Consider the following 109,096-nt stretch of genomic DNA (forward strand, 5'->3'; position numbering starts at 1 on the left):
GAGCACCGGCTCGTTGGCCGGTGCGGGCACGTGGGTCACGGCGTCCATCAAGTTCTCCTGCGGGTTGGCGCGGTCATCGCCCGTGCACGGGCGGTGGGGTGACCCCGCCTCGTGGGCGGAGCCACCCCATCGTTCCATGCCTGCAGGACGGGCCGTCAGCGCACGATGTCAGCGCAGGATCGTGATCCCCCACGGGTAGTGGAAGACCTCACCGCGGTTGGCTGCCATCGCCGCGCGGATGTGGAACCACAGCGCGGCGAGGACGGCTACGACCCAGACGATGATCGCTACGGGGATGAGGATCACGGTGAAGAACATGATCCAGCCGACGATGATCGCTGCCCAGACCGCCAGGTTGAAGTTGAAGGAGCCCGCGGCGGCCTGGCGGACGAACGCGCTGCGGTCCTTGTGAATGGCCCAGATGAGGAGCGGGCCGACGAAGCTGAGCCAGCCGACGGAGATGATGGCGGCGACGATGGCGGCGAGGTGCCCGAGGATCGCCCACGTGCGCTCGTCGCTGGTGGGCGTCGTCAGGTCCCGGCCCGACGGGTTGGGGATCGGTTGTGTCATGAGTCCATCGTGCCTGCGAAGCGCGGTCGTGCGCTGCCGGGGACGGCCCTGATCCGACCCTGACTCGGCCCTGACCCATGGTGCGCGGGTCGAGGGTGGACCCTCAGGCGCTGGCTCCCACCCCGTCCTCGACGACGAGCGAGCAGACGGCGCTCGCGGGGTCGTCGATGCCGAGGGTCTTGAGGAGGGTGAGGGTCATCTCGTGGTGGCCACGGGCGTTCGGGTGGAAGGAGTCGTCGAGCCAGCCGGCCGGGGCCACGTCGTCGGCCGCCGTTGCCGCCTCGTGCCACGCGGCCGCGTGGTCGACCACGAGCACGCCGAGGTCGCGTGCCACCTCGCGCACGGCCTCCGCGTAGAGGGAGATGAGACGGGGGCTGCGGCCGCCGTCCTGCAGCACGGGAGGCGGCGTCTGGAGCACGACGGTCGCCCCGACGTCGCGCGAGCGCTGCACGATCTGGTCGATGCGGAAGCGGAAGTCACGAACGCCGTCCTCGCCCGAGAGGATGTCGTTGGTGCCGAACATGACGAAGACCACGTCGGGCGCGAAACGTCCTGCACGCCAGTGGAACTCAGGCAGGAGGTCTTCAGCAGTGGCGCCGGAGACCCCGCTGTTGACGACGGTGTCGCCCCGCCGACCGAGCTCACCGCGTACGCGCTCGGCGAAGTGCTCCACGTAGGCGCGGTGCCCGTGCGTGTGGGTCACCCCCTGCGTGATGCTGTCACCGAGGAAGACCCAGGTCACGGGTGGTCCGGAGAGGATCTCGCGGAGTCGGTCGGCATCGCGGCGGGCGTACTCGTCGGCGGTGAAGTCCATTCGCGCAACGTAACAAGCCAGCGCGCCATCGCGACTCCCCCGGACCAGCACGTGGACGGTCAGGCCGCGCCCGAGACCGTGTCGCCGGCCGCGGTGGTGAGCCCGCGAGGGAACGGGGCGGGCCGGTCGTCGCCGTGCAGCGAGGGCTCGACGGGCAGCCGGTCGACGAAGCGCGACACTGCTCCCCCGACCGCGGCGTCGGCCAGGATGCGACGGTGGCCGAGTCCCGAGGTCGAGAGCAGCTCGGCGCCCGGCCACGACCCGACGAGGCGGGTCGACGGCCCGTGGGGGGCCTCACGGTCGAGCAGGTCGTGGACGACGAGCAGCTCGGGGCGCTCGTGACGACCCAGGCTGCCCGCGATCCTCTCGAGGTCGAGGTCGTCGACGGCGTAGCCGGTACGCCGTCGCGCACGCTCCGCAAGCCGGCGAGTGGCGTGCGGCCCGAGCCCGAGCTCACGCCGGATCCTGTCGAGCAGGTCGGGTATGCCGCTCGGCGGAGCGAGGAGGACGAGCCGCTCGGACGCCAGCCACCCGTCGCGGATCGCCAGCAGGGCGGCGAGGGCGCCCATGGAGTGCGCGACCACGGCCCGGGCCGGACCGAAGCGGGCGGCCACGGCGTCGAGGGCCCGGCCGAGCTCGACGGCATCGCTCGACCGGGGGCCGTGGATCCCGGCATCGGACCTGCCGTGGCTGGGGCCGTCGAACGCGACGACCTGCAGGCCGCGGTCGAGCAAGGGAGCCACGAGCGGCACCATCTGCTCGAGGCTGCCGCCCCAGCCGTGCACGAGGTAGACGACCGGGCCCGAGCCCCACGACCAGCCCCGGACCATCCGCCCACGCAGGTCGACCTCGAAGGGCGCGCCGAGCAGCTCGCGCACCGTCGGCTCCGGGGCATCGCCGGCAGACGGCGCTGCCGGCAGCCGGAACCAGAGCGCCTCCGCGGCGCGGGCGGCGACGGCAGGCAGAACCCGGCTCACGCCCCCGACGCCCCTTCTCACAATAGACCGAACGATCGTTCTTTTCATTGTCGATGAAACAGCCATGATGTGGCCTGCTTTCTGGGTGATGGTTGCGCCCGCCGCCGGTGCGGTCGATCAGGCGGAGAGGGTGGCACCGGCGGGCCGACTGCTGTCGAGGAGGCGCTCGAAGGCGCGCCGGGCCCGCGTCTCGGCAGAAGCGTCGCGCATGAGCCGACGGGCATGGTGGTGGGCGAGCACGATCCCCTCGAGCTCGTAGGCGAACTGCTCAGGGTCGACGTCGTCGCGGAAGTGCCCCTCGCGCACGGCCGTGCCGACGATCAGCGTCACGGACTCGAGCTTGTCGCGTTCGGCGCGCACGAGCTCGTCTCGAACGGCACCGTCTTGGTCATCGAACTCGCTTGCGGCATCGACGAACACACAGCCCCCCCCGAAGGCAGTCGACTGCCACGTGAGCCACCGGTCGAAGAACTCTCGCAGCCGGGGCTCACCGCGGGGCGTGGCCAGTGTCGGCCGCATGACGACGTCGACGAACTTCTCGCGCGCGTGCACGAGCACCTCGACCTGCAGCGACTCCTTCGACGTGAAGTGGGCATAGAGCCCGCTCTTGCTCAGCTTCGTCGCCGCGGCGAGGGTGCCGATGGTGAGGCCGCCCAGGCCTACGAGCGAGGCGAGCTCAGTCGCCTCGTCGAGGACGGCGGCCTTGGTGCTCTCTCCCTTGCCCATCCACCAATAAAAGCACGATCGTTCGGCATCTACAAGACCCCGAGCGTCGCCTCATCGCGACGGCAGCCAGCCGCGGAGGATCGAGGACCAGACCGCGACGCTGTCGGGCACGAGGCTGTCGGGCGCGTCGTCGATGCGCCGCACGAGCTCGGCGAGGGAGACCCACTCCCCCCAGGAGACCTCCTCGGCCTGCCACCGGATGGGTCCGTGCCACGTCGTGACGTAGCGGAAGGCCCGGTAGCGGGTCTCGGCGTCGGCGTAGTCCACCGACCCGAGGTCGACGAGCGGCACTCCGGCCACCCCGAGCTCCTCCTCCACCTCGCGGACCGCGCCCGTCGACGGCTCCTCACCTGCGAGCACGACCCCACCGGCGGCGAAGTCCAGCAGGCCCGGGTAGACGTCCTTCGTCACCGTGCGCCGGTGCAGGTAGACGCGTCCGAGCGGGTCGCGCACGACCACCGACGAGGCCGCATGGCGAAGGTTGCGTGCCCGCATCCGGGACCGCGGCGCCGACCCGGTCACGCGCCCGGCTCCGTCGTAGAGGGCAACCTCCTCGTCGGCCACGTCGACCGCTCAGCCGAAGAAGGCGCGTACGTCGTCGAGCTCGGTGACGTCGTACCAGAGCAGCTCGTCCGCCTCCTCGTCGACACTGCCGGTCACCTCGTCGTCGACGTGGAACGACGCGACGCGCGACAGCGCCACCGGGGCGGTGAGCACCACCCGCGACACCGGCTCGCCCTCACGCGGGGCCACCGCGCCGGGGTCGACGTCGGCGGAGGCGACCACCCGCCGGTCGCGGGGAGACGACCGGAGCGCGGCGGCTGCCTCGACGGCGTCACTGAAGGCGGCGTACTCGAGGTCCTCGACGTCGAGGCCGGGTGCGGCCTGCTCGAGACCCGACGTGACGGCATACGCCACGCGGGGCTCGCCCGGACCGGCTGCCAACGAGCCGTCGGTCGACAGCTCCTCGAGACCCTTGCGCCCCAACGGCACGTAGACGCGCACGACGGGCATCAGCCCTCCCTCCCACTCGTCAGCTCGGCGAGCGACTCGACGATCGACTGCCCCAGCACGTCGACGTCGGGCATCGCGTCGCGGTCGGCGTTCAGCCCGAAGTAGACCCCTCCGTTGTACGAGGTGATGCCGATCGACAGCGCCTGCCCCTTCGCGAGAGGCGTCACCGGGTAGGTCGAGAGCATCTCGGCGTCACCGGCATACAGCGGCTCCTGCGGACCGGGGACGTTGGTGATCATGACGTTGTAGAGGCGACGCGACATCGCCGAGCCGAGGCGGGCGCCCAGCGCGTGCAGGGTCGGCGGCGCGAAGCCCGCGAGGTTGGCCAGCGAGGTGGCACCCACCGCCTGACCGCCCTCCATCTGCTGGCGCATCGCGAACGCGATCTGGTGCAGGCGCATCGACGCGCCCGGCTCACCCACGGGCAGGTTCACGACGCACGCCATCACCTGGTTGGCGTACATGCCGGCCGGGTCGTCGCCGTAGATGCTCACCGGCACCATCGCGCGAACCACGGTGTGCGGGCTGACCGGCTCGCCTCGCCCGAGGAGCCAGGCACGGAAGCCGCCCGCGATCGTCGCAAGCACGACGTCGTTGATCGTCACGTCCTCCGCGTAGGCACCGCGGGCCAGGCGCTTGCGCACCAGGCGGTAGTCGTCGAGGTCGGTGGCGACCATGACCCAGCGCCGCGCCGACCCGATCTCGGCGTTGAGCGGCGAGTCGGGGGCAGGGCGGGCGGCGGTGCGCGCCACGGTCGAGAGCACCTGGCCGGCGGACTCGACGGCACGCAGGCCGACGTTGAGGGCGTCGTTCAGGCCGCCGCGCACGAGGTCGACCACCTGGGTGGGACGCCGCACCGCGTCGACGACCGCGCCGGTGACGAGTTCGACCGACGACGGGCCCCGCTCGGGCTCCCACGGCGGCGGGTCGTCGTCGAGGTCCTCCCCCTTGACGGCGTCGACGATGACGTGGGCGATGTCGAGGGCGTTGACGCCGTCGATGAGGGCGTGGTGCGTCTTCGTGACGATGGCGAACCGGCCGTCGTGCAGCCCCTCGACGAGGTAGACCTCCCAGAGCGGGCGGGTGCGGTCGAGCTTGCGAGGCTGGACGCGGGCCACGAAGTCCTGCAGCTGGCGGTCGCTGCCCGGCCGGGGCAGCCCGGCCCGGCGCACGTGGTAGCCCATGTCGAACGCCTCGTCGTCGACCCACACCGGGTTGGCGATGCGCCCCGGCACGTCGCGGACCTTCTGCCGGAAGCGCGGGATCGCGCCGATGCGGCTCTCGATGATGCGGACGAGCTGGTCGTGGTCGAACCCCCCACTCGGGGGCTCGAAGACCATGACCGACCCGACGTGCATCGACGTGGTGGACTCCTCGAGGTAGAGGAACGACGCGTCGAGCGAGGTCAGGCGGTCAGACATGGTCACACTCTGCCAGAAGGCCTTACGTAGGATCGTGGCCATGCCAGCGTTTCGCGCCCTCCCGTATGCCGTCTGCGTGCTCGCCCTCGCCGGCGTCGCCGCGTGCTCCTCGACCAGCTCGAACGCGGGCGCCGGGTCACCCACCGGTGTGAGCTCCACCGGTTCGGTGAAGCGGCTCGAGGTCACGATCAAGGGCACCACCGTCACGCCGGCCCCGGCCCAGGTCGAGCTGCCCGTCGGGTCGACGCTCGAGCTCGTCGTGACGTCCGACCACGACGACGAGCTGCACGCCCACGGCTTCGACGTCGAGACCGCGCTCAAGGCCGGCGCCCCGGCCACGCTGCGGCTCACCGCCAAGGAGCCGGGCTCCTACGAGGTCGAGACGCACGAGCCGGCCCTCACGCTGCTCACGGTCGCCGTCCGCTGACCCCGCAGTGCCCGTCACGCTGACCTCCATGGCCGCTCTTCTCCCTCTCCACTCGCCGGTGCTGGTCCCGGTGCTGGACCCGGTGCTGGACCCGGCGATGGTCCCGGCGATGGTCCCGGCGATGGTCCCGGCGATGGTCCCGGCGCTGGCGCCGGCCCACGGTGTGGGCAGCCGCGGCGACCTACCGCTCCCGTTCACCGCGCTCGTCGTCGCCGCCGTCGCCGCCCTGCTCATCTCGTTCGTCGCGATCAGCACCTTGTGGCGTGAGCCGCGCCTGCGGGCGAGCGACGGCATCCTCCTGCCCCCCGCCTTCGCCGCGGCGCTCGACTCCCGGTGGCTGCGGGTCGTCGCCCGGCTGATCGCCGCGCTGCTGACCCTCTGGACCCTCGTGGCGCTCGCGTTCGGGCCGGACTCGGCTCGCAACCCCGTGCCCCACGTGGTCTACGTGTGGCTGTGGGTCGGTCTCGCGTTCGCCTCGATGCTGCTGGGCCCGGTCTGGCGCGTCCTCAACCCGATCCGGTCGCTGCACGCCGGCCTGCTCCGCCTGGCCCGGGTCTCGCCCGACCTCGCGGCGCTCCCCTACCGGTGGGGCCTGTGGCCGGCCGCCGTCGGGCTCGGCACCTTCACGTGGGTCGAGCTCGTCGCCGAGGACACCACGTCGCTCGGCTTCCTCCGCGTGCTGGTCGCCGCCTTCTTGGCCCTGTCGCTGCTGGGCGCCGCCGTCTTCGGTCGCGCGTGGTTCGAGAAGGCTGACCCCTTCGAGGCCTGGTCCCGGCTGCTCGGTCTGCTGTCACCACTCGGGCGCCGTGACGACGGGCGGTGGGTGCTGCGCACCCCCCTGCACGGCGTCAACGGGCGCCGCGGCCAGCGGGGGCTCGTGCCCACGGTGGCCGTGATGCTCGGCGGCACGGCATACGACGGCTTCTCCGCCAACCTCTCGTGGGCCACGTTCGTGCAGACCTCCTCGCTGCCGTCCTCGCTGCTCAAGACGGCCACGCTGCTCGCCTTCTTCGCCCTCGTGGCCGTGACCATCTGGCTCGCGTCGGCAGTCTCGGTGCGGCTGGCCGGCGAGCCACTGCGGCGCTCGTTCGCCTTCGTCAGTGACATCGCACCATCACTGATCCCGATCGCCGGGGGCTACATCGTCGCCCACTACTGGTCGCTGTGGGTCTACCAGGGTCAGTACGCCTGGGTGCTGCTCACCGACCCCCTCGGCACGGGAGCCGACCTGTTGGGCACGGGCGGCCTCACGCCGAACGACGCGCTGATCCAGCCCACCCTGGTCGCCACGATCCAGGCGGTGAGCATCGTCGTCGGCCACCTGCTCGGCGTCTTCGCCGCGCACGAACGGGCGATCACCGTGCTCGAGCGGCGCGCCGCCGTGATCGGGCAGGTGCCGCTCATGGTGGTGATGATCATCTACACCCTGGGCGGGCTCACCATCCTCTTCGCCCCCTGAGGGAGACCCGCGACCGCCGAACACCGGGTCAGTCGACCGGAGCCGCGGCGCGCCTGCGGCCGCGGCTCCCTCGTCGCTCCCGTCGGTCCGAGCGGCTCACCTCACGGGCCGTCCACGGCACGATCGAGCTGACCAGGTCTGCGACGGCGCGACGGACCGGCGACTCGGGCGCGTGCTCGACCAGCGAACGGCCGGCCAGCAGCGCCCCGTCGAGGGCACCCGGGTCGTCGGGGATGAACCGAACCGAGGAGAGTCCCGCGAACCGGAGCAGGGAGTCGGCGATGCGCGACTCAGGGCGTGACCCGACGGCCCCGGCCCTCACCCGGTTGACGACGGGCACCGGCTCGCCGGAGGGCACGGTGCCGAGCTCCTGAAGGCCGCGGACGAAACGCTGCAAGGCCACCGGGTCGGCCCCACCGACGGCCACGACGATGTCGGAGGCCGCCAGGGAGGTCAGCGTCGCCTCGTTGCGGCGGGGTGCCGAGGTGTCGTAGCTCAGCTCCTCGTCGTCCTCGAGGCAGAAGCCGCAGTCGACGACGACCACGCCCACCAGCGACCTACCGAGCTCGAGCACGCGCTCGAGAGCGGCGGAGCGCACCTCGGGCCAGCGCTCGGCCTTGGGCAGACCGGTGAGGACACGCAGACCGGGCACCACCTCGGGAGCCACCCGCGCGAGCATCGGCAGGTCGAGCAGACCCTGGTCGGCCGCGCGGCAGGCGGCGGCGACGCCGGGCGCCTCGTCGAGCAGCCCGAGCGACTGCGCGACGCATCCGCCGTAGGTGTCGGCATCGACCAGCAACACGTCCACCCCGCGGCTCGCGATCTCGGCAGCGAGCGTCGTGGCGACCACCGTTCGACCGGGTGCGCCCGTGGGGCCCCACACCGCCACGACCGGTGCCCGTTGGGGCCCGCGGCGTGCGCCGCGGCCAAGCCCCTCGCCGCCGGCGCCGGGGGCGTCGCCCCCCGAGGAGGTCGACGCCTCGCCCGGCGGGGGAGCCCCGGCCGGACTCCACCCTCCCGTGCCGTCGAGCCCCGGGGGTCCGTCATCGGACGTCGTGGGCGGGCCCGCGGCGCTCGTTCCGATCGGGTCGACACCACCGGCGCCGGCTGCGTCGTCGGGTGCGGCGTCGGGTGCGGCGTCGAGCCCGGCGCCACCGGTCAGCGCCGCCTCCAGGTCGTCGACGTCGTCGTTCTCGAGGCAGCGGGTCCAACGATCGGACCCCGCGTCAGCCGGGAGGGTGGTGCTGATGGCGAGCTGGCGCAGCCGACGCTCGGCCTGCTCGTCGTCTGCAGGGTGCACACCGATGACGCGGACCCGGTTGGCGCGCAGACGGTCGACGACCGAGAGGTCGAGTCCGCGCAGGTCGGACGACACCACCACGGTGTCGCCGAGACCGGCCTCCGCCACCGAGAGCAGCTCGGACACGTCGGCGCAGCGACGACTCACCACGACGCCGCGGACGCCCTCGAGGGCCGTGGCGACCGCTGACTCCCAGTGGTGGCTGAGCGCCGTCAGGACCTCGGTCATGCCCCGCCGCCGGAGACCGCCCCGACCGACGGCACGAGAGTCAGCTTGGCCTCGGCGTCGACTGCCTCGACGAGCGGTTGCACCTTGTCGGCCGGCACGTAGATCTGGACCGAGGTCATCGAGCCCGCGCCGAAGCCTCCGCTGCTCGTCAGGACGTTGGCGACGGCCGCTGACTGCAGCACGCGCTTTGTCGAGACCGACGCCTGCCCGCTGGACGACGTCGCCTTGGGCGTCACGAACACGTCGACGCGGCTACCGCGGGCCAGCCCTGAGGTCGACATCGCGTCGGCACGCACCGTCACTCGCTGGACGTCCACCTCGTCGGCCGAGCCGACGGCGGAGACTGGCACCAGCTCGCCGGCACGGACGTCCCGGAGGATGAAGGAGCCCGTCGGGGCCGGAGCGTCGGCGCCCAGGTAGGCGTTCATACCGTCGGCCAGACGCACGTCGGCCCGCACGAAGGACGCGGGCTCGACCGTGTCACCGGCCACGAGGTTGGTGGCCGCGACCCAGACCGGCACCCGGTCGTCGGCGCTCGCCACGGCCTTGGCGCCGAGCGTGGCGGCGAGGATGACGAGGAGCACACCGACCACGAGACGGCTGTCGCGCCACGAGGGTCGTTGCAGTCGCTTGGCGCTCGGCCTGGCCAGCTCGGTCATGTGGGCCCCCTGTGGTCCGCTGTCGATGGCGGCGCCCTGCGGGGATGGACACCGCACGACACCGGGATCATCTTGCATCAGGTCGCGGCCTCCCGCTCGTCCGGACCCACAGCTGTGGACGACGGTCGGCGACGCGGTCGTCACCCAACTACGATGAGGGCGTCCGACCCGGCTGCCCCTGGCCACCCGAACGCGGGTGGCACGTCAGCCGTGCACCGACCCCGCGGTCGGGGTGCGACGGGTCGGGATCGTCTGCCGGCGCCCTCGAGGAGGAGTCAACGTGGCCCAGCGGTTCCTGCAGCTCACCGAGGTGTCGGAGATCCTCAACATCTCTTCCGCCCAGGCCTACGCCCTGGTGCGGTCGGGCGAGCTGCCGGCGATCAAGATCGGTGGCCGGGGCCAGTGGCGCGTCGAGGCGACCGAGCTCGAGACCTTCATTGAGCGGATGTACGCCGAGACCAAGTCGTTCGTGCAGGCGCACCCCTTCGGCGGCAGCGGCGACGAGTGACGTGACGGCCTCCCGAGGGCCGTCCCGGGCGCCCGCCGGTCCACAGACGCGCGCTCCCGTGCACCTCAGTGGAGCCGGCGCACCGACCCCAGTGACCAGAAGGGCACGAGCAGCCGGCCGGTGACGTTGGCGGCCCGCCGCATCTCGTCCGGAGCGTGCTCGGCCAGCTCGAGGTGGTCGGCCCCCACGACGTCGATCGTGCCGGTCACGACACGGCCGTCGACGTCGGCGAGCTCGACGACGGCACGGTCGCGACTCACCGCCCGGAGCGCCGCCCCCAGCCCGAAGCGCTTGGCGACGACGGACGGCGTCCGGGCGCCCGGGCCCAGACCCGTGATGCCGCGCACCGCGGCCAGCGCGACCAGGCAGGGGCGATCGGGAGCCGTCTCGACCAGGGCCCAGTCCGGACCCACGTCGGTCAGGCGACCGGTGATGAGCCGGCCCGGGAGGCGCAGCCCCACGTGGGTCGCCTCGACGTTGGCGAGCATCCGGGTGTGGACGTCGAGCAGGGCCCGCTCGCGGCGAGTGCGGTCGGCGACCTCCGCCTCGAGCTCGCGGGTCTCGTCGAGCGCCAGCTGGGCCGCGAGGTCGTCGAAAAGTCGGTCCCAGCGCATGCCCTCACCCTTCCTTGCCCGGCGGCTCTCGGCCAGCGGGCCACCTTTCTTGACCAACACCATACTTGACCAAACGCAAGCAAACTGCATTGAATGAAGTCATGTACAGGGGAACGCGCGCAGCAGCACACCACGACAGCAGTCCCGATGGTCTCGGGACTGGTCGCGAGCCTGGTCTCGGGCCGAAGTGGGTCGGCACCTCCTGTCACCCGGCGCTGGGCCTGCCCGGGCGGGCGGCCGACAGCCACGGCCCGCGCCTCCGCGGTGTCGGCCTGGCGGTCCTCGGCCTCGTCGTGTCCCTGATGGCCCTGCGCCTGCTGATGACCATCGCCACGCGCGGCACGGGAGCCCCGTCCGGGGCGGTTCGTCCCGACGACGTGCTGCTCGTGGGCCTGGCCTGGGTGGGGGTGGCCCTCTCGGCCTGGCTCGCCCTGGGTTCGTTCCTCGCCCTGCTGGCCACCCTTCCGGGCGTCACCGGCAGGCTCGCAGGCGCACTGGCCGAGCGCATCACACCGCTGGCGGCGCGCAAGGTCCTGACGCTCGTGCTCGGCGCCTCCGTCGGTTCGGTCGCCCTGCCGCCGGCGCCGGTCTCCGTCGCCGGTTCGGGGCCGCTGTCGGTCACTGCGGCCGAGGCCGGGGCAACAGGACGCGGGCCCACGTCGGCCGACCTCGCGCCGGGTTTCGTGCCCAGCCGAGCACTCGGCGGTGCCGCCCCGCTCCTCGACCCCGGCTTCACCCCGACGAGCGCGACCCCAACCGGCGCGCGCCGCGGCGAGGACGTCCCTTCGGGACCGGCCCGGACGAACCAGCCGACGGGGCCCCGACCCGGCGCCCTCACGCCTGGCTTCATCCCCACCCACGGTGAGCCGAACCGCGACAGCCCTCGCGACGACGAGGGCCCGGGCTACGTCCCGTCGGCCCCGGTCCGGGTGCACGTCGACGACCGCTCGCGCCTGATGGCGCCGCCACCGAGGCCGACGGCCGGCACCCACGACGACGTCACCGTCCGTCGCGGCGACTCGCTGTGGACCGTCGCCGCCCGCCACCTCGGGCCGGGCGCGAGCGACGCGCAGGTCGCCCGCGAGTGGCCGCGGTGGTATGCCGCCAACCGTGACGTGATCGGCGACGACCCCGACCTGATCAAACCGGGCCAGCAGCTGCGGCCGCCGACGGCCCTGGCCGCCCCACCTTCCGTCGACCTGACGGCGTCCGTCCCGGCAGAGCGAGGAGCCCACCGATGAGCAGCGCGTCCCGCACACCAGGCAGCACCCCTGGCAGCACCTCAGCTGGCAGCTGCGTCAGCACCTCGACCAGCACCTCTCCCGATGCCGGCCCGCCCGCACCCGGAGGTTTCGTCGTGCGTCGCATCCCGCAGACCGCACCACGGGTGATCAGCGCCGACGAGGCCTGGCACGGAGAGCAGCCGTACGCCCAGGACGCCCTGGCCCTCGACTTCTTCGGCGCGCGCGGCGACGAGGACTTCGGGCGCCAGCCCACTCGCAGCAGCCTGCTTCCCGACCCGGCGCTCGTCGTGGGTCGCCTGGCGCAGGCCGTCATCGAGGTCGTCTCCGGTCAGCGGCCGGCGCCCCAGCTGATCCGTCACACGGCGCCCACCGTCTACTCGGTCATCGCGCGACAGGCGATGGTGGCGGCCCGACGTCGGACGCCCGGACCACAGCGCGCGGCGGTCGTGCGACGGGTCCGGGTGTGCGAGCCGGCCGACGGCATCGTCGAAGCCTGCGCCGTCGTCGTGTCGCACGGGCGGGTCCGCGCCCTCGCGCTGCGGCTCGAAGGACTCGACGGCCGGTGGCTGCTCACGGCGCTCACCATCGGGTGAGGGGGAGGGGCGCCCCGCCGCCCCTCCCCCGCCATCGAGAAAGCGATCCGTCCGGGTGGACGGATCGCTTTCTCGATGCATTGATCGCGGGCATCGGGCCGAGGGCCGACGGCGGCATGGTCAGCGACGCTTGCGCTTGACCTTCTTGCCGCGACGGTCGGCCTGGCGCTCGACGGTCTGCTGACCGCCCGACTCGACGGCCCGTCCGTCCTCGCCGGGGGCCGTGTAGCGAAGGGCACCCGCACGCTGCCCGTCGGTGTCGAGGTCGACCCCCGACACGCGGACGCCGGCGCCCGCACCGAAGGCTCGACTGCCGTTGGATCCGGCGGCCTCGTCGTCGGGCGCGGTGCCGGTGGCGTCGTCGGGCACCGGGGAGGCTGCGAGGCCACTGACGAGATCGCCGACCGACATGGGGGCCGCACCGACCGGCGTCGCGGGCGCCTCGGGCACCTGGACCTCCACGGAGAACAGGTGCGAGACCGACTCCTCCTTGATCGCCTCCATCATCGCCTCGAAGAGCTGGTAGCCCTCGCGCTGGTACTCGATGAGCGGGTCGCGCTGGGCCATCGCCCGCAGGCCGATGCCCTCCTGCAGGTAGTCCATCTCGTAGAGGTGCTCGCGCCACTTGCGGTCGAGCACCGACAGGACGACACGGCGCTCGACCTCGCGCATGGTCTCCGAGCCGAGGGTCTCCTCGCGCTGGTCGTAGGCGTGGTGGGCGTCGGACATCAGCTGCTCGCGCAGCAGGTCGGCGGTGACGGCCTGGCGGCCACCGGCCATGTCCTCGACCTCGTCGATGGTCAGCGACACCGGGAAGACCTGACGCATGGCCTCCCACAGCTTCTCGAGGTCCCAGTCGGCGGCGAAGCCCTCGCCCGTGGCCGCGTCGACGTAGGAGTTCACGACGTCGTTGACGAAGAGCCGCAGCTGCTCGTGGAGGTCCTCACCCTCGAGCACGGCGCGCCGCTCGTCGTAGATGACCTGCCGCTGACGGTTCATGACGTCGTCGTACTTGAGGACGTTCTTGCGGATCTCGTAGTTCTGGGCCTCGACGGCGCCCTGGGCCTTCTGGATCGAGTTCGTCACCATCTTGGACTCGATCGGCACGTCGTCCTCCATGCCGGCGGTCTGCATGAAGCGGTCGACGAGGCCGGCGTTGAACAGGCGCATGAGGTCGTCGTTGAGCGAGAGGTAGAAGCGGGACTCGCCCGGGTCACCCTGACGGCCGGAACGGCCACGCAGCTGGTTGTCGATGCGACGGGACTCGTGACGCTCGGTGCCGAGGACGTAGAGACCACCGAGCGCGGTGACCTCCTCGTGCTCGGCCGCGACGTCGCTCTCGGCCTTGGCGAGGGCCTCGTCCCAAGCGGCCTCGTAGTCCTCGGGCGTCTCGTGCGGGTCGAGGCCCCGCTTCTTCAGCTCGGCCACGGCGCGGAACTCGGAGTTGCCACCGAGCATGATGTCGGTGCCTCGACCGGCCATGTTCGTCGCGACGGTCACGGCACCCTTGCGGCCGGCGTCGGCGACGATCGCCGCCTCGCGCTCGTGCTGCTTGGCGTTGAGGACCTCGTGCCGGATGCCGCGCTTCTTCAGCTGCTGCGAGAGGTACTCGCTCTTCTCGACCGACACCGTGCCGACGAGCACGGGCTGGCCGACGCCGTGCTTCTCGGCGATGTCGTCGACGACGGCGTCGTACTTGGCCACCTCGGTGCGGTAGACGAGGTCGGCCTGGTCCTTGCGGATCATCGGGCGGTTCGTGGGGATCGGGATGACGCCGAGCTTGTAGATCGAGTTGAGCTCGGCGGCCTCGGTCTGGGCGGTGCCCGTCATGCCGGAGAGCTTGTCGTACATGCGGAAGTAGTTCTGCAGGGTGATCGTGGCGAGCGTCTGGTTCTCGTTCTTGATCTCGACGCCCTCCTTCGCTTCGATCGCCTGGTGCATGCCCTCGTTGTAGCGGCGGCCGGGCAGCATGCGGCCGGTGTGCTCGTCGACGATGAGGATCTCGCCGTTCATGACGACGTAGTCCTTGTCCTTCTTGAACAGCTCCTTGGCCTTGATGGAGTTGTTGAGGTAGCCGATGAGCGGCGTGTTGACCGTGTCGTAGAGGTTGTCGATGCCGAGGAGGTCCTCGACGCGGGCGATGCCCGACTCGAGCACGCCGACGGTGCGCTTCTTCTCGTCGACCTCGTAGTCGCCGCGCCCGTCCTCGCCGCGGTTGAGGCGCGCTGCGATGCGGGCGAACTCGACGTACCACTTCGTCGCGAGGTCGGCCGGGCCGGAGATGATGAGCGGCGTGCGGGCCTCGTCGATGAGGATCGAGTCGACCTCGTCGACGATGCAGAAGTTGTGGCCGCGCTGGACGAGCTCGGACGGGTCCCACGCCATGTTGTCGCGCAGGTAGTCGAAGCCGAACTCGTTGTTGGTGCCGTAGGTGATGTCCTTGGCGTACTCGGCCCGCCGCTGCTCGGGCGTCATCTGGCTCAGGATGCAGCCGGTCTCCATGCCGAGGGCGCGGTGCACGCGGCCCATCAGCTCGGACTGGTACTCGGCGAGGAAGTCGTTGACGGTGATGACGTGGACGCCCTTGCCCGAGAGCGCGTTGAGGTAGCTGGGAAGGGTCGCGACGAGGGTCTTGCCCTCACCGGTCTTCATCTCGGCGACGTTGCCCTGGTGAAGGGCGGCGCCGCCCATGAGCTGCACGTCGAAGTGCCGTTTGCCCAGCGTGCGCTTGCTCGCCTCACGCACGGCTGCGAAGGCCTCCGGCAGGAGCATGTCGAGGGTCTCGCCGTTGTCGAGGCGCTCGCGGAAACCCTTGGTCTCGTCGCGCAGCTCCTCGTCGGTGAGCTTCTCGAAGTCGGCCTCGAGGGCGTTGACCTGCTTGGCGATGCCCTGGAGCTTCTTCAGGGTCCGGCCTTCGCCGGCGCGAAGCAGCTTCTCGATGACGGCCATCTGGTGATCTCACTCCCGACTGAACGTGTGGACTCGCCCGGTGGGCGGGCTCCATCGCCCGTGATGGGTCACGGGACCCGCCTAGGCTAGCCGCCTTCCCGACGGAACGACCAACGCACCGGCCGACGCTGGGGTTCCGCGCCGACGGCGGAGGACCGGTGCACGCTCAGGCGGCCGCGAGATCGATGCTCGACAGCCCGAGCCAGGCAGCCATCGACTCGAGGTTGGCCACCAGCGCGGGGCGCGCCTCGGCTGGTGCACCGGGCTCCCAGGTGACCCGGTGGCAGCGCAGCACGCCGGCCGCCCGGTCGGCCTTGAGGTCGCAGCGCGCCACCAGCGCGTCACCGAAGAGGAACGGCAGCACGTAGTAGCCGTGCACCCTCCTGTGGGCCGGCGTGTAGATCTCGATGCGGTAGTGGAAGTCCCACAGCGCGAGGATGCGTTCGCGCTGCCACACCAGGGAGTCGAACGGGCTGAGCAGCGCCTCGGCGTGGACCCGACGGGGCAGGCGGGCGTCGGCGTGCAACCAGGCCGGCTTCCAGCCGGGCACCGTCACCGGCACCAGCTCGCCGTCGGAGACGAGCCGCTCGATCGCGGGGCGAGCCTCCTCGCGCCGGATGCGGAAGTAGTCGGCGAGGCACAGCTCGGTGCCGACGCCGTGCGCCCGCGCGGCGATGCGTACGAGCTCCACGAAACGCTCGGGGTCGGCAGGCGGGCCGGGCCGGTCGGTCCACGCCGAGCGCAGGACCGGAGGGGCCGTGGCCTCGAGAGCGGCGTAGCGCCGTTCGAAGGCGGTGGTGCGCCCTGCGGAGCTGATGCGGCCGGCCCAGAAGAGGTACTCGAGAGCCTGCTTGACCTCGGACCAGTTCCACCCCCAGTTGCCGCTGGTGCGCGGCTGGTCGTGCGCCAGCGCGACCTCGACCTCGCGCGCCGTCATCGGCCCGCGCGCCTCGACCTCGGCCTGCACGACGTCGACGAAACCGGGCCGCTCCTGCAGGATGCGGCGCATTCCACCCCACGCCTTCTCGGCGGCGGCGCGCATGCGGAAGTCGAGCAGCGGCCAGGTCGAGGGCGGGACGAGGCTCGCCTCATGGGCCCAGTACTCGACCAGCCGGCGCGGCGCCCGGTCGCGCGCTCGGTCGAGCAGGGTCGTGTCGTAGGGGCCGAGCCGGGCGAAGAGCGGGAGGTACTGGCTGCGGGCCAGCACGTTGACGCTGTCGATCTGGATGACCCCGACGCGGTCGATGACCCGCTGGACGTGTCGCATCGTCGCCGTGAACGGTGCCGGGCGCGGGTCGAGGAAGCCCTGGGCCGCGATGGCGACGCGGCGCGCCTGGGCTCGCGTCATCGCGCGGGTGGCCACGGTCATGCGGTCACCCGCCGCTCACTCCTCGGGGTCGATGAGCCGCTGACGGACGGCATACATGGCGGCTTCCATGCGCGAGTGCATCTGGAGCTTGTCGAGGATGTTGCGGATGTGGTTGCGCACGGTGTTCTCGGAGATGAACAGCTCGCCCGCGATCTCTCGGTTGAGCCTCCCGCGCGCGACGAGCTTGAGGATCTCGAGCTCGCGGTCGGTCAGACGCGGCAGCTCGAGCCCGGGGGTGTGCGCGGGGACGGTCTCACGCTGACTGATCTGGGCGAACTCGAGCAGCAGCTTGGAGGCCATCAGCGGTGACAGCAGGGACTGGCCGTTGAAGACGCCGCGTATGCCGGCTGCGACCTCCTCGGGAGGGACGTCCTTGAGCAGGTAGCCGTTGGCGCCGGCGCGGACCGCCTCGAAGAGGTTGGCCTCGTCGTCGGAGCTCGTCAGCATGAGGATGCGGGCCGACGGCACCCGCTGCTTGATGACGCGGCATGCGTCGATGCCGCCGCGCTTGGGCATGCCGACGTCCATGACGATGACGTCGGGGAGCTTCTCCTCCGCCTGGTCGACCGCTTCGACGCCGTCGGCCGCCTCTCCGACGATCTCGATGCCGTCCTCGGTCGCGAGAACGGTCTGCAGTCCCCGTCGGTAGAGCGCATGGTCGTCGACGATGAGGACGCGGATGACGTCAGGGGGCGGGTTCACCCACCCAGTTTGTCAAAGAGTGCCGACACCGCGCTCGAGGAGGTGCGGGACCTGCGCCGGGCGCGGCGTGAGGGGAGCACGGACGGGTCGAGGCGCCTCGCCGGGGGACGCCTCGACCCTGTGGCCGACGGCGGAGGCTCAGCCCGTGGCAGCGACGTCGACGTCGGTCTCGAGGTGCAGCACCCCGTAGCTCCATCCGCGCCGCCGGTAGACCACGCTCGGGCGGTCGGTGTCGGCGTCGTGGAAGAGGAAGAAGTCGTGGCCCACGAGCTCCATCTGGTTGACGGCGTCCTCGAGGGACATGGGGGCCGCGGTGTGGATCTTCTCGCGCACCTCGATGGGTGAGTTGCCGAGCGCGCCGAAGCGCTCGAGGTCGTCGACACCGCCACTGCCGGCAGCGCTGTCCGCCTCGGTGGGGCGGGAGCCGTTGGCTGATGCGTCGATGCGCGCGGTCGCCTGTGCGACCGACTCCGGGATCCGTCGTCCGCGGCTGACCCGCCGCTTGTCGTGCACCCGCCTGAGTCGTTCCATGAGCTTGTCCACGGCCGCGTCGAGGGCGGCGTACTTGTCGTCGAGACAAGCCTCCGCCCGGATCACGGGTCCCTTTGCGTGGCAGGTGATCTCGACCTTCTCGGACCCGCGGGCAACTCGCTCGTGGGTGACGACGACGTCGACACGGTGCACCTTGGGGGCGAGCGCCTGGACCTTGGCCAGTCGTTCGTCGAGCTGCTCACGGAATCGGTCGGGGATCTGGACGTGACGTCCAGTGACGACGATCTCCACAGTTCCTCCTTGATCGCGCACGTCTTCTTCGTGCGCCGCAGTGAGAGTGGTCCGGGCCTCTGGTCACCTAGGACAGGCCCGCGGTCAACGCGGCACCACCTCTTCCGGTCGATCACGTCCCGAGGAGTCGACCGGAAGGCCGCTCCCATGGGGACGGGGGTCCATGACCCGACACTACTTGGGCCCGGCGTCCACAGGGAAGGCATCCGGCGGAACCCGCTGGAACATCACATTCCGCCTTCTCCAACCGGCGCTCGGCATCCCTTCAGGAGCATCACGGAGTCACCCACGAGTGCGCTGCGTGGCTGCCATGGCAGCCCCCACGACCGGTCCCGCACCCGCCTCCCGCAGGGCCCGCGCCGCCTCGGCGAGTGTGGCTCCCGTCGTCACCACGTCGTCGACCAGCAGGCATCGCCGACCGCGAACGACGTTGTGCCACAAAGGTTTCACGGTCAGCGCACCCTTCAGGTTGCCGCGACGTGCTGCTGTGCCGAGTCCCGACTGGTCCTCGACGCGGCGCACGTGCCGGAGTGCCGGCGCGACCCGGAGGACGAGCCCGGCACCGCCCCCTGAGCCACGTCGAGAGTCGGGCCCGTCGGCCCGGCCGACGGCAAGGACCGCCGCCCCACAGAGATCGACGATCGGCGTGTCGCCACGGTGGCGCTCGGCGCGTCGCGACGACGGGGCGGGCACGACGAGCACGGTGCCGCCGACCCACCCGACGCCGTCGAGGGCCCCTGCGATCGACTCCGCCAGCACCGGCTCGAGGACGCGCAGGAGGTCGCGCCGACCTCCGTCCTTCCAGGCCGAGACGACGGCGCGAAGGGGGTCGGCGTAGATGCCCCAGGCATGCACCGGCGGCATCCCGCCCGGCGCGCGGTGCGGCACCACCCACGGGGCACCGCCGACCCGCGCCGGCCCCGGCCCGTCCGACGCCTGCGGTCCCACCGCGCCACGCGCCCCGCCAGGGGCTCCGACACACCCATCCGAGGTCGTACGCGTACGGCCCCGTGGCGGGTCTCCGCGGTCCGAGGGAGCCGACGGTGCGGAGGAGGTCGCGGGCGTTGCGGGGACGACGAAGGCGAGGGCCGCGAGGGCGCGCGCGCAGCGCGCACACCACTCCACGCCTGCGCGCCGGCACCCACCACACTCACGCGGCAGCACCAGGTCGAGCAGCTCGCTCCCCCACACCGCGCCGGCCTGCTGCCCGAGCAGGTCCCGAGCTCTCCGGGCCCACCCGACTGCGACGCGGTGGGTCATCTGCCCCCTCCGTCGACGTGTTCGGTCATGGAGCCAGCCAAGCGGATACACCCCGCTCACGGATCTCCCCGTCCCGCGCTGGGGACGGGAACACGTCACGCCCAAGGGGGTGTGGATGGGCTTCGGCTCGGGCGCGCGCTCAGCCGCCGGGAACGAGCACGTCGCTGCCCTGCTCGATGGGCGGCCAGTTCGAGCCCGCCCGGGCGAGCACTCGGTTGTCGCTCGTGACGATGATGATGCCGCGAGGGCCGCCGACGGACGTGATCGTCACTGCGCCGGGGACCGCGTTGAGGCGGCCCACCTCGCGGCGTGTGCCGTCCACACCGGATCCGATCGTGGCGAGCCACGGCCGCATCGGGTCGCCCGCCCGGACCTGTCCGAGCAGCGCGTAGCTGGTCGGGTCGAGCCAGGTCACGTCCTGGATGCGCGTGAGCGACTGGGCCTGTCGCAACGGCGCAGTCAGCGACTGCGGCTCGCCGTTCGGCGTCCGGACGACCCCGCTCAGGCCGACCTGCTCGTCGATGCCGTTGCGGTCGGTCGTGACGAGCAGCAGTCGCGTGCCGTCGGCAGACATGGACAGCGACCTGACCCGTCGGTCCTTGAGCCAGGGCGTCGCGACGGCCTTCGGGGTCGCTTTCGGGTCGCTCGACACCGCGTCGAGCACGAACACACGGTCGGCGCCCGATTCGTCGACTCCGGCGATCCACAGGTATCCCGGCTGGTCGTACACCGGTCGGATCAGGGCCGTCGCGAAGGGTGGCACCGCACGTGTCGGCTCGGTCGCCCGCCAGATCGAGAGGTCGTTGCGGTCACCCGACACCGCGGCGACCTGCCTGCCGTCGACCGACTGCGCGAGGTTGCGCCACGTGTCGGGGATGCGCCCGACGTCGCCGTCCTTGGGCTTGAGGTCCGGACGCTTAGCCGCCTGGGTGTCGGGGACGTACCGCGGATCGAAGCGCCGGATCGTGTCGCCTCGTCGCAGCAGGGCCGTGTCGAGCGGGGCCTCGGACGCGACGTCATAGCCGAGCTCGGCCGGCGACCCCACCGAGGTGACCCCTCCCGGCAGCTCGAGCGGCGTGTTGTCGACCGACAGGGAGACCGACCCCACGGACGCGACCTGGCTCAGTGTCTTGGTCAGCTGCGCCCACATCGCAGCCCGCGCGGCCGGGTCGGCCGAGAGGGCCTGGCTGCTCAGGTTGACCTGGGCCCGGCCGTTGGAGACGGGCACGGCGTTGACCGCGAGGCTCGTGCCGGCCGGGACCCCGGTGGTGACCGCGCCAGCGAGGTGCGGCGGCAGCGTGCTCAGCTGGGCCCGCGCCAGGGTCGTGGCCAGACGCGACCCGTTCGGGAACCAGCGTGAGTCGGGGACCAGGGTGCGCCCGGTCGGGCTCACGTAGTAGATGAAGCGGTTGGCGAAGACCCGGTTGAACTGGTCGTTGTCGAGCCACAGCCCGAAACCGCTGGTGGGCAGCTCGATCCGCCACTCGCCTCCGACCTTCACCAGACCGAGCATGAGTCGTTCGCGCATCCCCGGTGGCTGCTCGACGTAGCGACCGTCGGGCGTCAGGCGGGCCAGCACGTCGGCGGTGACCTCGACGGAGTCCTCATCGACCTGCCGGAAGGCGAGGTCGCCGTCGTAGACGATCACGTCGGCGTTCGACCAGCGCCACAGGTCCACCGACTGGGGTGCCAGGAAGCTCTTGCCCGTGGCGTGGGTCTCGTCGGCGTCCTCGCCGGCCCGGAGGAAGCCGCGCACGACCGACTCCTGGCTGGCGCCGGCAGCGGGGCCGACCGCGACCACGCGCACCGGCTCGTTGACGACGTCGCCGAGCACCCTCCCCTCGATCACCGGCCCCGTGGTCGGCAGACCGCCACACCCCGCGAGGAGCGTGGCGGCCGCCACGACCAGGGCGACGAGCAGGCGGCGTCTCACGGGGAGCGCTCCACGGTGATGCGTCTCAGGCGCAGCGTGTCGTCGTCGGCACCCTCAGAGGAGGTCGCCCGGGCGGCACGCGCCGACTCGGCGGCGAGCGGGCTCAACGGGAGGGGCGAGCTCGTGATCGTCGCCTCGGCCATGCGCGGGAGAGTCAGACGGAAGCAGGAGCCCTCGCCCCGCGCACCCCACGCCTCGAGGCGACCCGCATGGAGGCGGGCGTCCTCCAGCGCGATGGCGAGACCCAGGCCCGTGCCGCCGGTCGTGCGGGCCCGGGCGGGGTCGGCTCGCCAGAACCGGGTGAACACCAGTGCCGCCTCACCGGGTCTCAGGCCCACGCCGTGGTCACGGACGGTCACCGCGACGGCGGTGTCGTTGTAGCCGATCGTCACCTCCACCGGTTTGCCCTCACCGTGCTCGACGGCGTTCGAGACGAGGTTGCGCAGGATGCGCTCGATGCGGCGCGAGTCCATGTCGGCGACGACGGGTGCGGCCGGGGTGTTGACCACGAGACGGGTGCCCTTTCGGGCAGCGAGGGTGCGGTGGGCGTCGACGGCCCGCTCGACGCACGCGCGCAGGTCGCTCGCCTCGACCTCGAGCACCGCGGCACCGGCGTCGAAGCGGGAGATCTCGAGCAGGTCGCTCAGCAGGGACTCGAAGCGGTCGAGCTCGCCGCGCAGCAGCTCGGCCGAACGGGCCACGGTCGGCTCGAAGTCGCCGCGCGAGTCGTGGATGAGGTCGCCGGCCATGCGGATGGTCGTCAGGGGGGTGCGCAGCTCGTGGGAGACGTCGGAGACGAACCGCTGCTGGACGCGCGAGAGGTTCTCGAGCTGGGCGATCTGCTGCTGGATCGAGGCAGCCATGCCGTTGAACGAGGTGCCGAGTCGCGCGAGGTCGTCCTCGCCCTTGGCCCGCATGCGCTCGTTGAGGTTGCCCTCGGCGAAACGCTCGGCCACGGCTGCGGCGCGTCGCACCGGGTCTGCGACCAGGCGGGTGACGACGAAGGCGATCGCGCCGATCAGCACGATGAGGGCGAAGCCTCCGACGAGGAAGGTGTTGCCGATCGAGCTGATGATCTCGCGCTCGCGGTCCATCGGGTAGATGAAGTAGAGGCCGTAGTTGCCGGCGACGGGGAGCACGACGGTCTGGCCGACGATGACGGCCGAGATGCTGTCGTTGCCTTCGGTGATGGTCGCGACCTGCAGGTGCTGGCGGTCGGTCTGGGCCGCGACCTGCCGGCGCAGCTCGTCGGGGATGAAGCGCAGGCCGACGCTCCCGCTCTCGACGGACCTGACGTTGAAGGGTGACGTGTTGCCGTCGGAGCGGGTCAGCACGACGTAGCGGGTCTCGTTGCCGGCGTCGCGCCGATAGGAGTTGACCAGCGTCGTCGCGAACTGCGTCAGCTTCGCCTCGGTGTCGGTCTGGTCGGTCGAGTCGAACTTGTCCTGGGCGTCCTGCCCGTCGCGCAGGCTGTCCTCGGCCGCGATGCGCTGGCGGCTGTCGACGAGGCTCTGCGCGATGGAGCCGTAGAGGTAGGTGCCGACCGCGGTGAGGACCAGGATGCCCAGCAGCATCGTCACGACGACGACGCGGAACCCGAGGGACGCCCGCCACAGGTGGAGGATGCGCTGCCACCAGCCGCGCAGCGTCGAGCCGGCCCGCGAGGCCAGGCCCGCGAGTCCGCTGGTGGCCGGCCGCTCACTCATCTCAGGAGGGACCCGCCTTGTAGCCGACGCCGCGCACGGTCACGACGATCTCGGGGCGCTCGGGGTCGTGCTCGATCTTGGAGCGCAGCCGCTGGACGTGGACGTTGACCAGGCGGGTGTCGCCGGCGTGGCGGTAGCCCCACACCTGCTCGAGCAGCACCTCGCGGGTGAACACCTGCCAGGGCTTGCGGGCCAGCGCGACGAGCAGGTCGAACTCGAGCGGGGTCAGCGACAGCGCCTGGCCGTCGCGCTTCACGGAGTGGCCGGCGACGTCGATCTCGAGGTCGCCGATCGACAGCTTCTCGGGGGCCGGTTCGTCCCCGCGACGCAGGCGGGCGCGTACGCGTGCGATGAGCTCTTGCGGCTTGAACGGCTTGACGACGTAGTCGTCGGCACCCGACTCCAGACCCACGACGACGTCGACGGTGTCGGTGCGGGCCGTGAGCATGACGATGGGTACGCCGCTCTCCGCGCGGATGCGGCGGCACACCTCCATGCCGTCGAGGCCCGGGAGCATGACGTCGAGGAGCACGAGGTCGGCCCGCGACTCACGGAACGCGCCCAGGGCCTCAGAGCCGTCGGCCACGTGGGTGACCTCGAGCCCCTCGTTGCGCAGCACGATCCCGAGCATCTCGGCGAGCGCGAGGTCGTCGTCGACGACCAGAACCCGACCCTTCACGACACACTCCCTCCCGGGTCCGTGGACCACGGCCCCGTACGTCCTGACCAAATCATCACACACGCACGGCAACGCACCGGCGCACCACGGTGCGCGCGGTCGCCTGCATCATTGCCGGGTCACCCTCGGCTCACCCCTGCGTGATGTACCACTTCCCGGCGATCTTGACGGCCTTGAAGTTCGCGACGACGTCGGCGGCGAGAGCGGGCTCGGTCGTCACGCTCTCGAAGCTGGCGTTGTTGCCGTTGACCGTGGCCCCGTTGATCTGCAGGCCCTCGAAGGCTGCGCCCAGCTCCTTGATCTGGTCGAGCATCGGCGTGATCGACGAGCCACAGGCGGCCGCGGCACCCGGGATGCTCGGGATGGCCTTGCCGCCCGCTGCCATGAGGGAGCACACAGCAGTGCCGTCGCCGGCCACCATGGACCCGAGCCACGACGTCATCGCCGCCTCCGGTGTGGACTGGTCGATGGGGGGCCGGGTCGCCGAGGCCGTCGCCGTGCCCGAGTCGTCGGCCGTGCCGGTCGACATCGAGTCGCTGGGGGTGGTCACGCTCGACGAGGAGCCGGTCGGGGAGGCCGCAGTGGCGGCCGGAGTGGTGGCCGGGGCAGCCCCCTGGTCGGCCGACTTCGAGCAGCCGGCGAGCGTGACGGACAGCGCCAGTGCGAGAGCACCGGGGAGGAGCTTGTTCATGGAGGGTCCCTGCGATCCAGGTGGTGGTGAGTCCGGCAATCCTCCCACGAGGGCATCGGGGCGGCCCGCTGGCGAGGTCCCCCCAGCACTACACCAATCCACCCAAAACGCCCCGATCACGCGTGCGACCGGGGATGATCGGGCGGTGACGAGCGACACGAGGGAACTCGCCCCGACGCCCGACGCGGCCGATGTGAAGGCGGGGCCGGCCGGGCCAGCCGGGCCGGCGGCCGACGGGGGTGACCCGAGCGCTGGGAGCGCACGTCGGTCCGTGCTCCCCCTGCTGCTCCGTCAGCTGCTGCCGGGGCTCGTCGTCTTCTTCACGGTGCTGCGCGTGGTGAGGCCGGTCAACGACCCCGACACGTTCTGGCACATCGCAGCCGGAGACCGCCTGCGCGAGACGTGGTCCTTCAGCGGCCCCGACCCGTGGAGCACGATGTCGACGCAGCCCTGGCGGCTGCACGAGTGGCTGCCCGAGCTGGTCATGAGCTGGGCGCAGCAGGCCTTCGGCCTCGCGGGGGTGTCGTGGCTGCTCCCGGCCGGCGCTGCGGCGGTCGTCCTGTGCTTCTGGGTCGTCGTCCGGCGGCAGGCGCCACTGCTCGTGGCCACGATCGTGCTCGTCGTCGCGACGGTGGCCCTGAGCGGCAGCCTCTCGCTGCGCCCCCACCTCGTGTCGTTCGCCCTCGCCGCGGTGACCACCGGCGCGTGGCTGGCGACGCGCCGCGACCCCAGGCCGCGGTGGTGGCTCGTCCCGCTCACGTGGGTCTGGGCCTGCAGCCACGGCATGTGGTTCGTCGGCGTCGCGATCGGGGTGGTGGCCCTCGTCGGCTTCCTCGTCGACGGGACCGTTCGCGGCCGGGCTTGGCTGCGACTGGCTCTCGTGCCGCTGGGCTCACTCGCCGCCGCGGCGTTGACACCGGTGGGTCCCGGGCTGCTCCTGGCGCCCCTGGCCGTGGGCGAGACCACCCATTTCGTCGACGAGTGGCGGTCACCGTCGCTGACCGATGTCTACTTCGTCGCGTTCCTGGTCCTGGCCGTGACGACGTTGCTCATCTGGTCGCGAGAGCGCCGACGCACTCCCGCGACGGAGATCCTCCTGGTGGGCCTGGCCATCGGCTTCTCGCTGCTCTACGTGCGCACGATCGCCGTCGGCGCGGCCATCATCGCGCCGATGGCCGCCATGGCCATCGCGCGCGTCGTGCGACTCCCCCGCGAGCCGATCGCCCGGCGCGAGGTCGCCCTGACGCTGGGGCTCGCGGCGGCGGGCCTCGCGGTCGCCGGGCTGCTCGCACCGTCGCGCGGCGCCCAGCCCGAGTGGGGTCCCAACGACCTGGACCGCCAGCTCGCCGCGCTGCCCGCCGGCACCGTGCTGTGCAACGACTACGGCAGCGGCGGCTGGCTCATCTGGAAGCACCCCAACGTGCGTCCCGCCATCGACGGGCGCATCGAGGTGTATGCCGTCGCACACGTCGAGGCGTACATGACCTTCCAGAGCGCCGCCACCGGCTGGGACGACTACCTCACCCAGACGGGCTGCCGTTGGGCGCTCGTGCCCAAGGACCTCCCGGTGGCCGAGGCGCTCGTGCGCCAGACCTCGTGGAGCGTCGCCGCCCGCGGGTCGACCTACCTGCTGCTCAAGGCGCCCAACGCCTGACGGCGTCGCCGCGCCACGCCCGAGAGCACGTATGCCGCCCACCTCGCGAGGTGGGCGGCATACGTCATCGGTCGGCTGGGCCGAGGACCGGGTGAGGGTGCTCAGTACCGGTAGTGCTCCGGCTTGTACGGGCCGGCGACGTCGACGCCGAGGTACTCGGCCTGTCCCTTGGTCAGCTCGGTGAGCCTCACGCCGAGGGCGTCGAGATGCAGGCGCGCGACCTTCTCGTCGAGGTGCTTCGGCAGCGTGTAGACCTGCTTGGCGTACTCGCCGGGCTTGGTGAAGAGCTCGATCTGGGCGATCGTCTGGTTCGAGAACGAGTTGCTCATGACGAAGCTCGGGTGGCCGGTGGCGTTGCCGAGGTTCATCAGGCGGCCCTCGGAGAGCACGATGATCGAGCTGCCGCCCTCGAACGTCCACTCGTGGACCTGCGGCTTGATCTCGGTCTTGGTGATGCCGCCGACGCGGGCCAGGCCCGCCATGTCGATCTCGTTGTCGAAGTGGCCGATGTTGGCGACGATCGCCTTGTTCTTCATCTTCGTCATGTGCTCGGCCGTGATGACGTCGTAACAGCCGGTCGTCGTGATGAAGATGTCGGCGGTCTCGACGACGTCCTCGAGGCGGGCGACCTGGAAGCCCTCCATGGCAGCCTGCAGGGCGCAGATCGGGTCGATCTCGGTGACGATGACGCGGGCGCCCTGGCCGCGGAGCGACTCGGCGCAGCCCTTGCCCACGTCGCCGTAGCCGGCCACGACCGCGACCTTGCCGCCGATGAGGACGTCGGTGGCGCGGTTGAGGCCGTCGATGAGCGAGTGGCGGCAGCCGTAGGTGTTGTCGAACTTGCTCTTGGTGACCGCGTCGTTGACGTTGATGGCCGGGAAGAGCAGCTCGCCGGCCTCGGCCAGCTGGTAGAGGCGGTGGACACCGGTGGTGGTCTCCTCGGTGACGCCCTTGATGCCGGCGGCCACGGTGGTCCACTTCTGCGGGTCGGTCGCCATCGTCTGGCGCACGAGCTCCTTGAAGACGCCGAACTCCTCGGAGTCCTCGTCGGTGGTGGCGGGCACCTGTCCGGCCTTCTCCCACTCGAGGCCCTTGTGGACGAGCATCGTGGCGTCGCCACCGTCGTCGAGGATCATGTTCGGGCCCTCGCCGCCGGGCCAGGTGAGGATCTGGTCGGTGCACCACCAGTACTCGGGCAGGGTCTCGCCCTTCCAGGCGAAGACGGGCACGCCCTGGAGGTCGTCCGCAGAGCCCTTGGGGCCGACGACGACGGCGGCCGCGGCCTCGTCCTGCGTCGAGTAGATGTTGCAGGAGGCCCAGCGGACCTCGGCTCCGAGCGCGGTGAGCGTCTCGATGAGGACGGCCGTCTGGACGGTCATGTGCAGCGAGCCGGCGATGCGCGCACCCTTGAGGGGTTGGGCGGCGGCGTACTCCTCACGGATGGCCATCAGACCGGGCATCTCGTGCTCGGCGAGGCGGAGCTGGTGTCGGCCGGCCTCGGCGAGGCCCAGGTCGGCAACCTTGTAGTCGAAGGACATGAGTGATCGTTTCCTTTGATGGTCGGTGTGCTGACCCGGCGCGCCCCTCTGGGCTCATCTGGCGGGTCATCACCCACGCCGGCAGTCCACGAGTCTAGCGGCGACGTCGCGTCGACTCGAACGGTCTGTCGAGCGTTCACCGTGACCCACCGGCCGGCCGCACACCTTCAGGACGCCGGCACACCGTGTCCGCCGGCCCCATGGCCCGGGCGTGTGTCGCTGTCCCCATCGCGTGTGCACCTCACGCAGCGCGGCGCGTGCACCGCGCGACCGCGTCGAGGATCCGACGGTGTATGCCGCCCGGGTCGGCGAGCTGGCGCCAGACCACCCGCACCACCTCGTAGTGCTCGTCGCGGATGGCGTCCTCGCGCACCCTCTCGTCGAAGAGCGGGTTGTCGGCCGGGCCGGTGCGCTGCCCGGTGGGTTCGCCGATGCCGGTGGGCGCCCGGTACTTGACGGCGCCGTCGAACTCGAGGACCACGGGGTGGTCGTCGAGCAGGGCGTCGACCCTCTTGCGCCCCAACCGGGTACGGATCCACACCTGCGGCGTGGCCGGAAGTCCCAGGTCGCGCAGCACCCCGGCCAGCCGGGTCTCCCCCGGCGACTCCGTGCCGGGCGTCGGCGTGGGCCAGGGCCGCACGGACCGGCGCCACACCCGTTCGGCCCTTGAAGAGGTCGAGTGCGGCTGCAAGCTGCGAGACGTCGACGAGATCCGCGCGCAGGGCCGCATCGGCCGCGATCAGGGCATCCATCGGGCCGCTGAGGATGCCGGTCTGGACGATCGCCACGGCGACCGGGACGCCTGTACGCTGCGGACCGGCCGCGGCGTCGAGCCCGTCGACGGCCGGGTGGACCGCAAACCCTTCCCGCCTGCGAGAGCCGCGGTCCTGCACGCGAGTCAGGTGCACGACCGACAGGTCGGCACGCCACACCGGGAGACCGACCGCCAGCAGACGGGAGTGGTGGCTCGGGACAGCCCGGCCGTCGAAGTGGGTGGTCAGGGCGCGTGCCGTGAGCAGGTGGCGATCGACCGCGTCGCCGGGTGGTCGGGTGGCGAACCAGCCCCTGACCAGTTGATGGAGCGTGCCGGCACGGCAGAGCCGAGCGACGTCGTGGGACGTGAGGCCGCGGGCTCGAAGGCCGGCCGAGTCGATGACGCCGTCCGGGCAGTAGGGAACGAGGTCCATGTCGACATCGTGTCGGCGTCGGCGGTGATGACGACGGACCCGCCCCTCCCCTGTGGACGACCGAGGGCTCAGGCCACGGGGGTGTGAACGCACTGGTCGGCGGCGCGCCGCACCGCTCGAGGCTGGTCCCACACCGGATACGAGGAGCGGTCAGCCTGGACGTGTGCGGGTGGCCCCCAGCTGCGCACCTGACCGGCCGGGGGCGGCGCGAGTCAGTGGGCCGAGGCGGTCTCGTCGGCCTTCCTGCGGCGAGGCACCACGTGCAGTGCCGCGACGACGATCGCACCCACGACGAGGCCGATGAGGGCCGAGGCGAGCGTGTTGACGAGCCACGCCAGGACGCCGCCAACACCGGCGACGCCGGCCACACCCTCCTCGAGATGGTGCACGAGGTCGTAGAGCGGGTGCCAGCCCAGCTCGTCGACCCCGACGAGCAGGATGTGCCCACCGACCCAGAGCATGGCCGCGATGCCGACCGTGGACAGCACCGACAGCAGCTTCGGCATGCCCTTGACGAGGCCGCGGCCGATGCGCTGCGAGGCGCCGGAGTCGCGCTCGGCGAGGTGGAGGCCGACGTCGTCCATCTTGACGATGAGCCCGACGACGCCGTAGACGAGCGCCGTGATCAGCAGGGCGACGATCACCAGGATGATGAAGCGCGAGAGGAACGGCTCGGTGTCGACCTCGTTGAGCGCGATGACCATGATCTCGGCCGAGAGGATGAAGTCGGTGCGGATCGCGCCCGCGACGACGGCCGACTCGTCGACCTCACCCGTCTCGGGCTCCTCCGCGTGGTGGTCCGAGACGAGCTCCCACACCTTCTCGGCGCCCTCGTAGGCCAGGTACGCGCCACCGACCATGAGGGTCGGCGTGAGCAGCCAGGGCAGGAACTGGCTGAGCAGCATGATCACCGGGAGGATGATGAGCAGCTTGTTGCGCAGCGAGCCGAGCGCGATCTTCTTGATGATCGGCAGCTCGCGCTCCGGCGCCAGTCCCTGCACGTAGCGCGGCGTGACCGCGGTGTCGTCGACGACGACGCCGGTGGCCTTGACGCTGGCCTTCGCGGCTGCCGCCCCCACGTCGTCGACCGACGCCGCTGCGAGCTTGACCAGTGCCGCGATGTCGTCGAGTAGGGCTACGAGTCCGCCTGCCATGGCGTCATCCTAGGGTGGTCTGGGAAACGGCTGGGAACGCGCTCAGGCCGTGCCGTCGAGCCGCAGGCCGAGCAGGGCGTTCTCCACGACCTCGGCCAGCGCGGGGTGGATCCAGTACTGGCCGCGGGCGAGGTCGTGCACGGTCGTGCCGAACGCCATGCCCTGCACGAGTGGCTGGATCAGCGACGTCGCGTGGGGGCCCATCAGGTGGGCGCCGAGCAGGCAGCCGGTGGCCGGGTCGGCGACGAGCTTGCACACGCTCGAACGATCCTCCATGGCCCAGCCGTATGCCGTGTCGCCGTACGCCTGCACGTAGGTCACGTGTGCGCGGCCCTGTTCCACGCACTCCTGCTCGGTGAGGCCGACGGTGGCGATCTGCGGGTGGCTGAAGATCCCGGACGGGACATGGTCGTGCGGGAGCCGCTGCGGGTCGTCGGGGTGGACGAGGTTGTGGGCGATGACCCTCGCCTCGGCGTTGGCGACGTGCTTCAGCTGGAAGGGCGAGCTGACGTCGCCGAGGGCCCACACGCCCGGCGCGCTCGTGCGGCCGTAGGCGTCGACGTCGATGCGTCCGTCGTCGAGGACGGCGAGGCCGCCGGCCTCGGCTCCGAGCCCGGCGCTGTTCGGGTGCCGGCCGGTGGCGACGAGCAGCAGGTCGGCGTCGACGACCGCGGAGCTGTCGAGGTGCAGCCGCACCCCCGCTCCCCCGTCACCGCGTTCGACGGCCACGACGTTCGTCGCGGTGCGCACGTCCCACTGCTCTCGGGCGAGGTCGGTGAAGCGCTGCGAGATGTCGCTGTCGAGGTGGCGGAGCAGCTGGGAGCCGCGCGCCACGATCGTCACGTCCACCCCGAAGGATGCGAAGACGTGCGCCATCTCGGCGGCGATGAAGCCACCACCGATGATGGCCAGGCGCCGCGGCAGCTCGCCGATGCGCATGATCGTGTCTGAGGTGTGGACGAGGGTTCCGAGCTCGAGGCCCGACTCGGCGACGACGTCCGGCAGGACGGGGTGGGCGCCCGCCGCGACGACGACCTGGTCGGCGGTGACCGTCTCCCGGCGTCCGTCGGACAGCTCGACCGTGAGCGTGCGGTCGCCCGTGAAGGTCGCATGCCCGAGGAAGGCGGTGGTGTTCGGCCCCTCCTGCCGGTAGCGGCGACCGCCCTCCGAGATCGGGTCGATGCGTGCGAAGACCCGGTCGCGCACGTCGGTCCAGCGCACTCCCTCGAGCGTCGCGTCGACCCCGTAGCGGGCGGCCTCGCTCACGGTCGTGGCCACCTCGGCGGCGTAGACGAACATCTTCGTGGGGATGCAGCCGACGTTGAGGCAGGTGCCACCGAAGGTACCGCCCTCGATGACGGCCACGCGCTTGTCGTCGAAGTCGGGCGTCACCAGGGAGTTGCCGGAGCCGCTGCCGATGATGGCGAGGTCGAAGTGCTGGGTCACCGGGGCAGGATACGTTCCGGTGACGCGCGACCCGTCAGGCGCCTCGGGATCCCCGCAGCAGGCGTACGTGCGGGGACGTCGCCGGGTCGAAGCCGAAGCCGAGCGCGAGGTAGGTGGCGGCGAAGTCGGTGAGTGCGACGTGCTGCGCCAGGCGCAGGAGGGGGTCAGGGGCGTCAGCGTCGAGCAGCGACACGCGTACGCCGGCGTCCCCCGCCACCGAGACCACGGTGTCGGCGAGCCGCGCGCCGTCACCGCCGGACGTGTCGCGCAGCATGATCAGGCGCAACGGAGGCCTGGTCGGCCCGTCGAGGAAGGGGTCGGCGAAGATGTCGTCGGTGCCGCCGCCCCCGGACTGGCCCGGTGCGAGGGGTCCGTCGAAGCAGGCCACGATCTGGCTGGCCGCGTCGGGCAGGCAGCCGTGGGCGACCGGCACCCGTCCGGTGCGTCCGAACATCGAGGCGGCACGCCGTGCCGTCACGTCACCGAAGGGTCCTTCGCCGAGCACGATGGGCGTCGACTCGGCGAGCTCCGTCGCCAGCACCTTGGCCGGGTTGACGAATGACTCGGACCCGGGCCGGGCGTCCGTGGCGACGCGGTCGAGCACGTCGGCGAGCTCGGCCAGCGTCTCGGGGCTGCACGACGCGATCCCCATGGCGTCGGCGGCCAGCAGCGCCGGGGTGGCCTGGGCCCACATGGACGTGCGGGACGAGGACCCGGTGACCGGGATCGGCACGTGGACGCCGTGCGCCCTCGCGCTCACGTCGGCGAGCGGTGAGCCGTCGGCGCCGACGGTGACGAGGAAGGCCCCGCGACGGGCAGCCTCGGCTGCGAGGGCCAGGGTGCCCGCGGCGCTGCCGGACTGCGAAACGGCGATGACGACGTCGAGCGCACCGACCCAGCCGGGCAGCGACCCCGACGAGCAGCTCTGGACAGGAAGCGCGGCAGCCCCGTGCGAGACGGCCTCGAAGAGGTCGGCGACGGCGGCCGAACCCCCGGCAGCCGCGACGACGACACCCCGCGGCTCGATGTCACGCAGCCGGTCGAGGCCGGCCTCGCCGGCCGCGGCCGTCGTGCGCCTCACCTGGGCGCCGGACCCGGCCAACGCTCGCAGCGTCTCGCTGCGGTCGAGGACGCTCAGGGCGCCCTCGTCGTCGAGGCGGGCTTCGTCGAACACGGCGCCCACCGGCCTCAGCCGTCGGTGCGGCGGGCGAGGTCGACCAGCAGGACCGGCACGCCCCCCTCGACGGGGTAGGCGAGATGACAGGTGTCGCAGCGCAGCTCTGCGACCTCGGTGCCACCCGAGGCAGCCACGTCGGTGACCTCGCCCTTGCACTGCGGGCAGCGGATGATCCCGCGCAGCCACGGCTCGATGGTCTGGTGGCTCTGGCTCACGAAGCGTCTCCTGCGTCCTGGGTGGTGGAGCTGGTGGTGGACCCGGTCTGGTCGCCCGCGGTGGCGGCTGCGGCGCCTGAGCGGATCAGGGCGAGCAGCTCGTCGCGCACGCCCTGCATCGTCTCACGGTCGGCGGCCTCGACGTTGAGACGCAGCAGCGGCTCGGTGTTGGAGGCGCGCACGTTGAACCACCACGTCGGCGACTCACCCTCCGGGCTGGTCACGGTCAGTCCGTCGAGCTCGTCGGTGCCCGCGCCGCGGACCTTCGCCCAGGCGCGCACCTGCTCGACGACGGCGGCCTGGTCGGTCACCGTGGAGTTGATCTCTCCCGACGCGACGTAGCGCTCGAAGTCGGCGCAGATGGCCGAGAGAGGCTCCTGCTGCTCGCCCAGGGCCGACAGCACGTGGAGCGCGGCGAGCATGCCGGTGTCGGCGAACCAGAAGTCGCGGAAGTAGTAGTGGGCGGAGTGCTCGCCGCCGAACACCGCTCCGGCCCGGGCCATCTCGGCCTTGATGAAGGAGTGCCCCACCCGAGTGCGTACAGGAGTCGCGTCCGCCTCGAGCACCACCTCGCGCACCGCAGCGCTCGAGATGACGTTGTGCACGATCGCGACGTCGGTGTCGCCGCCGGCGCGGGCCCGGGCGATCTCGCGCACCGCCACGAGCCCCGTGACCGCGCTCGGCGAGACGGGCTCGCCGTCGGCGTCGACGACGAAGCAACGGTCTGCGTCACCGTCGAAGGCGAGACCGAGGTCGGCACCGTGCTCACGCACCGCCGCCTGCAGGTCGACGAGGTTTGCCGGGTCGAGCGGGTTGGCCTCGTGGTTCGGGAAGGTGCCGTCGAGCTCGAAGTAGAGGGGGACGACCTCGAGGGGAAGCTCGGGCAGCCCTGCGCCGGTGCCCAGCACGGCCGGCACGGTGTGACCGCCCATCCCGTTGCCCGCATCGACGACGACCTTGAGGGGGCGCGAGCCGGAGAGGTCGACGAGGCTCCGCAGGAAGGCCGCGTAGTCACCCAGCAGGTCTCGGGTGGTCACCGTGCCGGGACCGCCCACGGGCTGGGCCAGCCCCGAGCCACCGTCGAGCATCCACTGGGCGAGGTCGCGGATCTCGGCGAGACCGGAGTCCTGACCGACGGGTCGCGCCGCCGACCGACAGAGCTTGATGCCGTTGTACTGCGCCGGGTTGTGGCTGGCCGTGAACATCGCGCCCGGCAGGTCGAGGGCGCCGCTGGCGTAGTAGAGACCGTCGGTCGAGCAGAGACCGATCATCGTCACGTCGACGCCGCGCGAGGTCACCCCGGCTGCGAAGGCTGCCGACAGCTCCGGCGAGCTCGGCCGCATGTCGTGGCCGATGACGATGCCGGCAGACCCGTCGGGCACGGCGACCACTTCCGCGAAGGCGGCTCCGAGGGCCTGTGCGACTGCCGGTGACAGCTGGTCGGGCACGGTTCCGCGTACGTCGTAGGCCTTGACGAAGTCTGCGAGGCGAGGCACGCCGAACACCCTAGTGGTCAGGAGTCCCTGAGGATGCGCAGGTGCCCACGACGGCCGGCCTCGACGGCGCCCGAGCCCGCCTCGGCGTCGGCCTGTCCCCTGGGCGTGGTGCGGGCGTCGCTGCCACGCGGGGTGCGCGGACGGCCGGCCTCGCGCACGGCGTCGGCGAGGGCGAGCAGGTCGTCGGCCGCGAGCACGGGCTCGGGGAACTCGCCGCCGACGCGGACGACCTCCCAGCCCCGGGGAGCGGTCATGCGCTCGGCGTGCTCGAGGCACAGGTCGTACGTGTGTGGCTCGGCGTACGTCGCGAGCGGACCGACCACGACGGCCCGGTCGGCGTAGGCGTAGGTCAGGGTCGCGACGGCCGGGCGAGCGCATCCCGTCTTCGAGCAACCACGTGTCAGACCCACGATCCGGGACTCTAGCCCCCGCCCACGCCGAGGACGAATCACCACGCCGTCCGAGCGGCTGCGGAGGCGGAGTCGGGGCTCCGGGGACGGCCGATGACGATCGCACGTGACCGCAGACGACCGGGGCCGGCCGTAGGCCGGAACGCCCTGCGGCCGGCGGTTCGGTGGGACTTCCCGCAGGCGCCGCGATCTAGAGTGGAGGCGTGGACACCGTCTCGCCCCGTACGCCTGCGCGGCGCCGCCGGCGCGACCGGCACGGGCGCGGCCAGCGGGGGCCGTTGGCCTGGCCTCCGGTGCCGGCCATGACGTCGCGGCGCGACGAGTTCGACGACTTCGTGCTCGATGCTGCCGCTCGGCTGGAGGCGACCTGCGGTCGGGCCTTTCCTGCCGTGGAGTTCGCGGTGGAGGACGTCCCACGCGGTCCGGCGCCCTGGGACCACCGCGAGGTGCCGCTCGGGCGGCTCTACCCCGCGACCAGCGCCCGGCCGGCCCGCATCGTCGTCTACCGCCGGCCCGTCGAGACCAGGGTGACCGACCGTCGTGATGTCGCCGCGCTCGTCGCCGACATCGTCACCGAGCAGGTCGCCGGCCTCCTCGGGGTCTCCCCCGAGGAGCTCGACCCCGGGTTCGGCGAGTGACGAGGTCGGTCGCAGGGGCACGGCGCGGCTGACGGGCACTCACGCCTGGTGGCGTCGGGTGACGTCGCCGGGGATCGGTTCGGGCGAGGGTCAGTTGCGGACCTGGCGCACCGGCACCGACAACGCCCTCACGGGGGCGTCGACGAGCGGCGCCACCGAGTAGTACGGCACGCCGGCGTCCTGCCCGGCCACCGACACAGCCGCCCGCACGGTCCCGCTGACCGGCACGACCCACACGGCAGTCGCGCCGCCGGCGTCGACGACGGCGGTCGAGTCGGGCGCGACCGTCACGGTCGAGACCTTCGGGACACCACTGCCGCCCAGGCGCACCGAGACGGTGCTCGAGGCCGAACCTGCCGTGAGCAGAAGGCGTTTCGTGGATCCGTCGAGCCCCGGCAACAGCACTCCGGCGACACCGAGGATGGGTGGTGTGGCGGGGGTCCACGCGAAGTCGCCCATCTGGTCGGCGGTCTTCGCTCGGCGCTCAGCCCAGGCGCCGGCCACCAGTGGCTGGTCGGAGCGGATGCCCAGACCCGACGCCGAGGACGCCACCACGGGCACGTCGAGGGTCGACCCCGCCGGCACGCGGACCGCGCGGAGTCCGGCCGGCTGCTCCACCCCCTTCGCCCCGAGCAGTCGCACCTGGGCGAGCGCCTCGGTGTCGCCGGGATTGGCCAGGCGCAGCCAGACGTGGTCGGCGGTGTCGACGCCCGGAACGACGAGGTCGGTGCCGGGGGCGGCCGCCCGGGTGGAGTCGTCGATGCCGCGACCTGTGGCGCCGGAGATCCACTGGTCGTCGAGAACCGCTGACACGACCCCTCCGGTGGCAACGACGTGCACGACCGGGCTGACCTCGTCGGGCGCGATGGCGTCGAGCGAGATGACCTGCCGGGACAGGGGCGCGATCGCGACGCTGCGGTCGGCGGCGCCCTCGATGCGACCTGAGCGGCCCAGCACGTCGATCGACACGGCCACCGCATTCGCGCCAGGGTTGCTGACGATGACGCGCTCGGTGCGGGACGGGCCGGCACCGCCACCCACCAGCCAGACGTCGGACGACGGCAGCTGGCAGGGAGTCAGCGCGAGCCCCCTGTCGTCGTCGCCCGTGTGGCGCCACACCTGGGTGGCGGCCAGGCCCGGCGCCAGGGCACCGCTCGCTGCGGCGATGACAACCTCGGGCGTCGACACGCCAGCGGTGGCAAGGCTGCCTGCCGACGCGGTCTGCGCAAGGCCCGTGGACGACGCGCCGAGCGACAGTCGGACGGAGCCGTTGCCTCCAGCGGGCACCCCGGTGACCACACCGGACTCCGGCGCGGCCGCGGCCACCGAGAGCGTGCCGGCGACGTCGCGCAGCCCGACGGCCCCGAGACGCTGCTGCCCCGGGCACACGAGGGCGGCCTCGTCGACGAGCACGCTGGACGACTCGGGCAGGCCGGCACGTTCGCCGGCGGTCGCGAGACCCAGCGTGCCGCCGACGCGGGTGGCGCCGACGGCCAGCGCCGCCGCGACGACCGTGACCGAGGCGACCCGGACGATGCCGGCTGTGCTGCTCATGAGCGCCTCCTCGAACGGCGGTTGCCGAAGGGCAGGGCAAGGAAGACGACGAGGCCGACGAGGAGGGCCTGACCCAGGCGCCACCAGGGCTGGGCCGCGGCGAGATCGACCACGAGGTCACCGGAGGTCGGGGGGACGGCATACGTGGGCTGGACGGTGCCAGGCAGCGGGTCGAGACGCCGGCCGTCGAAGGTGACGACGGCCTGTGCCGACCACTCGGTCGGCTCGGCCAGCACGAGGAGCCGCCGGCCCGGGCCCGCGGGGATCGTGGTGTCGACGGCGGCGTGCGGTCCCGTGGTGGGGACGACCTGGAGCAGGGCGCCGTCGGCGTCGACGAGCCGCGCCCGTGACGGCGCCGTGGCGACCGAGGCTCCGTCGGCTCCGCCGAGCGGCTGGACCTTCCAGAGGATCCCCCGCTCGTTCGCCCCCAACCGGCTCAGCCCCGCGGAGGAGTCGAGCCGTCGCGTCAGGGGCGAGTCGCTCGTCGCTGCGACCTGCACGTAGCCGATGCCCAGCCGGGCGAGGGTGGTGGAGTCGAGGGAGTTGGCCCCGCGGCCGCCCACGATGTTCGCCACCGCGTCGACGAGCGGTGCGTCGTCGGCATCGGGGACCCGGTCGAGATCGCGAAGGACCTCACCCGGCTCCTGTCCGGCCAGCACGAAGTCCACGACCTGGTCGGACGGGCGGAGCACGAGCAGGCGGTTGCCGAGCGGGCCGCTGCCCTGGTCGACGGCGACGGCGGGCAGGGTCGCCTGACCGACGGACAGCGTGCGCCCGAGGCCGTCGTACGCCTGCAGCCCGGCGGCGGTGACGACCGGCAGCACGGCGAGGGCGGCCGCGGCCACGCCCGCTGCGAAGCCCCAGCGGCGGCCGGGACGCTGGAGGGAGGCGAGGACGGGGCGGCTCCCGGCCAGCAGGCCGACGACCAGCCCGGCCAGCCACAGCTGGACCCCGAGGCCCGCCCACAGGTGGGCGGGGCCGGACTGGCCCACTCCGGTCTCGGCCGAGCCGAGCACGACTCGCTGGGAGGCCAGGGCCCCGGCCAGGCCGATCAGGGCCACGAGAGAACCTGCCACGAGCCCGACCGACTCGGCTCGGCTGCGACCGCGGACGGCGAAGCCGAGCACGCCCAGGACCACCAGCGGAGCCCCGAGCCAGACAACGACGCCGGCCCTGCCGGGCTCACCGAGCACCATGGCCAGGACCCCCCACGGTCCTTGGTCGTCGGAGGTCGACACGAGGCCGGGTCCGGACAGCAGCAGCCGCCAGTCCTCGACGAAGCGGGCGGCCCAGGGGCCGAGCAGGGCAGCCGGGACGACGAGGAGCACGAGGGCGCGCGGCCGCCGCAGGCCCGGACCCAGGACCAGCAGCACCAGGGCGGCCACGGCCGAGAGGCCGAGCAGCGGCGGGGCGAAGGCACCGAGCACCGCCGTCGCGAGCGCCGTGGCGAAGGTGGCCGTGAACGTGCCGTCGCGGCGGGCCGCCAGGGCGAAGCCGGCCAGCACGAAGGGCAGGAACACGTGCACCACGGCGACGCTGACGCGCCCCTGCGAGATGCCGGCGGCCGCGACACCGGCGGTGCCCCAGGCGAGGGCGCCGAGCGCGCGGGCGGCCCGGGCCGGCGTGACGACGCGAGCCGCGAGGTAGGCGGACCACGCCGCGAGCACGGGGGCGAGGAAGAGCAGCCACGCGATGGTCACCCCGGCGCTCGACCGGCTCTCGGCGACACCGGGCACGCGTTCGGCGAGCCAGGTCAGCAACGACAGGACGGCCAGGTGCGGCCCCGAGTCGGCCCCGGTGCCGAGGCCGGCGCCGTGCCAGGCGTCGCGGAAGGCGTGCCACAGGCCCGCGGCCCCGGACGTGACGGGACGCAGCTCGCCACCGGCGACCCCGGTGTTGGTGGGCGAAAGGGCCCCGGTGCGGATGGCATCGCGCCAGGCCACCACCGTGGTGACGAGCACGGCGGCGACGGCGAGGAACCCGGGATGGCTCGCGATGCGGCGCGGCAGCGAGGCCGGGAGGTGGTCGAGCGACTCGGACTCGTCGGCCACGGGACCGGTCTCGGTGGTGGCGGCAGCCTCGCGGCGGGCCCGCGCGCGCTCGGGGGTGATGGCGTCCTGGATGTGGTCGACCGTCGTGCGGGCGGCCACGCCGGGCGCCACGAACAGGGTGCCGAGATGGTCACGGCGCAGTCGCTTGGTGCGGCGCCCGCGCCAGCGCGCGGCGAGCGTCGCGAAGGGGTGGAGCAGGGCCGAGACGTCGGTCAGCTCACGCCATGCCTGCCTCGGTCGCTTCGCCACCAGCAGGGTGAACGAGGCCACGAGGGCCGAGAGCGCCATCCAGAGCGCGAGGAAGGGGGCCGCGAAGGGTGAGCAGCGGGCCAGCGTGACCTGTCGGGCCGCGCGTCGGCCGCGACGCTCGAGCTCCCTGGGCCGGGCCCCGCCCGGGCGCTCGCCATCGAGGCTCGCGGAGGCGTCGCGCACGACGGCTGCGGGCACGACCACGACGCGGTGGCCGGCGAGCTGGGCCCGCCAGCCGAAGTCGAGATCGGCTCCGTGCTCGACGAAGGCCGGGTCGAACCCGCCGAGGTCGTCGTACGCGGAGCGCCGCACGAGCATGCCGCTCGTGCTCACCGCGAGCACGTCGGCGCGGTGGTCGTACTGGCCCTGGTCGGCCTCGCCGCGAGCGGGTGACGCGAGGCGCCGCCCGGTGCGGGTGATCTGGATGCCCATCTCGACGAGTCGCCGGGGGTCCTCCCAGCTGACGATCTTGGGGCCGGCCACGCCGACGGACTTCGAGCCCAGACCGGCCTGGAGCAGCTGCGCAAGGGCGTTCGCGCGCGGAACGGTGTCGTCGTGCAGCACCCAGACCCAGCTCGACGACGCGTCGTCCCCCACCGGCAGCCGGGCGATGCCGCGCTCGATGGCGCGACCGACGGGCACGCGCGAGTCGAGCGGGAGCACCTCGACGGAGCGGATCCTCGCCCGCACGCCTTGGTGCGCCGTGGCGATGGCTCTGGAGGTGTCGGTGCTCGCGACGTCCACGATGACGAGCCGCGCTGGCGGCAGCGTCTGGGCGGCCAGGCCGTCGAGACACTGCGCCAGCCACGCAGCCCCGTTGTGCACGACGACGACCGCATCGACCGTCGCGTTCGGTCGCTGCCCGGTGGAGGGAGGGGCAGACAGCGACACGGACGACACACTCCCCGCGCCTGCGGGGGTGCTTCGGTCGGTGGTGAGCTCGTCGGGCACAGCGGCTACCTTCACCCGGACACCGGCGCGAACGGCACGGTGCCGGGTTCGTACCTCACGATCAGACCGCGCGCTTCTTCAGCTTGCGGCGCTCCCGCTCGGACAGTCCGCCCCAGATGCCGAATCGCTCGTCATTGGACAGGGCGTACTCGAGGCATTCCGAACGCACCTCGCAACCCACGCAGACCTTCTTGGCCTCGCGCGTGGAGCCGCCCTTCTCCGGGAAGAACGCCTCCGGGTCGGTCTGGGCGCAGAGCGAGCGCTCCTGCCAGGAGAGCTCGCCCTCCTGCTCGCCCGTCTCCGACCAAACCACCATCAGCTCGTGCATGACCCCTCCTCGACCCTGACTGCACTTTGCGTCAGCACATGCTGTACCCGTCACCAGCGGTTTTCGGCAGGAATGGGGGGAACTGACCCTTTCCTCCCAGGAACTCCGGAGAGAACGAATACAACAATGAAATTACATGCGTGTCATACGCCCCACGTCAAGCCCGATAGTGATATTTGCTGCCGGAAATGTCCGTGGGGACCCCGCACGAGGTGAGGGGGACGGCCTGCTGAGAGGATCGATGCATGCGCATCACCGCCCTGGCCGGAGGAGTCGGCGGCGCCCGGTTCCTCCGGGGCCTGCTCCACCACGCCCGACGGTCCTACCCAGTGGGCCCCGACGCCGATCAGACCGGTCAGGCCGGTCAGACCGGTCAGCACGAGCCGGTCGAGCTGACGGTCATCGGCAACACCGGCGATGACATCACCCTCTTCGGACTTCGGGTGTGTCCCGACATCGACACCCTGCTCTACACGCTGGGCGGCGGCATCCACGAGGGCCAGGGCTGGGGCCGGGCAGACGAGACGCACAGCCTCGCGGGCGAGCTGGCCGCCCTGGGGGCCGAGCCCCAGTGGTTCACCCTGGGCGACAAGGACTTCGCCACCCACGTCTACCGCTCGCAGCTGCTCGGACAAGGTATGCCGCTGAGCGCCGTCACCGAGCGCCTGTCCGCGCGCTGGGGGCTGGGTGACCTGGGAGTCCGGCTGCTGCCCATGACCGACACCCCCGTGGAGACGCACGTCGTCGTCCGGGCCGACGGCGACGACGGGCAGCGCGCCATCCACTTCCAGGAGTGGTGGGTCAGGCACCGGGCCGAGCTGCCTGCCGAGCGCTTCGTCGTCGCCGGTCTCGACCGTGCGACGCCCGCCCCCGGGGTGCTCGAGGCCATCCGCGAGGCCGACGTCGTCATCCTGCCGCCGAGCAACCCGGTCGTCTCCATCGGCATCATCCTCGGAGTCCCGGGCGTGCGCGACGCCCTGCGGGGCACACGGGCACCGGTCGTCGGCATCTCGCCGCTCGTGGGCGGCCGCCCGGTCCGGGGGCACGCCGACGTGTGCCTGCGCACCATCGGTGTCGACGAGACCAGCGCCGGGGTGGCCGGGCTCTACGCCGACTTCCTCGACGGCTGGCTCGTCGACGAGGACGACCCGATGCCCGAGAGACGTGGTCTGCAGGTGCTGCGCCGCCCGCTGCTGATGAGCTCCGTCGAGGCGGCTGCCGACATGGCGGGCGCGGCACTCGACCTCGCGATGCGACTGCGCGCGCAGAGGGCCGGCGCGTGAGCGGTCCGATCACGATCACCCCGCTCACCGGCATACCTGAGGTGAGCGAGGGCGACGACCTCCTCGACATGCTCCAGACGGGGCTCGACCACGCGGGCGTCTCGCTCACCGACGGTGACGTGATCGTCGTGTCGAGCAAGATCGCGAGCAAGGCGCTCGGGCTCGTCACCCACGACCCCGACAAGGACCGCGTCGTGCGCGGTGAGACCGAGTACGTGGTCGCCGAGCGGGCCGTCGGCGACCGCGTCACCCGCATCGTCCGGGCCAAGGCGGGGCCGATCATGGCGGCTGCCGGCGTCGACGGGTCCAACACGGGCGCTCGCGGCGGCTGGCTGCTGCTCCCCCACGATCCCGACGCGGTCTGCGAGCGGCTCCACGACGGGCTCCTCGAGAGACATGGCGTACGCGTGGGCATCGTCCTCAGCGACACCGCGGGCCGCCCGTGGCGGGTCGGCCAGGTCGACTTCGCCCTCGGCGCCCACGGGGTGGTGGTGCTCGACGACCTCCGGGGTGGCACCGACGCCGACGGCAAGCCGCTCGAGGTGACGGCACGGGCCGTGGCCGACGAGATCGCGGCCGCGGCCGACCTCGCGAAGGGCAAGGTGTCGGCGGTGCCGGCCGCGTTGCTGCGGGGGCTGCCGGGGGCTCTGGTGCCCGAGCCTCTGGAGTCGCACCCCCGCGGGCGAGACCTCGTGCGCACGGGTCCGGGCGACTGGTTCGGCTACGGCCGGGTCGAGGCGGTCCGTGCGGCCCTCGGAGTCGAGCCCGGCAGCGCCGAGGCCACGGCCGTGGGCATCGCCCCGACGGGCACCGACACGCGCATCGACGCCGTGGGTCGGGCCGTGCGCGTGGCGCTGCACGGTGTCCCGTCGGCCACGGCGGACATCGGCCCGCTCACGGTCACGCTGGGCGCCGACACGGCATACGAGCTCGGACGGCTCGTGTCACGCCTGTGCACCGCCCTGTGGTGCGAGTGGCTGGCGGGCACGCCGGGCCACCCCTCGGCCGACGGGCTCTCGGTCGAGGTGCACGTGGCAGGGGCCCAGGCCGGCTGAGACCCCTCCACGTGCTGCGCCGCGCGTCGGTGCAGGGTGTCAGCCGACGGTGAAGACGACCTTGCCGAAGACGTCGCCCTCGACCATCCGCGCGAACCCGTCGCGGGCGTCGGCGAGCGGCAGCACTGAGTCGACAGCGGGCTCGATGCCCTGCTGCACGACGAGCCGTGCGAGCTGGCCCAGCTCCTCGCGCGTGCCCATCGTCGACCCGACCACGCGGAGCTGCTTGAAGAAGATCTTCGTCAGCTCCGCCTTGGCCGGGGCGTCACCGGAGGTCGCGCCGGAGATGACCACCGTTCCGCCAGGGCGCAGGCTGTTGATCGAGTGGCTCCACGTCGCGGCCCCGACGGTCTCCATGACGGCGTCGACGCGGTCGGGCAGGCGCTCCCCTGAGGCGAAGACGCGGTCGGCGCCGATCGCGAGCGCCCGCTCACCCCTGGCCTCGTCCCGCGAGGTCACCCACATGCGGTAGCCCGCCGCTGCGCCGAGCTGGACGAGCGCCGTGGCGACCCCGCCACCGGCTCCCTGCACGAGCACGGTGCCTCCAGGCCGCACGCCGGAGTTCGTGAAGAGCATCCGGTAGGCCGTGAGCCACGCCGTCGACAGGCAGGCCGCGGTCTGCCACGACATCGACCCGGGCTTGGGGACGACGTTGCCGGCCGGCACGAGCACCTTCTCGGCGAGGGTGCCGTCGTGCAGCTCCGACAGGAGCGTGCGCCGCGGGTCGAGCGTCTCGTCGCCTCGCCATCCCTCGGAGGGGACGACGGCGTGCACGATGACCTCGTTGCCGTCGGCGTCGACGCCGGCACCGTCGCACCCGAGCACCATCGGAAGCCGGTCCGGGGCCAGTCCCACGCCCTTGAGCGACCATACGTCGTGGTGGTTGAGGGCTGCGGCGCGGAGGTCGACGACGACCCAGCCGGGCCGGGCCTCCGGGTCGGGCCGTTCGCCGACGACGAGGCCGGCGAGGGGGTCGGACGCGGACTGACTGGCGGCGTAGGCAGCGAGCATTCCAGCACCTTAGTGACCGGGGCATCCTTCGGGCCCCGGTAGGGTCCTGCCGTGACCGACGACACCCGGGTGACCGCCCCCACAGATGCACCGGCCGCCCCGGCGATCGACGCCGCAGCGGGCCCGCGGCGCGGCGTCGATGCCCAGTCCGTGGCCCTGGTGGCCGTCTTCACGGCGCTGCTCGTCGCGGCTGCCGTCGTGCCCGGCATCCCGCTCGGCGGGTTCGGGGTGCCGATCACCCTCCAGACCCTCGCCGTCATGCTCACGGGACTCGTGCTGGGCCCCGGCCGCGGTGCCGTGGCCGTGCTCCTCTACCTGCTGCTCGGTTTCGTGGGCCTGCCGGTCTTCAGCCGGGGCCAGTCGGGGCTGCAGGTGCTCAGCGGCCCCACCGCCGGCTACCTCGTGTCGTTCGTCGTCGCGGCAGCCGTGGTCGGTCTCGCCGCACAGGTCGTGGTCCGGCGCACCCGCAAGGCCCTCTGGATGCCGCTCCTCGTCGCCGCGTCCGTCGCCACGAGCATCGTCGTCGTGCACGTGCTCGGCGTCGTCGGGCTGATGGTCAACCTCAGGCTGCCGACGGCCGCGGCGATCTCCGCCGACCTGCCGTTCCTGCCGGGCGACCTCGTCAAGGACGTCGTCGCGGTGCTGGCCGCCGTGGCGGTGCACCGTGCGTTCCCCGACGTGCTCGTGCGCCCGCGTCACCGCACCGCCGGGGCGGCTCGTCGTTGAGCACGTCGTGACGCAGGGCGCGACCGGTGGTTGAGGCCGTGGTGGCGACCTCCGTCCGCATCGCCGCGGCCACCGTGGACGTGCCGCTGGACGACTCGCCGGGCCACCGCACCCGCACGATCCTCGGCCCCGTCGACCTGGCTCTCGACGAGCGCCGGGTCAGCGTCATCGGCGCCAACGGCTCGGGCAAGTCGACCCTGCTCCGCCTCCTCAACGGGCTCGTCGCGCCGACCTCGGGAACCGTCACGGTCGACGGCCTCGACACCGTGCGTCAGGGAGCCCGGGTCCGCCGTCGCGTCGCCTTCGCCTTCACCGACCCGCTGTCGCAGCTCGTCATGCCGACCGGACGTGAGGACGTCGAGCTGTCGCTCCGACGCCGTCACCGGTCGCGCAGTGAGCGCCGGCAGGCGGCGCACGAGGTGCTCGAACGGTTCGGCCTGGGCCACCTCGCCGACCAGAGCGTCTACGACCTGTCCGGCGGCGAGCGCCAGCTGATGGCCCTCGCCGCCGTGCTCGCCACCGACCCCACGCTGCTCGTGCTCGACGAGCCGACCACCCTGCTCGACCGGCGCAACACGCGCCGCCTGCGCGAGCTGCTCGACACGCTGCCGCAGACGGTCGTCATCGCCACCCACGACCTGGATCTCGCGCTCACCGCCGAACGCACCCTCGTGGTCGACTCGGGTCGGCTGGTGTTCGACGGAGCTCCCGCCGACGCCGTCGAGCGCTACCAGTCGCTGGTCGACGAGTCGTGACGGCGCACGGGCTCTTCACCGCCCACGTCCCCGGCACGTCGTTCGTGCACCGGATGCCGTTGTGGGCCAAGCTCGCCGGGGTCCTGCTCGTCGGGGCGTCACCATGGCTGGCACGGTCGGCGTGGCCGCTCGCCGTCGTCTCGGTCGGGCTCGCGCTGGTGATCGTCTCGACCCGCCTGCCTGCCCGCCGGCTGGCACGGTCGATGCGGGGACTGCTGCCCCTGCTGGTCGTGCTCCTCGCCTTCCAGTGGTGGTCGTCCGACCTGGCCCATGCCGTCCGGGTCGTCCTCGGGATCGCCAACGGGTTCGTCGCAGCGGGCATCCTCACGGCCACGACCCCGGTCACCGACCTGCTCGACGGGGCGGCGCGCGCCGCCCGCCCGTTTCGTCGCCTCGTCGACCCTGAGGTCGTCGCGCTGACGCTCGGCATCGTGGTCCGTTCGGTGCCCTGGGTGGCCGGGTCGTTCTCGAGCGTCCGGCAGTCCGCTCGAGCCCGAGGCCTGGACCGCAACCCCCGGGCCGTCGTCGTGCCCACGGTGGTGCACGTGGTCGCGTTCGCCCGCTCCACCGGCGAGGCCCTGGCCGCGCGAGGGCTCGTCGACCCGGCCGCCGACGAGCGCAGGCTGCGGGGCCCGGCTGAAGGCGGGATGCCCGAGCACGGCGCCGCCGCCGGCCACTGAGTGCGGTGGCCGGCGGCGACGACGCCTGGCGTCAGGCCGTCGTCGGACGACCTCTCTCGGGCACGAGCGCCGACACGGCAGCCGCCACGACCGGCGCGACGCGCTCGTCGAACACGCTCGGCACGACGCGGTCGGCCGTCGGGTTCTCGACCAGGCTCGCGATCGCACCTGCCGCGGCCAGCTTCATCTCCTCCGTGACACGACGAGCCCCGGAGTCGAGAGCGCCACGGAAGATCCCGGGGAACGCCAGCACGTTGTTGATCTGGTTCGGGAAGTCCGACCGTCCGGTGGCGACCACCTCGGCGAAGCGCGCGGCCACGACCGGGTGCACCTCCGGGTCGGGGTTGGCGAGCGCGAAGATGACGGCACGCGGTGCCATCCGGAGGAGGTCGCGCTCGGCCACCGTGCCTCCCGAGACGCCGATGAGCACGTCCGCGCCGGACAGCGCGTCACCGATGCCCCCGGTGACGCCGCGCGGGTTGGTCACCTGACGCAGCTCCTCCTTGTGCGGGGCGAGGTCGTCGCGGTCGGGACCCAGCACGCCCCGCGAGTCGACGACGACGACGTCGCGCACGCCCGCACCCAGCAGGATCCTGCTCACGGCGACACCGGCCGCACCGGCGCCCGACACGACGACCCTCAGGCCGGCGAGGTCCTTCTCGACGACCTGCACGGCGTTGAGCAGCGCGGCCAGCGCGACGATCGCCGTCCCGTGCTGGTCGTCGTGGAAGACGGGGATGTCGAGCTGCTCCTGCAGACGCCGCTCGATCTCGAAGCACCGGGGCGCCGAGATGTCCTCGAGGTTGATGCCGCCGTAGGTGGGTGCGATGCGGGCGACTGCCTCGACGATCTCGTCCACGGTGCCGGTCTGCATGCAGACCGGCACGGCGTCGACGTCCGCGAAGTGCTTGAAGAGCACCGCCTTGCCTTCCATGACGGGCAGGGCCGCGAGCGGGCCGATGTCGCCCAGTCCGAGCACGGCCGTGCCGTCGCTGACGACCGCGACGGTGTTGCGCCGGGAGGTGTAGACCGCGGCCAGGGCCGGCTCGGCCGCGATGGCCAGGGACACCTGGGCCACGCCCGGCGTGTAGAGGAGGGAGAGGTCGCCTGCGTCGCGCAGGTGCGACGTGGCGTGTACCCCGAGCTTGCCGCCCTCGTGGACGCGGAAGACCGGGTCGCTCGGGTCGAAGAGCTGGCTGGTGGGCAACGCACTCATGCTGGAACACCTCGTTCGCATGGAGAAGAAGAGGGCAGGCGCCCTCACTGGTGGAACAGTGCCGGGGGTCTGGCCTGCAGGACTCGTTCTCGCGACGGGGGTTGCCCGAAGCCGTCAGTCTGGCACGGCGGGAGGCCGCGGCCCAGAGCGCGGCGCGGGGTGTGATGGCAGTCTCAGCCGGCCTGGACCCCGCTGTCGATGGACTTGAGCAGCGCGTCGACGACTCTCGGGTCGTACTCGTAGCCGAGCCCGAGGTAGATGCGCTCCACGGCCGCGTCGCGTGCCCGCGCGCTGCGGGCGCCGGCCGTGAGGTCCTCGTAGGCGTTGACCACCTTGACGATGCGGCTCGTCATCGGGATCTCCTCGCCGAGCTCGCGCACCTGGCGGTACGGGGTGGTCTGGTGCTCGAGGATCTTGGCCACGCCGTCGAAGACCCCCGTCTCGCGCACGATCGCCACGGTGTCGGCCTCGATGCGACGCTGGTCAGCCGGCGCGGCGAGCACCGTGGCGCCACCCGGGATCGGCTCGACCAGCGCCACCTGACCGATGTCGTGCAGCAGAGCGGCGTACTCGAGGTCGAGCAGCTCACGCTCGGAGAGACCGAGCTCGCGGCCCACCCGCACCGAGAGGGCGGCGACGCGCTCCGAATGGCCTGCCGGGGTGTAGCCGGCCGCGTCGGTGAGACGGGACAGGGTGCGGATGCTCTGGAGGTAGGTGGCTCGGATGCTGACGTAGCGACGGAACGCGAAGAGCGTGAGCACCAGCGGCATGAGGAAGAGCGGCAGGGCCACGACGCCGAGCGGCCGGGCGGCGAGGGCGACGAGCACGCCCGTCACCGCGACCGCCATCGACAGCGCGAACGACGACTGGAACTCCTCGACGAACGTGCGCCGCAGGCTGACGGCGGCCGACAGGACCCGCATGACCGACGTGAAGAGTGCGTCGGTGACGAGGGCGAGCATGCAGATGCCGAGCAGGAGGAGCGCGTGCTGCCACGGCACCGGGGTCTTGTCGGCGGCGGGCGTGGCGGGGTCCTGCCCGAGCACGGCGACGCGGTAGACCAGCGTGGCCACGAGGATCGCGACGAAGCGGCCCGTTGTCTCCACGATGCTCGTCTCTCGACCGGCGACGACGCGCACCGTGGCTCCTAGCGCCATCGACACGGCCGTCACGGACAGCACGAAGGCGGGGCCGTAGGGCAGCTGCTCGCCGGCGGGCATCTCGGTGGTCAGGGCGAGCCCGAACGCTGCGGCCATGGCGATGGGCGCCCCGCCGCGGAAGCCGGGTGCGGTGATGTGGAACCACTCCCCCAGCACGATCGCGAGGGCGAAGGTGGAGACCGCGGCGAAGGTGGCCTGGTCACGCAGCGGCGGCACGTCTCCACTTCGGATCGTCACCACCAGGGAGACGACCAGGCCGAGCAGGCCCAGCACGGCGGCGACCGGCTCGCGGCGAAGGGTGCCCGTCACGGCGACACCCCCGACGGGGTCCTGGCGGGCACACCGTGCTTGTCCAGCGCGACGATGGTGGCCGCCACGACCTCGGGGTCGAAGCGACCGGGGTCGCCCTGGAGCTGCCGGGCCACGTCGGCGATGGCCGCCCGGCCGCCTGTCGCCGGGTCGACGAGGGCGCGCTCGACCGCTGCGACGACGGCGACGATGCGGGCGGCGACCGGGATCGCGTCGCCCGCGATGCCGTCGGGCCGGCCGCTGCCGTCGAAGCGCTCGTGCTGGTGCCGGATGCCCGACCGTGCCTCCTCGAGGAAGTCGATGCCCTCGATCATCCGGGCGCCCATGACGCAGTGCCGGTCGAGGACGCTCCGCTCGGCCGTCGTCAGCGAGTCGACCGGTCGGCGCAGCAACCGGGTGGCGACGCCGAGGTGGCCGATCTCGTGCAGGGTCGCGGCATACCGCACCGTGCCGATCTGGCCCGGTGGGAGGCCGAGCTCCTCGGCCACCCACTCGGCAAGCGCCGCCGCGCGCTGGCTCCGGTCGACCGCCGCCGGCTCCTTCGTGCCGAGGGCGGTCACCAGCGTGTCGATGGTCCGTTCGTGCGAGCGCATCTCCTCGCCGTACTGGACGAACGCCCATCTCGCAGCCAGGAGCGGCGCCATGATCAGAAGGGCGCTGAAGGCTCCCAGTCCCGCCGGGAACCACAGGATCACGAAGAGGAGCCCGATGATGCCGTAGCCGATGTAGGCGACCCCGGACCCGGTGAGCGCCCGGCGCACGACGACGCCGAACGGGACGCCCTGGTCGAGATGGATGACTCCGGCGAGCAGCACCGCGTTGACGAGGCACGCCACGACGTCGGCGGCGAGCAGCGGCCACCCGACCCTGGCGGCGAGGTCACTCGTGTGCATGCCCAGCATGCCGTCGCCCTCCTCACCACCGAGCAGCGCATAGGTGAGCGCACCCGCCGCTCCCAGCAGGCCGCTCATGGCGGCGTTGAACATGGTCGCCGACCATCGACGTTGTCGACGGTCGATGAGCATGGAGAGGGTGCCGACGAGCCAGGCCCCGAAGACGCCGACGATCGCCGCGGAGGCCACGAGGATGATCGAGAGGAAGGAGAAGCTGATCCGCGACGCTGCTTCCGGTTCTCTGATCTGAAAGCTGACCAGCCCCATGAGGCAGAGCAGGAGGACGGGCCCCAGCTGGGGCCGCGGAAGCACGACCCACGCGCAGGCACCGACCGCCACGGAGGTGGCAAGGACGAACCCGAGGTAGGCCGGTAGCCACCGGGAGCGCCCGCTCGCAGCTGCTGCCTTGCTCATGTTCGTCACCGTACTGGGACGGCACCGAGGCCCTCAGGGGCCCCGGTGCCGTCCAGTGTCTGGTGTGTGGTCAGCCGGTCCAGCCCCAGACGCTCGAGATGGCGAGGATGGCACGGGTGGCGTAGTCGTTGGTGGCGAGTGCTGACAGCAGGGCAGCGAACATGTTGGGGGGCTCCTTGACTCAAAAGGTGTTCCGGATGCGTGCGCCATGGAGGGGCGTTGCTGCGGCAGCACAGAACAACTGAGGTTTCCCTCGGTAGGCAGCGTCCCAGAATCAGCAGGCGCACGTAAGGGATCCGATCGCCGTCGACCGGATCCATACCAAGATTTTACCGTTGAAGGGGCAATGAGGTGGGCGAATCGTCCCCCAATTGGGCCACTCACTCCGGTTGTGGAAGAATCGGGGCTTCGTGCCCGTACGGGGACGAGACCGCAGCAGCACCAAGGAGAGCCGACGATGAGCAAGCGCGCCCGCAAGCGCCGCTCCCGCAAGGGCAACGCCGCCAACCACGGCCGCAAGCCCAACGCCTGAGCCGCAGACGCCAAAGGCCCGCACCCGATCAGTTCGGGGCGGGCCTTCGTCGTGTCTGCGCCGGCCGGTCCGGGCCGGGGTGTGCGTGCGGCCACGTCACGCCGGAGTGGTCCGTGCCGCGGCGCGAGGGCTCGGCTCAGCCGCGCTCGACCTGGATCACGGTGAGGGAGATGCGCGACATGATCGTCATGCGCAGTGCCTCGGGCGCCTGCTCGCACTCACAGGAGCGCTTGATCAGCGACTTGAGCGTGGTGTCGAGGTCGTACTCCTTGAGGCACGGGCCGCACTCGTCGAGGTGCGCCTGGATCTTGGCGCACTCCTCGGGACCCAGCTCGCCGTCGAGGTACTCGTAGACCCGCAGCAGCGCCTCGGAGCAGTCCGTGCGCGCCTCGTTGCCGGGCGCGCTCACCGTGTGCTCGTTCATGACCGGCTTCCTTCCGTGCCGTCGCCCGGGGCACCGGCGGTGCCGGCTGCGACGAAACCGCGGTCGGCGGCATACGCCGAGAGGAGCTCGCGCAACTGGCGCCTCCCCCGGTGCAGCCGGCTCATCACGGTGCCGATGGGCGTGTCCATGATCTCGGCGATCTCCTTGTAGGAGTACCCCTCGACGTCGGCGAAGTAGACCGCGAGGCGGAACTCCTCCGGGATCGACTGGAGGGCGCGCTTGACGTCGCTGTCGGGCAGGTGGTCGAGCGCCTCCGCCTCTGCCGAGCGCAGTCCGGAGGACGTGTGCGACTCGGCGCGCGCGAGCTGGTAGTCCTCGATCTGGGCCGAGTCGGACTCGAGGGGCTGGCGCTGCTTCTTGCGGTAGCTGTTGATGTAGGTGTTGGTGAGGATGCGGTACATCCACGCCTTGAGGTTGGTGCCCGGCTTGTACTGGTGGAACGCGGCGTACGCCTTCGCAAACGTCTCCTGGACGAGGTCCTCGGCGTCGCTGGGGTTGCGTGTCGTGCGCAGCGCGGCACTGTAGAGCTGGTCGAGCAGGGGCATCGCCTCGCGCTCGAAGCGCGCGCGGCGGTCGGGCTCGTTCTCGGCCGCGACGTCGACGCTCGCATCGGCCGCCTGCTGGGCAGCCGCCTCGTCGACGGGCGCGCCTGCGGCAGCCACGCCCGGGTCGGCCAGCCGCAGGGCGGCGCTGGGGTCGGTGTTCTTGTCCTTTGCCATCGCGGTCCAGCCTAGACCGGCGGGCTGGGCGTTCCGGCCGTGCTCCACGGGCCGGCTGTGCCAGGGCAGCACGGGGGCGTCCTCGGGTGCGCGGGTGCGGCTCGTGACCATGCCTCCTGCAACGACACCTAGCCGGGCAGCATTCCCGCGATCGCGGTGAGGGCCTGGGTGAGGGCGCTGCGTGAGCCCTTCGGGTAGCTGTGGGCGCCCGGGACCTCGACCAGTCTCGTGCCGACGGGCAGGTGGGGGCGCAGCTCGTCGGGGGTGCCGAAGGTGTCGTTGGTGCCCTGCACGACCCAGGACGGGTCAGGCGCGAGGGCGAGCTCGTGGGCCCGCAGCTTGGCAGGCTGCCCGGGCAGGTGCAGGGGGAAGCTCAGCAGCAGCCCGGCGTCGGCCTCGAGCGGGCCGGCGGTGCGACACGCGACGCGGGCCCCGGCACTGCGGCCACCGACGACGAGGGGTCGCGGCAGCCTGCCGCGACCGGTGAGGAGCGCCTCCACGATCGGCACCCAGGCGATGTCGAGCGTGGGCGGCCGTCCCGCGACCTTTCGGCCTGCGACGAGCCAGGGCTGCTCCACCAGCACGACGGCCCAGCCGGCGCCGAGCAGCACCTCGCGGGCGATGGCGAGGTCGATCGCGCCCAGCCCGCCGCCGGCGCCGTGGCCGAGAACCACGGTTCCGCGCGGGTTCACGGGACGCTGGACGTGTGCGCGGCCGGGGCCCCCCGGGGTCTCGATCTCGCGCACCGTGGCCCTCGTCGGACCGCTCACGCTCCGATCACCTCGCCGGTCATGGGGTCGACGACGCCCTCGGGCTCGGATGCCGCCACCGGCTCGACGAGGGTGGGGCCGTTGTTGCCGGTTGCCCCCACGGCCCGGCTCACGGGGTGGGCCTCGAAGCGGCCGGGGTCGGCGAACTCGAGGACCCCCTGGACGTAGCCGGGGTCCTTCTCATCGGGGTCGAGCCACTGCTCCCACTGCCCCGGCTCGAGGACGAGGGGCTGCCGGTCGTGGATGCGGTCCATGCCCGGGTCGGCAGCCGTCGTGATGATCGTGAACGTCGTGAGCCACGCGCCGGGGTCGCCGTCGGGCAGCTCCTTGTCGCGCCAGAACTCGTAGAGGCCGGCGAAGGCGACGGGTGCCCCGTCGGCGCGGTGGATGAAGAACGGCTGCTTGCGCGGCTTGCCCTTCGCGTCGACGGCCGTCGGCGAGACCTGCCACTCGTACCAGCCCTCGGCCGGGACGATGCAGCGACGCGAGAGCGCGGCCTTGGCGAAGGCACCCTTGCCGAGCACCGACTCGGCCCGCGCGTTGGTCATGCGCAGCCCCATCTTCACGTCCTTGGACCAGGCCGGCACGAGGCCCCACGTGAGGAGGCGGAGCTGTCGGGTCGGCTCCGGGTCGTCGTCGGGGCCGTCGCTGCTGCGGGGTCGGCGGGTCAGCACGACGGGCGCCTGCTTCGACGGGGCCATGTTCCAGTCGGGCTCGCCTGCCGGCGGGCTCTGGGGGTTCTTGAGCACGCTGCGCGCGGGCTCGGCCGTGTGGTCCTCGTCGACGTCGAAGGCCTCGATGAGCTCGTCGGGCCGCGCGCTCGCGGCATACCTCCCGCACATGCGGCACAGCGTATGCCGCGTGACCGACGCCCACGGGTGGGCGCGGCCTCCGGGGCCGTGGGTATGTCGATACCGTAGGTGTCCACAGGTCCACCATGGTCACGGCGCGGGCTCGCGCCGTCGGCCGGAGGAGGAGTTCCGCATGATCGTCCGTCGTCTCGCCCGTCCCCTGCTCGCATCCGTGTTCATCGCCGCCGGCGTCGAGGCACTGCGCCACCCGGCCGCACGCACCGACCAGGCGGCCCACCTGCTGCAGAAGGTGCCCGGACAGGTGCCGGGGGCAGAGGTCGCGGCGAAGGACCCCGACCTGTTCGTGCGGGTCAACGGCGCGGCCCTGCTCGGCGGCGGGATGCTCCTCGCGACCGGCCGCCTGCCCCGTCTCGCCTCCACCGTGCTCGCGGCCTCCGTCGTGCCGACGACGGCCATCGAGCACGCGTTCTGGGAGGAGACCGACCCGACGCTCAAGGCCCAGAGCCGCAGCCTCTTCCTCAAGAACGTCGGCCTGCTCGGCGGCCTGCTCCTCGCCGCCGTCGACACCGAGGGCAAGCCGGGCCTCGCCTGGCGCGCCCAGCACGCCACGAAGACCACGCGCCGCGAGGCGCGGCACGCCAAGCAGACCGCCAAGCGCGAGGCCCGCCTCCTCGCCCATCGAGCACAGGACGTCGTGAGCTGAGTTGAGTCCCGCTGATCCATCGCCCCAGTTCCCCTCCCCGACCGGTGCCGCGTCCGGCGACACCCTGACGGCCGAGCCGGACTGGGCGGCCCCGCTCGCGCCAGGCCCCCTCAACGCGACGGTGGTGCTGCCGGGCAGCAAGTCCCTGACGAACCGCTACCTCGTGCTGGCCGCGCTGGCCAGCGACCGCTCACGGCTCAGGGCACCCCTGCGCTCGCGCGACACGCTCCTGATGGCGGACGCGTTGCGCTCACTGGGAGTCCGCATCGACGACGTGGCGCCCGAGGGCGAGGCACCGGCAGGCACGCCCGCCACCGTGCCCGACTGGCTGGTGACGCCACCCGAGACGCTGACCGGCGGCGTCACCGTCGACTGCGGGCTCGCCGGGACCGTCATGCGCTTCCTGCCCGCGGTCGCGGCCCTCGCCGACGGCCCGGTGCGCCTCGACGGCGACCCGCAGGCCCGGGTGCGGCCGATGGGTCCGGTCATCGACGCCCTGCGCGCCCTCGGTGCCGACGTCGACGACGACGGCGGCTGCCTCCCGCTCACCGTCCACGGACGCGGGAGCCTTCCCGGTGGCTCCGTCACCATGGATGCGTCGGCGTCCTCGCAGTTCATCTCCGCCCTGCTGCTGGCCGGCGCCCGCTACGACGAGGGCGTCACCGTGCACCACGACGGCAAGCCGGTGCCGAGCGAGCCGCACATCCTGATGACCGTCGAGACGCTTCGCGACGCCGGCGCCGTCGTCGACGACAGCGAGCCCGACACGTGGCGGGTGGAGCCCTCCGAGATCAACGCGCTCGACGTGTCGGTCGAGCCCGACCTCTCCAACGCCGGCCCGTTCGTCGCCGCCGCCCTCGTCGCGGGTGGCATGGTGCGGGTGCCCGGTTGGCCGCAGCACACCACCCAGGCTGGCGACCTGCTCCGCGAGATCCTCGACACGATGGGGGCCGACGTCCGGCTCGACCGGGCGGGACTCACCGTGGAGGGCACGGGCGAGCTGGTCGGCATCGACATCGACCTGCACGACGCCGCCGAGCTCACGCCCACCGTGGCAGCCCTGGCTGCCCTGGCCTCGACCCCGACCTGGATCCGCGGTGTCGCCCACATCCGCGGCCACGAGACCGACCGGCTCGCGGCACTCACCGCCGAGCTCGGTGCCCTCGGCTCGCGGGTGACCGAGACCGAGGACGGCCTGCGCATCGCGCCGTCGACCCTGCGCGGCGGGCGCTTCCGCAGCTACCACGACCACCGCATGGCCACGGCCGGCGCCATCCTCGGGCTGCGCGTCCCGGGCGTCCAGGTCGAGCACATCGGCACCACTCGCAAGACGCTGCCCGACTTCGTGGGCCTGTGGCGCGGCATGCTCGACGGCTCGGCGTCCGTGGTGCTTCCTCGATGAGCTGGCGGGACCTCGACGAGGGCGACGTCCGGGTCCGCCCCAGCCGCAAGGGATCGAGGCCCCGCACCAAGGAGCGTCCCGCCCACGCCGACGCGGTCGTCGCGATGGTCATCGGGGTCGACCGTGGCCGCTACACCTGCCTCGTGCCGAAGGGCGCCCTCGGCAAGAAGGAGCCCGAGCGGGTCGTCACCGCGATGAAGGCCCGAGACATCGGGCGCACCCGCGTCGTCGTCGGTGACGACGTCGCCCTGGTGGGCGACCTCGCCGGCGGCCCGGACGCCCTCGCACGCATCGTCCGCATCGAGGAGCGCCGCTCGGTGCTGCGTCGCACGGCTGACGACACCGACCCCTACGAGCGCATCATCGTCGCCAACGCCGACCAGCTCGTCATCGTCACCGCGCTCGCCGACCCCGAGCCGCGTCCTCGCATGGTCGACCGGTGCCTCGTCGCCGCCTACGACGCCGACCTCGAGCCCTTGCTCGCCCTGACCAAGGCCGACCTCGTCGACCCGGCCCCGTTCCTCGCCAGCTACACACCGCTGGAGGTCGAGCACGTCGTCACGTCGCGGACCGCCGACGACTTCACCGGGCTCGATGACCTGCGGGCGCGCTTGTCGGGCAAGGTCTCCGTGCTCGTCGGGCACTCCGGCGTCGGCAAGAGCACACTCGTCAACGGTCTGGTGCCGGGGGCCCTGCGGGCGACCGGCGTCGTCAACGACACCACGGGGCGTGGCCGGCACACCTCGACCAACGCGGTCGCGCTGCGCCTGCGCGGCGCCGACGGGGCCGACGACGGCTGGGTGATCGACACCCCTGGAATCCGGTCCTTCGGTCTGGCCCACATCGACGTCGACCGCATCATCGACCACTTCCCCGACCTCGCCGCCGGCACCGACGAGTGCCCACGCGGCTGCACCCACGACGAGGAGGAGTGCGCCCTCGACGCGTGGGTGGCCGACGGCCACGCCGGCGCGGCGGGACCCTCGCGCCTGGCGTCACTGCGGCGGCTGCTCTCGAGTCGGTCGGGCGAGGAGCACTGAGCCGCAGCGGCATACGGCCTCGGGCGTGTCTGCGCCGACGAGACACCGTGCGGGACGCCCGCCTTCCGGGTGCTCCCCGCCCGCGTGCCGGGCGTTGCCGCTAGGTTGACCCGGTGACCTCCTACGACGACGACCTCCGTCTGGCCCACGTCCTGGCGGATGCCGTCGAGCGGGTGACCATCGCCCGCTTCCGAGCCGCAGACCTCGTCGTCGAGGAGAAGCCCGACCTGACGCCGGTGACCGACGCCGACCGGGCCGCCGAGGAGCTCGTGCGCTCCCAGCTCAAGCGCACCCGGCCGCGCGACGCCGTCGAGGGCGAGGAGTTCGAGACCACGGGGCACGGCCCGCGCCGCTGGATCATCGACCCCATCGACGGCACGAAGAACTTCGTGCGAGGCGTGCCCGTCTGGGCCACGCTCATCGGCCTCGTCGTCGACAACACGCCGGTGCTCGGGCTCGTGGCCGCGCCTGCTCTCCAGAGGCGCTGGTGGGCGGCCACTGGGTCCGGCGCCTGGACCGGTCGCTCGCTCTCGTCCGCCCGGCGGATCTCGGTCTCGAAGGTCGGCCGACTCGGTGACGCGTCGCTGTCCTACTCCTCGCTCGCTGGGTGGCGGGTGCGCGGTCGACGCGACGACTTCCTCGACCTCATGGACGACTGCTGGCGCACGCGCGCCTACGGCGACTTCTGGTCCTACATGCTCGTCGCCGAGGGCGCGGCCGACATCGCGGCCGAGCCCGAGCTCGCCGTGCACGACATGGCGGCACTCGTGGCCATCGTCGAGGAGGCCGGCGGGCGGTTCACCGGCCTCGACGGCCGTGACGGTTGCTGGAGCGGCAACGCGCTGGCGACGAACGGCCTGCTGCACGACGAGGTGCTGAGCCGCATCGGGATGGCGTCCGAGTGAGCAGCCTGGCGACGGATCGGTCACTGCGACAGGTGTTTTCGGCGTGAGCGTCACACCCGACCCGAGCGCCGCGGCGTCGGTGCGACCGGCCTGCGCGGAGGACGTGCCGGCGCTCACCGCGGTGGCGGCTGCCACGTTCGTGCTGGCCTGCCCTCCCTCGATGTCACCCGAGCGCGTGCAGGCCTTCGTCTCGGAGGTGCTCTCGGCCGAGCGCTTCACGGCGTACCTCGCCGATCCCGCCCGGCACGTGCTGCTCGCCGAACGCTCGGGCACCGCCCTCGGCTATGCCATGCTCGTGAGCGGCGAGCCGGGCGACGACGACGTCCGTGGGGCGATCCGCCACCGGCCCACGGTCGAGCTGTCGAAGATCTACGTCCTGCCCGAGGCGCACGGCTCGGGTGCCGCGGCCCTGCTCATGAGCCGGTGCCTCGACTGGGCCCGGAGTGCCGGAGCGGCCGGCGTCTGGCTCGGCGTCAACCAGCAGAACGAGCGGGCCCAGCGCTTCTACGCCAAGAACGGGTTCGTGCGGGTCGGCACGAAACGGTTCCTCGTCGGCGGCGTCCACGAGGACGACTACGTGATGGAACGCCCCCTCACCCCCCTCCCCTGACCGAACGCCGCGTTCGGTCTCGAACGCAGTGTTCTAACAGCGCTTTCGGCACCGAACGCGGCGTTCGGTCAGGGCTGTGGTGGTGGGTCAGGGGTCCTGGACCACGGTGACGTCGCCGAGGCCCAGCGCCTTGAGTGCCTCGAGGTGCTCCGACGCGTCGCCGACCATGACGATCGTCCAGCCCGTGCCGGGCGCCCCGTCGCCGATCCCGGCCGCCGCAGCGAACCGGGCGTATGCCTGGTCGACGCGCACGCGGTCGACGGTGGCGAGGTCGCGCAGGTTCGCCGTGGTGAACTCGGTGGTGCGCCCGTCGAGCGCCATGCCGACGGCCTCGTCGGCGATCGTGTCGGCAGTCGCGTAGCGACCGGGCGCCGTCTTCGCGATGAAGTCGACGCCGGAACGGACCTCCTTGTCGCTGAAGCCTTTTCGACCGCTCTCGAGGATGTCGACGAGCAGTTGGAGCGACTCTGCCGTCGAGTCCGCGCGCACCGAGCCCGAGGTGAGGAACACTCCCCCACGCCGGCGCGGGCGGAAGCTCGACCTGATGCCGTAGGTGTAGCCCTTCTCCTCGCGAAGGACGGCGTCGACCCGCGCGTTCGGGGACCCGCCGAGCACGAAGCCGAGCACCGGGTAGGGCGCCCAGCCGCCCTCGACGGACCGGTCGGGACCGGGAGCCCCGATGACGAACTCGGTCTGCACCGACCCCGGGCGCGAGACGAGCACGATGCGACCGCGGTCGTCGGCCAGTGCGGCTGCGTGGTCGAGGTGACGCGCACGGTCCGCCGGCCCCTTCTGCCAGCCCCCGAGAGCCGACTCGACGAGGGCAGGGACGTCGAGGCCGTCGAGGTCTCCGGCGACGACCGCGGTGACTCCCGCGGCGACGACGTGCTTCTGGTGGAAGGCCGCGACATCGTCGCGGGTGATCGCCCGGACGGTCTCACGCGTGCCCCCGGTGGGCCTGGACGACCGGTCGTCGGCGGCGTAGAAGGTGCGCACGAACTCGAGGCCCGCCCGGTGGGCGGCGACGGAGCGCTCCTGCTCGATCTCGGCGAGGCGCGTGCGCACCTGCCGCGCCACCTCTGCCTGCGGGAACACCGGCTCGGTGAGGATCTGCCGCAGCAGGTCGAGCGCCGGTTCCAGGTTGCCCTTGACGACGTCGAGGTCGATCGAGAGGCCGGCGTCGGCCATGCCGGCGCCGAAGCTGACACCCTTGCGCTCGAGCAGTCGCGCGAACTCCTCGGCCGTGTGGTTCGCGGTGCCCTCGTCGAGCGTGCGGGCCATGATCGAGGCCACGCCCTCACGTTCGCGGGGCTCGTCACGCAGCGACACCGGCAGGCCGAGCCGCACCGACAGGACGTACTGCCCCGGCACGTCGTAGGTGATGAGCCTCAGGCCGTTGGGCAGGTCGTGCGTGCGCCCCTCGGGGAAGTCCCAGGGCTCGGGCGGGGCCACCACGGGGCGGGCGACGGCGGTCATGCGGCCTCCTCCGAGTCCTTGGTCGAGTCCTTGGTCGAGTCCTTGTCGTCGGCCTCCTCGTCGGGAAGCCCCGGGTCGGCGAGATAGCGCACGACGGCGCGAGAGCGGGGGTCGAGCCACGCCTGTGCGGCGGCGCGGGCCTGCTCGGCCGTCACCGCCCGGATGCGCTCGACGAACGTGTTGACGTATGCCGGGTCGCCGGTCAGCAGCGCGTGGTGGCTGATGTGGTCGGCGCGCTCCTCGATGCTCGCGAGCGCGCTGAGCCACGAGCGCTCGGTGTCGGCGATGACGGACTCCAGCTCTGCGGTGTCCGGCCCGTCGGCGATGAAGCGCGAGATCTCCTCGCAGACGGCCGCTTCGACCTGCTCGACGTCGGCGCCGGAGGAGACGTCGACGGTGATGGTGCCGAGGCCGACCCCGTCGACGAGGCCCATGGTCCAGCCGCCGACGGCGACGGCGGTCTCGTCGGTGCGCACGAGGCGGCGGACGAGCCGTGAGCTGGCCAGACCGCCGATCACGTCGACGGCGACCTGGCAGGCCAGGTAGTCCGGCGTGGTGTCGACCGGCAGGCGGAAGCACACGTAGATGCGGTCGTTGGGCACGTCACCGACGCGGTCGAGGCGGACGGGCTCGGGCAGCGGCGGCAGCTGCCCGAGGCGCTCCCGCGTGTTCAGCGCGATGGCCGGGAGCGGCCCGAAGTACCTCTCGGCGGCGGCGAAGCCGTCCTCGGGCGTCACGTCGCCGACGAGCGTGAGCACGGTGTTGTTGGGCCCGTAGTGCGCCCGGTAGAACGCGTGGACGTCCTCGAGGGTGGCCGCGTCGAGGTCCTCCATCGAGCCGATCGTGGGGTGGTGGTACGGGTGGCCCTCGGGAAAGGCCGTCGCGTAGATGTCGATGAGCGCCTTGCCGTAGGGCACGTTGTCGTAGCGCTGGCGCTTCTCCTCCTTGACGACGTCGCGCTGGTTGTCCAGGTTCTCCTGGGTCACGGCGTCGAGCAGGTGGCCGTGGCGGTCGGCCTCGAGCCACAGCGCGAGCTCCATCGCGCCGGTCGGCACCGTCTCGAAGTAGTTGGTGCGGTCGAACCACGTCGTCGCGTTGAGCCGGGCGCCTTCGTCCATCAGGGCCGAGAAGTGCTCGCCCGAGGCGACGTTCCTGCTGCCTTGGAACATGAGGTGCTCGAAGAGGTGGGCGAACCCGGTGCGGCCCGGGCTCTCGTGGCGGCTGCCGACGCCGACCCAGAGGTTCACCGCGACGTTGGGCACCGTGTGGTCCTCGCTGACGATGACGCGTAGCCCGTTGGCCAGCGTCCGCTCGACGAGGGGGTAGGAGATCGCTGTCACGGGCTCGACCCTATGCGACAACTTTGCGAAGTTGTTATCGCTCCGGAGTGCGAGCAGGCACCACGCACATCGGCGACCCGGCACAATCTGCTGGCGCGACCGCACCGCGCGTCGCGGCCCGATGAGGCCATCACAGGGGTCACAACTTTCTCCACGAGGAGCGTTCCACCATGCCCGAGCAGCCCACCACCGACCCGTCGCCGACGGCCGCCGCACCGGAGCCGACGCCCGCCCCGCCGGCCACCGCCGACACGACGTCGGCAACGGCCGAGACGGCGCCGGCAGCCACCGAGACGACGCCGGCGGCCACCGAGACGACGACCGCCGCCCCTGGGTCCTCCGTGCAGCCGCCCGCGTCGCCCGAGGCCCCCGCCACCCCGGGTTCCACGTCCAAGCGCAAGAAGATCCTCTCGGCGATCGGCACCGTGGCCGTCGTGCTCCTCGCCAAGTTCGGGCTCGGCTACATGCTCTCGGACAAGCCGGCGGCCGACACCCTGTCGATCGGACAGTGCGTGCAGCGTGGCGACGACGACGCGATCACCGCGGTGGACTGCGGCGACAAGAGTGCCGACTTCAAGGTCGTCTTCATCAAGAAGGACACGCTCGAGTCGGCTGCCGACCAGACCTGCTCGCCGTACGAGGCCACGACGATGACGTTCTTCGAGTCCGAGAAGGGCGCCACGACGGGCAACACGATCTGCCTCGGCGCGGTGCGCTGAGCCCAGCCCAGCCCGGCTCCAGCCGCCGATGCCCCTGCCGCCCACCAGGGCGGCAGGGGCGTCGCCGTCCCCACGCCGTGGTGGATTAATCAACAGTTATGGTTTGGGCAGATAGCATCACTTCGCGCTATGGTTTGATCATGGCTGAACTCAGCGACCGCGACGACCTCCTCGCCACGATCCGGGCGAGCGTCATCGGCGACGACCACGTGATGTTCGGCCCCTACGGCCCGCGCCGGGTGACCTACGCCGACTACACGGCATCGGGTCGCGCCCTCGGGTTCATCGAGGACTTCATCCGCGACGAAGTGCTCCCCCGCTACGCCAACACCCACACCGAGAGCTCGGGCACCGGCCTCCAGACGACGCGACTGCGCGAGGACGCCCGGCGCACCATCCGCGACGCCGTCGGCGGTGACGACGAGACCGTCGTCGTCTTCGCAGGGTCGGGCTGCACCGGAGCGATCGACAAGCTCGTCGGCATCCTGGGACTGAGAGTGCCCTCGAACTTCGAGGACCGCTGGCACGCAAGCAGTCTCGTGCCGGCCGATGAACGACCGGTGATCTTCATCGGGCCCTACGAGCACCACTCCAACGAGGTCATGTGGCGCGAGTGCGTGGCCGACGTCGTCGTCATCCCGCAGGACCTGGACGGTCACGTCGACCTCGCCGTGCTGCGCGAGCGGTTGACGGCATACGCCCACCGCCCGCTGCTCATCGGCTCCTTCTCTGCGGCGAGCAACGTCACCGGCATCGTCACCGACACCGACGCGATCTCGACGCTGCTGCACGAGCACGGAGCTCTCGCGTTCTGGGACTACGCCGCAGCGGCACCGTACGTCGAGATCGAGATGTACGGCCGTGGCGGACGCGGGGTCGCCGACCCGTCGGCACGAAAGGACGCCGTCTTCCTCAGCCCCCACAAGTTCATCGGCGGCCCGAGCACCCCCGGCGTCCTCGTCGTGCGCCGTGAGCTCATGACCAACCGCGTGCCCGACGTGCCGGGCGGCGGAACCGTCAGCTACGTCAACCCGGCGGCCCACGACTACGTCGCCGATCCCGCGCACCGCGAGGAGGGCGGCACCCCCGCCATCATCGAGGCGATCCGGGCGGGACTCGTCTTCAAGCTCAAGCAGGCGGTCGGCGTCGAGACGATCCGTGCCCACGAGGACCGCTTCCTCCAGCGGGCCGTGCAGGCGTGGGGGGCGGAGCCGTCGATCGAGATCCTGGGCAACCTTGGGGCAGAGCGACTCTCGATCGTGTCGTTCGTGGTCCACGCCCACGGCGAGCGCTACCTTCACCACAACTTCGTCGTGGCCGTGCTCAACGACCTCTTCGGCATCCAGGCCCGTGGCGGCTGCTCGTGCGCCGGTCCCTACGGCCACTACCTGCTCGGCATCGACCTCGAGCGGTCGCACGAGTTCGAGCGCGAGATCGGGCGCGGCTGCGAGGGCATCAAGCCCGGCTGGGTGCGGGTCAACTTCAACTACTTCATCTCCGACGTCGTCGCCGACTACGTCATCGACGCGGTGCGCCTCGTCGCCCGCGACGGCTGGCGACTCCTCGGCGACTACGACTTCGAGCCCGCCACCGGTCTCTGGAGGCACCGCAACGGCTCGGTGGAGCCGCCCCTGCGCCTCGACGCGATCGGTTTCGGCGACGGACGCCTCACCTACCCCGCCCAGCCCGAGCGGGCCGGCGAGGACGCTCTCGCGGGCTATCTCGACGAGGCCCGAGCGATCCTCGGGTCGGCCGAGCCGGAGCGCTGCGACGAGGCCCACGTGAACGTCGACTTCGACCACCTGCGCTGGTTCGAGCTGCCCGTCTCCAGCCTGTCGCGCTGAGGGCGCCGGCGTCTCACCGAGGACGTATGCCGTCCGGCCCCCTGTGCGCTGCCTCCTCGCCCGCGGACGAGTCGCGTCGCAGGTCGCGCGGGAAGGCTGTGGATGACGGCAGCGTGCCCGCGCCGCCCCTGACTAGCGTGCGGAACATGGAGAGGGCACGCGCGCACGCGAGGCTGCTGAGGACTACTCGGGTGGTTGGGCGTCGCGCCGCAGCCCGGTGCCGGGGGGTCCCAGCCCCCTCACCGGCCTGGGTGCCGCGCATGGCGCGATCCAGCGCGTGGCCGGCCGCGCGGCTCGCCGCACTCGATCTCGCGTGGGGTCAGGTCTGGAAGGTCGATGTGCGCCGCCAGAGCGGACGGGTCGCGGATGGACACTCGCGCCCGGTCGAGTCGCACGACTCCCTCGCTCTCGAGGCGGCGCAGGACACGGTTGGCCGTGGGGCGCGTGACGCCCGCGAGCTCCGCGAGCACCGTCTGGTTCAGGGCGACGGTGATGGGTGGCTCCCCGGGGGCCGGCGAGCCGTAGAGGCCGCAGAGCGAGAGCAGGACCCGGACGACCCGCTGCTCGGCCGGTTCGTGGAGGGCTTGCATCAACGCGTCTGTCAGCCGCGTCACCCGCGCGGCCAGCAGGCGCAGGAGCAGGCGGTTCACCTCCGGGTGGGCCGCGCAGAGCTGCTCGAAGTCGGCGTACCGGAGGCTCAGGGTGACGGTCGGTTCGAGGGCCTCGATCGTCGCGGTGCGCCGACGCTCCTGTCGGATCATGGCGATCTCCCCGAAGGCCTGTCCCGGCCCCATCACGGCATACGCGTGGACGTCACCATCCGCGGACGCGCGGCGAGCCACGATCCGCCCTTCCACGACGAAGTGCACGGCGTCGGCAGGATCTCCTTCGGTGCACACGACGTCGCCGACGGCGTACGTGTGCCGGCTCATCCGGGCGAGCACGGCCCGGCGCTCGGCCGGGGACAGCTCTGCGAGCAGCCCGATGGGCCGGGTCATCGCCGGACCGGGGCTGCCGTGCCGACTCGCTCTTCCGCGCTGTGTCGCCGCGGGCACAGACGAGCGCGGCCTCCGGCGAGATGGTGCTGCATGAAGGCAGCACCATCTCGTTCCGGGATGGATCCTCCACCGTCGAAAGGCATTCCGATGACCACCTCAGTGACGCAGCGGAGGTCCCACGCGGACCTGGCACACCACCATCCCCGGGTTGCCCGGTCGCGGCGGGGCGGCTGGACCTGGGAGTGCAGCTGCGGCGGCGCATCGGCTCGAGCTGGCAGGGCGCGCCTCACCTGGCACCAGGCCTTCGTCGGAGCACTCATCCACTCCGCCTCGATCGCCCCCTGAGAGCTCATCACCGACCCTCGCCGAGGGGCTCCCGAAAGGGCACCGGGAGCGGTACTGGAAGGGGCGCCAGGGACGCGCGCGCCTCGGCGAGCAACGCCGACTCCGCCCGGTCGAACACATCCTGGGCGGAGTCTGGCGTGTCCCCGATCGCCGTCATCCCGACCTGCCCGCACTCGGTGATCGAGCTGATCATGTGGAAGACGACCCCGGACTGGCGGGACGGGTCGAAGTGCAGACCGGTCCGGGCGACGAGGTCGAAGAGGTCCTCCACCCGCAGGCCCTTCAGCGCAGGGTCCTCCAGGTGGTCCGTGGCGACGAGGTGGCGCACGTCGCCGGCCGGGGTGCGGAAGAGGCCTTCCTCGTGCCGGTAGATCCCGTCGGTGAGGAAGTGGAGCGTGAGGAACGGGTGCGTCGTCCCGCCCCTGCGCAGGTTCACCTCGATCGCATGGGCCTCCCACCGCGAGCCGTGCCGCACGACCACGAAATCGAGGGCGAACCGACCCAGGACGCCCTTGTCCGCGAGCACCCGCCCCACCTTCTCGGCCTCGCGGGTGATCGTGGTCGCGTATGCCGGGTCGGCCGGGGAACGCGCGCCGAGGTACATCTGTCCCGTCGGTCCGCCGAGGACCTGGTCGTGGGTCGACAGGATCTCGAGCTCACCCACCGGCGTGACCCGCATCTGGACGCTCGGGCTGCGCACCTCGTCGCCCACGACGCGCTCCTCGAGAATGCCTCCCCGCTCGTCCAGCCGCCGCAGGTACGTCTCGACCTGGACGTGCGAGTCCTCGAGCTGCATGGCACTGACCCGCTGCGCGACTGCCCTCCGGAGCTGCTCGTTGTCGGCGACGTCCTCGTGGTCCGCCGGCAGGTCCCGCAGGTCGACCAGCGCGTTGCCGGAACCCGACGCTCCCTCGTTGAGCTTGACCATGGCCCACTGGGCCGCGGGTCGGGTTCGACGCAGGGCGATGGCGGCCTCCAGGAGGTCGTCCGTCGTGTGGAGGTCCTCGGCGCCGAACGGGAACTCGACGCCGGACTCGGCGAAGACGCGACGGCAGCCGCTCTTCGTGCCCAACGGGAACAGGCGTGGGTCGGCGGCATACATGGGGATGCCGAGCAGCAGCGCCAGGTCACGCTCGTTGGTCGTGCTGTTGTACGGGATGAGGTGAGAGCGCCCGGTGTCGGGGATGAGCGAGGCGACGTGAGCGAGCACCCGGGGGCGCGCCAGCAGCTTGTCGCTGAGGGGCGCGGGCGAGGAGTCGCCGACGGACACCAGCGACAGACGAGAACGCGCGTGGCTCGGGATGACCCCGGGGAGCAGCGACAGGTAGTACTCGATGATCGCCTCGTCGATGGGCATCGACGTCACGTAGACCATGCGAAGTCGGGGCTGACGCAGCAGGAGCAGCAGGAACAGGAAGCGCTCCTCCATGGCCTGGTTCAGCGCACCCGACCAGTGGCCGACCCGGTCGACGCTCATGGACGGCACGACGACGACCGACTCCGTGGGGTCGTCGTGGCGAATCAGCCGCCAGACGTCGGCGAGCCGCCCCTGGAGGTCGTCGAAGAGCCTTCCCCGGTCGTCCTCCGTCAGGCTCGCAAGGTCGTCGGCCGCACGGGCGCCGGGGGTGCCATCAGTGGTCACGCTTCCTCCTTCGGGGTGGACGCGTCGTCCGACAGACCCAGGACCTCATGGACCTCGAGGGGACGAGCGATGCCGCGCAGCTCGAGGGGTCCGAGCGACCGGGTCTCGAACCGTCCGTCCAGTCCAGCGCGAACACGAGGGCTGATGAGCACCTGGCGCGCGGCCGCCGCGGCGCACAGGCGCGCTGCCACGTTGGTCACCGTTCCGATGGCGGCGTAGTCCCAACGCCCTTCGAAGCCGACTCGACCCAGGGTCGCGTACCCCTGGGCGATGCCGACGCCGAAGCCGAGGTCGTGACCACGTCGGCGCCAGGACGCCGCGAGCTCGTCCACACGGTCACGCATGGCGAGCGCCATCCGGACGGCGCGCTCGGGGGCGTCGGGGCACGGTGGCGGGTCGTTGAAGAAGACCATGAGCCCGTCACCAGCGAAGTGCTCCAGCGTGCCCTCGTACGCGAAGACGAGCTCGCCCAGCACCGCGTGGTACTCACGGAGGACCGACGTCGTCTCCTCCGGTTCCGCGGTCTCGGCGAAGGCGGTGAAGCCACGCAGGTCGGTGAAGACTGTCGTGATGTCGCGACGGTGGCTCTCGAGGAAGGACTCGTCACCGGACTCGAGGATGAGCCCGGCGATCTGGGGCGAGAGGAAGCGCCGCAGCCGGTTGAGTCGCTGCAGATCCTCGACCTGCGCCTCGACCCGCGACTCGAGCTCGGTGTTCCACCGCTCGAGCGCCGCCGCCTGTTCGAGGACGGTGGCGTGGAGGCGCTTGACCCGTGCGAGCGACCGGACGCGCGCCATCAGCTCGGCCTGGTCGAAGGGCTTGGTGATGAAGTCGTCCGCCCCCACCTCCAGGGCACGGAGCCGCTCCTGCGTGCCGCTGGCGGTCACCATCACGACAGGGAGCAGTGCGGTTCGAGGGTCCGCCTTGATCCTGGCGCACGTCTCGTAGCCGTCCATCTCCGGCATCAGGACGTCGAGCAGCACCACGTCGACGTCCGTCTCCGTCAGGGCGTGGAGGGCTGCTGCCCCGGACGGTTCCGACCTGACGACGAAGCCACGGGGCTCGAGCACCGCGTGCATGAGCTTGCGGTTCTGCTCGAGGTCGTCCACGACGAGGACCGACACCCCGGTGAGGGGCGCGAGGGTGGGCGTGACCGAGGCCGTCGTCATCCCTCCACCCCGTCGTTCCGGCGAGGCAGGTGGCGGCGCACCTGGGCGGCGAACTCGCGCACGCTGATCGGCTTCTCGAGGTAGCCGGAGAAGCCTGAGGTCAGGACCCGCTCGCGGTCGTGACGCATCGCGAACGCCGTCAGGGCGACGACGGGAATGTGGGCCGTCGGTCCGTGCTGGCGGATGAGCGCGAACGCGGCGAAGCCGTCGATGCCGGGCAGCTGGAGGTCCATCAGGATGACGTCCGGCAGCGTGGCCCTGGACTGCTCCACCCCTTCCTCGCCCGTCGTCGCCACGACCACCGAGAAACCGGCGTACTCGAGGACGTCGCGCGCGAGCTTCAGGTTGCGCGCGTTGTCCTCCACGAGCAGGACCACCGGCGATCGGCTCACGGCTCCTCACCTCGGCTCCCGCCGTCGAGGTGCGCCGAGGCCACGGCCGCGAGGCGGCGAGCGAGACCGGGAAGATCGAGGCCGGCCTTCTCCGCCACGAAGGCGATCCGCCCCTCGAGACGTGACCGGTCCTGTGGTGTCAACGATTTCGCGGTGAGGACCACGATGGGCGGCCCGTCAGAGTCGCGGTCGGGACGCAGCTCGTCGATGACCGCGAAGCCGTCCACCTGAGGCATGAGCAGGTCCATGACGACGACGGACGGCGACACGGCGCGCACGACGTCCGCCGCCTGCTGGCCGCCGGTGCACGTGTGAACGGTCCAGCCGAGGGGCTCCAGGGTGCTGCGCACGAGCTTGAGGGCGAGGGGGTCGTCGTCCACGACGACGACGCTGAGCCGGTCCGGGTCGACCTGCGCGCCCGCGACGCCTTGCGGCAGCAGGCGCGTGACGGCCGCCAACAGGTGCTCGCCCCGCACGGGCTTCACGAGGTACTCGGTGGCACCGAGGGCGAAGCCGCGGCCGCGCTCCGGCTCCACGCTGACGATGACCACGGGCACGTCCGCCGTCGCCGGGTCCGACTTCAGCTCGGCCAGCACGTCCCACCCGTTCATGCCCGGCAGGTGGATGTCGAGGATGACGGCGACGGCGTCGTGCGTGCGGACCAGCTCGAGCCCCCGCTCACCGGTCGGGGCGGCAACGGCCCGCAGACCGGCGGCGTGCAGGTGGAGCTCGACGAGCTCCGCGGAGCGTGGGTCGTCCTCGATGACGACGACCGTCGGTCCGGTTCCGCCGAGGTCGCCCTCCAGCCAAGGGTCCTGCGCCGTGTCGGGGGCCCTCTCTGGCTGGGGGATGACGACGCCGAAGGTGCTGCCCCTGCCGGGGGCGCTGGTGAGCCACAGACGCCCACCGTGCAGCTCGATGATCCGGCGGCTCAACGTGAGGCCGAGCCCTGTGCCCTCGACGGACGAGGCCGTGCGCTCGCCCTGCTGGAACGAGTCGAAGATCCGCTCCTGGTCGCTCGGGTCGATGCCGATCCCCGTGTCGGACACCGTGACCTGCAGGTCGCGGCCCTCACGCCAGGCCCGCACCTCGACGGTCCCGCCGTCCGGCGTGAACTTGACGGCGTTGCTCAGCAGGTTGAGGAGCACCTGCTTGAGGCGCAGCTCGTCGGCGGTCACCGGACCGAGCGGCTGAGCGTCCAGCACCAGGTCGATGGAGTGCAGGGCGGCCCGCTCGCGCACGAGCGAGAGCGCCTGCGCCACGACGTCGTCCATGGGGAAGGTCGTGAGGTCCAGCTCCATCCGTCCTGCCTCGATCTTCGACAGGTCGAGGATGTCGCCGAGGAGCGCGAGCAGGTGCCGCCCCGCCGAGTGGATGTCCTGGAGGTAGTCCTCCTGGCGCTCGTTCAGCTCGCCGAACATGCGCTCGAGGAGCACCTCCGAGAAGCCGATGACCGCGTTGAGCGGCGTGCGGAGCTCGTGCGACATGCTGGCGAGGAACTCGGACTTGTGCCGGCTCGCGTCGGCGAGCTCGACGCTCTGCTGCTCGAGCTGCTGGTAGAGGCGGGCGTTGGTCAGCGCAACGGCCGACTGGCTCGCAAACGCCACGAGCAGCTCGCAGGTCTCGGCGCTGAAGGCGCCCGTCGACTTGCGGCGCACAACCAGCGCACCGACGACGCGGTCAGGGCGCGTCAGCGGGATCGCGACCAGCGAGCGCCACCCTGCCGACCGGAGCACGTCGAGGTGTGGGTCGAGTGGCGTGGGCTCCGCACCGAGGTCGGCGATCTGGAGGACCGTCCGGTCCCGGGCCGCTCGCCCCACCCAGGTGTGGTCGATGTGGATCTTCGCCCTCCGCAGGGCGTCGACGACGTCCGGGCTGGTGCCGTGGACCGTACGCACGCCGAACAGCCCGGTCGCCTCGTCGAACTCCATCAGTGAGCCGCCGTCGGTTCCCGACAGCTCGACGGCATGGGAGACGATGGTCTTCAGCACCTCGTCGGGAACGAGGGTCGAGCTGATGGCCTGCCCCACCTCCGCGAGGGCCTCCAGCTGGTCCACCTTGCGCGCGAGCTCGGCGGAGCGGCTCTCCAGAGCCGCGACGAGCTCCACGTGCCGGACGGCCAGCGCCGCCTGCCCGGCGAAGGTGGTCAGCAGGGTCGTGTCGCTGTCGTCGAACGGGGCCACCTCGTTGCGCCAGACGTTGAGGGAGCCGACCACCTGGTCCCCGACGATCATCGGCGCGCCCATGATCGAGCGGTAGCCACCCACCCGCTGGTAGTCGCTGCGGCCGTACTCCGGGTCGGCGAGGACGTCGTCGATCTGCTGCACCGTCCGGTCGAGGGTGACCCGCCCGACGAGCGTGCGCCGGTCCCTGGCGAGGGGGTGCTGCGCCGCGAAGTCGAGGTAGGCAGGCGTGAGCCCGCTCGAGCGCCCCAGCACGTAGGAGTCGCCCTGGACGAGGAAGATCTGGGCCACGTCGGCGTCGAGCAACCGCCGGGCGCTCTCGACGATCGCCCCGAACACGTCGTCCCGGCTGCCGGACCCGGATGCGCCACGGGTGAGGACGTCGAGGATGTCGCTGGTCGCACGCAGCTGCTGCTCGACCTGCGCCAGTCGTCCCGACTCGCGTCCGTGGGCGCCGGGAACGTCGGAGCCGGCCTCGTCGTTGCCGGGCTGCCCGAACTCTGCCATCGAGTCCCCCATCGCGCGATGCATCAAGCTGCAGTCGTGGGTCGTCCCGTAGCAGTCTGCTCCTGCCGGGTTTGCCCGGCGAGGAAACCTCCGAGATCCGCCCCTTTTGTGGGGATTCCCGGTGTGCTTCGGCCTCCGGGTGACCGGGACAATGACGAAGGCCCCCACACTGTGGGGGCCTTCGTTGCCGCGCGATGCGCTGTAGTAGCGGGGGCAGGATTTGAACCTGCGACCTCCGGGTTATGAGCCCGGCGAGCTACCGAGCTGCTCCACCCCGCGTCGGCAAGAGCAACGTTACGCGAAACCTCCCGCAGGACCAAATCGAGGTGGCACGTCGGCCCAGAGACCGTGTTGTTTCAGCGAAATGCCCTGCGGCAGCACGCGATTCGCGCGCTGCCGCAGGGCATTCGGAACGTGCAGGCGTCAGGGGGCCGCGGGTGTCGACTTGGGCGACGCGTCGACCGCGCGCTTGAGAGCGTCCTTGAGCTTGGTCTGCGCCTGGCCGTACGCCGCGAAGTCGCCTCGCTTGAGTGCGGCCTCGCCCTCGGCGTACGCGGCCTCGGCGTCGCTGAGCGCCTTGGTCAACGCCGGGGCGTTCGGGGTGCCTGCCTGCGAGGTCGCGGTCCCCGTCGGGGTCTGCGACGGGGTGCCCGTGGTCCCCGGGGTCGGCGTCGAGGTCGGCGGGGTGCCGGTCCCGTTGTCGCCGGCCTGGACACCCGAGCCACCGAAGAGGTCGTTCAGCGCGGCGTCGAGCGACCCCGCCCAGGCGATCTTGTCGCCGAAGGCGACGGCGACCGCCGAGAGCCTGGGGTAGGTGCCGGAACCGCTCGAGCGGGCCTGGACGTAGATCGGCTGCACGTAGAGCAACCCGCCCCCGACCGGCAGCGTCAGCTGGTTGCCGAAGATGACGCTGGCGCCGGTCGACGACGTCGTCGAGATGAACTGGGCGAGCGTCAGCTGCCGCCCGAGAGAGGCGTCGTTGGAGGTGACCGCCGAGGTGCGCATGTCGTTGAAGACCTGGCCCGGCCCGTTGACGGAACCGCCGGTCGTCTCGAGCAACCGCATCGTGCCGTAGCTGTCGGCCTTCTTGCCGCTCTGCGACCCGGCGTCGCCGTCGACGGCTAGGAACCCGGAGAGCACGTTGCGGTCACCGGTCGGCATGAACGTCGAGGTCAGCGAGAAGGCCGGGCGTGCCTGGTCTGGCATGGCCAGCGAGAGGTAGTACGGGGGCTGGAGGAAGTCCGACTGGGTGGGGTCGTCCGGCACCCGCCAGAAGTTCTGGCCGCCGTAGAAGGAGGACGCGTCGGTGTCGTGGTACTTCTGCAGCAGCGTGCGCTGCACCTTGAAGAGGTCCTCCGGATAGCGCAGGTGCTGCATGAGCGAGCCCTTGATGTCGGAGAGCGGCTTCACCGAGTCGGGGAAGATCGACATCCAGGCCTTGAGGATCGGGTCCTTCTCGTCCCACTGGTAGAGCGTGACGGTGCCGTCGTACGCGTCGACCGTGGCCTTGACCGAGTTGCGGACGTAGTTGACCTGGCCTGCCTGCACGGCCCGCACGGAGTTGCGCGTGCTGGTCACGGCGTCCTCCGTCGCGGTGTCGAGCGTCGTCATCTCGGAGTACGGGTAGTTCGCCGACGTCGTGTAGCCGTCGAGCACCCAGAGCACCCGGCCGTCCACCACCGTCGGGTACGCGTTGCCGTCGAGCGTCAGCCAGGGCGCCACCCGCTGGACGCGGTCGCGCGGCGTGCGGTGGTCGAGGATGCGCGAGTCGTTGTTCACGGCGTTGGAGAGCAGGAAGTTGATCTCGCGGTACTTCACGGCGTACGCGAGGCGCTTGATCCCGTCGAGCGCGACGCCACCGGTGCCGGCATACGTCGTGTTGATCTGCCCGGTGCCCCGGGGGTCCGGGTAGTCGAACTCCTGCTTGTCGCCACCGACGATGGAGTACTCGGGCGAGCTCTCACCGAAGTAGATGCGTGGCTCGTACTTGCCCAGCGCCCCCTGCGTGCCGATCTGGGACTCGATGAAGGTGGGGCGTCCGTCGTCCTCGCGGGTGTTGCCCTTGGCCGCGACGAGGCCGTAGCCGTGGGTGTAGACGGTGTGGTCGTTGAGCCAGTTGCGCTGCCCCTCCGGGACACCGCTCAGGTCGAGCTCGCGGGCGGCGATGACGGTGTCCTGGGACTTGCCGTTGAGCTGGTAGCGGTCGACGTCGAGCACGTCGGCGAACTGGTAGTAGCCCTTGCTGGCCTCGAGCTGCTTGAAGGTGGGGGTGACGACGTTGGGGTCGATGAGCCTGATGCCGGGCACCGTGGCCGCGTCGTCACGCAGCGCGTTCCGCTCGGCCACCGTCTTCGTGTCGTAGGGCTTGACCTCGATCGTGTTGAAGCCGTAGGCCGCCCGCGTCGCGTCGATGTTGTGCTGGATGTAGGGCACCTCGAGCGACTTCTCGGAGGGGCGGACCTTGAGCGACTGGACCAGGGCCGGGTAGATGCCACCGACCGCGACGACGATGACGGCCAGGACGGCGACGCCGACGAGCGGCAGGCGCCACGAGCGCGTCCAGATGGTCGTCAGGAACATGATCGCGCACATCACCGCGGCGACCGCGAGGATCCCCTTGGTCGGGATGATCGCGTGCGACTCGGTGTACTGGATGCCGGTGATCTTGGTCGACTCGGCGGTCGCGAGGTTGTAGCGGTCGACCCAGAAGGCGACCGCCCGCACCAGCACGAGGGCTGCCGCGATCGCGGAGAGGTGCACGCGTGCCGCGTGCGTGGACCGCATCTTGTTGCCGGCGACGATGCCGCCGTAGAGGTAGTGCGTGAAGGCTGCGGTGATGAAACCGATGACGAGGATCATCGTCAGGAAGGCCACCACGAAGTTGATCCACGGCAGGTCGAAGACGAAGAAGCTGATGTCGAGCTTGAACTCGGGATCCTGGGTGCCGAACGGGTTGCTGTTGCGCCACAGCAGGAAGGTGTCCCACTGGGTGGCGGCCGACAGCCCGGCGAACAGCCCGACGGCCAGCGGCGCGGCGACGGTGGCCGTGCGGCGCATCGGCTCGACGAGCTGGCGGTAGTGCTCCATCGCCTGCGTCTCGGGCGACGGAGCGTAGATCGGCCGGCTGCGGAAGGCGACGTGGATGCTCGACCACACCATGGCGGCCGTCAGCAGGCCGCCGACGACGCCGAGCAGCAGCTTGGTGAGCAGCTGGGTGGTGAAGACGCCCGAGAAGTGGACCGACTGGTACCAGAGCACCTCGGTCCAGAACTGCGCCGCGATGGCGATGACCACGAGCAGTGCGGCAGCCACCACCAGTGCGGTGACGAGCGGGCGTCGGGTCGGCGGCAGGACCGTCGTCTCCCCACGCCGGTGCGCGCCGGAGTCGTCGTCGTTGAAGTTGCCCGGCGGAGGGCCGAAGTTGCTGTCGCTCACGTGGCGTGCCTTGGGTGCGAGGGCGGGCAGGTGGTCGGGCGGAGCCCGGTGGCAGCCACCTCGGGCCGCCTGCGGCAACCATAACCCGCGCGCGCTCCGGGCCAGCGGGGCGATACCGCACCGTGACCCGTCGTCCGACGATCGGAGGCCCGCGCACCGAGCTGATCACCCGGCACCGCCCGGCTGTGTGCCGCACGGTGGCAGGCGTGCCGGACGACGCCCCGCACGCCGCTCACGCCGCTCACGGCACACGGCGACGGGCCACCGTGCGGCATACGGCAGCATGGGGGCGTGAACGCGCAGCCCGTCATCGACCCCCTCGCCATCGCCGCCCTCGACACCGAGCGCCACGTCGCGGCCGCCGGCTGGGACCAGCCGGCCAGGCTCTTCGCCCTCGTGCGCACCGCCGACCTGCTCGAGCGCGAGCCTCAGCTGCGCGACCAGATGGGTCCGGCCGACCTGGCCGAGGGCGCTCTCACCGCAGTCGAGCAGGAGGGCCTCCCGACGACGAGCTCGCTCGAGACGCTGCTCGGGCGACTCGCCTGGCCCGACGAGGTCGACGGCTGCGCCTTCGCCATCGAGCGCATGGTCGTGCCGCCCGAGGCCGAGCGCGACCTGCCCACGAGCGGCGACGATGCCGTCGACCACCTCGCCGCCCACCCCGACCGCAAGGACGTGCGGCTCGTCGTCGCGGTGCTGCGCGACGGGACGTCGATCTGCCTGCTGCGCCAGCGCGACCACGACTCGGACGACGCGGTGGCGACCGGCAAGGACATCGCGCCCGGACTCGTCGAGGCGCTCAGGGCGACCTTCGAGGACTGAGCCGAGTCGCCTGCCGTTGCGGTCGGCGGGATCCTCCCGCGTGAGCGTCAGCAGCGCGGCAGCGACCCCGTGCGCCCCTTGGCGACCGCCTCGACCGCGGTGCGGGCGTCGTCGAAGGTGCCGACCTTGAAGACGTCGAGCCCGTCGGGCACGTGCCCGACCACCTCGTCGCAGTTGTCGGCCGGCGCGAGGAAGACCTGGGCGCCGTCGGCGCGGGCGCCGGCCAGCTTCTGGCGGATGCCCCCGATCGGGCCCACCTTGCCCTCGTCGTCTATGGTGCCGGTGCCGGCGATCTGGTGGCCGGCCGCCAGCGGGCCGGGCGTCAGCTTGTCGTAGATGCCGAGCGAGAACATCAGCCCGGCCGACGGGCCCCCGATGGCGCCGGCATCGATCTTGACGGTGGCCGGGAAGTCGTGGTCGAGGCCCAGCAGCACGCCCAGCGCCGTGCGGCCCTCCTGGCCCACGATGGTCGGCACCTCGAGCTTCTGCTCCTTGCCGCCCCGCGTCACCGTGACCGAGACGGTGTCGCCCGGGCGGGACTTCTGGAGGGCGTCGCGGACGGCCAGGGTCGAGGCGATCGGCTCGCCACCGATCGCGGTGATGCGGTCGCCGACCTTGAGCAGGTCCTTGGCCTTGGACGAGTCGGTGAGACCGGCAACGGCGATGTGGGTCGGGACGTTCTTCCCGATGGCCCGCAGCGCCACCGCGGTCGCCTCCTCCTGGGAGCCCTCCATCTGGATGGCGTTCTCCTCGGCGACCTGCTCCTTGGTGACCTGCGGGTCGAAGACGTCGTCGACCGGCAAGACCTCGCGCGCGGGGTCGATCCAGGCCTGCAGCACGTCCCAGGCGTCGACCGGGTAGCCGGGGCCACCCTCCACGCGGACGGTGGTGAAACGCAGCGCGCCGTCGGTCGGGTAGGTGGGCAGGCCGGTGACCGAGATGATCGGCGTGTTCTTGCCGTCGCCGGACGAGCCGAGGGTGTCCTGGGTCGGGCCCGGACTCATGACGGCATACGGCAGGTGGACGACCGAACCGACCACGATGACCACGAGGAAGAGGAAGAACGCCGCGAGCACGGCCTTGTTGCCGCGGGTGAGGGTGCCCCGGCTCTCGCCGTCGAGCAGCTCGGCGCGCGTGGGCAGCTCGGTGTCGGGAGCCTGCTCGGGGATGCGCTTGATCGTCTTCACGGCAGACCCACCCACTCGTCGGCGCCGTCGGCGAACTGCTGGTGCTTCCAGATCGGGATCGTCGCCTTGAACTCGTCGATGAGCCGGCGGCACACGTCGAAGGCCTCGCCGCGGTGCTCGGCGCTCACCCCGACGACGACCGCGATGTCGCCGACGTCGAGGTGCCCGACCCGGTGCACGACGGCGATGCGCACCGCGCGGCCGTCGGCAGCGAGGCGCTCGGCGAGCTCGCGCGCGGTGTCGGCCGCCTGCGGGTGGGCCGAGTAGTCGAGGTGCGTCACGGCGCGGTCGCGCCCCTGTGCCGCAGTATCGGAGACGCCGGTCCCGGCGGGGCCGTCGTGGTCGCGCACGGTCCCGACGAACAGGCAGACGCCGCCGGCCCGGGGGGAAGAGACGCTCGCGAGCACCTCGTCGACCGACAGGGGCGTCTCACGGATCTCGGCAAGGGTGACCGTCACGCCGGCAATCGTATGCCGCCGAGAAGACAGCTGCTCCCACGGAGCGCGTCGGACGGCACCGTGCACGGGAACCAACGCGGTCGATCCGTGGTTGTCTTGGGTGTACGGCCGAGCGGCCGGCACGACACCAGTTCGAGTGGGGATGAGCACGCATGGCCGACGACCGCGGACGCGGTGACGACAACCGCAGCGACCGGGACGACGATCTCCCGGAGAGCCCGGACGAGCGCGACGAGCAGCAGCAGCGAGGGCCCGACCGGGCGCCCGGCGAGTCCCCCTTCGGACTGCCCCTGAACAGGCCGGCCGCGAGTGGTGCGGGCGCCGGCGGCACCGGGCCCGGCGACATCCTCCCCGACCTCGCCGGGATGGACCCCTCCGACCTCGGCGCGATGCTGGAGAAGGTGCTCGGCGAGGCAGCCGAGAACCCCGATCTCGCCGAGGCGATGCGCTCGATGGGCGTCGACCCCCGTGATCCCGCGACGCAGGCCGCCATGCGTGCCCAGCTCGGCACGTTCATGGCCGCCCAGCAGTCGCCGACCGGCTCCCGCGACCTCGCCACCGAGGTCGCCCGTCGGCTCGTGCTCACGGTCGAGGGCAACGACGTCCATGACGACGCGGCCTCGCGAGCCGTCCACGATGCCGTCGCCGTCGCGACCCTGTGGCTCGACGAGCAGACCACTCTCGATGCCCCCGCCTGGCGCGCGACCGGCCTCAGCCGGGCGGAGTGGGTCGACACGACGATGCCCCGCTGGTTCGAGCTCATCGAGCCGGTCTCCGACGGCGTGACCGCCGCCACCTCCGATGCCATGCGCAAGCAGATCGGCGAGCTCGGGCCGGAAGCCTTCGGCGAAGCGCTCCCGGAGGGGCTGCCCGCGGGGTTCGACCCGCAGCAGATGGTCGAGCAGTGGGCACCGATGCTCGGCAACCTGAGCCGCCAGATGTTCGCTGCCCAGCTGGGGCAGGCCGTCGGCACCCTCGCGACCGAGGTCGTGAGCGGCACCGAGGTCGGGCTCCCCCTCACCGAGCCCGGCCTGGTCGCCCTGCTCCCCGGCAACGTGGCCCAGCTGGCCGAGTCGCTGGAGCTCGACGTCGCGCAGGTGCGGCTCTACCTCGCCGTGCGCGAGGCGGCGCGGGTGCGCCTCTTCTCCGCGGTCTCCTGGCTCGGCCCGCAGCTGCTCTCGGCCGTGTCGGACTACGCCCGCAACATCACCATCGACACCGAGGCGATCGAGTCGGCGCTGTCGACGATCGACCCCTCCGACCCGGAGGCCCTGCGCACAGCGCTGCAGGGCAACCTGTTCCGACCCCAGCCCACCGCCGCCCAGCGCACGGCCCTGGGCCGGCTCGAGACGCTGCTCGCCCTGGCCGAGGGCTGGGTCGACCACGTCACCGACAAGGCGACCGGCCGGCACCTCCCGCAGTCGGCGGCGCTCGCAGAGACGATCCGCCGGCGTCGGGTGGGCGGCGCCGCCCAGAAGACCTTCGCCGGGCTGGTCGGCCTCGAGCTGCGCCCGCGTCGCCTCCGCGATGCCGCGAACCTCTGGGCCGCGTTGGAGAGCGCCGGCGGGCAGAGCCTGCGCGACGGCCGCTGGGCCCACCCCGACCTCGCTCCCACGTCGGCAGACCTCGACGACCCCATCGGTTTCGTGGAGCGCGCCACCGGCGACGGAACGACCGAGGGGCAGGCGACCGACCGAGGACTCCCCGAGGGTCTAGGTGACGGTCTGGGCGAAGGGTTCGGGGACGACCTCGACTCGGTGCTCAAGGGGATCCTCGACGAGGCCGACCGCGAACGCAGCGGCGAGCCGTCGGCCGGGCCCGCCGCGGCACCCGAGACCTCACCGGGCCACTCCGGTGAGCCGGACGAGCCCCGCGACCCGGAAGACCCGCAGCAGGGCGAGAGCCGGTGACCGGAGCGGCTTCCAGCCTGCCGTCGACCGCCGCCACCACCGAAGGAGCAGCCGAGACGACGTCCATCGCCTCGGCAGCTCCGACGTGGCGCCTGCTGCACGACGACGCCCTGTCGCGGCTCGAGGCCTGGGTCGCGCCCGACGACGAGCAGGAACAGCTGCGCCTCACCTACCTCGCCCACCTGCGCGCGCATCCCGACGCCGTGAGCAAGGCAGGCCCCCCGGCCCACCTCACGGGCAGCGTCATCGTGCTCGACGAGTCCGGCGAGTCGGCGCTGCTCACCCTGCACCGGCGGGCCCGGCAGTGGTTCCAGTTCGGCGGTCACTTCGAGCCCGGCGACGAGTCCGTCTGGCACGCGGCGACCCGTGAGGCCCGCGAGGAGTCCGGCATCGCCGACGTGACGGCGCTGCCGGAGATCGTGCAGCTCGACCGGCACGTGCTCGTCGGCGACTTCGGGCGCTGCAGGGAGCACCTCGACATCAGGTTCGCCGCCGTCACGCCACGGTCGGCCGCCGCGGCTGTGAGCACGGAGTCGATCGACGTGCGCTGGTGGCCGGTCGATGCCCTGCCCGAGGGCACCCGCGCCGAACTGGGCCCGCTGGTTCGCGCAGCGGCCCGCGTCATCAGGGGCTGAGAGTCCGAAACCGGCAGACACGGACCTTTTCGGGCCGCGACACGTGCTCCGCGATGTGATCTGCGTCATGCTCTCTCATCACTCGAGCCACATGAGTCACACGGCACGGACGCCGACCCACCCACGCGTCATGCTCCCTGGCACGCGTGCAGGTCACCGATCCCCGGCGTCGGAGCGCGGTCTTGCACGTCCTGAACGGCCCCGTCGGGACCGTGCGGCACAACGGGTGGGCGCGTCAGCCCGGCACGAGCGATGACGCCGTCGAGGGCGCACGGGGAGTACCTCGAACAGTCGGTCCGCGGCTGCGCCAGGACCGTCGAACGCACGATGGCCCGCCGGACGGCATACGGCCCCGGCGGCGCGGCTCGACGGTCAGTCGTCGCTGACGTCGAGGCCGGCCGCGGCGGAGACGCCCTGGAGGTAGCCCCGAGCGCGCTCGAGGCGCGGATAGCCCCGCAGCAGCTCCCAGAACTCAGGCCCGTGACCCGGCTGGAGAAGGTGCGCCAGCTCGTGCAGGAGGACGTAGTCGACGACCCACCCCGGCATGCCACGGAGCTTGTCGGACAAGCGGATCGAGCCCTCGGCAGGGGTGCACGAGCCCCAGCGGGAGTTCTGGTTGCCGACCCACCGCACGCTCGACGGAACGGCGCGGCCACCGAGGTGCTCGCGGGACAGCGCGAGGGCCCGCTGCTCGAGGTCCCCGTCGCTGCGCTGCCTGCGCTGCTCGGACGCGGCGACGCGGGCGACCATGGTGCGCACCCACTCCCCCTCCTCGGCCTGGCTCATGCGTGCGGGGACGAGGACGACGAGCCGCCCCTCCTGCCGGTAGGCGGACACGGTGCGGCGACGCTTGGCGCTGCGGCGGACCTCGACGGTGACACCGTCGACCACGGTGTGCACCACCTCCCGCCGCGTCGTCGCCATGAGGGCAGGGTAAGCCCGCCGACCGACAACGGCGCGGAGCACGGCACCGACACGTCCGCGCCCGCACGGCATACCCCATTCCGGGAGGCCACGCCAAGCGGGGATGAGCATGATTTCGTGCTCAGCGTGCTCTAGGGTTGAACGAGTCGAGGCGCCCGTCGGATGGGCGCCAGCAACAAGGAGACTTCAATGGCTGACGAGACCTACAAGGGCGAGTTCTACTGCGTGAAGTGCAAGGAGAAGCGCGAGGCCGAGGGCAAGGTTGTCGTGTCCGACAACGGTCGCCGCATGGCCAAGGGCCAGTGCCCCGTCTGTGGCACGAACCTCAACCGCATCCTGGGCAAGGCCTGACCAGGTCACGCCGGCGTCGCTGACGCCGCAGATCGAGGGGGCGGGACCACAACGGTCCCGCCCCCTCGTGCGTGCCCCAGCGAGGGCACTTCGGCCCGGGCTGCTCGGGCTGGACGCGAGCGGGAGAACGCCGCGTGCGGGGCCTCGGGGGGCGATCCGACCCCAGGCGGCCTGTGGACGACGACGGCGGCGTCCCCCGAACGGCTGCGAGCCTGACCACCGAGGGTGGCTGCCGCTGGCGGCGTCACCGGGTCAGGAGGTCCCATGTCTGCTGCCGTGCCGTCCCACCCGCGCGTCCCCGTGTGGCTGCGCCCGTTGACCCGGCGCCAGGGCGAGGTGCAGTTCGGGGTGCTGCCCGGAGGCCCGGTCGTCAAGGGCATCAGCGAGGCCGAGGCCGACCTGCTCGCGCGCCTCGACGGGACTCTGCCCCTCGGCTCGACCTACCGCGTGGCTGCAGGGGCCGGCGTGCCGGTCGAGCGGTGGCGGGCGCTGCTCGAGCTCGCCCAGGACCTGGCGATCCTCGTCGACCACGAGAGCGACGTGTCTCCCGAGGACCGCGCGGCGCAGGCACGCGTCGTCGTCGACGGCTCCGGCGGCCTCGCCTCCGAGATCGCCGCGGCCCTTGCGAGGAGCACCGTCACGGTCGTCCACGGGCGGGCCGCGCTCGACCGCTCGGTGGCCGCGCCCGAGCGCCCCCGGCCCGACCTGGTCGTGCTCATCGGGTCGCCGGTCGTCGACCCGCGTCGCGGCGACCTCTGGCTGCGACACGGCGTACCTCATCTGCCGGTCGCGCCCGCAGGGCCGCGGACGGTGGTGGGGCCCCTCGTCGACGCCTCCCCCGGCGGTCCCTGCCTGTGGTGCCTCGACCGGCACCGGGCCGATCGCGACGAGGCGTGGCCCACGGTGATGAGCCAGGCGACCCCTCCCCGGCAGCTGACCCTCGCCGGGCCGCCCGAAGGGGTGCACGAGGCCCTCCAGCCGGGCCTGACGCAGCTCGTCGTCGGGACGGTCACCCTCCTCGTCACCGGTCTGCTCGAGGGGCACCCGCCACCGCCGGGCGTCTCCGTCGAGGTGAGCCTGCCCTGGCCGCGCATGGACCACCGCCGCTGGCCCGCGCACCCGCTCTGCCCGGCGCACCCGGCGACGCGCGGCTCGCGCGACCCCGCGGCTCGACCGTCGGGTGTCGGCACAGGGCTGACCCACCCGTCCGGCGACGTGCTGCGTCCGGGAGCCTGAGCCAGACACGTACGCCGCCACCCACCCCGACGCGTATGCCGCCACGCACGACATAGAGTCGGGGGCGGGAGCGGGCCAGCCGAGGCACGCCCCGAACGCCAGCCGGCGCCGTCGCCCACGAAGGCCGACGCCGTGGAGTCGCCCGAGGAGGTGTGGCCGTGACCGACCTGCCGCGCAAGGCCGTCGTGCGCTCCGCCAAGCTCGCCTCGGTGCCCCTCGGTTTCGCCGGACGCACGGCACTGGGCATCGGCAAGCGCCTGGGCGGCCGGCCCGCCGAGCTCGTCGCCGCCGAGCTGCAGGCGCGCACCGCCCAGCAGCTGTTCCAGGTGCTCGGCGAGCTCAAGGGCGGGGCGATGAAGTTCGGGCAGGCTCTCTCGATCTTCGAGGCCGCCCTCCCCGAGGAGCTCGCGGTGCACTACCGGGCCACCCTGACCAAGCTGCAGGACAGCGCGCCACCGATGCCGACCACCTCCGTGCACGGCGTCATGCGCGCCGCGTTCGGCACCCGCTGGCGCAGCCGGTTCGAGTCCTTCGACGACCACCCCGTAGCCTCCGCGTCGATCGGCCAGGTGCACCGCGCCGTGTGGAAGGACGGCCGTGACGTTGCGGTCAAGATCCAGTACCCCGGAGCCGGCCCGGCGCTGATGAGCGACATCCGACAGATCAGCCGGGTCGCGAAGGTGGCCGCCGGCTGGGTGCCCGGCATCGAGCTGGGCCCCATCCTCGACGAGCTGCGCGACCGGATGGCCGAGGAGCTCGACTACCGGCTCGAGGCAGACTCCCAGGCAGCCTTCGCGGCAGCCTTCGACGGCGACCCTGACTTTGCGGTGCCGCACGTCGTCGACGGTCGTGAGCACGTCATCGTGTCCGAGTGGCTCGACGGTCTGCCCTTGTCGCGCATCATCGCCGAGGGCACCCAGGAGCAGCGCGACACCGCGTCCCAGCTCTACCTGCGCTTTCTGCTCGCCGGTCCGGCGAGAGCGGGGCTGCTCCATGCCGACCCCCATCCCGGCAACTTCCGCATGACCCCCGACGGGCGGCTCGGCATCATCGACTTCGGCGCCGTCAACCGCCTGCCCGAGGGCATGCCGCCCGAGATCGGGCCCCTGCTGACGACCGGCCTCGAGGGCAGCGCCGCGGACGTGCTCGACGGGCTGCGTGAGATCGGCTTCGTCAAGAGCGGCATCGACCTCGACCCCCAGCGGCTGCTCGACTACCTCGAGCCGTTCATGGCGCCCTTCCGCACCGACACCTTCGCATTCAGCCGCGAGTGGCTCCGGGGGGTGTTCGCCCACATCAACGACCCACGGCAGCCCAACTACGCTGTCGCCTACAAGCTCAACCTGCCGCCGGAGTACCTGCTGATCCACCGGGTCTGGGGTGGGGGCATCGGGGTGCTGAGCCAGCTCGGCGGCACGGTGCACGGGCGCTCACTCGTCGACGAGCTGCTTCCGGGGGCCGACCTGCCGCCCGTGGGCGAACCGGCCTGACGGGTCTTCAGGGTCGGGTCTTCACCACCGGGTCTTCACCACCGGGTGTTCACCACCAGTCGGGGTCGAGCTTGCTCTCGATCGAGCGGAGGTTGTCGCGGCTGCAGCGCTCGCAGGTCTACGTGGTGCGGCCGCGCTCGGTGCCGCGGCTCCAGGTGAGCCGGGCCGATGCCTGCTCGTCGGTCGGCGGGGTCGTGCCGCAGCTCGAGCAGACGAGCACCGGGACGATCTCTGAGGTGTCCATGGGGTTCTCCCTTTCTCCGCCCTGCCAGTATCCGCCGACAGGGGTGGCTCTCGTGGCGCCACGCGGGAGTCGCGCACAGCCCGAAGGTGCCGCCCTCTCGCTCCGTCACGTGCGCGACGACGGCTCCCGGACATGAGGAACCGCGGGTGACGTGCGCGTCACCCGCGGCTCGCTCACTCGATTCAGTTGTCCTGCAACGCGCCCGACGGCGCGGTCGTTCACTTCTCGCTGTGGCGTCGACTGGCGCGGATCTCCTGGGCGATCAGCCGGGCGCTGCGACGGATGCCGCTGCGGTCCTGGCGCTGACTGCGCTGGTTGATCCGGTCGCGAGCCAGCATCTCGAGCTGGTTCATGACGATCTCCTGGTCTGTGAAAAGGGTTGGTGTTCAAGGTGTTGGGCAGCCGGGTCATGCGTCTTCACGCAGGCTCAGGCAGCCACGGGGTGCTTGCGCGGACGGCCGCGGGGCCTCTTGCGAGCCACGACTGCGCCCTGGACGAGCAGCTGCCCGCCCCAGACGCCCCACGGCTCCTGGCGCTCGAGGGCGCCGGCGAGGCACTGGGTCCGTGCGGGGCAGAGCCCGCAGAGGGTCTTGGCGAACTCGACGTCCTCCGGTCGCTCGGCGAACCAGAGCTCGGCGTCGTAGTCGCGGCACGGGATCGTCTCGCCGACCTGCTCGGCCTCGGTCCTCATGTCGATCAGTTCGCTCAGCTGCATCGTTCTCACCTCCGTCTCCGGGGCTCCGGTTCCCGGGCGCCCCTGCTCACTCGTCTCTGTCCTGCTCTCGGTTCGGGTCCGGAGGTCGGCACCGACGGTGCGCGACTCGGTCCTGCTGCTCGGCATCCGAGGAGTCATCTCTTGTGTCCCTGATCTGTCCGGCGCCCGGTGGGGCGCTGCTGCGGTGTCGGTAACTGCGGTGTGGGGCGGCAATCGGGTCGTGTGGCTGCCGGAGCTGCCAGGAGAAACACGAAGGCCGCGGACCCGGTGATGTCGGGTTCGCGGCCTGGAGGTGAGGCTTCTGGGTCTGTGTCAGACCGGGGGCCTCCCAGAGCGGGAGCGAACGACATCGATGGTCTTGTAGGCGGGGGCGGACGTGAGGCCGAGGACCGAGACGTCTCCCGTGATCGGAGCGCGGAAATCGGCGACGCGGCCGCCCATGACGGCGGCGACGGACACAGTGGTCCCCTGGGCCTCGAACGTGGAGTCCGCAAGACGGATCTGGCCGGCGCGCGGACGCACGGAAAGGACGCAGGTTGCTGCGTTCATCGTCATCGTGGTGATGTCCATGTGGCCGACCCTCCTATCTGCTTCTCGCGGGCCCCAGCCGGCTACCTGAGCCACTGGGCTTGACGTCCTAAAGGGTACGCGTGCGCGTTGCGGGCGAACAACTGATTTAACGAAGTTTTCGAGACAATTTTTCGTGCGGTGACGTCAGCCGGCGGATTCCTTTGCAGCAGAACGGCTTTCGAGCAACTCTTGCGGGTCTGCACCGCCCAGGATGGCCAGCACGTCGCTGCCGTACTGCTCCAGCTTGCGCGCGCCGACGCCACTGATCGTCGCCAGGGCCGCCTCATCGGAGGGCGCATCCTCGGCGATCGCCGTGAGCGTCGCATCGGTGAAGACGACGTATGCCGGCACGCTGGCGTCGCGGGCGACCGCGAGCCGCCAGGTGCGCAGGCGCTCGAAGGTCGCCTCGTCGTAGGTGGGCGGGCAGTCGTCGCAACGACCGACCTTGCGCTGCGCGGCCGAGACGAGCTCGGCCCCGCACCCGCGGCAGTGCGCGAGCCGCGCGACCTTGGGCGCGGACCTCTTGGAGCCACCCGACTTGGCCTCGCTACGCGCGCCCTGCCCCAGGATGCCCGCGGCCGGGGCGAGGAACCGCGAGACGCGGCGGGTGGCGCGAGCACCCGGCGTGCGGGCCCCCGACCACGAGAGGAAGAGCTGTTTGCGGGCCCGGGTCAGGCCGACGTAGAGCAGGCGACGCTCCTCCTCGATGGCGTTGGGCCCCTCGGCCATCGAGATCGGCATGAGGCCGTCGGAGGCACCGACGAGGAACACGGAGTCCCACTCGAGGCCCTTGGCGGCGTGGAGGCTCGCGAGGGTGACGCCCTGGACGGCCGGCGCGTGCTGCTCGGCCGCACGGCGTTCGAGCTCGGCGACCAGCTCGGGCAGGCGCGCCTCTGGCGCTGCCGCCGCCATGTCGTCGGCGAGCGTGGCAAGGGCGGTGAGGGACTCCCAGCGCTCACGGGTGGCGCCACCGCCGGAGGGCGGCTCGTGCGACCAGCCGGCCCCGGTGATGACGTCGCGTGTGATCTCTCCCAGCGGCTTCTCGCCGTCGTCGCTGCGAGCGGCGCCCCGCAGCAGGAGCACGGCGTCGCGCACCTCCTTGCGCGCGAAGAACCGGTCGCCGCCGCGCACGAGGTAGGGCACGCCCACGTCGGTGAGCGCCGACTCGAACGCCTCGGACTGCGCGTTGGTGCGGAAGAGCACCGCGATCTCGCCGGCCAGGTGACCCGAGCCGACGAGGGCTCGGATGCGCTCGGCTACCCCGCTCGCCTCGGCGGGGTCGTCGGGATAGGACGTGAGCTGCGGGTCCGGCCCCGGCTCCCCCTGCGCCAGCAGCCGCACGGCCCCCTCGCGGGCGGCCTGCGTGCCCGACGCGACGATCGTGTTGGCCAGCCCCACGATCTGCGGAGTGGAGCGGTAGTTGCGCACCAGCCGGACGACCTGCGCCTTGGGGAACCTCTTGGAGAACCCGACGAGGTGCTTCGGGCTGGCACCGGTGAAGGAGTAGATCGTCTGGGCCGGGTCGCCGACGACGCACAGGTCGCTGCGCTCGCCGAGCCACTGGTCGAGGAGCCGCTGCTGGAGGTCGTTGACGTCCTGGTACTCGTCGACGACGAACTGGCGGTACTGGCCACGCACGGTGCGGGCGATGTCCTCGCGCTCGTCGAGGATGCCGACGGTGAGCAGCAGCACGTCCTCGAAGTCGATCACCCCACGACGTTGCTTGACGTCCTCGTAGGCCTCGAAGAGGCGCGCCATGGCCGTCAGGTCGAGACCCGGCGGCTCACGGCGCTGCTCACGGGCGCGGGCCGCGTACGACTGGGGTGTCAGCAGGTTGACCTTTGCCCACTCGACCTCGGCTGCGAGGTCGCGGATGGTCGTGCGGTCGAACTGCATGCGCAGCCGGCTCGCGGCCTCGGCGACGGCCGGCGCCTTGTGGCTCATCACCTCGGGGGCGGCACCGCCGATGGCCTGGGGCCAGAAGAAGTGCAGCTGGCGCAGTGCTGCAGCGTGGAACGTGCGCGCCTGCACCCCCTGGACCCCGAGCCCGCGCAGGCGCGTGCGCATCTCGCCGGCGGCGCGCGCGGTGAAGGTCAGCGCGAGCACACGCTGCGGCTGCTGCGCACCGGAGTGGACGGCATACGCGATGCGGTGGGTGATGGCACGGGTCTTGCCCGTGCCGGCACCCGCGAGGATGCACAGGGGCCCGGGCGGGGCGAGAGCGACCTCGCGCTGCTCGGGGTCGAGCCCCTCGAGGATCTGGTCGGCGGAGGCGGAGGTCAGGAGTGATCACCCTTCGCGATGGCGAGGGCCCGGGCGGCATGGTCGGGCACGTAGTTCTGGGTCTCCTGGGGAGGGCGCTCGTAGCCGCGCGGCGCGGGCCGGTCGGGAACGGCCGGCACGTCGGGGGTCATCGCGACGTGCGGGATGGAGCCCAGGAGGTGGTGCATGACGTTGACGCGCGAGCGTCGCTTGTCCTCGGACTCGACGACGTGCCACGGCGCCCACCCCGTGCTCGTGGCGGCCATCATGCGGTCCTTGGCCTCGGAGTAGTCCTCCCACCGGGTGATCGACTCGAGATCCATCGGCGAGAGCTTCCACTGACGCATCGGGTCCTTGGCCCGGGAGCGGAAACGGCGCTCCTGCTCGACGTCGGAGACGCTGAACCAGTACTTGCGCAGGATGATGCCGTCGTCGACGAGCATCCGCTCGAAGACCGGCGCCTGCTCGAGGAAGCGGGCGTACTGCTCGTCGGTGCAGAAGCCCATGACCCGCTCGACGCCGGCCCGGTTGTACCAGGACCGGTCGAACAGGACGATCTCGCCCGCGGCGGGCAGGTGGGCGATGTAGCGCTGGAAGTACCACTGCGTCTTCTCGCGGTCGGTGGGCGCCGGCAGGGCCGCGATGCGCGCGACGCGCGGGCTGAGGTACTCGGTGATGCGCTTGATCGCCGAGCCCTTGCCGGCGGCGTCACGCCCCTCGAAGACGACGACGACGCGCTGGCCCGTGGCCCGCACCCACTCCTGGAACTCGACGAGGCCGGCCTGCAGCCGCCGGACCTCCGCCTCGTAGACGGCGAGGTCCATCTTGCGGGGTCGCTTTGCGCCGTGCCGGGCCATGGGGTCATCCTTGCATCGAGGGACGACGCCCGCAGGAGCCGTCCCCAACCACCACCGGCGACGCCGGTCGCCACCAGCACGACGAATGGGAACCGATGCCCGAGCTCACCCAGGTCACGCCCGACGAGGGCTCGATCACGATGTTCACCACGACGTGGTGCGGCTACTGCACGCGGCTCAAGGGCCAGCTGTCGCGCGAAGGTGTCCCGTTCACCGAGATCGACCTCGAGGCGAACCCCGAGCACGTCGACTTCGTGGAGCAGGTGAACGCCGGCAACCGCACGGTGCCCACGGTCGTGTTCCCCGACGGCACCGCTGCGACCAACCCGTCACTCGCCGAGGTCAAGCAGCGCCTCGCCGGCTAGTCACCAACGCTGGTCACCAATGCCGTTCGCGACCGGCGGTCACCACCGGCGGCCGCCCTCGACGACCGACTCGACGGTCGAGCCCAGCCACCGCTCGATGATCCGCTTGGCGATCGAGATGCCGCTCGGGGTGCGGATCGCGTCGCTGCGCAGCAGGTCCCGGTACTCCTCCCGGGTGACCCACCGCGCCTCGGCCATCTCGACCTGGTCGATCGTCAGGTCGGTCTCCCGGGTCGTCGCCGCGAAGCCGATCATCACCGAGGAGGGGAACGGCCACGGCTGGTTGCCGAGGTAGCGAGCGGAGTCGATCGTGACCCCGACCTCCTCCGCGACCTCGCGGGCGACGGCCGCCTCGAACGACTCCCCCGGCTCGACGAAGCCGGCCAGGACGGAGAACCGGCCCTCCGGCCAGTGCGCCCCGCGGCCCAGCAGCAGCCGGTCGTCGGGGTCGACGACCGACATGATCACCGCTGGGTCGGTGCGCGGGTAGTGCTCGCTGCCGTCGCGCTCGCACCGTCGCACCCAGCCCGCCTCCACCGCCTCGGTCGGTGCACCGCAGCGGGGGCAGAAGCGGTGGGTCGAGTGCCAGTGCGCGAGGGCGAGCGCGGTGGTGAAGACGCCGGCGTCACGCGGTCCGAGAGCTTCTCCCGCCTGGCGCAGCGTGAGCCAGCCTCGAGCCTCGGGGCCGCGCCCGGTGGACGGCCCGTCCGAGGCCTGCTCGGCAGGCTCGTCCGGCGCCACGACGCCGACGTATGCCGTGCCGGCACCGTCGCGTCCGAGGTGGAGGGCCAGCCGCGTACGGTCGGCGGGCTCGGGGGCCCTGAGGACCAGCCCGAGCGAACCGTCGCCTGCGGCCCCGTCGCCGGGGGGTCCGTCGGGGCCGGCCACCCGCATGCGGTCTCCCCGCACCTCGGCGACGAGCGTTCCCGGATCGTCGAGCAGCTCGGCGATGACGTCGGGTCGTCGGCGCTCGAGGGCCACCCGGTCGAGCGAGCTGCGTGAGAGTGCCAGATCCGCCAGGGTCTCGTCGGTGAGGGCCACGCCGCCCACCCTAGGACGGCTCGCGGCCCGCACGTGAGCGGCCCTGCCCGGGCGCTGCCTCCCACGCTCGGCGGCTCGTTCGACTTACCGTGGACGCGTGACCCGCAGCCCCCTCTTCCTGGCCGCCCTGGCGAGTTCGGCCGTGCCGGGCCTCGACCCGGTCACGGTGGAGGGCACGGCGACCCGGCCCGGCGACCTCTTCGAGATCGCCTACGTCCAGGACAGCCAGGACCGTCGGTGGGTGGTCAAGTGCCCGGCCACGCCGGCTGCCGGAGCCATGCTCGACGACATCGCGGCCCTGTCGGGCCTGCTCGGGCGTCGGCTCGACGTGGCCATGCCGATGGTGCGCGGCTTCGCGCCCGTGCCCGAGGGCCGCGCGGCCGTGTACCTGCGCGTGCCCGGGAGGCCTTTGGACTTCGCCGGCCTGCAGCCGGGCCGGCTCGCGGCCGAGGTCGGGCGCACCCTCGCGCACATCCACAACGTCGAGCACCTGCTCTTCGAGGAGGCCGGGCGGCCGACGTACGACGCCGAGGCGCACCGGCGTCGCCAGCTCTCCGAGCTCGACCGTGCGGCGGCCACCGGTCACGTGCCCACGGGGCTGCTGACACGGTGGGAGCACGCCCTCGAGGACGTGTCGCTGTGGCGCTTCGCGCCGAGCGCGGTCCACGGGACCTTCACCGGGGCCAACGTCCTTGCGTCGTTCGACGACGAGGACGACTCGGCCACCGGTCGTGTGCGCGGCGTCCTCGCCTGGGAGGAGAGCCGCATCGGCGATCCCGCCGACGACTTCGCCGAGCTCACCAGGGTCGCGTCGCCCGAAACGCTGGACGCCGTGCTCGAGGCCTACTCGCAGTCACGCGTGGAGCGCCCCGACGTCCACCTCGTGCGGCGCGCCCGCCTCGCCGCCGAGATGGCGCCGCTCCGCTCCCTGCTCCACGCCCTCGCCTCGGGTCGGCTCGAGGTGGTCGAGCGGACGGCCGACGAGCTGCGAGCCCTGGACACGCAGGTCGAGGCCGACGACCGCCGCCACGCTCAGGAGGACGCCGAGCGCAGCGAGCGCACCCGGGCGGCGCGCGAGCGCGCCGAGGCGGTGCTCGACCCCGACGACCCGGAACGCCCCGAGCCGGCATGGGATGCCACGCAGCCGCACACGCCTTTCCCAATGCTCGGCGAGACCCAGGCCATCTCGACGACCGACCTGCTCGACGACGAGCCCCGCGAGGCGCCTCTCGGCGAGACCCAGGCCATTTCGACGACCCACCCGCTCGACGACGAGCCCCGCGAGGCGCCACTCGGCGAGACCCAGGCCATCTCGACGACCGACCTGCTCGACGACGAGCCCCGCGAGGCGTCGTCCGACGCCACTCCGGGCCACCCCACCAGCGAGGCGCCGGCAGCGCCTGAGCTCGTTCCAGAGCTCGAGGAGTCCCAACCCGTGCCACTGGTCGCGCCGCACGCCGGTGACGCGTTCGAGATCGACGAGGTGGAGGCGCTTCCCGATGGGGTGGGCGACCTGCACGAGGGCGCCTCGGACTTCGTCCCGGTCTCGCACCGGTCGCGACCTGGCGAGGACCGCCGCGCCTGACCCGCGACCACCGCCTGGCGTGGGTCAGGCCGGGAGCGTGCGCAGCAGCGCGACGAGGTCGGCCTCGCTCGGGACGTCGGGTCGCACGGTGACCCCTTCGGCCGCGTAGTAGAACGCCGCGTCCACGTCGCCGGGGTCCACGCCACGCAGCCTGGCGAAGGCGACGGCATACGCGGCGAGCTGCAGCGTGCGCACGCGGGCGTCCTGGCCCGTGGGACGTGCGCCGGTCTTCCAGTCGACGACGGTCCAGCCGCCGTCGTCGCGGGCGAAGACGGCGTCGATGCGACCTCGCACGGCGATGCCGTCGATGATCGTCTCGATGGACAGCTCGATCTCGTCGGGCACGCGGTCGGCCCACTCGCTCGCCAGGAAGTGCTCCTTCATGACGTCGAGATCGGTGTCGTCGGACGCTCCCTCGTCGGCGCTGCCGGGCAGGTCGAGCAGGTCGACCATGGCCGCGCGGGAGTAGTGCTCCTCGATCCAGGCGTGGAACGCGGTGCCCTGGCGGGCAGCGACGGCAGGCGCGCTCGGCATCGGACGACGCAGGTTCATCGCGAAGGCCTGGGCGTCGCGTGCCAGCGACACGACCGCGGAGGCCGACAGGTGGCGGGGCACGTCGACCACTGGCTCACCGCGCGATCGTCGGGCGGCCTGCTCGGCGAGGAGCAGACGCAGGTCGTCGAGGCGTGGGTCTGCCGGCGGCGCATCGCCCGATCGCACGGCCTCGGCCAGCCTCTCGACGACTCCGGCCAGAGCGGCACGGCGGTGCCCCATCGGGTCGTGTGGCCAGATCGCCGAGACCGGGTCGACGAGGTAGGGGTTGCTCGGTGCGACGGCGCGGCCCTTGGAGTCCGCGACGGGCTCGGGTGCGGGATGCCACACCTGTTGCGTGACCGCGTCGCCGAGAGTGTCGCGGATCTCGAGGAGGAAGCGGCTGGGCACCGAGAGGGTCTTCTTCGTCGCGCCCCAGACGTGGGTGGTCAGCAGCACCTCGGTGCGCGCGCGTGTGACTGCGACGTAGGCCAGCCGGCGCTCCTCGGCGACGGCGTGCCGACCGCCGGCCAGGGCGAACTCCTCGACGGCCACGCCGAGCTGCTTGCGGTCGGGGATGCTGCGCCAGTCGAGGTGCGGGAGTCCGTCGCGGTCGCCCCGCAGGTCGTAGGGCAACGAGTCGAGCCCGACGAGCCACCCCTTGTCCTTGGGCGTGCCGGAGCAGGCGTACTCGGGCGGATCGGAGTCGTCGACGAGCGACACCGAGGTGGAGGCGTGGTCGGGGAACGCCCCCTCGACGAGCGCGGGGACGGCGACGACGTCCCACTCGAGGCCCTTGGAGGCGTGGACCGTGAGCACCTGGACCGCGTCGGCATCGGACTCGGTGTGACCGGCGTCGAGCCCCCGCTCCTGCTCACGGGCGGCCTCGAGCCACGCGAGGAACCCGCTCAGGGTGGGACGGTCGGCGCTCGTCGCGTAGCGCGCGGCCACGTCGGCGAAGGCGTCGAGGTGCACGCGTGCCGTCGACGCGGTGTGCTCGTGGCGGGCCAGCACCTCGATGTCGAGACCGAGCGCGACCTCGGCCTCGGCGACGAGGTCGACGAGCGGCAGCGCCGTGAGTCGCCGGAGCCGGCGCACCACCTCTGACAGGCCGTGCAGGCGACGCATCGCCTCTGCGCTGATGCGGGCACCGTCGTGGGCGACCCAGCCGGTACGGGGCAGCTCGTCGAGGGCCTCGACGAGCGTGGCCGTGTCGGCGCTGTCGGTGGCGAGGTCGCTCCCCCGGCGGTCGTCGTCGGACCGCTCGCGGTCGGATGGCTCGCGGTCGGATGGCTCGCGGTCGGATGGCTCGCTGTCGGAGGGCTGGACGCCGCCGGACGGCACGCCGCTGTCGGTCCGCTCGCCTGTGTGGGAGGCCGGTGCGGAAGGTCCCGGGCCGGCAGGGCGGCCGTGCAGGTCACGCGCCCAGGCCCAGAGGCCGGCGAGGTCGGCTGCCCCGAGACGCACGACGGGGCCGGTGAGCAGGCGCATGAGCTGGTCGCCGCGGGTGGGGTCCTGGACGACCCAGAGCGCAGCGACGAGGTCGCTCACCTCGGGCGTCACGAGAAGGCCGCCGAGGCCCACCACCTCGACGGGCAGGTCTGCCGCGCGGAGCGCCTCGATGACGAGCGGGAAGGACGAGCGGCGTCGGCACAGCACGGCCGCGGAGCGCCCGGTGCGCCGGCCGCTCGGCGAACGCCACCGCTCGGCCACCCACCGCGCGACGTGCGCCGCCTCGGCCTCGGCGGACTCGAGCCGGTCGATGGTGACGGAGCCCGGCCCGGCCCCCGGTCGTGCGGTGAGCGGCTGCACGTGCGCCGTCGCCAGGGGCGCGGCGGTGACGTTGGCAGCAGCGAGGATGAGCTCGTCGTTGCGCCAGCTCGTCGACAGCGGCAGCACGTCGGCCGGGCCGCCCGGCCCGGCGAACTCGGACGGGAACCGCAGCAGTGTGGTCGCGCTCGCGCCGCGCCAGCCATAGATCGACTGGTTGGGGTCGCCGACAGCGGTCAGGGCCACGGCGGGGTCGTGGAAGAGGCTGCGCAGGAGGGTCAGCTGGGCCTCGGAGGTGTCCTGGAACTCGTCGAGGAGCACCGCCGTGAAGCGGTCACGCTCGATCTGCCCCACCTGCGGCATGGTCGACGCGAGGCGGGCCGCGAGCGCGATCTGATCGGCGAAGTCGAGCGACTCGCGGGACCGCTTGAGCTCGAGGAAGGCCTCGACGATCGGCAGCACGAGCCGGCGCTCGCGCAGGACCCCGATCACCTCCTTGGCGGGCGTCAGGCTCCCCTTGCCGTCGCCGTCGGGGAGGCCATCGAGACGTTCCAGCACGTCGTCGAGGTGCGCCGTCACCTCGGCCGGCGTGCGCACGTGCTCGGCCATCTCACCCGCGAGCGACATGACGGCGTCGATGATGTTGCCCTCGGACCGCGTCATGCCGTCCATCGGCCCGTCCCACCGCGAGACGGACTCGGCGGCGAGCTGCCACGCGCCCGCCTCAGTGAGCACTCTGAACTCCGGCTCGATGCCGACCCGGAGGGCGTGCTCGCGCACGAGCCGGCCGGCATACGAGTGGTAGGTGGAGACGGTCGGCGTGCCGCCGAGCACCTCGGCGCCGGTGCCGTCGTCGGCGGGTGGGGTCCAGAGGCCTGCTCGCTCGAGGCCGCGGAGGCGCTTGCCGATGCGGGCGGAGAGCTCGGCGGCAGCCTTGCGCGTGAAGGTGAGCCCGAGCACCTGGTCGGGGGTGACGAGGTCGTTGGCGACGAGCCACACGACGCGCGCGGCCATCGTCTCGGTCTTGCCCGAGCCGGCGCCCGCGACGACGAGGAGCGGCCCGGGGCCGGCCTCGATGACGGCTGCCTGCTCTGGTGTGGGTGGCGGCAGCTGGAGGGCGACCGCGATGTCGCGCGGAGAGTGGCGGATCGAGGTCGTGGGGCGGTCGAGGGTCTCGGTCACAGCGCGTCTCCCTCCGGCTGCACCGGGCAGGAGGACTTCACCGGGCAGGTGCGGCAGGTGCTCTGCGAGGCGGTGAAGGTCGCGGCGCCCATGCCGTCGGCGGTGGACTCGACGAGGGCCCGCGCCCACGTGGGGTCGGGCACGCTGGCCACGGGCTCCTGGGTCATCACCGACGGCTTCAGGCCCGAGAGCCCGCCCTTGCCGATGAAGACGAGGGCCGCACCGGCGCTGTGCTCGCCGAGGTCGGAGAAGCCCCCCTCCTCGACGGCGACCTGGTAGGCGCCGAGCTGCCCGTGCTCGGCGAGCTCGGCCTTGGTCGGCTTGCTGGTGCCGGTCTTGAGGTCGACGATGCGTAGGCCGCCGTCGCGGTCGCGCTCGATGCGGTCGACCCGACCCCCGACGACGGCACGGCCGACCTGCACCCGGAACGGGGTCTCGACCCCGACCCGCTCGCGCTCGCGCTCGGCGACGTCGCGGTAGGCGACGAAGCGCGCGACCATGTCGTGCGCCTCGCTGCGCGTGCGGTCGGTGACCCAGCCCTGGGGCAGCCCGAGGCGGCCCCAGCGGTGGTCGACCTCGGCGTCGAGCACCTCCCGGGTCGCGTCTGGCTGCTCCGCGACGATGTCGTGGACGAAGGTGCCCACCGACGCCGCGCCCAGCCTCACGCCCTCGCCACCCATGGCGGTGAGGAACCAGCGCAGCCCGCACTCGTTGAAGTAGGTGACCTTGGAGGGCGAGACGTGCACGGGCTCGTCAGCGGGTCGGACCGCATGGTCGCTCGTCGCGTCGCGCAGGGCCCACCAGGTCGCCGGGTCGGCCCCACGCACGCCCTCGCGCGCCGCGGCGGCAAGCAGGGCGAGGGCACGCTCGGCCACGGCCGGGTCGCGGCTGGTGACCTCGCGACGCAGCTCACCGACGAGGCCCGGGAGGGTCATCGTGCGACCGACCTCGCTGTGAGGGCGCACCTCGTCGGCGAGGCGGGTGCTGGCCGGCGGGTCGACGAGGTCGAGGTAGACCGACGGCTGCTCGTCCTCGTTGCCGACGGCGGTCACGAGGAGGCGCTCGGTGGCGCGGGTGACGGCGACGAGGAAGAGGCGCGTCTCGTCGTAGCGCACGGCGGCCTGGGCCGCGCGGAAGCCGACCGGCCGCTGCGCGACGACGTCGACGAGGTCTTCGGACCCGAGCACCGAGCCGCGCAGGCGAAGGTCGGGCCACACGCCTTCCTGCACCCCCGCGACAACGACGATGCGCCACTGGCGACCGGCCGCCGTCTGCGGGGTGACGAGCGAGACCCGGCCGCCGGACTGGCCGCCGACGAGCAGGGTGTCGCCCGGGACGTCCTGGCCCTGGATGTGCTCGAGGAACGTGTCGGGCCCCGCGGTCGGGAGCCGGTCGACGAAGGCGCCGGCGGCGTCGAAGAGGGCGAGCACGGCGTCGAGGTCGCGGTCGGCGCGCTCCCCCGTCGAGCCGCCGGCGAGGGCCGCTCGCCGCCACCCTTCCGCGACGGCGGCGCCCTGCCAGATCGCCCAGAGCACCGACTCGGCATTGACGCCGCCGGCCCAGCGACCGTCGTCGCCGAGGCGCGCCGCGGCTGCTCCGGCCGCGAGGGCAGCGGCCACGCGGGCCGCCGGGCGGGCGACGCCGCCCATCAGCGTGGCCCGCGGTGCGTCGAGGAGCAGCCCGGCGAGCAGCTCGTCGCTGGAGCGGCCCCCACCCGAGGCCAGCTCGTCGTGACGCAGGAGGCGGCGCAGGCGACGTAGCCCCACGGTGTCGGCGCCGCCGATGGGTGACACCACGAGGTCGGCGGCTCGCACCGGGTCGATGACGTGCTGCTCACCCCGGTGCTCGCCCCGGGCGACCTCGAGGCTCTCGGCGAGGAGGTGCAGCAGGGGACGGACCGCGCTCTCGTCGCGCACCGGGGTCTCGGCGCTGCCGGCCTGCACCGGCACCCCCGCCTGCCCGAGCAGCCGCCGCATGGTGTCGGCGCGGGCCGACCCGCGCACGACGACGGCCATGTCGGTCCACGGCACGCCCTCGACGAGGTGCGCCCGGCGCAGCAGTGTGGCGACGTGGGCGGTCTCCTGGGCGGCCGACCGGAGGAGGGCCACCTCGACAGTGCACCGCCCGGAATCGGACGAGGCCGGCGCGAGCCGCCTCTGCTCGCCGCCGCCGAGCGCCCCGATGCGCCGCGACACCCGGTCGGCGACCTCGGCGAGCGCCGGACCGAGACGGTGGCTGCGGTCGAGCACGATCGTCTCGGCGCCCCGGTGCGCGCTGCGACCGGGCAGCACGTCAGGCTCGATGAAGTCGAGCAGCGTGGGCTCGTCACCCACGGAAAAAGGGCTGCGTCGGGAGTCGCCGAGGTCGTTCCACCCGCTCGCGAGGAACCGGGGGTCGGCGCCGCGGAAGGTCTGGACCGCGACGTCGGGGTCGCCGAGCAGCACGATGCGTGGGCCCCCGCGCGCCACGACACCCAGCAGCCGGGCGGCGGCGGAGGTCAGCTCCTGGGCCTCGTCGACGACGACGAGGCCGACGCGCTCGTGCAGCCGGTCGAGGGCGGACGGGTCGTCCTCGAGCAGCTCGGCCGCGGCCGTGAGCACCCAGGCGGGGTCGTAGGAGCCGTGCCGGCTGAACGAAGTCACCTGGTCGTACTCGCGGAGCACCTGCGCGGCCGCCACCCACTCGGGGCGGTCGTGCTCGACCCCGAGGCGGGCGAGGTCGTCGGGACCGAGGCCGTGCTCGACGGTGCGCATCAGCAGGTCGCGCAGCTCGTTGCGGAACCCGCGGGTGCGCAGGGCATCGCCCAGGGCGGCCGGCCACTTGGGTCCGGGCACCTCGCCCGACGCGTGTCCGGCGAGCAGGTCGCGCAGGATGACGTCCTGCTCGGGGCCGTTGAGCAGCCGCGGCGCGGGCTGGCCGTGCAGGGCCGCCTCGGCCCGGAGGATGCCGAACCCGAACGCCTGCCAGGTGCGGGCGAGGGACTCGGTGGAGGTGCCGTCGAGACGGGCCGTGACCTGCTGGCGCAGGCTCGCGGCCGCGCTGCGGCTGGATGTCAGCATCAGGCACGCGTCGGCCCGCAACCCGTGCCGGCGCACCCCGTCGACGACGAGCTCGACGGCGAGGGTCGACTTGCCCGAGCCGGGCCCACCGAGCACCCGGAGCACCCGGGCGCCGGAGTCGAGCGCCGCCTGCTGCCGTTCGTCGAGCCGCACCGCCGCGGACACCGGGGCGGGAGCTCGACGGAGGATGACCACCCGCAGATTCCATCACGGGCCGCCGACAGGGGCACGGCACCCCGCGAGGACGACGCATGACGACGCATGACGACGCAGGGCCCGGACGGCATACGCCCGGGCCCTGCGTGTCAGTGCGTCAGGCCGTCACTTCTTCACGTCGAAGCGGTCGGCCTCCATGACCTGCGACCAGGCGGCGACGAAGTCGCGGACGAACTTCTCCTTGGCGTCGTCGCTCGCGTAGACCTCGGCAAGAGCGCGCAGCTCGGAGTTGCTGCCGAAGACGAGGTCGACCCGGCTGCCCTTCCAGGTCTGCTCACCGGCGGCGTTGGTCGCGGTGAACTCGTCGGCGGACTCGGAGGTGGCCTTCCACGTGGTGCCCAGCTCGAGCAGGTTGACGAAGAAGTCGTTCGTCAACGTGCCCGGACGGTCGGTGAGGACGCCGACGGTCGACCCGCCCGTGTTCGCCCCGAGCACGCGCAGGCCGCCGACGAGGACCGTCATCTGCGGGGCCGAGAGCCCGAGCAGGTTGGCCTTGTCGAGCAGCAGGTACTCGGCGGGCACGCGACCGGCCTTGCCGAGGTAGTTGCGGAAGCCGTCGTACTTCGGCTCGAGGTAACCGAACGACTCGACGTCGGTCTGCTCCTGCGAGGCGTCCACGCGGCCCGCACGGAACGGCACCTCGACGGTGACGCCACCTGCGGCTGCGGCCTGCTCGACCGCCACGTTGCCGGCGAGGACGATGAGGTCGGCGAGGGAGACCTTGCGGTCGGACGAGCCGTTGAAGTCGGCCTGGATGCCCTCGAGGGCGCGCAGCACCGTGGCGAGCTCGGCCGGATCGTTGGCGTCCCAGCCGGTCTGCGGCTCGAGGCGCACGCGGGCGCCGTTGGCGCCGCCGCGCTTGTCGCTGCTGCGGAACGTCGAGGCCGAGGCCCAGGCAGCCTTGACGAGCTGGGCCGTGGAGAGGCCGGCGTCAGCGATCTTCGCCTTGAGGGCGGTGACGTCGTCGGCGGTGACCGGCTCGCCCTCGGCCGTGGGCAGCGGGTCCTGCCAGAGCAGCTCCTCCTGCGGCACCTCGGGGCCGAGGTAGCGCTCGATCGGGCCCATGTCGCGGTGGGTCAGCTTGAACCAGGCGCGGGCGAACGCGTCGGCGAACTCGGCGGGGTTCTCGTGGAAGCGACGCGAGATCTTCTCGTATGCCGGGTCGACCCGCAGCGCGAGGTCGGTCGTCAGCATCGTGGGAAGACGCTTCGCGCCACCCTCGTCGGGTGCCGGGATGGTCGCCTCGGCGTCCTTGGCGACCCACTGGTTCGCTCCGGCCGGGCTGGCGCTGAGCTCCCACTCGTTGCCGAACAGCACGTCGAAGAAGGTGTTGTCCCACTGGGTCGGGGTGGGCGTCCAGGTGACCTCGAGGCCGGACGTGATGGCGTCCTTGCCCTTGCCGGAGGCGTAGGCGTTCTTCCAGCCGAGGCCCTGCTCCTCGAGCGGGGCGCCCTCGGGCTCGGGGCCGACGTTCTCCAGCGGGTCGGCGGCACCGTGGGTCTTGCCGAAGGTGTGGCCGCCGGCGATGAGGGCCACGGTCTCCTCGTCGTTCATCGCCATGCGGGCGAACGTCTCGCGGATGTCGCGGGCCGAGCTCAGCGGGTCCGGGTTGCCGTTGGGGCCCTCGGGGTTGACGTAGATCAGGCCCATCTGGACGGCGGCGAGGGGGTTCTCGAGGTCGCGGTCACCGGTGTAGCGCTCGTCGCCGAGCCACTCGGTCTCGGGACCCCAGTAGACGTCCTCGTCGGGCTCCCACACGTCGGGGCGGCCGCCGGCGAAGCCGAACGTCTCGAAGCCCATCGACTCGAGGGCGACGTTGCCGGTGAGCACGATGAGGTCGGCCCACGAGAGGTTCTGGCCGTACTTCTTCTTGACCGGCCACAGCAGGCGGCGGGCCTTGTCGAGGTTGCCGTTGTCGGGCCAGGAGTTGAGGGGGGCGAAGCGCTGCTGGCCGGCACCCGCGCCGCCTCGGCCGTCCTGCACGCGGTAGGTGCCGGCGCTGTGCCACGCCATGCGGATCATGAAGGGGCCGTAGTGGCCGAAGTCGGCGGGCCACCAGTCCTGCGAGTCGGTGAGCACGGCGGCGATGTCGGCCTTGACCGCGGCGAGGTCGAGGCTGTTGAACGCGGCGGTGTAGTCGAAGTCCTCACCGAGCGGGTTGGCCACGGCGGGGTTCTTCGCCAAGATCTTGAGGTTGAGCTGGTTCGGCCACCACTGGCGGTTGGTGCCGCCCGCTGCGGGGACGGTCTCCTTGTCATGGCCGAACGGGCAGGACGCGGCCTGCGGCTCGTTCATCTCTCCGACTTCGGCGTTCTGGGGAACGGTCTGCTCTTCGGGCTTCACGTCAGACACGGGGTCGTCCTTCTCTTTCGGTGGCGGGGTGCGGTGGTCAGCTCTGGCTGGGATGGCTCGGTGGGGTGCGCCGGCACACGTCAGGAGGCCGCAGCGGCGGCGCAGCCGGGGCAGGTGCCCCAATACGTCACCTCCGCCTGCTCGATGACGAAGCCGTGGTCGTCGGAGGCCGTGAGGCAGGGGGTGTCTCCGACAGCGCAGTCGACGTCGGCGATGGTTCCGCAGGAGCGGCACACGACGTGGTGGTGGTTGTCGCCGACGCGCACCTCGTAGCGCGCGACCGAGCCGGCGGGCTGGATGCGGCGCAGCAGGCCGGCGTCGGTGAGCGCGCGGAGCACGTCGTAGACGGCCTGGTGCGAGATGTCGCCCGCGGACTCGCGGACCCGGCGGATCACCGAGTCGGTGTCGGCGTGAGGGTGGTCGCTGAGCACCTCGAGGATGGCGACGCGCTGGCGGGTCACGCGCAGGCTCGAGTTGCGCAGCAGCGCTTCGACGTCGGTCCGGGGCATGACCGGAGTCTTTCGGGTTTTCTTGAACAAATCAAGTCTTATCGATGACGTCGGGATGACGCTCCGCCGCTCGGCGGCGGCGCCCCCTGCTCGTACGATGCGCGGGAGGCGACGGGCGGCACCGCCCGCCTCGTCGCGAGACCACATCGCACATCCGGGGGCTGCGCATGGCACCAGAGAACGGCGTTCGGGAGTCCCCACCGCGCCGCCTGGTCGCATGGGCCTGGCCGAGCCATCCGGCGACGTGGCGCGAGCTGCCGGCGCGGCTGCGACCCACGCTGGGCACGGTGTTCCGGCTGACCGCTGCAGCGGTGGCCGCCTACGTGCTCTCCCAGGTCATCACCCCCGGCACCCCCGACCTGACCGGTCCTCTCACGGCACTCCTCGTCGTGCAGGCGTCGGCCTTCTCGACGATCAAGATGGGCGCCGTCCGCGTCGGGGCGGTGCTCTCCGGCATCCTCGTCGCCACCCTGCTGTCCACCTGGATCGGCCTGACGTGGTGGAGCCTCGGCGCAGCCATCGCCGCGTCCCTGCTGCTGGCCAAGGTGCTGCGCCTCGGCGAGCAGGCGCTCGAGACCCCGATCAGCGCCATGCTGATCCTCGGGGTCAGCAACCACGACATCGCCTCCGAGACACGGATCGTCAACACCCTCATCGGTGCCGCCGTCGGGGTGGCCTTCAACGTCGTCTACCCACCGGCCATGCCCATCGGTCAGGCGAGACAGGCGCTGCTGAGGGTGGTCGAGGCAGCAGCCGCCGCGCTCGACCACGCCGCCGAGGCCCTCGATAGGGGCCCGGTCGACCGCGAGCAGGTCGCGGCCTGGATCGACCGGGTCCGGTCGGCGAACCGCGAGGTCGCCCGGGCCACGGAGACGATCGGCCACCTGAGGGAGAGCCGTCGCTTCAACCCACGGGCCCTGGGCACGGTCGACGTCGAGCCCGTGCTGGCGTCGGCCCTCGACACCTTCGAGCAGTGCCTGCTCGCCATCCGCGCCCTCTTCACCGTGCTGCTCGCGGAGCTGCCGCCCGAGAGCACGCCCGACGACCCCTACGGCGACGAGCTGCGCTCGGCCTTCGCCGTCGTCCTGCACGACAGTGCCGACTGCCTGCGGGCGTTCGGGGGCTTCGTCGTCGCCGAGTCCGAGGGGCGGGAGCAGGACACCGAGCAGGCGCTGGCGGAGAGCCTCGACATCCTCCGCGAGACCCAGGCCATCCTCACCGAGCTGATCCTCGTGCGAGCCAGGGAGGACACCTCCTCCTGGCTGCTGCGTGGCTCCATCCTCGCAGCGGTCGAGCAGGTGCTGGCGCGGCTCGACCTCGAGGACCGGGCTCGCGTGCACCAGCAGTGGAAGGAGGAGCAGCAGCGTCGTCCGCTGGCGCAGCTGCCCCGGATCGTCCACGACGCCCTCCCACACCCCGACCGCCCCTACCCCCGCGGGCTCCGGCCGGGACGGCGGCGCGACCGACCCGGCCGGTGACGACCGAGGTCGTGCGAGCCGGCCTGAGAGACCTACTCGTCGGAGGCGACGAGCTCGACCTCGAACCCCTCGCCGCTCTCGAGGTAGGCGGCGTAGTGCTGCGGGCCCCCGGCATACGGGTGCCGGTCTGCGAACATCAGGCTCCATCCGCCGTCACCACAGGCGTCGACCAACGCGTCGACCTCTGCCCGCGAACCGCCATGGAAGGCAAGGTGGTTCAGTCCCGCACGCGTGCGCTCATGGCGGCCCGCCACGACGTCCGGGCCGGCCTCGAGCACGAGGTAGAGCGACCCGAGCTCCCACGCCTGGCCGTGCCCCCAGTCGTCGCCGAGGTGGTAGCCGAGGCGGCCGAGCAGCCACCCCCACTCGCGGCCGGCGGCGGCGATGTCATCGACCCAGATCTCCACGTGGTGGAGGCCGCCGCGCGGGCCCGGCGCGGCGGGCCCGCTGGCCGTTCCACCGAAGTCCCACCGCGCCCGGTCCATGTCGGCCCGTCCGCCGTCGACGAGACCGCGCACCATGGGCGTGCTCTCGGCGCGCCAGTGCTCGACCGCCTCGGCCTCGAGGCCCTGCGGCGGCCGGCCGTCGGAGCGGATGACGCGCCACCAGGGGACGTCTGAGCCGTAGCGGCTCATCACCGTGCCGACCGTCCGGGGACCCATGCCGCCAAGGCGTTTCGCGATGTCGCCGTAGGCGAGCACCCGCCCTTCGGGAATCGTCGCGACGAGGTCGAGCACGCGCTCGGCGTGGTCCTCCAGCGGCACGGGCGTCCTCTCGCTGTCGGTGCAGATGGCGTACGCGGGTGGCTCAGTACTCCGGTTGGCTCGGGTCGATCTCCCGCAGGTACGCGAGTATGCCGCCCTCGACGTTGGCAACGTCGGTCAGCCCCGCGCGCAGCGCGAGCCTGGTCGCCTCGGCAGAGCGAGCACCCACCTTGCAGTGGATGAGCACCCTTCTGCCGGAAGGCAGCTCGTCGAACGCCGCACCCGATCGGAACAGGTCGAGATGGATCGGGACCGCGCCGGGGATGCTCGCGATGGCTCGCTCCTCGGCGCCGCGGACGTCGACCAGCAGCGGGGGGTCGACCGCGTCGAGCTCGGCGGCCATCTCTCGCACCGTGACGGTGGGCAGGTCGCCCTCGTCGTGCTCAGCGGCGCCCGGCACGCCACAGAACTCGACGTAGTCGATGAGCTCGGTGACCGTGGGCGACTCACCACACACCGGGCACTCGGGGTCGGCGCGGACGGTCAGCGTGTCCCACGTCTGGCGCAGCGCGTCGTGCACCATGAGCCGACCGACGAGCGGCTCACCGATGCCGAGCAGCAGCTTGATCGCCTCGGTCGACTGGACCGACCCGATGGCGGCGCACAGGACGCCGAGCACGCCGCCCTCGGCGCAGCTGGGCACCGACCCCGGAGGCGGCGGGTCGGGGAAGACGCAGCGGTAGCAGGGCCCGCGCCCCGCCCACCACACCGACACCTGGCCGTCGAAGCGCAGGATCGATCCCCAGACGTGCGGCTTGCCGAGCATGACGCACGCGTCGTTGACGAGGTAGCGGGTCGGAAAGTTGTCGGTGCCGTCGACGACGAGGTCGTAGCCGCCGATGATCTCGAGCGCGTTGGACGAGTCGAGCGCCACGTCGTGACGCACGACGGCGACGTGCGGGTTGACGCGGTGGACGGCGGCCTCGGCCGACTCGGTCTTGAGCCGGCCGATGTCGGCGTCGGAGTGGATGACCTGGCGGTGGAGGTTCGTGAGGTCGACGACGTCGGCGTCGACGACGCCGATGGTGCCCACCCCGGCGGCCGCGAGGTAGAGCAGGGCGGGCGAACCCAGACCACCCGCGCCGACCACCAGCACCCGCGCCGCCGAGAGGCGCTCCTGTCCGTCGCGACCCACGTCGGGCAGGAGCACGTGCCGCGCGTACCTCGTCGTCTCCGCCCTGGACAGCGGACGACCCGTCTTGACCAGCGGATCCGTCGACATGCCATCACCGTACTGCTCGGTATGGTGAGACAGACACGGTCGTCCGCCTCGGCGGTCGGCGAGCAGGCACCAGCGACACGCAGAGATGCGAAGGGGATCCGCATGGCAGATGAGATGACCCCGCCGGGCCGCGGCCAGCGGCTGCCCCGATCGGAGCGGCGTGCCCAGCTGCTCGACGCTGCACTCGGGGTGTTCGTCGAGAACGGCTACCACGCAGCCGCGATGGACGACATCGCCGCACGCGCCGGGGTCTCCAAGCCGGTGCTGTACCAGCACTTCCCGGGCAAGCTCGAGCTCTACCTGGCCCTGATCGACCAGCACACGGGCGAGCTCGAGCAGCTGGTCCGCGACGCCCTGACGCTGCCCGACAACAAGGCGCGCATCAACACGATGACCCGCGCCTACTTCGACTTCGTCGGTCAGGAGGGCGCGGCGTTCCGACTCATCTTCGAGTCCGACCTCGCCAACGAGCCCGAGGTCCGCAGGCGCCTCGACCAGATCGACCTCACGTGCGCCGAGGCGATGGCCGAGATCATCCGCAGCGAGACGTCGATGGACCAGGAGGAGGCCGTCCTCGTCGGCGTGGCCTTCGTCGGGCTGGCCCAGACGTCGGCGCGCCACTGGCTGACGCACGAGGCGAACCTCTCCCGCGAGACGGCGGTGCGCATCACCGCGGCCCTCATCCGCCGAGGCTTCGGCGCCTTCCCTGCCGTCGGCAAGGCCGAGGCGAGGCCCGACGCGACGAGCGACGCCGACAGGCCGAGCGACTCGGTCCGGGAATCCGTCGGCACCACGGCTGGTTAAGGTGACGACGGGACGCGGTCCAACGCGTCCACACGAACTGAGAAAGCAGGTTTGACGTGGAGGTCCGCATCGGCGTGCAGAACGTGGCACGCGAGATCACCTTCGAGACGACGCAGTCGACCGACGAGATCTTCACCGCCGTCAAGGCGGCGCTGGGATCCGACGTGCTCGAGCTGACCGACGACAAGGGCGGACGCATCATCGTCCCGTCCGCGTCGATCGGCTACGTCACGACCGGGGCAGAGAAGAAGGCGGGTGTGGGCTTCGGCGCCCACTGACCCGAACAGCGCTTCACGAGCAGCACACTCCCTCAAGGGATCCGGCTCCACGCCGGACGTGCCGAGGCCGTCGACCGCGAGGTCGGCGGCCTTCTGCGTCCCCTCTCGGACGCCCGCCCTTCAGATGGCGGCTCCGCGTGGGACATCCCGACGACCCGGGTAAGGGGTTGGATGAGAGCGAGCCGGGTCCACCGGTCGCCGCCGCCCGCGTGCCGGGCACCGAAGGAGGAACGCGAAGTCATGATCGGAACCATCCTGATGGCCCTCGTCGCGGGAGCGATCGTGGGGCCGCTCGCCCGGCTCGTCCTGCCGGGCAAGCAGAACATGGGTGTCCTGCTCACCGTCATCCTCGGGGCCCTCGGGTCCCTCATCGGCGCCTTCATCTACTACAAGGCGACGGGTGTCAGTGACACCAAGGGGATCGACTGGATCTCGGGCCTGATCGGCGTCGTCGTGGCGGCCGCGCTCATCGTCGGCTACGGGATGGTCACGGGAAACCGCCAGACGCGCTGAAGCGCAAATGTGACAGCCACATCCACCACTCCAGTCCCAAGCAGTGAGACATTGAGGTCGTTGCACGAATCGTCCGCAACCCGCGGACCAGTGGGTCACCATCTGGTGGCCAGAAGGAGCTGTGACACATGATCGGCACCATCATCGGAGCAATCATCGTCGGCGCCATCATCGGCGCACTCGGTCGGCTCATCCTGCCCGGCAAGCAGAACATCTCGATCGTCGTGACGATCCTCATCGGCATCGTCGCCAACGTCATCGTCACCCTCGTGGTGCGCCAGATCGGCTACGCCAACAACGGCGGCATCGCGTGGATCCCGCTCATCCTCGGGGCCATCGTGGCGGCGATCCTGATCGTCGTCTACGGCCGAGTCACCAGCAAGTCCGTCTGACACGCAACAGCACGCGAAGGGGCCCGCCGCATTGGTCGGGCCCCTTCGTCGTACGCCGCCCCCCGGACCCGGCGGGACGGCATACGCCCCCTCAGGCCGAGAGGCCGAGGCTGCCCATGCGGCGTGAGTGCTCGTCGGTGAGCCGGGCGAACATGCGACCGAGCTCGGCGAGGTCTGCACCGGCGCGTCCGGGCGCCCCCACGAGGATGCTCGCCAGCGCGTCACGCTCGACGCCCACCCGCTGCGCCTGGGTGATCGCCTCGCCGACGAGCCTTCGGCCCCAGAGCGCCAGCCGTCCGGCGAGCCGGGGGTCGGCGGCGATCGCCTCGCGCACGACCGTGACCGCGAACTCCGCCTGCCCGGTGTCCTCGAGGACGCTCACCACGAGCGACCGGGTGTCCTGGTCGACGTAGCGCGAGATCTCGCGGTAGAAGTCCTGGGCGATGCCCTCGCCCACGTACGCCTTGACGAGCCCTTCCAGCCAGTCCGAGGCGCTCGTGCGCTCGTGGAAGGCGTCGACCGCAGGCACGAACGGCTCCATCGCCGTCTCGGGCTCGACACCGAGCGACTGGAGTCGCTCGGTGAGGATCGAGTAGTTCCTCAGCTCGTGGGCGGCCAGGGTCGCCAGGGCCGACTTGTGGCGCAGGGTCGGGGCCATCTCGGCGTCCTTCGCGAGCTGGCTGAAGGCACGCAGCTCGCCGTAGGCGAGCGCGCCGAGCAGGTCGGTGACCGCCGCGAGGTAGCCGGGCTCGTCCGTGCGTTCGGGCGTCGCGTCGTCACTCATGCGCCCAATGTAGTGATTGGTTTCCGGCCTTTTGCCCCTGTGCCGGTAGAGTGAGCGGGACAACTCGGTGCCCGGTCGGCCCGATGGTTTGCCCAGATGGTGCTCGCGGACTCCCCGCGCACCGGTGGAGCCCGCCCAGATGCGAGAGCCACCCGCCGTCCCTGACAGTCTCCGATCGGCCCGTCACGCGCCACTGAGCTCCCGCCTCGACGGGGTGCTCGTGCCGATCGAGAGATGCCCATGACCCAGCCCCACGAGACCCCCGCCGACGCGGAGGTCACCACGGACGCGCCCGAGACGATCGTCGATGCGTCCCCCGAGACCACGGCCGAGGTCCTCGCCGAGGCCCCCGCCGAGCCGGCTGCCCCGGCGCCGTCGTTCGCCGACTTCGACGTCCACCCCGACATCGTGGCCGCCCTGGCCGAGGCCGGCATCACGACGCCGTTCCCGATCCAGGCGATGACCCTGCCCGTGGCCCTGTCCGGCCACGACATCATCGGCCAGGCCAAGACCGGCACCGGCAAGACCCTCGGCTTCGGCGTGCCGATCCTCAACCGCGTCGTGGCCCCCGGCGACCAGGGCTTCGACGCAATGACGCGCCCCGGCAAGCCCCAGGCCCTTGCCGTGGCCCCCACCCGCGAGCTCGCCGTGCAGGTTGCCGGCGACCTCGAGCGGGCCGGAAGGAAGCGCGGCATCCGCGTGCTCACCGTCTACGGCGGCCGCGCCTACGAGCCGCAGATCGAGGCCCTCAAGGCCGGTGTCGAGGTCGTCGTCGGCACCCCCGGCCGCCTCATCGACCTGTCGAAGCAGGGCCACCTCGACCTCTCGCAGGCCCGCACCGTCGTGCTCGACGAGGCCGACGAGATGCTCGACCTCGGCTTCCTGCCCGACGTCGAGACGCTCATGTCGCTCACGCCCGCGTCGCGCCAGACGATGCTCTTCTCGGCCACGATGCCGGGTGCGATCGTGGCGCTCGCGCGCCGCTACATGTCGCAGCCGACGCACATCCGCGCGATGGGCGACGAGAACGAGAACGCCCACACCGTCAAGGCGGTCGAGCAGTTCGTCTACCGCGCGCACGCCATGGACAAGGTCGAGATGCTCTCGCGCATGCTCCAGGCGAAGGACCGCGGGCTCACCATCATCTTCAGCCGCACGAAGCGGACCGCCGCCAAGGTGTCCGACGAGCTGGTCGAGCGCGGGTTCGCCGCGGCCGCGATCCACGGCGACCTCGGCCAGGGGGCCCGCGAGCAGGCCCTCCGCGCGTTCCGCAATGGCAAGGTCGACATCCTCGTCGCCACCGACGTCGCGGCCCGCGGCATCGACGTCGAGAACGTCACGCACGTCATCAACTACCAGTGCCCCGAGGACGAGAAGACCTACCTTCACCGCATCGGCCGCACGGCCCGCGCCGGCAACACGGGTGTCGCGGTGACCTTCGTCGACTGGGACGACCTGCACCGCTGGGCGCTGATCAACAAGACGCTCGACCTCGGCATCCCCGAGCCGCAGGAGACGTACTCGAGCTCTGACCACCTCTACTCCGACCTCGACATCCCGACGGACGCCAAGGGCCACCTGCGGCGGTCGCAGCAGAAGCTCGCCGGCCTCGACGCCGAGGAGATCGAGGATCTCGGCGAGACCGGCAAGCGCCACGGCCGCGGGACCGGCTCCGGCCGCGGTGGCGAGCGCGGTGGCGACCGTCGCGACCGTGGCGGGCGCGGTGGCGACCGTAGCGACCGCGGCGGGCGTGGTGGCGACCGCAGCGACCGCGGCGGGCGTGGTGGCGACCGCAGCGACCGCGGCGGCTCGCGCTCGGGTGATCGCGGCGAGCCCCAGGGCTCCGCCGAGGAGGCGACAGGTGATGCGTCGGAGACCGGCGACAGCCGGCCGCGCCGCAGCCGCAACCGTCGGCGTACTCGTGGCGCCGGCGCCGCTGCCGCCGGCGCTGCCGGCGCCGAAGGCACCGAGTCGTCAGCCCCCACGGGCGGCCCGGACGAGTCGACCTTGGGCGAGGGCCAGTCGCGCCCGCCGCGCCGGCGTCGCCGCCGTGGCGGTTCGGGCCGCACGGGCGAGACCGCGCCGGCCACGGCCGATGCCGGAACCGACTGAGGTCGTCCCGACCAGCTGACCGAGGGCCGCGTCCACCACCCGGTGGCCGCGGCCCTCGTCGTTCCCTGCGGACTCTCGCGACCCCCGACCGCGTCGGAAACCGGGCACTCGACCAACCCGCACCATCGAGTGCCCAACTTCCTACGCCGGAGGCTCGTCGGGAAGTGAAGCTCCTATGTCAATGGTCAGGCGGCGGCTGCTGGTTTCAGGGGGTGGTCGGGGTTGGCGTGATGGCGGACGTGGTCCTCTGTCATGGCGTGGAAGATGACGTCGATGAGGTGACGTTTCAGGACCCGGAGGGCGCCTTTGCGGGT

At 72.1% G+C, this 109,096-nt stretch carries 99 protein-coding genes and 1 tRNA gene (1 of these 100 only partly in view); 35 read left to right on the plus strand and 65 right to left on the minus strand.

Features of this window, described 5'->3' with window-relative positions:
• The 8 genes from pruA to AB4091_RS11365 form a co-directional block, all read right to left on the minus strand.
• Positions 1 to 48 carry the beginning of an L-glutamate gamma-semialdehyde dehydrogenase gene (gene pruA / locus AB4091_RS11330; protein WP_442291844.1) on the minus strand. The gene continues 1,581 nt to the left of window position 1, outside the view, so 48 of the gene's 1,629 nt are visible here — the first part of the coding sequence; it begins with the start codon at positions 46 to 48; its stop codon lies off the left edge, out of view.
• Positions 49 to 168: 120 nt separating this feature from the next.
• Positions 169 to 570, minus strand: a complete 402-nt coding sequence (locus AB4091_RS11335; RefSeq protein ID WP_442291845.1) for a DUF4870 domain-containing protein — start codon at positions 568 to 570, stop codon at positions 169 to 171.
• Positions 571 to 673: 103 nt separating this feature from the next.
• Entirely contained in the window at positions 674 to 1,384 is a 711-nt protein-coding gene (locus AB4091_RS11340; RefSeq protein WP_442291846.1) for an SGNH/GDSL hydrolase family protein, read from the minus strand.
• Positions 1,385 to 1,443: 59 nt separating this feature from the next.
• Positions 1,444 to 2,361: an alpha/beta hydrolase gene (locus tag AB4091_RS11345; protein ID WP_442291847.1), complete on the minus strand. Its 918-nt coding sequence runs from the start codon at positions 2,359 to 2,361 to the stop codon at positions 1,444 to 1,446.
• A gap of 117 nt (positions 2,362 to 2,478) precedes the next feature.
• Entirely contained in the window at positions 2,479 to 3,087 is a 609-nt protein-coding gene (locus AB4091_RS11350; RefSeq protein ID WP_442291848.1) for a TetR/AcrR family transcriptional regulator, read from the minus strand.
• Between the two features lie 51 nt (positions 3,088 to 3,138).
• Positions 3,139 to 3,651 carry an NUDIX hydrolase gene (locus tag AB4091_RS11355; protein WP_442291849.1) on the minus strand — a complete coding sequence of 171 codons (513 nt, stop codon included), beginning with the start codon at positions 3,649 to 3,651 and terminating at the stop codon, positions 3,139 to 3,141.
• 9 nt (positions 3,652 to 3,660) lie between these two features.
• The gene (locus AB4091_RS11360) at positions 3,661 to 4,101 is read right to left on the minus strand and encodes a DUF6912 family protein (RefSeq protein WP_442291850.1); all 441 of its coding nucleotides are present in this window, start codon (positions 4,099 to 4,101) and stop codon (positions 3,661 to 3,663) included.
• On the minus strand, positions 4,101 to 5,522 hold the full coding sequence (locus AB4091_RS11365) for a WS/DGAT/MGAT family O-acyltransferase (RefSeq protein ID WP_442291851.1): 1,422 nt from the start codon (positions 5,520 to 5,522) through the stop codon (positions 4,101 to 4,103). The genes AB4091_RS11360 and AB4091_RS11365 overlap by 1 nt, the downstream gene beginning before the upstream one ends.
• A 40-nt stretch (positions 5,523 to 5,562) precedes the next feature.
• Here AB4091_RS11365 and AB4091_RS11370 point away from each other — a divergent pair, with 40 nt between their 5' ends.
• Together AB4091_RS11370 and AB4091_RS11375 are read left to right on the plus strand one after the other, a co-directional pair.
• Positions 5,563 to 5,949 carry a hypothetical protein gene (locus tag AB4091_RS11370; protein ID WP_442291852.1) on the plus strand — a complete coding sequence of 129 codons (387 nt, stop codon included), beginning with the start codon at positions 5,563 to 5,565 and terminating at the stop codon, positions 5,947 to 5,949.
• 28 nt (positions 5,950 to 5,977) lie between these two features.
• A complete protein-coding gene (locus AB4091_RS11375) occupies positions 5,978 to 7,408 on the plus strand; it encodes a hypothetical protein (protein ID WP_442291853.1) in 1,431 nt (476 codons plus the stop codon).
• 28 nt (positions 7,409 to 7,436) lie between these two features.
• Here the strand turns inward: AB4091_RS11375 and AB4091_RS11380 are convergent, their stop codons facing one another.
• Together AB4091_RS11380 and AB4091_RS11385 are read right to left on the minus strand one after the other, a co-directional pair.
• Complete coding sequence (locus AB4091_RS11380) at positions 7,437 to 8,936, minus strand: AAA family ATPase (protein ID WP_442291854.1); 1,500 nt, start codon at positions 8,934 to 8,936, stop codon at positions 7,437 to 7,439.
• Positions 8,933 to 9,595 carry a hypothetical protein gene (locus AB4091_RS11385; RefSeq protein ID WP_442291855.1) on the minus strand — a complete coding sequence of 221 codons (663 nt, stop codon included), beginning with the start codon at positions 9,593 to 9,595 and terminating at the stop codon, positions 8,933 to 8,935. The genes AB4091_RS11380 and AB4091_RS11385 overlap by 4 nt, the downstream gene beginning before the upstream one ends.
• A gap of 280 nt (positions 9,596 to 9,875) precedes the next feature.
• On the opposite strand from AB4091_RS11385, the gene AB4091_RS11390 reads away from it, so the two are divergent.
• On the plus strand, positions 9,876 to 10,103 hold the full coding sequence (locus AB4091_RS11390) for a helix-turn-helix domain-containing protein (RefSeq protein WP_442291856.1): 228 nt from the start codon (positions 9,876 to 9,878) through the stop codon (positions 10,101 to 10,103).
• Positions 10,104 to 10,168: 65 nt separating this feature from the next.
• Here AB4091_RS11390 and AB4091_RS11395 read toward each other — a convergent pair whose 3' ends face one another.
• On the minus strand, positions 10,169 to 10,717 hold the full coding sequence (locus AB4091_RS11395; RefSeq protein WP_442291857.1) for a hypothetical protein: 549 nt from the start codon (positions 10,715 to 10,717) through the stop codon (positions 10,169 to 10,171).
• Positions 10,718 to 10,818: 101 nt separating this feature from the next.
• Here AB4091_RS11395 and AB4091_RS11400 point away from each other — a divergent pair, with 101 nt between their 5' ends.
• The gene (locus AB4091_RS11400) at positions 10,819 to 11,958 is read left to right on the plus strand and encodes a LysM peptidoglycan-binding domain-containing protein (RefSeq protein WP_442291858.1); all 1,140 of its coding nucleotides are present in this window, start codon (positions 10,819 to 10,821) and stop codon (positions 11,956 to 11,958) included.
• Positions 11,955 to 12,554 carry an Rv3235 family protein gene (locus tag AB4091_RS11405; RefSeq protein WP_442291859.1) on the plus strand — a complete coding sequence of 200 codons (600 nt, stop codon included), beginning with the start codon at positions 11,955 to 11,957 and terminating at the stop codon, positions 12,552 to 12,554. Before AB4091_RS11400 ends, AB4091_RS11405 begins: the two co-directional genes overlap by 4 nt.
• A gap of 120 nt (positions 12,555 to 12,674) precedes the next feature.
• Here AB4091_RS11405 and secA read toward each other — a convergent pair whose 3' ends face one another.
• The 9 genes from secA to AB4091_RS11450 all read right to left on the minus strand — a co-directional run bounded on the left by secA (position 12,675) and on the right by AB4091_RS11450 (position 24,626).
• Positions 12,675 to 15,503 carry a preprotein translocase subunit SecA gene (secA, locus tag AB4091_RS11410; protein WP_442291860.1) on the minus strand — a complete coding sequence of 943 codons (2,829 nt, stop codon included), beginning with the start codon at positions 15,501 to 15,503 and terminating at the stop codon, positions 12,675 to 12,677.
• 166 nt (positions 15,504 to 15,669) lie between these two features.
• On the minus strand, positions 15,670 to 16,872 hold the full coding sequence (locus AB4091_RS11415; protein ID WP_442291861.1) for a winged helix-turn-helix domain-containing protein: 1,203 nt from the start codon (positions 16,870 to 16,872) through the stop codon (positions 15,670 to 15,672).
• Between the two features lie 15 nt (positions 16,873 to 16,887).
• Positions 16,888 to 17,574, minus strand: a complete 687-nt coding sequence (locus tag AB4091_RS11420) for a response regulator (protein ID WP_442291862.1) — start codon at positions 17,572 to 17,574, stop codon at positions 16,888 to 16,890.
• A 138-nt stretch (positions 17,575 to 17,712) separates the two neighbouring features.
• Complete coding sequence (gene hpf, locus AB4091_RS11425; protein WP_442291863.1) at positions 17,713 to 18,357, minus strand: ribosome hibernation-promoting factor, HPF/YfiA family; 645 nt, start codon at positions 18,355 to 18,357, stop codon at positions 17,713 to 17,715.
• Positions 18,358 to 18,639: 282 nt separating this feature from the next.
• Positions 18,640 to 19,305 (minus strand): ComF family protein, encoded by a 666-nt coding sequence (locus AB4091_RS11430; protein ID WP_442291864.1) that lies wholly within the window; start codon positions 19,303 to 19,305, stop codon positions 18,640 to 18,642.
• A gap of 451 nt (positions 19,306 to 19,756) precedes the next feature.
• A complete protein-coding gene (locus AB4091_RS11435; protein ID WP_442291865.1) occupies positions 19,757 to 21,550 on the minus strand; it encodes a GerMN domain-containing protein in 1,794 nt (597 codons plus the stop codon).
• Complete coding sequence (mtrB, locus tag AB4091_RS11440) at positions 21,547 to 23,256, minus strand: MtrAB system histidine kinase MtrB (protein WP_442291866.1); 1,710 nt, start codon at positions 23,254 to 23,256, stop codon at positions 21,547 to 21,549. Before mtrB ends, AB4091_RS11435 begins: the two co-directional genes overlap by 4 nt.
• 1 nt (position 23,257) lies before the next feature.
• Positions 23,258 to 23,935, minus strand: coding sequence for an MtrAB system response regulator MtrA (gene mtrA, locus AB4091_RS11445; protein ID WP_442291867.1), 678 nt, complete (start codon positions 23,933 to 23,935; stop codon positions 23,258 to 23,260).
• A gap of 130 nt (positions 23,936 to 24,065) precedes the next feature.
• A complete protein-coding gene (locus AB4091_RS11450) occupies positions 24,066 to 24,626 on the minus strand; it encodes a hypothetical protein (RefSeq protein ID WP_442291868.1) in 561 nt (186 codons plus the stop codon).
• 145 nt (positions 24,627 to 24,771) lie between these two features.
• Here AB4091_RS11450 and AB4091_RS11455 point away from each other — a divergent pair, with 145 nt between their 5' ends.
• Positions 24,772 to 26,280 (plus strand): hypothetical protein, encoded by a 1,509-nt coding sequence (locus tag AB4091_RS11455; protein ID WP_442291869.1) that lies wholly within the window; start codon positions 24,772 to 24,774, stop codon positions 26,278 to 26,280.
• A 101-nt stretch (positions 26,281 to 26,381) separates the two neighbouring features.
• Here the strand turns inward: AB4091_RS11455 and ahcY are convergent, their stop codons facing one another.
• Complete coding sequence (gene ahcY / locus AB4091_RS11460) at positions 26,382 to 27,818, minus strand: adenosylhomocysteinase (RefSeq protein WP_442291870.1); 1,437 nt, start codon at positions 27,816 to 27,818, stop codon at positions 26,382 to 26,384.
• A gap of 241 nt (positions 27,819 to 28,059) precedes the next feature.
• Positions 28,060 to 28,458, minus strand: coding sequence for a hypothetical protein (locus AB4091_RS11465; protein ID WP_442291871.1), 399 nt, complete (start codon positions 28,456 to 28,458; stop codon positions 28,060 to 28,062).
• Here AB4091_RS11465 and AB4091_RS11470 point away from each other — a divergent pair.
• Complete coding sequence (locus tag AB4091_RS11470; RefSeq protein ID WP_442291872.1) at positions 28,442 to 29,092, plus strand: hypothetical protein; 651 nt, start codon at positions 28,442 to 28,444, stop codon at positions 29,090 to 29,092. The two genes, AB4091_RS11465 and AB4091_RS11470, sit on opposite strands and share 17 nt — an antisense overlap.
• A 125-nt stretch (positions 29,093 to 29,217) precedes the next feature.
• On the opposite strand, the gene AB4091_RS11475 is transcribed toward AB4091_RS11470, so the two are convergent.
• The 6 genes from AB4091_RS11475 to AB4091_RS11500 are packed head-to-tail and all read right to left on the minus strand — an operon-like array spanning position 29,218 to position 34,903.
• On the minus strand, positions 29,218 to 30,159 hold the full coding sequence (locus AB4091_RS11475) for a DUF808 domain-containing protein (RefSeq protein ID WP_442291873.1): 942 nt from the start codon (positions 30,157 to 30,159) through the stop codon (positions 29,218 to 29,220).
• A gap of 42 nt (positions 30,160 to 30,201) precedes the next feature.
• On the minus strand, positions 30,202 to 31,605 hold the full coding sequence (locus AB4091_RS11480; protein ID WP_442291874.1) for a mycothione reductase: 1,404 nt from the start codon (positions 31,603 to 31,605) through the stop codon (positions 30,202 to 30,204).
• Positions 31,606 to 31,639: 34 nt separating this feature from the next.
• Positions 31,640 to 32,779, minus strand: coding sequence for an SIS domain-containing protein (locus tag AB4091_RS11485; RefSeq protein ID WP_442291875.1), 1,140 nt, complete (start codon positions 32,777 to 32,779; stop codon positions 31,640 to 31,642).
• A gap of 14 nt (positions 32,780 to 32,793) precedes the next feature.
• A complete protein-coding gene (locus tag AB4091_RS11490) occupies positions 32,794 to 32,997 on the minus strand; it encodes a Trm112 family protein (protein ID WP_442291876.1) in 204 nt (67 codons plus the stop codon).
• Entirely contained in the window at positions 32,994 to 34,502 is a 1,509-nt protein-coding gene (locus AB4091_RS11495; RefSeq protein ID WP_442291877.1) for a phosphomannomutase/phosphoglucomutase, read from the minus strand. The genes AB4091_RS11490 and AB4091_RS11495 overlap by 4 nt, the downstream gene beginning before the upstream one ends.
• An 8-nt stretch (positions 34,503 to 34,510) precedes the next feature.
• Complete coding sequence (locus AB4091_RS11500) at positions 34,511 to 34,903, minus strand: DUF3499 domain-containing protein (protein ID WP_442291878.1); 393 nt, start codon at positions 34,901 to 34,903, stop codon at positions 34,511 to 34,513.
• A 203-nt stretch (positions 34,904 to 35,106) separates the two neighbouring features.
• Here AB4091_RS11500 and AB4091_RS11505 point away from each other — a divergent pair, with 203 nt between their 5' ends.
• Positions 35,107 to 35,541: a metallopeptidase family protein gene (locus AB4091_RS11505; RefSeq protein WP_442291879.1), complete on the plus strand. Its 435-nt coding sequence runs from the start codon at positions 35,107 to 35,109 to the stop codon at positions 35,539 to 35,541.
• Positions 35,542 to 35,631: 90 nt separating this feature from the next.
• Here the strand turns inward: AB4091_RS11505 and AB4091_RS11510 are convergent, their stop codons facing one another.
• From AB4091_RS11510 to AB4091_RS11520, 3 genes are all read right to left on the minus strand, one after another.
• Complete coding sequence (locus AB4091_RS11510; RefSeq protein WP_442291880.1) at positions 35,632 to 37,095, minus strand: DUF5719 family protein; 1,464 nt, start codon at positions 37,093 to 37,095, stop codon at positions 35,632 to 35,634.
• Entirely contained in the window at positions 37,092 to 40,286 is a 3,195-nt protein-coding gene (locus tag AB4091_RS11515) for a glycosyltransferase family 2 protein (protein ID WP_442291881.1), read from the minus strand. Before AB4091_RS11515 ends, AB4091_RS11510 begins: the two co-directional genes overlap by 4 nt.
• 121 nt (positions 40,287 to 40,407) lie before the next feature.
• Positions 40,408 to 40,674: a WhiB family transcriptional regulator gene (locus tag AB4091_RS11520; protein ID WP_442291882.1), complete on the minus strand. Its 267-nt coding sequence runs from the start codon at positions 40,672 to 40,674 to the stop codon at positions 40,408 to 40,410.
• A gap of 245 nt (positions 40,675 to 40,919) precedes the next feature.
• Here AB4091_RS11520 and cofD point away from each other — a divergent pair, with 245 nt between their 5' ends.
• Positions 40,920 to 41,957 carry a 2-phospho-L-lactate transferase gene (cofD, locus tag AB4091_RS11525; protein ID WP_442291883.1) on the plus strand — a complete coding sequence of 346 codons (1,038 nt, stop codon included), beginning with the start codon at positions 40,920 to 40,922 and terminating at the stop codon, positions 41,955 to 41,957.
• On the plus strand, positions 41,954 to 43,012 hold the full coding sequence (locus AB4091_RS11530; protein ID WP_442291884.1) for a coenzyme F420-0:L-glutamate ligase: 1,059 nt from the start codon (positions 41,954 to 41,956) through the stop codon (positions 43,010 to 43,012). Before cofD ends, AB4091_RS11530 begins: the two co-directional genes overlap by 4 nt.
• A 39-nt stretch (positions 43,013 to 43,051) precedes the next feature.
• On the opposite strand, the gene AB4091_RS11535 is transcribed toward AB4091_RS11530, so the two are convergent.
• Positions 43,052 to 44,023 carry a zinc-binding dehydrogenase gene (locus tag AB4091_RS11535; RefSeq protein ID WP_442291885.1) on the minus strand — a complete coding sequence of 324 codons (972 nt, stop codon included), beginning with the start codon at positions 44,021 to 44,023 and terminating at the stop codon, positions 43,052 to 43,054.
• 51 nt (positions 44,024 to 44,074) lie between these two features.
• Between AB4091_RS11535 and AB4091_RS11540 the strand changes: the two genes are divergently transcribed.
• From AB4091_RS11540 to AB4091_RS11550, 3 genes are read left to right on the plus strand one after another with little or no spacing between them, the layout of a single operon-like run.
• The gene (locus tag AB4091_RS11540) at positions 44,075 to 44,749 is read left to right on the plus strand and encodes a biotin transporter BioY (RefSeq protein ID WP_442291886.1); all 675 of its coding nucleotides are present in this window, start codon (positions 44,075 to 44,077) and stop codon (positions 44,747 to 44,749) included.
• A gap of 38 nt (positions 44,750 to 44,787) precedes the next feature.
• Positions 44,788 to 45,504 carry an energy-coupling factor ABC transporter ATP-binding protein gene (locus AB4091_RS11545; protein WP_442291887.1) on the plus strand — a complete coding sequence of 239 codons (717 nt, stop codon included), beginning with the start codon at positions 44,788 to 44,790 and terminating at the stop codon, positions 45,502 to 45,504.
• Positions 45,501 to 46,184: an energy-coupling factor transporter transmembrane component T family protein gene (locus AB4091_RS11550; protein ID WP_442291888.1), complete on the plus strand. Its 684-nt coding sequence runs from the start codon at positions 45,501 to 45,503 to the stop codon at positions 46,182 to 46,184. Before AB4091_RS11545 ends, AB4091_RS11550 begins: the two co-directional genes overlap by 4 nt.
• Positions 46,185 to 46,215: 31 nt before the next feature.
• On the opposite strand, the gene AB4091_RS11555 is transcribed toward AB4091_RS11550, so the two are convergent.
• The 3 genes from AB4091_RS11555 to AB4091_RS11565 form a co-directional block, all read right to left on the minus strand.
• Positions 46,216 to 47,400: an NAD(P)-dependent malic enzyme gene (locus tag AB4091_RS11555; RefSeq protein ID WP_442291889.1), complete on the minus strand. Its 1,185-nt coding sequence runs from the start codon at positions 47,398 to 47,400 to the stop codon at positions 46,216 to 46,218.
• Between the two features lie 173 nt (positions 47,401 to 47,573).
• Positions 47,574 to 48,869 (minus strand): HD-GYP domain-containing protein, encoded by a 1,296-nt coding sequence (locus AB4091_RS11560; RefSeq protein ID WP_442291890.1) that lies wholly within the window; start codon positions 48,867 to 48,869, stop codon positions 47,574 to 47,576.
• Positions 48,866 to 50,176 carry an HD-GYP domain-containing protein gene (locus AB4091_RS11565; protein ID WP_442291891.1) on the minus strand — a complete coding sequence of 437 codons (1,311 nt, stop codon included), beginning with the start codon at positions 50,174 to 50,176 and terminating at the stop codon, positions 48,866 to 48,868. The genes AB4091_RS11560 and AB4091_RS11565 overlap by 4 nt, the downstream gene beginning before the upstream one ends.
• A gap of 457 nt (positions 50,177 to 50,633) precedes the next feature.
• On the opposite strand from AB4091_RS11565, the gene AB4091_RS11570 reads away from it, so the two are divergent.
• Positions 50,634 to 50,708: a 50S ribosomal protein bL37 gene (locus AB4091_RS11570; RefSeq protein ID WP_369791897.1), complete on the plus strand. Its 75-nt coding sequence runs from the start codon at positions 50,634 to 50,636 to the stop codon at positions 50,706 to 50,708.
• 136 nt (positions 50,709 to 50,844) lie between these two features.
• On the opposite strand, the gene rsrA is transcribed toward AB4091_RS11570, so the two are convergent.
• From rsrA to AB4091_RS11590, 4 genes are all read right to left on the minus strand, one after another.
• A complete protein-coding gene (gene rsrA, locus AB4091_RS11575) occupies positions 50,845 to 51,132 on the minus strand; it encodes a mycothiol system anti-sigma-R factor (protein ID WP_442291892.1) in 288 nt (95 codons plus the stop codon).
• Complete coding sequence (locus AB4091_RS11580) at positions 51,129 to 51,872, minus strand: sigma-70 family RNA polymerase sigma factor (protein WP_442291893.1); 744 nt, start codon at positions 51,870 to 51,872, stop codon at positions 51,129 to 51,131. The genes rsrA and AB4091_RS11580 overlap by 4 nt, the downstream gene beginning before the upstream one ends.
• A gap of 128 nt (positions 51,873 to 52,000) precedes the next feature.
• Positions 52,001 to 52,642, minus strand: coding sequence for an alpha/beta hydrolase family protein (locus tag AB4091_RS11585; RefSeq protein WP_442291894.1), 642 nt, complete (start codon positions 52,640 to 52,642; stop codon positions 52,001 to 52,003).
• Positions 52,639 to 53,484, minus strand: coding sequence for an SOS response-associated peptidase (locus AB4091_RS11590; RefSeq protein ID WP_442291895.1), 846 nt, complete (start codon positions 53,482 to 53,484; stop codon positions 52,639 to 52,641). The genes AB4091_RS11585 and AB4091_RS11590 overlap by 4 nt, the downstream gene beginning before the upstream one ends.
• Before the next feature lie 142 nt (positions 53,485 to 53,626).
• On the opposite strand from AB4091_RS11590, the gene AB4091_RS11595 reads away from it, so the two are divergent.
• The 5 genes from AB4091_RS11595 (at position 53,627) to AB4091_RS11615 (ending at position 58,114) form a co-directional block, all read left to right on the plus strand.
• Positions 53,627 to 54,157: a DoxX family protein gene (locus tag AB4091_RS11595; protein WP_442291896.1), complete on the plus strand. Its 531-nt coding sequence runs from the start codon at positions 53,627 to 53,629 to the stop codon at positions 54,155 to 54,157.
• A gap of 64 nt (positions 54,158 to 54,221) precedes the next feature.
• Positions 54,222 to 55,559 (plus strand): 3-phosphoshikimate 1-carboxyvinyltransferase, encoded by a 1,338-nt coding sequence (gene aroA / locus AB4091_RS11600; RefSeq protein ID WP_442291946.1) that lies wholly within the window; start codon positions 54,222 to 54,224, stop codon positions 55,557 to 55,559.
• The gene (gene rsgA, locus AB4091_RS11605) at positions 55,556 to 56,599 is read left to right on the plus strand and encodes a ribosome small subunit-dependent GTPase A (RefSeq protein ID WP_442291897.1); all 1,044 of its coding nucleotides are present in this window, start codon (positions 55,556 to 55,558) and stop codon (positions 56,597 to 56,599) included. Before aroA ends, rsgA begins: the two co-directional genes overlap by 4 nt.
• 113 nt (positions 56,600 to 56,712) lie before the next feature.
• Positions 56,713 to 57,504, plus strand: a complete 792-nt coding sequence (gene hisN, locus AB4091_RS11610; protein WP_442291898.1) for a histidinol-phosphatase — start codon at positions 56,713 to 56,715, stop codon at positions 57,502 to 57,504.
• A 43-nt stretch (positions 57,505 to 57,547) separates the two neighbouring features.
• Complete coding sequence (locus AB4091_RS11615; protein ID WP_442291899.1) at positions 57,548 to 58,114, plus strand: GNAT family N-acetyltransferase; 567 nt, start codon at positions 57,548 to 57,550, stop codon at positions 58,112 to 58,114.
• A gap of 87 nt (positions 58,115 to 58,201) precedes the next feature.
• On the opposite strand, the gene AB4091_RS11620 is transcribed toward AB4091_RS11615, so the two are convergent.
• Together AB4091_RS11620 and AB4091_RS11625 are read right to left on the minus strand one after the other, a co-directional pair.
• Positions 58,202 to 59,590 carry a M16 family metallopeptidase gene (locus AB4091_RS11620; protein WP_442291900.1) on the minus strand — a complete coding sequence of 463 codons (1,389 nt, stop codon included), beginning with the start codon at positions 59,588 to 59,590 and terminating at the stop codon, positions 58,202 to 58,204.
• Positions 59,587 to 60,930, minus strand: coding sequence for a M16 family metallopeptidase (locus AB4091_RS11625; protein ID WP_442291901.1), 1,344 nt, complete (start codon positions 60,928 to 60,930; stop codon positions 59,587 to 59,589). The genes AB4091_RS11620 and AB4091_RS11625 overlap by 4 nt, the downstream gene beginning before the upstream one ends.
• Positions 60,931 to 61,100: 170 nt before the next feature.
• Here AB4091_RS11625 and AB4091_RS11630 point away from each other — a divergent pair, with 170 nt between their 5' ends.
• Positions 61,101 to 61,649: an LppU/SCO3897 family protein gene (locus tag AB4091_RS11630; RefSeq protein ID WP_442291902.1), complete on the plus strand. Its 549-nt coding sequence runs from the start codon at positions 61,101 to 61,103 to the stop codon at positions 61,647 to 61,649.
• Between the two features lie 140 nt (positions 61,650 to 61,789).
• Entirely contained in the window at positions 61,790 to 63,493 is a 1,704-nt protein-coding gene (locus AB4091_RS11635) for an aminotransferase class V-fold PLP-dependent enzyme (protein WP_442291903.1), read from the plus strand.
• A 239-nt stretch (positions 63,494 to 63,732) separates the two neighbouring features.
• Here the strand turns inward: AB4091_RS11635 and AB4091_RS11640 are convergent, their stop codons facing one another.
• The 7 genes from AB4091_RS11640 to AB4091_RS11670 all read right to left on the minus strand — a co-directional run bounded on the left by AB4091_RS11640 (position 63,733) and on the right by AB4091_RS11670 (position 74,164).
• Complete coding sequence (locus AB4091_RS11640) at positions 63,733 to 64,491, minus strand: Crp/Fnr family transcriptional regulator (protein WP_442291904.1); 759 nt, start codon at positions 64,489 to 64,491, stop codon at positions 63,733 to 63,735.
• A 352-nt stretch (positions 64,492 to 64,843) separates the two neighbouring features.
• Positions 64,844 to 66,478, minus strand: a complete 1,635-nt coding sequence (locus tag AB4091_RS11645) for a peptide ligase PGM1-related protein (RefSeq protein WP_442291905.1) — start codon at positions 66,476 to 66,478, stop codon at positions 64,844 to 64,846.
• On the minus strand, positions 66,475 to 67,647 hold the full coding sequence (locus AB4091_RS11650) for a response regulator (protein ID WP_442291906.1): 1,173 nt from the start codon (positions 67,645 to 67,647) through the stop codon (positions 66,475 to 66,477). Before AB4091_RS11650 ends, AB4091_RS11645 begins: the two co-directional genes overlap by 4 nt.
• Positions 67,644 to 68,039, minus strand: a complete 396-nt coding sequence (locus AB4091_RS11655) for a response regulator (protein ID WP_442291907.1) — start codon at positions 68,037 to 68,039, stop codon at positions 67,644 to 67,646. The genes AB4091_RS11650 and AB4091_RS11655 overlap by 4 nt, the downstream gene beginning before the upstream one ends.
• Positions 68,036 to 70,729 (minus strand): response regulator, encoded by a 2,694-nt coding sequence (locus AB4091_RS11660; RefSeq protein WP_442291908.1) that lies wholly within the window; start codon positions 70,727 to 70,729, stop codon positions 68,036 to 68,038. The genes AB4091_RS11655 and AB4091_RS11660 overlap by 4 nt, the downstream gene beginning before the upstream one ends.
• Positions 70,730 to 70,934: 205 nt before the next feature.
• Positions 70,935 to 71,008, minus strand: a tRNA-Met gene (locus tag AB4091_RS11665).
• A 144-nt stretch (positions 71,009 to 71,152) separates the two neighbouring features.
• Positions 71,153 to 74,164: a UPF0182 family membrane protein gene (locus AB4091_RS11670; protein ID WP_442291909.1), complete on the minus strand. Its 3,012-nt coding sequence runs from the start codon at positions 74,162 to 74,164 to the stop codon at positions 71,153 to 71,155.
• Positions 74,165 to 74,455: 291 nt separating this feature from the next.
• Here AB4091_RS11670 and AB4091_RS11675 point away from each other — a divergent pair, with 291 nt between their 5' ends.
• The gene (locus tag AB4091_RS11675) at positions 74,456 to 74,986 is read left to right on the plus strand and encodes a PPA1309 family protein (protein WP_442291910.1); all 531 of its coding nucleotides are present in this window, start codon (positions 74,456 to 74,458) and stop codon (positions 74,984 to 74,986) included.
• Positions 74,987 to 75,033: 47 nt separating this feature from the next.
• Here the strand turns inward: AB4091_RS11675 and AB4091_RS11680 are convergent, their stop codons facing one another.
• The gene (locus tag AB4091_RS11680; protein ID WP_442291911.1) at positions 75,034 to 76,173 is read right to left on the minus strand and encodes a YlbL family protein; all 1,140 of its coding nucleotides are present in this window, start codon (positions 76,171 to 76,173) and stop codon (positions 75,034 to 75,036) included.
• On the minus strand, positions 76,170 to 76,631 hold the full coding sequence (locus tag AB4091_RS11685; protein ID WP_442291912.1) for a molybdenum cofactor biosynthesis protein MoaE: 462 nt from the start codon (positions 76,629 to 76,631) through the stop codon (positions 76,170 to 76,172). The genes AB4091_RS11680 and AB4091_RS11685 overlap by 4 nt, the downstream gene beginning before the upstream one ends.
• A 152-nt stretch (positions 76,632 to 76,783) precedes the next feature.
• Between AB4091_RS11685 and AB4091_RS11690 the strand changes: the two genes are divergently transcribed.
• Positions 76,784 to 78,541 (plus strand): zinc-dependent metalloprotease, encoded by a 1,758-nt coding sequence (locus tag AB4091_RS11690; RefSeq protein WP_442291913.1) that lies wholly within the window; start codon positions 76,784 to 76,786, stop codon positions 78,539 to 78,541.
• Complete coding sequence (locus tag AB4091_RS11695; RefSeq protein ID WP_442291914.1) at positions 78,538 to 79,176, plus strand: NUDIX hydrolase; 639 nt, start codon at positions 78,538 to 78,540, stop codon at positions 79,174 to 79,176. Before AB4091_RS11690 ends, AB4091_RS11695 begins: the two co-directional genes overlap by 4 nt.
• 372 nt (positions 79,177 to 79,548) lie before the next feature.
• Here the strand turns inward: AB4091_RS11695 and AB4091_RS11700 are convergent, their stop codons facing one another.
• Positions 79,549 to 80,100, minus strand: a complete 552-nt coding sequence (locus tag AB4091_RS11700; protein ID WP_442291915.1) for a YgjP-like metallopeptidase domain-containing protein — start codon at positions 80,098 to 80,100, stop codon at positions 79,549 to 79,551.
• 189 nt (positions 80,101 to 80,289) lie between these two features.
• Between AB4091_RS11700 and AB4091_RS11705 the strand changes: the two genes are divergently transcribed.
• The 3 genes from AB4091_RS11705 to AB4091_RS11715 all read left to right on the plus strand — a co-directional run bounded on the left by AB4091_RS11705 (position 80,290) and on the right by AB4091_RS11715 (position 83,177).
• Entirely contained in the window at positions 80,290 to 80,451 is a 162-nt protein-coding gene (locus AB4091_RS11705; RefSeq protein WP_020143053.1) for a DUF5679 domain-containing protein, read from the plus strand.
• A gap of 264 nt (positions 80,452 to 80,715) precedes the next feature.
• On the plus strand, positions 80,716 to 81,687 hold the full coding sequence (locus AB4091_RS11710; protein ID WP_442291916.1) for a hypothetical protein: 972 nt from the start codon (positions 80,716 to 80,718) through the stop codon (positions 81,685 to 81,687).
• A gap of 158 nt (positions 81,688 to 81,845) precedes the next feature.
• Positions 81,846 to 83,177 (plus strand): ABC1 kinase family protein, encoded by a 1,332-nt coding sequence (locus AB4091_RS11715; RefSeq protein WP_442291917.1) that lies wholly within the window; start codon positions 81,846 to 81,848, stop codon positions 83,175 to 83,177.
• Positions 83,178 to 83,295: 118 nt separating this feature from the next.
• Here AB4091_RS11715 and AB4091_RS11720 read toward each other — a convergent pair whose 3' ends face one another.
• The 6 genes from AB4091_RS11720 to ppk2 form a co-directional block, all read right to left on the minus strand.
• Positions 83,296 to 83,421 (minus strand): hypothetical protein, encoded by a 126-nt coding sequence (locus tag AB4091_RS11720; RefSeq protein ID WP_442291918.1) that lies wholly within the window; start codon positions 83,419 to 83,421, stop codon positions 83,296 to 83,298.
• Between the two features lie 218 nt (positions 83,422 to 83,639).
• On the minus strand, positions 83,640 to 83,774 hold the full coding sequence (locus AB4091_RS11725) for a hypothetical protein (RefSeq protein WP_442291919.1): 135 nt from the start codon (positions 83,772 to 83,774) through the stop codon (positions 83,640 to 83,642).
• A gap of 74 nt (positions 83,775 to 83,848) precedes the next feature.
• Positions 83,849 to 84,136: a WhiB family transcriptional regulator gene (locus tag AB4091_RS11730; RefSeq protein ID WP_386050389.1), complete on the minus strand. Its 288-nt coding sequence runs from the start codon at positions 84,134 to 84,136 to the stop codon at positions 83,849 to 83,851.
• 312 nt (positions 84,137 to 84,448) lie between these two features.
• The gene (locus AB4091_RS11735) at positions 84,449 to 84,706 is read right to left on the minus strand and encodes a hypothetical protein (protein ID WP_442291920.1); all 258 of its coding nucleotides are present in this window, start codon (positions 84,704 to 84,706) and stop codon (positions 84,449 to 84,451) included.
• Between the two features lie 144 nt (positions 84,707 to 84,850).
• Positions 84,851 to 86,965, minus strand: coding sequence for an ATP-dependent DNA helicase UvrD2 (locus AB4091_RS11740; protein ID WP_442291947.1), 2,115 nt, complete (start codon positions 86,963 to 86,965; stop codon positions 84,851 to 84,853).
• Positions 86,966 to 86,985: 20 nt separating this feature from the next.
• Positions 86,986 to 87,825, minus strand: a complete 840-nt coding sequence (gene ppk2, locus AB4091_RS11745; RefSeq protein WP_442291921.1) for a polyphosphate kinase 2 — start codon at positions 87,823 to 87,825, stop codon at positions 86,986 to 86,988.
• 95 nt (positions 87,826 to 87,920) lie between these two features.
• On the opposite strand from ppk2, the gene AB4091_RS11750 reads away from it, so the two are divergent.
• The gene (locus AB4091_RS11750; protein WP_442291922.1) at positions 87,921 to 88,190 is read left to right on the plus strand and encodes a mycoredoxin; all 270 of its coding nucleotides are present in this window, start codon (positions 87,921 to 87,923) and stop codon (positions 88,188 to 88,190) included.
• Positions 88,191 to 88,229: 39 nt separating this feature from the next.
• Here AB4091_RS11750 and nudC read toward each other — a convergent pair whose 3' ends face one another.
• The gene (gene nudC, locus AB4091_RS11755; RefSeq protein ID WP_442291923.1) at positions 88,230 to 89,231 is read right to left on the minus strand and encodes an NAD(+) diphosphatase; all 1,002 of its coding nucleotides are present in this window, start codon (positions 89,229 to 89,231) and stop codon (positions 88,230 to 88,232) included.
• A 97-nt stretch (positions 89,232 to 89,328) separates the two neighbouring features.
• Between nudC and AB4091_RS11760 the strand changes: the two genes are divergently transcribed.
• The gene (locus AB4091_RS11760) at positions 89,329 to 90,816 is read left to right on the plus strand and encodes a phosphotransferase (RefSeq protein WP_442291924.1); all 1,488 of its coding nucleotides are present in this window, start codon (positions 89,329 to 89,331) and stop codon (positions 90,814 to 90,816) included.
• Positions 90,817 to 90,840: 24 nt separating this feature from the next.
• Here AB4091_RS11760 and AB4091_RS11765 read toward each other — a convergent pair whose 3' ends face one another.
• The 4 genes from AB4091_RS11765 to AB4091_RS11780 all read right to left on the minus strand — a co-directional run bounded on the left by AB4091_RS11765 (position 90,841) and on the right by AB4091_RS11780 (position 100,435).
• Complete coding sequence (locus AB4091_RS11765; RefSeq protein WP_442291925.1) at positions 90,841 to 94,299, minus strand: ATP-dependent helicase; 3,459 nt, start codon at positions 94,297 to 94,299, stop codon at positions 90,841 to 90,843.
• Complete coding sequence (locus tag AB4091_RS11770) at positions 94,296 to 97,553, minus strand: ATP-dependent helicase (protein WP_442291926.1); 3,258 nt, start codon at positions 97,551 to 97,553, stop codon at positions 94,296 to 94,298. The genes AB4091_RS11765 and AB4091_RS11770 overlap by 4 nt, the downstream gene beginning before the upstream one ends.
• A gap of 126 nt (positions 97,554 to 97,679) precedes the next feature.
• Entirely contained in the window at positions 97,680 to 99,869 is a 2,190-nt protein-coding gene (gene katG / locus AB4091_RS11775; protein ID WP_442291948.1) for a catalase/peroxidase HPI, read from the minus strand.
• 137 nt (positions 99,870 to 100,006) lie between these two features.
• Complete coding sequence (locus AB4091_RS11780; RefSeq protein WP_442291927.1) at positions 100,007 to 100,435, minus strand: Fur family transcriptional regulator; 429 nt, start codon at positions 100,433 to 100,435, stop codon at positions 100,007 to 100,009.
• Positions 100,436 to 100,602: 167 nt separating this feature from the next.
• Here AB4091_RS11780 and AB4091_RS11785 point away from each other — a divergent pair, with 167 nt between their 5' ends.
• On the plus strand, positions 100,603 to 101,913 hold the full coding sequence (locus AB4091_RS11785; protein WP_442291928.1) for an FUSC family protein: 1,311 nt from the start codon (positions 100,603 to 100,605) through the stop codon (positions 101,911 to 101,913).
• A 32-nt stretch (positions 101,914 to 101,945) separates the two neighbouring features.
• Here AB4091_RS11785 and AB4091_RS11790 read toward each other — a convergent pair whose 3' ends face one another.
• Positions 101,946 to 102,677: an MGMT family protein gene (locus AB4091_RS11790; protein WP_442291929.1), complete on the minus strand. Its 732-nt coding sequence runs from the start codon at positions 102,675 to 102,677 to the stop codon at positions 101,946 to 101,948.
• Positions 102,678 to 102,720: 43 nt separating this feature from the next.
• Complete coding sequence (gene moeB / locus AB4091_RS11795) at positions 102,721 to 103,899, minus strand: molybdopterin-synthase adenylyltransferase MoeB (protein WP_442291930.1); 1,179 nt, start codon at positions 103,897 to 103,899, stop codon at positions 102,721 to 102,723.
• A 102-nt stretch (positions 103,900 to 104,001) separates the two neighbouring features.
• Here moeB and AB4091_RS11800 point away from each other — a divergent pair, with 102 nt between their 5' ends.
• From AB4091_RS11800 to AB4091_RS11815, 4 genes are all read left to right on the plus strand, one after another.
• Positions 104,002 to 104,703, plus strand: coding sequence for a TetR/AcrR family transcriptional regulator (locus AB4091_RS11800; protein ID WP_442291931.1), 702 nt, complete (start codon positions 104,002 to 104,004; stop codon positions 104,701 to 104,703).
• 56 nt (positions 104,704 to 104,759) lie between these two features.
• Entirely contained in the window at positions 104,760 to 104,981 is a 222-nt protein-coding gene (locus AB4091_RS11805) for a DUF3107 domain-containing protein (protein ID WP_442291932.1), read from the plus strand.
• A 240-nt stretch (positions 104,982 to 105,221) separates the two neighbouring features.
• Complete coding sequence (locus AB4091_RS11810; RefSeq protein ID WP_386050416.1) at positions 105,222 to 105,494, plus strand: GlsB/YeaQ/YmgE family stress response membrane protein; 273 nt, start codon at positions 105,222 to 105,224, stop codon at positions 105,492 to 105,494.
• 128 nt (positions 105,495 to 105,622) lie between these two features.
• Positions 105,623 to 105,886 carry a GlsB/YeaQ/YmgE family stress response membrane protein gene (locus AB4091_RS11815; RefSeq protein ID WP_442291933.1) on the plus strand — a complete coding sequence of 88 codons (264 nt, stop codon included), beginning with the start codon at positions 105,623 to 105,625 and terminating at the stop codon, positions 105,884 to 105,886.
• Between the two features lie 91 nt (positions 105,887 to 105,977).
• Here AB4091_RS11815 and AB4091_RS11820 read toward each other — a convergent pair whose 3' ends face one another.
• Positions 105,978 to 106,670 (minus strand): ferritin-like fold-containing protein, encoded by a 693-nt coding sequence (locus tag AB4091_RS11820; RefSeq protein WP_442291934.1) that lies wholly within the window; start codon positions 106,668 to 106,670, stop codon positions 105,978 to 105,980.
• A 240-nt stretch (positions 106,671 to 106,910) separates the two neighbouring features.
• Here AB4091_RS11820 and AB4091_RS11825 point away from each other — a divergent pair, with 240 nt between their 5' ends.
• Positions 106,911 to 108,782: a DEAD/DEAH box helicase gene (locus tag AB4091_RS11825; RefSeq protein ID WP_442291935.1), complete on the plus strand. Its 1,872-nt coding sequence runs from the start codon at positions 106,911 to 106,913 to the stop codon at positions 108,780 to 108,782.
• The last annotated feature ends 314 nt before the right edge of the window (positions 108,783 to 109,096 follow it).

It is taken from the genome of Terrabacter sp. 2RAF25 (assembly GCF_052115265.1).
Lineage (GTDB): Bacteria > Actinomycetota > Actinomycetes > Actinomycetales > Dermatophilaceae > Terrabacter.

Excerpts from the sequence above, each read along its gene's own strand:
- rsrA (WP_442291892.1), bottom strand. The coding sequence starts at position 51,132 with ATGAACGAGCACACGGTGAGCGCGCCCGGCAACGAGGCGCGCACGGAC.
- AB4091_RS11630 (WP_442291902.1), top strand. The coding sequence starts at position 61,101 with ATGCCCGAGCAGCCCACCACCGACCCGTCGCCGACGGCCGCCGCACCG.
- ahcY (WP_442291870.1), bottom strand. The coding sequence starts at position 27,818 with ATGTCCTTCGACTACAAGGTTGCCGACCTGGGCCTCGCCGAGGCCGGC.
- AB4091_RS11620 (WP_442291900.1), bottom strand. The coding sequence starts at position 59,590 with ATGACCGCCGTCGCCCGCCCCGTGGTGGCCCCGCCCGAGCCCTGGGAC.
- AB4091_RS11650 (WP_442291906.1), bottom strand. The coding sequence starts at position 67,647 with ATGACGACGGCCTCGGTCACGCCCACCCTCGCGCCCCTCACCGGGGTG.
- AB4091_RS11365 (WP_442291851.1), bottom strand. The coding sequence starts at position 5,522 with ATGTCTGACCGCCTGACCTCGCTCGACGCGTCGTTCCTCTACCTCGAG.
- AB4091_RS11730 (WP_386050389.1), bottom strand. The coding sequence starts at position 84,136 with ATGCAGCTGAGCGAACTGATCGACATGAGGACCGAGGCCGAGCAGGTC.
- AB4091_RS11635 (WP_442291903.1), top strand. The coding sequence starts at position 61,790 with ATGGCTGAACTCAGCGACCGCGACGACCTCCTCGCCACGATCCGGGCG.
- mtrB (WP_442291866.1), bottom strand. The coding sequence starts at position 23,256 with ATGAGTGAGCGGCCGGCCACCAGCGGACTCGCGGGCCTGGCCTCGCGG.
- moeB (WP_442291930.1), bottom strand. The coding sequence starts at position 103,899 with ATGTCGACGGATCCGCTGGTCAAGACGGGTCGTCCGCTGTCCAGGGCG.
- AB4091_RS11785 (WP_442291928.1), top strand. The coding sequence starts at position 100,603 with ATGGCACCAGAGAACGGCGTTCGGGAGTCCCCACCGCGCCGCCTGGTC.
- AB4091_RS11400 (WP_442291858.1), top strand. The coding sequence starts at position 10,819 with ATGTACAGGGGAACGCGCGCAGCAGCACACCACGACAGCAGTCCCGAT.
- AB4091_RS11555 (WP_442291889.1), bottom strand. The coding sequence starts at position 47,400 with ATGAGTGCGTTGCCCACCAGCCAGCTCTTCGACCCGAGCGACCCGGTC.
- AB4091_RS11640 (WP_442291904.1), bottom strand. The coding sequence starts at position 64,491 with ATGACCCGGCCCATCGGGCTGCTCGCAGAGCTGTCCCCGGCCGAGCGC.
- AB4091_RS11415 (WP_442291861.1), bottom strand. The coding sequence starts at position 16,872 with ATGACCGTGGCCACCCGCGCGATGACGCGAGCCCAGGCGCGCCGCGTC.
- AB4091_RS11475 (WP_442291873.1), bottom strand. The coding sequence starts at position 30,159 with ATGGCAGGCGGACTCGTAGCCCTACTCGACGACATCGCGGCACTGGTC.
- AB4091_RS11590 (WP_442291895.1), bottom strand. The coding sequence starts at position 53,484 with ATGTGCGGGAGGTATGCCGCGAGCGCGCGGCCCGACGAGCTCATCGAG.
- AB4091_RS11825 (WP_442291935.1), top strand. The coding sequence starts at position 106,911 with ATGACCCAGCCCCACGAGACCCCCGCCGACGCGGAGGTCACCACGGAC.
- AB4091_RS11810 (WP_386050416.1), top strand. The coding sequence starts at position 105,222 with ATGATCGGAACCATCCTGATGGCCCTCGTCGCGGGAGCGATCGTGGGG.
- AB4091_RS11385 (WP_442291855.1), bottom strand. The coding sequence starts at position 9,595 with ATGACCGAGCTGGCCAGGCCGAGCGCCAAGCGACTGCAACGACCCTCG.
- rsgA (WP_442291897.1), top strand. The coding sequence starts at position 55,556 with ATGAGCTGGCGGGACCTCGACGAGGGCGACGTCCGGGTCCGCCCCAGC.
- AB4091_RS11710 (WP_442291916.1), top strand. The coding sequence starts at position 80,716 with ATGTCTGCTGCCGTGCCGTCCCACCCGCGCGTCCCCGTGTGGCTGCGC.
- AB4091_RS11725 (WP_442291919.1), bottom strand. The coding sequence starts at position 83,774 with ATGAACCAGCTCGAGATGCTGGCTCGCGACCGGATCAACCAGCGCAGT.
- AB4091_RS11405 (WP_442291859.1), top strand. The coding sequence starts at position 11,955 with ATGAGCAGCGCGTCCCGCACACCAGGCAGCACCCCTGGCAGCACCTCA.
- AB4091_RS11565 (WP_442291891.1), bottom strand. The coding sequence starts at position 50,176 with ATGAGCAAGGCAGCAGCTGCGAGCGGGCGCTCCCGGTGGCTACCGGCC.
- AB4091_RS11750 (WP_442291922.1), top strand. The coding sequence starts at position 87,921 with ATGCCCGAGCTCACCCAGGTCACGCCCGACGAGGGCTCGATCACGATG.
- AB4091_RS11820 (WP_442291934.1), bottom strand. The coding sequence starts at position 106,670 with ATGAGTGACGACGCGACGCCCGAACGCACGGACGAGCCCGGCTACCTC.
- AB4091_RS11350 (WP_442291848.1), bottom strand. The coding sequence starts at position 3,087 with ATGGGCAAGGGAGAGAGCACCAAGGCCGCCGTCCTCGACGAGGCGACT.
- AB4091_RS11360 (WP_442291850.1), bottom strand. The coding sequence starts at position 4,101 with ATGCCCGTCGTGCGCGTCTACGTGCCGTTGGGGCGCAAGGGTCTCGAG.
- AB4091_RS11395 (WP_442291857.1), bottom strand. The coding sequence starts at position 10,717 with ATGCGCTGGGACCGACTTTTCGACGACCTCGCGGCCCAGCTGGCGCTC.
- AB4091_RS11510 (WP_442291880.1), bottom strand. The coding sequence starts at position 37,095 with ATGAGCAGCACAGCCGGCATCGTCCGGGTCGCCTCGGTCACGGTCGTC.
- AB4091_RS11520 (WP_442291882.1), bottom strand. The coding sequence starts at position 40,674 with ATGCACGAGCTGATGGTGGTTTGGTCGGAGACGGGCGAGCAGGAGGGC.
- AB4091_RS11375 (WP_442291853.1), top strand. The coding sequence starts at position 5,978 with ATGGCCGCTCTTCTCCCTCTCCACTCGCCGGTGCTGGTCCCGGTGCTG.
- AB4091_RS11705 (WP_020143053.1), top strand. The coding sequence starts at position 80,290 with ATGGCTGACGAGACCTACAAGGGCGAGTTCTACTGCGTGAAGTGCAAG.
- cofD (WP_442291883.1), top strand. The coding sequence starts at position 40,920 with ATGCGCATCACCGCCCTGGCCGGAGGAGTCGGCGGCGCCCGGTTCCTC.
- AB4091_RS11660 (WP_442291908.1), bottom strand. The coding sequence starts at position 70,729 with ATGGCAGAGTTCGGGCAGCCCGGCAACGACGAGGCCGGCTCCGACGTT.
- AB4091_RS11720 (WP_442291918.1), bottom strand. The coding sequence starts at position 83,421 with ATGGACACCTCAGAGATCGTCCCGGTGCTCGTCTGCTCGAGCTGCGGC.
- AB4091_RS11335 (WP_442291845.1), bottom strand. The coding sequence starts at position 570 with ATGACACAACCGATCCCCAACCCGTCGGGCCGGGACCTGACGACGCCC.
- ppk2 (WP_442291921.1), bottom strand. The coding sequence starts at position 87,825 with ATGGCCCGGCACGGCGCAAAGCGACCCCGCAAGATGGACCTCGCCGTC.
- AB4091_RS11580 (WP_442291893.1), bottom strand. The coding sequence starts at position 51,872 with ATGGCAAAGGACAAGAACACCGACCCCAGCGCCGCCCTGCGGCTGGCC.
- AB4091_RS11535 (WP_442291885.1), bottom strand. The coding sequence starts at position 44,023 with ATGCTCGCTGCCTACGCCGCCAGTCAGTCCGCGTCCGACCCCCTCGCC.
- AB4091_RS11370 (WP_442291852.1), top strand. The coding sequence starts at position 5,563 with ATGCCAGCGTTTCGCGCCCTCCCGTATGCCGTCTGCGTGCTCGCCCTC.
- AB4091_RS11815 (WP_442291933.1), top strand. The coding sequence starts at position 105,623 with ATGATCGGCACCATCATCGGAGCAATCATCGTCGGCGCCATCATCGGC.
- AB4091_RS11800 (WP_442291931.1), top strand. The coding sequence starts at position 104,002 with ATGGCAGATGAGATGACCCCGCCGGGCCGCGGCCAGCGGCTGCCCCGA.
- AB4091_RS11595 (WP_442291896.1), top strand. The coding sequence starts at position 53,627 with ATGATCGTCCGTCGTCTCGCCCGTCCCCTGCTCGCATCCGTGTTCATC.
- katG (WP_442291948.1), bottom strand. The coding sequence starts at position 99,869 with ATGAACGAGCCGCAGGCCGCGTCCTGCCCGTTCGGCCATGACAAGGAG.
- secA (WP_442291860.1), bottom strand. The coding sequence starts at position 15,503 with ATGGCCGTCATCGAGAAGCTGCTTCGCGCCGGCGAAGGCCGGACCCTG.
- AB4091_RS11380 (WP_442291854.1), bottom strand. The coding sequence starts at position 8,936 with ATGACCGAGGTCCTGACGGCGCTCAGCCACCACTGGGAGTCAGCGGTC.
- AB4091_RS11690 (WP_442291913.1), top strand. The coding sequence starts at position 76,784 with ATGGCCGACGACCGCGGACGCGGTGACGACAACCGCAGCGACCGGGAC.
- AB4091_RS11780 (WP_442291927.1), bottom strand. The coding sequence starts at position 100,435 with ATGCCCCGGACCGACGTCGAAGCGCTGCTGCGCAACTCGAGCCTGCGC.
- AB4091_RS11450 (WP_442291868.1), bottom strand. The coding sequence starts at position 24,626 with ATGAACAAGCTCCTCCCCGGTGCTCTCGCACTGGCGCTGTCCGTCACG.
- AB4091_RS11700 (WP_442291915.1), bottom strand. The coding sequence starts at position 80,100 with ATGGCGACGACGCGGCGGGAGGTGGTGCACACCGTGGTCGACGGTGTC.
- AB4091_RS11735 (WP_442291920.1), bottom strand. The coding sequence starts at position 84,706 with ATGGACATCACCACGATGACGATGAACGCAGCAACCTGCGTCCTTTCC.
- AB4091_RS11340 (WP_442291846.1), bottom strand. The coding sequence starts at position 1,384 with ATGGACTTCACCGCCGACGAGTACGCCCGCCGCGATGCCGACCGACTC.